We start from the raw sequence: 114,961 nt of genomic DNA on the forward strand, positions 1-114,961 counted from the left end.
GAGGAGGCGCTGGAGGGGCTGCCGGGCCGCGAGCGCGTGCGCGTCGAGGTGGACGCCCGGGCCCGCGAGGAGCGGGAGCTCGTCCCCGCGCACGCCTTCGCCCGGGCCATCCGGGGCGTGGTGAAGAACGCCCTCCAGGCCTCGGCGCCGGAAGCCGAGGTGCGGCTGTCGCTGTCGCGGGAGGCGGAGGGGTGGCGGCTCACGGTGGAGGACTCGGGCCAGGGCATGCCGGGGGAGGTGCTGGCGCGGGCGGGCGAGCCCTTCTTCACCACCAAGGCGCCGGGGGAGGGCATGGGACTGGGGCTCTTCCTCACGCGCGCGGTGCTGGACCAGCTGGGTGGACGGCTGGTGCTGGGCTCCACGCCCGGCGAGGGGACGACGGTGAGGCTGTCGTGGCCGGCGGGGGGGCTGCGACAATCCGCCGCGTTGTCTCCGGAGGCGTCCCAGGTGCAGTTAGCCCCATGACGAGCCCCAGGCCCGACCATGCCCCCACATTGCTGCTGGTGGACGACGAGGCGGTGTTCCGCGAGCGGCTGGCCCGCGCCTTCCGCGAGCGCGGCTTCGAGGTGAGCACCGCCGGCTCCTATGACGAGGCGCTCGCGCTGGCCTCGCGCGAGTCCCCCGAGCTGGCGGTGGTGGACCTGCGGATGCCGGGGCGGAGCGGGCTGGAGCTGGTGCGGGGCCTGCACGCGCTGGATGCGTCCACCCGCATCATCGTCCTCACCGGCTACGGGAGCATCGCCACGGCGGTGGAGGCGGTGAAGCTGGGGGCATTCAACTACCTGCCCAAGCCGGCGGACGTGGACGACCTGCTGCTCGCCTTCTCGCGAGGCCCGGGGGAGACCACGCAGGTGACGGAGGACTTCCAGCCTCCGTCCCTGGCGCGCGCCGAGTGGGAGCACATCCAGCGCGTGCTCACCGACTGCGGGGGCAACATCTCCGAGGCGGCGCGGCGGTTGGGACTGCACCGCCGCTCGCTGCAACGCAAGCTGCAGAAGTACCCGCCCGCGCAGTAGCGGAGGGCCGCCTCAGGAGGAGGCCGTGTCCGTGGCCAGCCGGGCCGGGGCGGGGGCGGGCTGCTCGCGAATGCCCACCAGCACCAGGAGCGCGGCGACCACGAGCGCGCCGAGCATCACGTGGAAGCCCGCCGCGGCGTCGTTGTCGTTGGCCTTGATGACGTAGCCGATGAGGATGTTGGTGAGGAAGCCGCCAATCTGCCCACCGGTGTTGATGAAGCCCGCGCCCGAGCCCATGAGCCTGGGGGGGACGAGAATCATCGGCAGGGTCCAGATGGCGCCCGCGGCCATGAAGAGCAGGAAGCCGGCGATGCACTGGGCGACCATGTACTGCATGGGGTCGTTGATCTGCGTGAACAGGTAGAGGCAGATGCCGCCGATCGCCTGACAGCCGAACACCAGGTACTTGCGCCGGCCGCGGAACCAGCGATCCGACACGTAGCCGGCGAGCATGCAGCCGATGCCGCCACAGAGGAACGGGAGCGCGCCGACGAAGCCGGTCCTCTGCAGGGAGAGCTTCTTCACCTCGAGCAGGTAGGTGGGCAGCCAGTTCAGCCAGCCGTACATGGTGAGGTTGTAGATGAGGGCCACGAAGAAGAGCACCCAGATGGGGGGCGAGCCGAGCAGCTGGCCGAAGCTGGCCTTCTCCAGCGTCTGCTCCGCGTTGGCGGCCTGGGAGCGGCTGTCGCGCTCGAACTCCTCGAGCTCCTCGGGCGAGACACGCGGGTTCTCGCGGATGGAGTTGGTGATGAAGAGGGCGGCGGCCAGCACGCAGATGGCTCCGCCCCCACCGAGGACGTAGAAGCTCGTGCGCCAGCCCAGCACGGGCAGGAACCAGGCGAGCAACAGCGAGGAGATGGCGGGCCCGAAGGCGATGGACGAGAGGATGAGCGCGTTGGCGGTGCCGCGGTTCTTCTTCGAGTACCAGTTGCCGATGACCTTCCAGACGGCCGCGGGGAAGATGCCCTCGCCGATGCCGAAGAGGAAGCGCACCACCAGCATGCTGGCGAGACCTCCCGCCACACCGGTCATCGCGGTGAAGAACGACCACCAGACGAGCGCGACGAGGATGACCTTCCGGGGGCCGATCCGGTCGGCCATCATCCCGCCGGGAATCTGGGACAGGGCATAGCCGAGGAAGAAGGCGCTGAGGATCCACCCGACCTTGTCCGAGCCAATCCCGAACTCCTTGGCCATGAAGGGGACGGTCATGTTGATGGCCATCCGGTCCAGCCAGGCGACGAGGTAGCAGAGGAGCAGGACGAGCCCGACCTTGTAACTGGTCTTGAAGGACATGGGGCCGGAACATACCCCCCAGGCAGGGAGACAGGCCAATCGGGCACAAAACCCGACGAGCGGGCGGCGCACTGTTATCCTGCTGTGCCTCCCCCTCACGCGCACCCGTCCGGAATGTCCCTCCCCGCTCCCTCGCTTCGCCCCTCCGTCGACACGCTGCTCGGCCCCGGTGGCGCGCTCCAGGCCGCGCTGGACAACTACGAGTACCGCCCGGAGCAGCTGCAGATGGCGCGCTCGGTGGAGAAGGCCTTCAGCGAGCGCGGCTACCTGCTGGCCGAGGCGGGCACGGGCACGGGCAAGACGCTGGCCTACCTGGTGCCGGCGCTGCTGTCGGGCCGGCGCGTGGTGGTGTCCACGGCGACGAAGACGCTGCAGGAGCAGATCTTCTTCAAGGACCTTCCGCTGCTGCGCGAGCGCATGGGGCTGTCCTTCGACGCGGCGTACCTCAAGGGGCGCAGCAACTACCTGTGCCTGCACCGCTACGACAAGTTCAGCAAGGACCCGCAATTCACCACGCGTGAAGAGGGCCGTTACTGGAAGCACTTGCAGGCGTGGGCGAGCCGCACGGAGACGGGGGACCGGAGCGAGCTGGAGCTGCCCGAGTCCTTCAGTGCCTGGGCGCGGCTGTCGACCACGTCGGACACGTGCCTGGGGTCGAAGTGCCCGGTGTACGAGAGCTGCCACGTGACGCGGGTGCGGCGGGCGGCGGAGTCGGCGGACCTGCTGGTGGTGAACCACCACCTCTTCTTCGCGGACCTGGCGCTCAGGGGCCGGGGCCAGCGGGGCGAGGGTGTGCTGCCGCAATACGACGCGGTCATCTTCGACGAGGCGCACGCGCTGGAGGACGCGGCGGGCAGCCACTTCGGGCATTCGGTGTCCAGCTTCCGGCTGGAGGAGCTGGTGCGGGACGCGCTGGCCGTGCTGCCGACGAGTGACTCGCGCTTCGGGATGCTGTCCTCGCTGGTGGTGCGGCTGCGCACGCATTCGGAGGCGCTCTTCTCCCAGGCGCCGAGGGTGCTGGGGCTGAACGACAACGAGGGCGCGGTGGCGCTGAAGCCCGACCGGCTGGCGCAGCTGTCGGGCTCCATCGAGCAGGTGAAGGAGGCGCTCTCGGCGCTCTCGGCCTTCACCACGACGGAGCGCGAGCCGGAGCTGACGCTGCTCACGCGCCGGTGCGCGGAGCTGGTGGCGGACCTGTCCTTCCTGGAGAAGGTCGAGTCGAACGACCACGTGTACTGGGCGGAGGCGCGAGGGCGGGGCGTCTTCCTGCGCGCGAGCCCCATCGAGATCGCCCGCGAGCTGCAGGAGCGCCTCTACGGAGGGGTGGACACGGTGGTGTTCACCTCGGCGACGCTGGCGGCGGAGGGCCGCTTCGACTTCTTCGCGCGGCGCATGGGGCTGTACGACGAGGAGGGCGTGCCGGTGGCGAGCGTGCGCACCGTCTCGGTGCCCAGCCCGTTCGACTTCGAGGAGCAGTCGGCGCTGTACCTGCCCACGCACCTGCCGGACCCGGCGGCCCCCGGCTTCATCGAGGCGGCGGCGGAGGAGATCATCCGGCTGTGCGAGGTGACGGGAGGCCGGGCCTTCGTGCTCTTCACCAGCCTGCGCAACATGGAGCGGGCGCACGCGCTCGCGCGCAACCGGCTGCCCTACCAGGTGCTGCTCCAGGGTGAGCGGCCCAAGCAGCAGTTGCTGGAGGCCTTCCGCGAGCAGCCCAGCGTGCTCTTCGCGGCGCACAGCTTCTGGGAGGGCGTGGACGTGCCCGGGGACGCGCTGAGCCTGGTCATCATCGACCGGCTGCCCTTCGCCTCGCCGGGAGACCCGGTGGTGGGGGCGCGCATCCGCCAGCTGGAGGCGCGAGGCGAGGAGCCCTTCAGCGGCTACCAGCTGCCACAGGCGGCGCTGGCGCTGCGGCAGGGCTTCGGCCGGCTCATCCGCACCCGGGCGGACCGGGGCATCGTGGCGATGCTGGACCGGCGCATCGTCACCAAGGCCTACGGGCGCGCCTTCCTCACGAGCCTCCCGCCGGCCCGGCGCATCGACAAGCTCGATGCGCTGGAGGGCTGGTTCCACGGGACGCCCGTGCTCGAGCGCGAGGACGACATCGACTTCTGACGTTAGTGGAGTGTCCACGAAGTTCGTGGACAGAGTCGTGTTGCGCATGCTCCCTCTCCCTCTGGGAGAGGGCGGGGGGTGAGGGTCGTCACCCTCGTGTTCCTCGCCCCGGCTTGCATCACGGCATGCAACCGCCCCCCTCGCCGTCCTCTGTGAACTCCCATGGGGTCATGCGCTCCAGGGGGAAGACCCTCACCCTAGCCCTCTCCCAGAGGGAGAGGGGACATCCACGGGCCCTCGGACTCTGTCCAAAGACTTTGTGGACACTCCAGCTAGTGGCCGCCGCCGGGGCTCGCGGTGTCGAACTCGGGCACCTCGAAGCCGGGCTTGAGCCGCTGGAGCACCTTGCCGAAGGATTCCTTGTCCTGGGCCTTCTCCAGGGCGGCCTCGGGGGTGATGGTGCCCGCGGTCACCAGCCTCTCCAGGTGCATGTCCAGCGTCTGCATGCCCAGCGACTGGCTCGCCTGCATCTTGCTGGCGATCTGAAACACCTTCCCCTCGCGAATCATGGAGGAGATGGCGCTCGAGCCGATGAGGATCTCCAGCGCGGCCACGCGGCCCTTGCCGTCCGCGGTGCGGATGAGCTGCTGGGCGATGATGCCGGCGAGGCCCTCGGCGAGCATGCCGCGCACCTGGGGCTGCTCGTCGGCGGGGAAGGAATTGATGATGCGGTCGATGGTGGCCGGCGCGCTGTTGGTGTGCACCGTGGCGAAGACGAGCACCCCGAAGCTGGCCAGCTGCAGCGCCAGCTTCATCGTCTCGTTGGTGCGCAGCTCGCCGATGAGGATGACATTGGGGTCCTCGCGGCCCGCCGAGCGGATGGCGGCGGTGAAGCTGGAGGCGTGCAGGCCCACCTCGCGGTGTGTCACCTGGGACTTCACCGACTCGTGAACGAACTCCACCGGATCCTCGATGGTGAGGATGTGCGCCGGGCGCGTGTGGTTGATGTGGTGGATCATCCCCGCCAGCGTGGTGGACTTGCCGCTGCCGGTGGGGCCGGTGACGAGCACCAGTCCGCTGCGGCGCTCGGCCAGCTTGCGCACCACCTCGGGGGTGTTGAGCTCCGTCAGCGACAGCACCTTGCTGGGAATGGTGCGGAAGACGGCCGCCAGGCCCGTCGTCTTGTAGAAGTAGTTGGCGCGGAAGCGTGCCTTGGTCCCGTAGCCGTAGGCGAAGTCGAGGTCCAACTCCTCGGTGATGTGCCGCTTCTGCTCGGGGGAGGTGAGCTCGAAGAGCATCTCCTCCAGCTCGGCCTGGGTGAGGAGCTGCTCGCGCAGGGGCGTGAGCTCGCCCCGGATGCGGCCCAGCGGCGGGTGGCCGATGCCCAGGTGGAGGTCGCTCCCCTTGTGCTCGAGGAGCTTGTCGAAGAGGGCGGAGATGCGGGGCGTGGTGCTCACGGGGTGGCCCCCTTGCGGTTGAGGAGGTTGCCCATCTTGGACAGCAGCCGGGCGCCGTCACCCGGGGGCGGGGGCTCGGGAGGCGCGCCGGGCCGCTTGCCCGTCACCATGGCCTCCACCTCGTCCGGGCTCTCGGCGTAGCTCCTCGCTATCTCCAGCGTCGTCTTCCCGGCGCGCACCAGGTCGGCCAGCGAGTCGTCGAAGCGCACGATGCCGAGCCCCTTGCCGCGCTGCTGCAGGGAGGGAATCTGGTACGTCTTGCCGTCGCGGATGAGGTTGCCCAGGGCCACGGAGCCGGGGAGCAGCTCGGCGGCGGCCACCAGGGACTGGCCGTCCGCGCTCGGCAGCAGCCGCTGGCTGACGATGAGGCGCAGGCTGCTGGCGAGCGTCATGCGCACCTGGGCCTGGTCCCCGGGAGGGAAGAGGTCGATGAGCCGGTCGATCGTCTTCGCCGCGCTGGGCGTGTTCATCGTGCTGATGAGCAGGTGGCCCGTCTCGCTGGCGGCCAGCGCCATGCGCACCGTCTCGGTGTCGCGCAGCTCGCCCACCAGGATGACGTCCGGATCCTCGCGCAGGCTGCCCTTGAGGGCGCTGGCGAAGGTCTTCGTATGGGTGCCCACCTCGCGCTGGCTCAGCAGCGCCTTCTTGCGCGGGTGGAGGTACTCCACCGGGTCCTCCACGGTGAGCACGTGGTGCGTCGTCTCGCGGTTGATGATGTCCACGATGGCCGCCAGCGTGCTCGTCTTGCCGTGGCCCGAGGGGCCGGTGACGACGATGAGGCCCTGGTGGTGGTGGGTGGCCTTGGCGATGTCCGCGGGCAGGCCGAGCGACTCGAGGGTGGGAACCTCGCGGGGGATGAGGCGGAAGGTGCCCTTGTAGCCGGTGCGCTGGCGGCAGACGTTGACGCGGAAGCGGCCGGCGTGGCGCAGGTCGAGCGAGAAATCACAGCTCCCGTCCCGGTCGAGCACGGGGCGCAGCCGCGCCGGCACGTGTGGCAGCAGCAGCGTCTCCACGGCCTCGGGGGGCATGGGCTCGCCGTGGGCCAGCAGCTCGCCGACGATGCGGAAGAGGGGAGGGCGGCCCGCCACGACGTGCAGATCGCTCGCGCCCACCGTTCGCGCGTCCTCCAGCAGCATCGACAGGTCGCGCGCGGACCCTGGCCGCACGACGATGCGCGGCCCCGAGGGAGGCGCCTCGACCGCGGGCTCGGCGGGAGGCGGCGGTTGGGGCTCCGGCGGGGGCTCGGGTGTCTCGCCCTTCGGCGGGAGGATCTGCACCCCGGAGCTCCGGGGGGACCGGGTGGACAGGCCGCCCGTCGAGGGGGCCGGGCGAGAGGCGGCGGGTGTGGCCGGTGGAGCGGCCGCCGGACCGGGGCGCGGCGAGGCAGGTGCCGGAGCCGGGGGGCTGGAGGGCGCGGCCGGGGTGGACGCGGTGCTGCGAGGGGTGGGCGGGGGTGTGGGCGCCCCGGCCGCCTGCTGCTCGTTGCGCACGACGCGCACGTTGAGCACGTCGCCGCGACGCAGCGCGCCGACGACGACGGGACCCAGACCCTCGATGCGCAAGGCCCACTGGCTGGGCTTCTCGGAGATACTGGCCGCGCGGCTCTCTCCCACCAGCACCTGGAGCGCCGTGTTCAGCCCCTCCGTGGTGAGGATGCCGTCATCCACCACCTCGAAGCCGCCGCCCATCTTCACCAGGGGGGTGCGCCCACTGATGAGCGCGAGCTCCAGCACGCCCGGGCGGGCCAGGTGGCGCAGCAACTCCGCGATCGTCTTCATGCTCGGCCCCAGCCTTCCTGAGTCCCGGGGCGCGCCGCCTCCGGGAGCGGGGCTGCAGCATAGCTGGGATTTGCCATGAATCCTGGAAAGGTGCTGAAAGAGGCGCACCCTCAGGAGATGATGCATTGCGTCATGGAAGGAGGGGGGCCGGAAAGGAAGACGCCCGGCGAGGGCCCTCGGGGAGGGTCCTGACCGGGCGTCGGCGGGGGAGTGTCGGTCCAGGAGGACGAGACCGCACCCTCCGGCCTGGGCTCAGAGCTCGCGCGACATCAGGAGGCGGAGCTTGCCGGACTTCTTGGACACCACGGTGGCCACGGTGGTGAAGCCCGCGTTGCGGTAGAAGCTCACCGCGGGGGCGTTGGCCGGGTCCACGCGCAGGGCGATCGTCTTGCGGTACATGTCCCGCGCCGTCTGGAGGGCGTGGTTGAGCACCGCCATGCCGACGCCGCGGCGACGCAGCTCCGGCTTGACGACGATGTTGCGCATGTAGGCCGCGCCCGGAACGGGGCCATCCCGCTCGATGGTGACGTAGCCGACCACCTGATTCTGTACCTTGGCCACATGCACGAAGGGGCGCAGGGCCGTCAGGGACTTGAGGCTGTCCTCCAGGGTTTCACCCCGGCTCTTCCAGGGATCCGAGTTGGCCCTCAGGGCGGCCACGGACGCCATGTCCTCGTCGGTCGGCGAGGAGAACTTCACCGCCGGCGCCAGGTCGTTGGGCAGGTTGGCCATGTCCGGCACTGGCATCGCACCCACCTCCACGCCCGGGTCCACCCGCTTCATCGTCATGCCTTGCTCCTCCATTGCGCTACAGATCCTAACCGTTTCCCTAGTGCCCATGCACGCGCTGGGTTCGGCGTACATTTCCCCCCACGGTGTGGGAGGGAGCCGGACTCTGACAAACTGCTCACGCGGGTCCGGCATTCCAAGGCCGCCCGCTCCCGCCTCTTCCGGGCTCCCACACAGGTTAAAGCGGGGGGCGGCTTTCAATGATGAACACCTTTCACTATAAAAAACCGTCCGCCTGGAGCGGGTTGGCCGAACCTTCCCCCTCCCTCTCGGCAGCCTGAGCTCCGCACGTGCAACTCAACCACGCCCAGCGCGAACTCACATTGAAGATCGTCTACTACGGCCCTGGGCTGAGTGGGAAGACGACGAACCTGCGCGCCATCCACGCACGGGCCCGGCCGGAGGCACGCGGCCGGTTGCTGAGCGTGGAGACGCACGAGGATCGTACGCTCTTCTTCGATCTTCTTCCGGTCTTCTTCACCAGCAGCTCGGGCTTCAAGGTGAAGCTCAAGCTCTTCACCGTGCCCGGGCAGGTGGTGCATGACGCCACCCGGCGGGTGGTGCTGCAGAACGCGGATGCGGTGGCGTTCATCGCCGACAGCCGCCGCAGCGCCTCCGCGGAGAACAACGCCTACTGGCGGATGCTCCGGGCGAACATGAGGGAGAACGGCCTGGACGCCTCACAGGTGCCAGTGGTCATCCAGTTCAACAAGCGCGATCTGCCGGACGCCCAGACCGACGAGGAGCTGGAGGCGGCGCGCAAGCGCGGCTCCGAGCCGGTGGTGGGGGCGGTGGCCCTGCGCGGCGAGGGAGTGATGGAGACGTTGCACGCGCTGCTGCAGGTGGCCTGGCGCAATCTGGACGAGCGCACGCGGCTGGCGCGCAACATCGGCCTGACGGAGAAGGAGTTCCTCACGCACATCTTCCAGCAGATGGACCTGACGGGAACGGCGCTCGAGCCGGTCTATCCGCCGTCGGGAGGGAAGACGCGATGAGCACCGACAAACCGGGCGAGCACGTCGGATCGGTGCTCCAGCGCAAGCTGTCGCTGGTGGACATGTTGGATCCGGGCACCTTCGGGGACGTGGTGGACAGCCTCGGGGAGCTGTACCGGGTGGGCATCCGGGTGCTGGATGCGCAGGGCCGCACGCTGGCGGACGCGAAGGGGAGCAACGGGGATTTCTGCGGCTTCGTCACCGCGAGTGGCGAGGGCCGCTCACGGTGTAACGCCCAGGTGTCGCGCATGACGGAGGGGCCGCTGACGCCGGTGCAGGGGGCGCAGGTGCTGCCGGGGCCGGCCCTCCTGGGGGGAGAGGTGCTCTCCCAGCCGTGCTTCACGGGGCTGCGCTACGTGATGATGCCGGTGGTGTGGGAGGGGGACGTGCTGGGGCGCGTGCTCTTCGGACCCTTCGCACCCGAGGAGCTGAAGGAGCTGCCCGCCTCGCTGGCGGAGGTGGTGGGGGTGGACCTGGCGCGAGCGAGCGAGCTGGTGACGCACGTGCGGCGCATGTCCGAGCACAAGGTGTCGAGGATGGTGGTGAACTTCGCCCAGGTGATGGCGGCGCTGCTGGCGGCCGGGCAGAAGGCCTACCTGACGGGGCAGCTGCACCTGGAGGCGATGCTGGAGACGCAGCGGGAGCTGGAGACGCAGAACGCGCAGTTGCTGCGGCTCAACCAGCGGCTGAAGGAGGCGGACCGCATCAAGTCGAGCTTCCTGGGGACGGTGAGCCACGAGCTGCGCACGCCGCTGGCGTCGATCATCGGCTACTCGGAGATGCTGTCCGAGGGTCTGGTGGGGGGGCTGAACGCGGAGCAGACGCAGTTCGTGCGGACCATCATCGACAAGGGGAACACGCTGCTGAAGCTCATCTCGTCCATCCTGGACATGAGCCAGATCGAAGCGGGCAAGGTGCGGCTGGCCTTCGAGTGGGTGGACGTGCAGGAGCTGGTGGAGAGCGCGCTGACGAGCGTGGCGCCGCAGGCGCAGCGCAAGGGGCTGGTGCTGAAGGCGGAGATGCCGCCGGTGGTGCAGGCGCGGGTGGTGGCGGACCGGGAGAAGCTGAGACAGGTGGTGGTGAACCTGCTGGCCAACGCGGTGAAGTTCACGCCGACGGGGGGGCGGGTGGACGTGAGGCTGTCGGAGCTGGGGCCGCAGGCGGAGCTGGGGGCGTCGGGCTACCACATCGAGGTGGAGGACACGGGGGTGGGAATCCCGGCGGACCAACGGGATCGAATCTTCCAGAGCTTCTACCAGGTGGATGACAGCCCGACGCGGGAGTACGGGGGAGCGGGGTTGGGGCTGGCGATCGTGAAGAGCTACGTGGAGGGGCACGGGGGGCAGGTGTCGGTGACGAGCGAGGTAGGCCGGGGCTCATGCTTCCGGGTGGTGATGCCGCAGGAGCCGCCGTTGTCGGGACAGGGGCCGGCATACATCCCACCGCCGGTGGACACGGAACCCGAGCGTTTCTGACCCACCCAAACACCCCTCTCCCTTCGGGAGAGGGACGGGGTGAGGGTATCGAGAACCCCGAGTTGGATCCGCGTATGCCCCCTCTCCCTCTGGGAGAGGGCTGGGGTGAGGGTCTACCCTGGGGAGCGTGAGCGAGAAGCCGAAGTCGAAGGCAGCGGGCGAATTCACCCTCATCGATCTCTTCCTGTCGCGGTTCCCGAGGGCGCGAGTACCGGTGGGACCGGGAGACGACTGCGCGGTCCTGACACCTTCGAAGGGAGCGCAGTGCATCACCACGGACGCGGTGGTGGAGGACGTGCACTTCAAGAGGGACTGGTTCACGTCGGAGGACATCGGCCACAAGGCGTTGGCGGTGAACCTGTCGGACCTGGCGTCGATGGGAGCAATACCGCGCTGGTTCGTCTGCGCGCTGGCGCTGCCCCGAGACTTCCCGAGGCGCGAGCTCCTGGGCCTGGCGAGGGGAATGAGCGCGCTGGCGCGAGAGCACGGAATCGCGCTGATCGGAGGCAACTTCACCTCGGCGCGCGAGCTCTCCATCACGGTCACGGCGGCGGGAGAGCTCCCGCCAGGAACGGCGCCGATCACACGGGCCGGAGGGCGTCCGGGAGACGCGCTCTACGTCTCGGGCACGCTGGGTGAAGCGAGGCTGGGCCTGCAGCAACTCCTCTCGGGCCAGCGACGTTCCGCGGCGATCCTGCGCCAGAAGCGCCCAAAGCCGAGGGTGGAGCTGGGCCGGCTCGCGGCACGGTTCGCCACGGCGGGGCTGGATCTCTCCGATGGACTGGCGCAGGACCTCGGGCACCTGTGCATGGCCTCGGGCGTGGGAGCGCAGCTGGAGCTCGAACGCCTGCCCGTCTCCCGTGCGGTGCGTGCTTCCCTTGGGGTGGAGGGCGCGCTGGCGGGAGGCGAGGACTACGAGCTGCTACTCGCGGTGCCAGCGGAGCGCACCGCCGCCTTCGAGCGTGCGTGCCTGAGAGCGGAGGAGCCCGTCACGTGCATTGGCCGGCTCACCCCGGGTCAACCGGGACACATACATGACGCGATGGGCCGGACCTTGCGCTTGCCCGCTGGCTACGACCACTTCCGAGGAGGTGGGCGGATTGACCGTTCCAGACGGTAGGGCTAAACCCACACCCTGCTTCGCCGTCTCCCGAAAAGCGAAACCGTGCGCCGCCCTCTCCGCGACGATTCCTCCCCCGGCCTCTCTCCCCGCCGCGTTCCGGTGCAGCGTCTGCTGCGTTCCGTGGAACAGAGCGACATGGGGGGCCACGAAGTCTCCCTGCAGCTGAAGATCCTCACCGGCTACGTGATGCTGGGGTGCGTGCTGACCGCGGCCCTGCTCATCTCGGAGACGTTGCTGGGCTTCTGGTGGCGCATCGGGATGGCGCTGAGCCTGACGCTGGGGCTCTCGCTGATGCTGCCGCGCTACCTGGCGCGAGTGACGCGCGTGCGGGTGCTGTCGCGCTCGGCGTTCGAGATTTCGCAGGGGGACCTGTCCAAGCCGCTGGTGGTCGAGCCTCCGCGCGCGCTGCGGCGTGACGAGATCGACGAGCTGGCGCTGGCGATCAGCAAGATGCAGGAGAACCTGCGCGAACTGGTGGGGAAGATCCAGGACACCGCCAAGAGCGTGGCGGACACGGCGAAGGATCTGCAGGGCTCGGCGGAGAACGTCAACGCGACCAACGAGGAGGTGGGCTTGTCGATGGACAAGATCGCCCAGGGCGCGGAGACGCAGTCGCAGCTGGTGGGCCGGACGTCGAAGGTGATTACGGAGATGGCGGGCAGCATCCAGCGCACGGCGGCGAGCGCGGAGGACGCGGCGCGCACGGCGGCGGAGACGAGCAGCGCGGCGGAGAACGGCAGCAAGGCGGCGCTGCTGGCGGGCGAGAAGGTGAAGAAGGTCTTCAATCGCATCGAGGCGGCGAGCCAGCAGGTGTTCGCCTTCGGCGAGAAGACGCAGGAGATCTCGAAGATCGTCGATGCCATCACCCAGGTGGCGCAGCAGACGAACCTGCTGGCGCTCAACGCGACCATCGAGGCGGCGCGGGCGGGCGAGTACGGCCGGGGCTTCGCGGTGGTGGCGGACGAGGTGCGCAAGCTGGCCGAGAGCGCGGGCCGCTCGGCGGAACAGATTTCGCGGCTGGCGCGCGACATCTCCGGCCAGTCCACGGCGGTGGTGAGCGCGATGAAGGAGGGCATCGAGGAGCTGGCGGAGGGCCGCGAGGACCTGACCGGCATCGTGCGCTCCATGGGCGCCATCACGGACACCGTGCGCAAGGTGGCCGAGAAGGTGCACCTCATCTCCGACAGCGCCCGCGAGCAGCTCAAGGGCAGCGAGGAGATGGTGAAGGCCACGGAGGAGATTTCGCTGGTGGCCCGGAACAACTCGGCCTCCACGGAGGCCATCCAGGCCGTCATCCAGGAGCAGACGGACGCGATGGTGCGGATGACGTCGCTGGCCAGCGAGCTGACCAACCTCTCCATCGAGCTGCAGAGCGTGGTGCGCAGCTTCCGGCTGAACGCCTGAGCACCCGGCCGGCTCCCGCCCTCCCCCTCCCTCCAGGGTGGGTCGGGACACGGGTTGTTCGGTTGTCTGCTCTCGCGGATTTCCCAGAACCCGAGCCCTGCTGATAGAAAGTCGTCTGCGTGCGGCACGTCATCATCCGGGTGGAGAAGGAGCGCTACGGCCTGCCGCTGGCGGCGGTGAAGGAGGTGGTGGTGCCTCCGGAACGCTTCACCCGGGTTCCTCGGGCGCCGGCGGCGGTGACGGGGGTGATGAACCTGCGGGGACGGGTGGTGACGGTGGTGGAGCTGCGCCAGTTGCTGGGGCTGCCGGATGGGCCCACCCCGCCGGGCCGGGTGGTGCTGCTGGACCGGGGCCGGAGGGATCTGGGCCTGCTGGTGACGGACGTGGATGGGATCGAGGCGGTGGAGCGGGTGAGCACGGCGCCGGGCAAGGCGGTACCCGCGGTACGAGGGGTGGCGAGGTTGAGGGGATTGGCTGTGACGGTGTTGGATCCAGAGGGGCTGGATTCCGCGGTGGTTGGACTCTTCACCGCGGCTCAACAGAAGTGAGTAGCCGCCTGAAATGGGCGGATGGTAGTGTCCGCGGCCCTCTCGGGGCCTTGAGCGGAGGCGGAGCTTCAAATGGCTAAGCGGGTGCTGGTCGTCGACGATGCCATCTTCATGCGCAACATGATCAAGGACATCTTCGCGTCCGGCGGCTTCGAGGTCGTCGGCGAGGCGGCCAACGGACTGGAGGCCGTGGAGAAGTACAAGGAGTTGAAGCCGGATCTGACGACGATGGACATCGTCATGCCGTTCAAGAGCGGCATCGAGGCCACGCGGGAGATCATCAAGTACGACGCCAACGCGGTGGTCATCATGTGCTCGGCGCTGGGACAGGAGAGCCTGGTGATGGAGGCCATCGAGGCGGGAGCCTCGGACTTCATCGTCAAGCCGTTCCGAGCGGAGGACGTGCTGGCGGTCGTCAAGAAGGTACTGGGCGAGGGCTGAGGCCCCGTCCCGTTGCTGGCGTGCGGATGACCGTCGTGCGCCTCCGAGGCCGGACATGACGATGGACATGTCCCGCTACCTCGGCCTGTTCCTCACCGAGGCTAGCGAGCACCTGGAAGGGTTGGGGCGGGACCTCGTGCAATTGGAGCGCGAGGGAGCACCCGCCGTGGTGGACTCCATGTTCCGCCACGCCCACTCGGTCAAGGGGATGGCGTCCTCGATGGGCTTCGAGGCCATCGCCGTGCTGGCCCACCGGGTGGAGGACCTGGTGGACGCCATCCGCCAGGACCCGAGCAGGCTGGAGCGCACCCTGGTGGACCTGCTCCTGTCGGCCACCGACATCATGCTGGCCCAGGTGCGCTCCGTGGCGGACAACAAGCCGCCGGATGACGCCTCGGCGCTGCTGGGCCAGCTGGCCGAGCGGGTGAGCACGCTCACGGGCCGAGCGCCCGGCGCTACGCGGGTGCTGGGCCGGACCTCCGTCACCAGTGCCGCGCCCGCTCCGGTCGCGACCCCCGTGGCCGCCGCGCCCGCTCCGGCCGCCGCGCCCGCCGCTCCGGTCGCGACCCCCGTGGCCGCCGCCGTGCCCGCTCCGGTCGCCGCGCGCGCCCCGAGCGCGCCCGGTGTCACCGCCGAGGCCGCTCCCGTCGCCACGCCCGCTCCCGAGGCTCCGGTGGCCGCGACGGCCCAGCTGGCCGCCTCGGTGTCCATGGCGGTGGTGACCCCCTTCACGATGGAGGGGGAGGCGAAGCCCGAGGCCCCTCCGAAGACGATGAAGCGCTGGGCGGTGCGGTTGCGCATCGCGCCCACCTGCCAGACGCCGGGGGTGCGGGCCTTCCTGGTGCACAAGCGGCTCACGGGCCTGGGCACGCTGCACGACCTGTTTCCCGCGCTGGAGGACCTCAAGGCCGGCCGCATCCCGGATGGGAACATCCAACTCGAGCTGGAGACGGCCGAGGGCGAGGAGGGCATCCGCAAGGCGCTGCGCAACGTGGCGGAGGTGGAGCTCGTCTCGCTGGCGCCCGCGGTCGCCGCGCCACCGCCCGTGCCCGTCTCGCAGGCGGCGCAGTCGCTGGCGGAGTCCGCCCGGGCGGTGGGAGGGGACTCGGCGACGCGCACGGTGCGCGTGCGCACGGAGCTGCTGGACTACTTCCTGGACACGGTGGGCGAGCTGCTGCTGGCCACCGCGCGCCTGCGCGAGCTGGGCAAGGTGCTGCCGGAGAACTCGCGCCCGCCCATTGAAGAGGGCGTCTACCGGCTGCAGACGCTGGTGAAGGACCTGCACGACAAGGTGATGAGCGCGCGCATGACGCCGCTGTCGCTCATCACGGACCGGCTGCCCCGCGCGGCGCGCGACATCGCGCGGCGCAAGGAGCGCGAGGTCGACCTGGTCATCACCGGCGCGGAGATCGAGCTGGACCGGGCCATCCTCGACGAGCTGGCGGACCCGCTGCTGCACCTGCTGCGCAACTGCATCGACCACGGCCTGGAGTCGTCGGAGGAGCGGGTGGCGGCGGGCAAGGGCGCGCGCGGGCGCGTGCTGGTGTCCGTGCGGCGCGCGCGCGACCGGGTGGTGGTGGAGATGGAGGACGACGGCCGCGGCATGAACGCGGCCAAGCTGAAGGCGGCGGCGGTGGCTCGCGGCGCCATCAGCGCGGAGGCGGCGGCGCGGATGACGGACCGCGAGGCCTTCCTGCTCGCGTGCCTGCCGGGCGTGTCCACCGCGAAGGACGTCTCGGAAATCTCGGGCCGCGGCGTGGGCATGGACGCGGTGAAGCGGGTGGTGGAGAACGTGGGCGGGACGCTGGAGATCGAGAGCGAGCTGGGCCGCGGCACGCGCTTCACGCTGCGGCTGCCGCTGACGGTGGCGGTGGTGCACCTGCTGCTGGTGGCGGTGGGCGACGAGGTGTTCGGCCTGCCCATCGCCAAGGTGGTGGGGGCGACGGAGGCGGACGGCGAGAAGCTCGAGCGCAGCCGGGAGACGCCGATGCTGCCCCACGGCCACGGGCTGCTGCCGGTGTACGGGCTGGATGCGCTGGTGGGCGTCGACGCCCCGCCGCGCAAGGGCGTGCGGCCGTTCGTGGTGATGGAAGGAGACGCGGGACGGGTCGCTCTCGCGGTCGACAGACTGGTGGGGCAGGAGGAGGCGGTGCTCAAGCCGTTGTCCCGGCCCCTGGACTTGCTGCCGGGCCTCTCGGGAGTGACCATCCTGGGAAGTGGCCGCCCGGTGTTCATCCTGGACGTGCCGAGGTTACTGTCCGCGTGAGCCCCCAACCGAGCGACATTCAGCTGGACGCCCTCCGTGAGGTGGCCAACATCGGTTGTGGGCACGCGGTGAACGCGCTCGCGCGGCTGGTGGGCGGCCGCACGGTGAACCTGTCCGTGCCTCGCGCGATGCTGGCGGAGACCTCGGAGGTGGCGGAGCTGCTGGGCGGAGGCAAGGCCTCCGTGGTGGCGGCGAAGCTGGGCATGGAGGGGCAACTCCGGGGCGTGCTGTTGCTGGTGCTGCCCGCGGAGGACAGCGAGTCGCTGGAGTCGCTGCTGCTGCGGCGCCGGGACGCGCCGCTGGAGGAGCGGGAGAGCGCGCTGTCGGAGACGGCCAACATCGTGGCGAGCGCGTGCCTGTCGGCCATCGGCACGCTGACGGGCTGGCGGTTGCTGCCGACGGTGCCGACGCTGGTGCGGGGCACGGCGGACGCGGTGGTGGCGGGCGCCATGCCGGAGCCCGAGGGCAACAGCCGCGTGGTGGTGATGGAGACGCGCTTCTCGGCGGTGGGGGCGCCCGCGGTGTCCGGCCAGGTGCTGCTGCTGCTGGAGCGCGAGAGCTCCGGGGCCCTGCTCGCCCGTCTCGGCGTCTGACCGGGGGGGCCGGGCAACCAGCATTGTCCCGAGGTGCTGCTTGCGGCCCCCGGGCCCTCATCCCAACTTGACCCATCGTGGGGCGCGGCGTCCGCGCGTCCCATGGGGGAGCGAGCATGCGGGGTGTCATCTGGGGCGCGGTGTTGGGGGCGGTGGTGCTCGCGGGTTGCCGGACGGATGGCACGGTGGCCATGCGCGGGACCTCGGGTAGCGAGGGCACCATCGCGAAGAACCCTTCCTCGCTCGAGCGGGGCTTCACGATGAAGGGCACTGTCGCCGCCGAGTACTCGGACGTGCTCGTCATCGAGGACAAGTGGGGCAAGACGCGCTACCTGCGCATCACCCCGCAGACGCGCTACTACCAGGACGGCAAGTTGATTGGCCGCGAGTTCCTCGCACCCGGCTCCACCGTGCGCGCCTCGTTCGCCAGCAACGACATGGAGATGGTCGCTCGCGAAATCACCGTCGTGGAGGACGTGGGCAAGGCCGACCCCCATGACGTGCCGGACAGGGCGAATACCCTTCCCTGACGGATGTGAGGCTTTGACACGGTGCGCTAGCGCGGCGTGTCAAGCTTTGAATGCCTCGAACGTGACTTGACGGGGTGTGTACGCGCTGCGCGCGGGACGTGAAAGCGACACTTCAACCTCCTGGATTCACTGCCGTTCGTTGACACACGAAGTGGCAGGGTTCACTTTCTAGAGCGGGTGTGGAAAAGTCCCGCCCAATGGTTGATTCGTCGCCTCGTCGCCCCCCGGCCAGACGCGCGAACATTCGTCACCCCGCTGCGATTTCCCTGTTGCTTTTTCCCTTGGCGTTCACCGGCTGCGTTCATTCGCAACCGCCCGCTGGGAGCGCAACCTCGGAGGTCGGCACGCCCGCGTCCGCTCCGGCGCCCGCCCCCGTCGTCACGGAGGCTCCGGCGCCCGCGACGGCGGCTCCCGCGCGCCGTTGGTCCGACGAGGTGCTCTACTTCGTCGTGCTGGACCGCTTCGCCAATGGCGACCCGGCCAATGACCTCAAGGTGGACAAGAAGGCCCCCGGCGCGTTCCACGGGGGGGACTTCAAGGGCCTGCGCGAGCAGCTCGACGAGCTGTCCTCGCTGGGCGTGACGGCCATCTGGATCACCCCGGTGGTGAAGAACATCGACGGCTTCGTCACCGGCGCCGGCTTCCCCGACTGGGGCTACCACGGCTACTGGGCGGATGACTTCCATCAGCTCGACCCGCGCTTCGGCGGCGAGCAGGAGCTGAAGGCGCTGGTGGAGGCGTGTCACCAGCGGGGCATCCGCGTGCTGCTGGACGTGGTCTACAACCACCCGGGCTACAACTCGCGCTACGTGACGGCACCCGAGACGCGCGACTGGCTGCGCTCCGAGGAGAAGGGCACCTGCGGGCAGGATGACCTGACCACCTGCGTGTCCGGCCTGCCGGACTTCAAGACGGAGCGGCCCGAGGTGGCGAAGTACCTGCTCGACGCGCAGCTGTCCTGGGGCAAGCGTTCAGGAGTGGACGGTTTCCGGCTGGACACGGTGAAGCACGTCGACCACCCCTTCTGGCAGGAGCATCGCCGCCGCACGCGCGCGGAGCTGGGCCAGGACTTCTTCCTCATTGGCGAGGTGTGGGGCGGGGACCGCGAGTCGCTCGACCCGTGGTTCGTCAACGACGAGATGGACGCCGGCTTCGACTTCGGCTTCCAGGGCAGCGCGCTCGCGTGGGTGCAGGGCCGCGGGCGCACCGTGGCCTTCGATGCCTACCTCCGCTCGCGCGGCAAGGTGCGCAAGGGCTACCTGCTGTCTCACTTCCTGTCCTCGCACGACGTGCCCGGCGCGCTCTTCCAGCTGGGGGGCGACAAGGCGCGCTTCCGGCTCGCGGCGGCGCTGCAGCTCACCACCTCCGGCATGCCCGTCATCTATTACGGCGAGGAGGTGGGCCGCGCCGGAGGGGACTGGCCGGCCAACCGGAGCGACATGCCCTGGGGCGAGCGCGCGGTGCAGCCCGGCGCGGGCCTGCCGCGCGACGAATCTCTCCGCCAGTTCTATCAAAAGCTCATCGCCATTCGCCGTGCACACCCGGCGCTCGCGCGTGGTACGCACAAGGGGCTCTCCACGGAGGGCGACGTCTACACCTTCCTCCGGCACGAGCCGGAGTCGGGTGATGCGGTCGTGGTAGCGGTGAACCGCGGTGACAAGAAGGCGGCCGTGTCGTTTCCCTGGCCCGAGGCCTGGAGCGGTGCGGACGCGGAAGACCTGCTCGATGGAGGACCCCTGAAGGCCGGTCCCACGGTAGAAGTGACCGTCGAGCCCCTGTCCGTCCGCATCCTGGGACGGACTCGTTAGATGAGAACGCAGTCAACTGCAAACAGGCACCCGGATGAGCCGGGGTGTGCCCGCGTGGTGGGGAGAGCCTGAATGGCCGGTGTGGTTTTCAAGAATGTGGCCAAGCGGTATGGCGAAGTCTCGGTCATCGAGGGATTGAACCTCGATATCCGTGACCATGAGTTCATGGTGCTGGTGGGCCCGTCGGGCTGTGGCAAGTCCACGGCGCTGCGGATGATCGCCGGCCTCGAGGAGATCACCGGCGGGAGCCTGTCCATTGGCGACCGCGTGGTGAACGAGCTGCCGCCCAAGGATCGCGACGTCGCGATGGTCTTCCAGAACTATGCGCTCTACCCGCATATGACCATCCGGGAGAACCTCGAGTTCGGTCTGAAGATCCGCAAGACGCCCAAGCCGGAGATGGACAAGCTGGTGAACGATGCCGCCGAGATTCTCGGCATCACGCACCTGCTGGACCGCAAGCCGAAGCAGCTCTCCGGTGGTCAGCGCCAGCGCGTGGCGCTCGGCCGCGCCATCGTGCGCAAGCCGGCGGTGTTCCTCTTCGACGAGCCTCTGTCCAACCTCGACGCCAAGCTGCGCGTGCAGATGCGCTCGGAGATCAAGAAGCTCCAGCAGCGTCTAGGGGTCACCTCGGTCTACGTGACGCACGACCAGATCGAGGCCATGACGATGGGCCACCGCATCGCGGTGATGAAGGAGGGCAAGCTGCAGCAGCTCGGCACCCCGCTGGAGGTGTACGAGCGCCCGGCCAACGTCTTCGTGGCCCAGTTCATCGGCTCTCCGCCCATGAGCTTCACCACCGCCACGCTCTCGGCCAATGGCGAGGCGCTCGAGGGCGAGGGCTTCAAGATTCCGGTACCCCAGAGCCTGCGCCCGGTGACGGCGGGCAAGGGGGGCCGCAAGTTGAAGGTCGGCATCCGTCCTGACAACATCATCGCGCCGTCGGCTACCGCCCGCGGCGAGACGGCGCCGCTGGAGGTGAAGGTGGATCTCGTCGAGCCGCTCGGCAACGAGGTCATCGTCCACTCCCGCCTCGCCGAGAACTTCATCGTCTTCCGGTTGCCGCCCCAGCACACGCCCGAGACGGGCGCGAAGATGCAGGTGGTGGTCGAGCTGGAGTCGCTGCACCTGTTCGACGCTGAAACCGAACAACGTCTGTCCGCCTAGTCGAGTCCCCTCCAGAGGAGCACCACGACATGAAGAACCTGCGACTGATGATCGCGGCCGTGTGCCTGTGCGCGCTCGGCCTGATTGCAAGGCCCGCCGCCGCCGCCGAGACGAAGGAGATCGTCCTGTGGCACGCCTACCGCGCCGAGGAGAAGACGGCGCTGGAGAAGGTGATCGCCCAGTTCAACGCCGCCAATGCCTCCAAGGGCATCAAGGTGACGACGCTGGCGGTGCCGTATGACGCCTACGCGGACAAGATCTCCGCCACCGTGCCGCGCGGCAAGGGCCCGGACATCTTCATCTTCGCCCAGGACCGCCTGGGTGGATGGATCGAAGCGGGCAACACGGTGGCGCCCATCGACTTCTTCGTGGATGACGCGCTTCGCAAGCGCTTCATCCCCACCACGATGGAGGCGATGACCTACCGCGGCACCGTGTACGGCCTGCCGCTGAACTACAAGGTCATCACGCTCATCTACAACAAGAAGCTCGTGCCCACCCCGCCCAAGACGAGCGGCGAGCTGGTGACGATCGCCAAGAAGCTCACCGACAAGAAGGCGGGCCGCTTCGGTCTGGCGTACTCCTACGGTGACTTCTACTTCCACGCGGCCCTGATGAACGGCTTCGGCGGCGGCGTGTTCGGCCCGGGCACCACGCCCACCCTCAACTCGCCGCAGAACGTGAAGTCGGTGGAGCAGGTGATGAAGTGGGTGGAGAAGGACGGCATCCTCCCGGCCGAGCCCTCCTCGGCGCTCATCACCTCGCTCTTCAACGAGGGCAAGGCGGCCATGGTGTTCTCCGGCCCCTGGTTCCTGGGGGAGATCGCCAAGGGCGTGGACTACGGCCTGGCGCCGCTGCCCACGCTGGACGAGGCCGGTGGCAAGCCGATGCGCCCGTGGATGACGGTGGAGGGCGTGTACATCTCCGCTCCGTCGAAGAACACGGACGCGGCGTTCGAGGTGGCGAAGTTCCTCACCAGCGACGAGGCCGCCAAGGTGCTCGCGCTGGAGGGCCGTCAGAGCCCCGCCAACCTGGCGGTGTATTCCGATCCGAAGGTGCAGGCGGACCCGCAGCTCAAGGCGTTCCGCGACCAGGTCGACACGGCGGTGCCGATGCCCAACGTGCCGGAGATGACGATGGTCTGGTCGCCGGCCACCTCGGCGATGAACTCCATCCTCAAGAAGGCCGCCACGCCCAAGGCCGCCCTCGACGTAGCCCAGAAGGCCGTGGCCAAGGACGTGGCCGGCCTGCGCAAGAAGTGAGGAGCGAGTGAGCAATATGGCCCCACAGCGAACCGGCGATGAGCAGAATGACGTCGCCGCCCACGCGCTCGGCGAGCGCGGTCACACCCAAGCCCTCCACAGTACCGGGGGCCGTCCCTCGGGCGGCTCGTCGGGCCCTGGTGCTCCCCACCGCGGGCGGGTGTTCGTGGGGCTCTCCCTCGCGCTCGGTCTGTCCCTGGCGATCGCCCACGGCCTGCTGGCCGGGGCGCTGGACAAGATGTCCACCGAGCGCGCGGATCGCCAGTCCCTCGTGTCCCTGCGTGCGCTGGAGGACCTGGTCCAGCGCGCGGGGGGCTCGGGGGATGCCGTGCGCGCCGTGGTGTCCACGTGGAAGGAGCAGCTTCCGCCGGGCAGCGCGGTGCGAGTGATTGCCTTCTCGGGCATCCAGCTCGAGGCCTCCACCTTCCCCGAGGACCAGGGGGAGCGCGCGGCGCCGCGCCGGCTGTCGCGCGAGGAGAAGCCCCTCTACGACCGCGGGCAGCGGCTGCGCGCCGCGGTGGAGACCAACCGGGAGGAAGGCTCCGCGCGCAAGCTGGAGGTGGAGACGGAGGCGCTGCCGGATGGCCGGCGCCTGCTGAGCGCGCCGGTGGAGGTGGACGGCTCGGTGGTGGGCATGGTGGAGCTGGCCACGGCTCCGCTGGCGGCCCCGTTGAAGCCGGGCATGCTGGCGACGCTGGCCTTCTTCCTGGTGCCGCTGGCGGTGTGTGGTGCCGCGGCCTTCGTCGTGCGCCGCCAGGGCCTGCTCGTCGCCATGTCGGTGGTGTTGCTCGCGGCGGGCCTGGGTGGCTACGTGTCCTATTCGCTGGGCACGTTGGGCTCCGAGGTGCATGCGACGCAGACGCTCGTGGCCTCGCAGCTACAAGCGATGGCGCAGCGGGCCCAGGCGGTGATGGCCGAGCGGCAGCTCGCGGCCGAGCCGGCGCTGCAGCCCGGCAACTGGGACGCGGATCAGTTCCGCCGTCCGCTGGGGCTGGTGACGCCGGCGGGTGAGGTGAACGAGGCGGTGGTGTCCGCGCGCGTGGCCGAGCTGCGCTCGGGCGCGGGCCGCGCGCTCGGTGGGCTGGGCGCGCTGGCCCTGGCCGTGCTGCTCTTCATCGGCATGGGCGGTCTGGCCCGCACGGTGGAGACGGTGGTGGAGTACCGGACGGCCTACCTCTACATCGCCCCGGCGATGGTGGGCATGCTGGTCCTCGTCTTCTTCCCGTTCTTCTACGGCATCACCCTGTCCTTCACCGACTCCAACCTCTACAACACGGGGCAGGCGCTGTCGGACATCTGGGTGGGCCTGCGCAACTACGTGGAGATCCTCGGCGACTTCAACATCGCCCGGAGGGCGCAGGACGGGTCGCTCGTCTTCAACTACCTCAACTTCTATTACACGCTCTTCTTCACGGTGGTGTGGACGGTCACCAACGTGACCATCGGCGTGACGGTGGGCCTGGCGCTGGCGCTCATGCTCAACGTGCAGGGGCTGGCGCTGCGGCCGGTGTACCGCGTGCTGCTCATCCTGCCGTGGGCCATGCCCAACTACATCACCGCGCTCATCTGGAAGGGCATGTTCCACCAGCAGTTCGGCGTGGTGAACCACGTCATCCGGATGTTCGGTGGACAGGGGCTCGCCTGGTACGACACGCCGACGACGTCGTTCCTCACGGCGCTCGCCACCAACGGCTGGCTGAGCTTCCCCTTCATGATGGTGGTGTCGCTGGGCGCGCTGACGTCCATCCCCAACGAGCTCTACGAGGCCGCGCGCGTGGATGGGGCCTCTCGCTGGCAGCAGTTCAAGTCGATTACACTGCCCTCGCTCAAGCCCGCGCTGGTCCCGGCCGTCATCCTGTCGGTCGTCTGGACCTTCAACATGTTCAACATCATCTTCCTGGTGACCGAGGGCGAGCCGAGCAACTCGACGGAAATCCTCGTGACCCAGGCGTACAAGTTCGCCTTCCAGCGCTACCGCTACGGGTACGCGGCGGCGTACTCGACGGTCATCTTCGGCATCCTGCTGCTCTACAGCGTGGTGCAGAACCGCATGTCGCGCGCCACGGAGGCCGCCTGATGTTCTCGCGTCGAGATGGGGTGCCCCACTGGCCGCTGCACGTGCTGCTGACGGGCTTCACCCTCTTCACCCTCTACCCCATCCTCTGGGTCATCACGATCGCCTTCTCGGGTAAGCAGAGCCTGGCGATCGCCACGATCCCCGAGGAGCCCTCGTTCCTGGACCAGGTGCGCGCCGTCATGCCCTGGCCGGAGACGTGGTCGTTCTCCAACTTCGTCTCGGTGATGAGGGATCAGCCCTTCGGGCAGTGGATGTTCAACAGCGCCGTCATCGCGCTGGGCACCACGGTGGTGGGCGTGTTCCTCGCGTGCACCGCGGCCTATGCCTTCAGCCGCTTCAAGTTCGCCGGCCAGCGCGCGGGCATGATGGCCTTCCTCGTGTCCCAGATGTTCCCGGGCACGCTGATGCTCATCCCCCTCTACATCATCCTGGTGCAGTGGCTGGGCCTGGGCAGCTCGCGCTTCGGCCTGATGATCGTCTACGCCACCACCTCCATCCCCTTCAGCGTGTGGATGCTCAAGGGCTACTTCGACACGATTCCGAAGGACCTGGAGGAGGCCGCGCTCATCGAGGGCGCGTCGGTGGGGAAGATCTTCTGGACCATCATCCTGCCGCTGGCCAAGCCGGCGGTGGCGGTGACGGCGCTCTTCTCGTTCATGACGTCGTGGAACGAGTTCATCCTCGCGGCCACCTTCATGGACCAGGAGACGATGTACACGGCGCCGGTGGGCTTGCGCTTCTTCGTGGGTGGCTTCTCGCAGCAGTGGGGCTACTTCGCCGCGGGCTCCATCATCGTCTCGGTGCCGGTGGTCGTCCTGTTCCTGTTCCTCCAGAAGTACCTCGTCTCCGGCCTGACCGCCGGCAGCGTCAAGGGTTAGTCCGTCGTTTTCCAGCCCCTCCATTTCCCAGCAAGGAGAAGTCGAACATGAAGACCTCGCGTTTCGCCGTGTTCACGCTGACCGCCGCGCTCCTGGGCGCTCCCGCCCTGGCCGCTGACAAGGTGTCCTTCAAGGACCCGACCGGTGACGACAACGGTCCCGGTACCTACAAGTACCCGACCGACACCGTGTACAAGCGCGGCTCGTTCGACCTGACGGACTTCACCTTCGAGAAGAAGGGCACCAAGGCCGACGTCACCCTGGGCTTCAACACCAGCCTGGAGGATGCGTGGAAGACGGGCTCTGGCTTCTCCGTGCAGATGGCCTTCATCTTCATCGACACGGATGGCAAGGAGGGCAGCGGCTCCACCGACTCCCTGCCGGGCCTCAACGTGAAGTTCGCCCCCGCGTTCGGCTGGGAGAAGGTCATCGTCATCTCGCCGCAGGGCGCTTCGCGCGTGAAGGCCGAGGTGGGCAACAAGGCCGGCGCGGCCAAGGACAACGTCCTGGTTCCCAACCGCATCAAGGGCTCGGGCCGGAAGGTGAACGCCACCGTCGACCTGGCGGGCCTTGAGGGGGACCCCTCGCAGTGGCGCTTCCAGGTGCTGGTGCAGTCCAACGAGGGCTTCCCCGCGGGCAATGATCTGCTGACCCGCAAGGTGAACGAGTACGAGGGCCAGCACCGCTTCGGTGGTGGCAACGACGGCGAGTGTGATCCGCACGTAATGGACCTGCTCGCGGGCGAGGGCAAGGGCGATGCTTCCGAGGTGAAGGCCCAGCACGATATGCTGAGCTACGAGTGCGCCGAGGACGGCACCGCGAAGAAGGCGGCGACGCTCACGATGGTGGGCGGCGTGAAGGCGCCGGCGGCCCAGGAGCAGAAGTAGTAGTCTGTCTTTGATTCGAGTTTCCGCCGGAGGTCGCGCGGGCGGTGTCGAGCCGTCCGCGCCGGTGACCGGGAAGTCCCCCTTCCCGGTTCGGCCAAAAGAGAGGGGAATCACCCATGAAGATGAAGTCCATGCGGAAGGGCGCAGTCGCCCTGACCGCTGCCGCCACCCTGCTGCCCGCCGCATCCTCGCTCGCCCAGGAGGCCCCCAAGCTGCAGATTGGTGGTACCACCTACACGAAGTGGCTGTATGGCAGCTCCCGTGAGCAGGGCTCGCTCTACAACTACACCACCATCCCGGGCGAGAGCGCGGGTGACAACGGTATCGGTACAGAGCTCGAACTGTTGCTCAACGCCAGGCTGTCCAGCGCGGTCGAGGTTCGTGGCCGCATCCACAGTCGCTTCAGCCAGAACTTCTGGACCAACGGTGGTGGCTGGGGGAAGACGGACAACAACTGCACCTCGGGTAACTGCGGTGAGTTCGACAACCGTTCCAGCCAGTACATCAAGCTGCGCGGCATGGCCGTCACCCTGACGCCTGGCTATCTCGTCGACTCCGCGACCATCGGTGCCAACGACTTCGGTCAGTTCGATCCGCTCGTCGTGGGCCGCATCCGCTACATCGACCGGGACAACGTCTATGGCGTGCTCGTGCAGGGCTCGGCGCTCGAGCGGAAGCTGACGTGGGATGTCGCTGGTATCTCGCTGCCGCGCCTCTGGGCCGGCCCGCGCTTCAGCACCGGCGCCTTCCACGCCACGGACGCCACCTACGTCGCCCAGTCGAAGTACACCTTCAACGACATGTTCGACCTGGGAGCCATCTTCCAGTACACGAACGACTCGGAGGTGAACCCGACCGACCTCAACTCCGATGACGGCCGTGACCTCATGCCGCGCTACCGCAACGGCGTGGGTGGTCTCAAGGCTGGCCTGCACCTCGCATCCAAGGTGGACGTGAAGGGGTCGTTCTACCGCTCGTACTCCAACGTGGACGCGGACCCGGCCAAGGGGCTCGTCGACCGCTACTCCCCGATTCCGGGCGGCCGGCTCACGGACAACACCATGATGCTGGACGTGGCGTTCGCCGATCCGTTCGACATCGGTCTGTCGCTGAACATGCAGGCGTTCAGCATCGGCGCCAACTACGTGTCCGTCATGGCGTCCCGCCGCGAGTCCGACGTGCTCCTCACCGAGGGGCACGACGGCTCCTTCGGCGGTCCTGGTCCCGCGAACGATCGTTCCGGCCAGTGGGGTGACCCCAACTACATCGGCTACGGCGGTTGGACGGGTGAGACCCAGCAGGTGGCCACCGTCAACGTGGACAACGAGTTCACCGACTTCGACGAGCCGTTCGCCGAGACGGTCATCGGCTGGAAGGGCGCCACCTTCAACCCGGTCTTCAGCACGGGCGCGCTCGAGCTGTCGGGTGAGTACTCGTTCATCACCTACAACACCAACTGGCAGGCCTTCGGGGATGACTCGCAGCCCCTCAACAACCGCTACCCGGTCATGGATGGCGACGTGGGCGTGGGCCACGGTTACCGCAGCGCCTACCAGCCCTTCCAGGACAAGCAGACCCAGATCCTCGTGGCCAAGGGCCGCTACGTTCTCGACATCGGCCGTGGCATCGACGTGTTCGGCAAGGTCAAGTACATCTACGAGAACGACAAGCGCATGAACGACAAGAAGTACCTCCCCTACCAGGAGGGCGACTGCCCGGGTGGGGGCCTGCCATGCGCCAACGTTCGCAACGAGTACAGCCCGGGCAACAGCACGGCGGACCTGGACTACGCCACCATCAAACCGTACGCGAATCCCGGGCTGGTCACCGTGGACGGCCAGACGGGCTACGCCTTCAAGCCGTTCGACAGCATCGACGACGATGATCGCGAGCTGAAGTACACCACCTTCAACCTGGGCGCTGGCTATCAGCTCACCGACGACCTCTACATGTCGCTGAGCTATGCCAAGTACCTGGCGGACCTGAAGGACGGCACGACCGCCTACCGCGCCTTCAGCAGCCACCAGATGGCTTCTGGCAAGCACGACAAGAACCAGCTCTCGCTCCGGGCCAAGTACATCCTGGCGGGCGTGGAGTTCGGCGCCGAGGCCGGGTACGCCTTCGGAACCTTCAAGCCGGATTACTACGGCGATGGCTTCCTGATGCAGCAGGCCAGCGCGACGAACGCCGCGAAGGCCAAGGTGCCGGAAGGAACGAAGGGTTTCACCGCCGCGTATGACAACTGGTTCAACCTGGAGGATCGCAAGTTCCAGCAGATGCGCCTCAAGGTGTTCATGAAGGCGCAGTTCTAGTCTTCATCCATGCGGTTCAGGGGGGCCCGGTGCGCGGAGACGCCCGCCGGGCCCTCGCTTTTTTTCGTCTACGAGGACTCATGCCCATGGGGCTTCTCCGTCGTCTCTTCTTGTCCCTGTTGCTGACCATGGTGGTTGGCGCCTGCCACGACCGCGGCTCGCGTGGCGAAGCGCTGCTCTTCACCTTGAAGGATCCTCGAGGGGACGATCACGGTGATGGTGAGCTCCGCTATCCCCTGCGCCAGGACTTCGAGCCCGGCTCGCTGGACCTGCTGTCCCTGGAGGCATTCGCCGAGAGTGGCGGGACGCGCTTCGAGGCCACCTTCGCTCGCTCCATTCCCCGGCCCCAGCGGGGGCGCACCGTGGATGCCGCGGGCACCACGCTGTCGAACCAGGCGCGCTACGGTTTCTACACCTTCAACCTGGACATCTACGTCGATACGGACCGGGCGGAGGGCTCGGGCCGCACGGACACGCTCCCCGGTCGCCACCTCACACTCGCACCGGGTAGTGCCTGGGAGAAGGCCATCGTGCTCACCCCGCGCCCGCATGAGGCGCGAGACGTCCTGCGCAAGCTGTGGGGACAGGCAGCGCGCGAGGAGGCCCAGCGGCGCGAGGGCTCGTTGAGCGAGTCGGCCGCGCGTGTCCTGGACACGCAGGTGGAGCGCCAGTTGGAGGAGGGCGTCTTCTTTCCCACCCGCATCCGTATTGCTGGCAACACGGTGTCCTTCTTCGTCCCGGACGGCTTCCTCGGCGGACAAGCACTGCCCACGTGGGGCTACGCGGTGGCCGCCACGGGGGCCACGTTGGAGCGCCGGGTGGAACTGCCCACCTTCTTCGGGGGAGTCACCGCTCCGACGACGGAGGCGGGATTGATGGTGCTCGGCATCGGGCCGGGCGTGTCTCAGGAGCGCTTCGGGGGCGGGCGCCTGGGAGGCTCCCGCCAGTCACCCGTGGTGGACCTGATGGTGCCCGAGGGCATCCAGCAGGAGGAGGTGCTTGGGCCAAGGGTGACGCCCTGGCCCGCGGTGGTGCCGGCCGCGCCCGTGTTACCGCAGGCGCCAGATGCCGGTGCTCCTGGCAGGCAGGATGACACGCCCGGCACTGGAGCCCTCTGAGAGATAGGTCGCGCCGGAATCGGTGAAGAGGGGTTCCGCCGTGCTCTCCGCGAGGTTGAAGGGGCCGGCCGTCGCGGAGCTGTCGGACAGGTTGTGCACGACCAGCACCCGCTCGTCCGCCAGCGTGCGCAGGAAGGCGAGCGTGAGCGAGTTACCCGAGGTGGGGGTGAACAGGGTGAGGCCTCCTCGCTCCAGGGCAGCCGAGGACTGGCGGACGCGGAGGAGGTCGCGGTAGCGCGACAGCAGCGAGCTGGAGGTGCTCGTCTGCGCGGCCACGTTGGCGCTTTCCCGGCCGGGGGCGAAGGAGAACCAGGGCGCGCTGGTGGAGAATCCGCCACTCGAGCTGGCATCCCAAGGCATGGGAGTGCGCTTGGCCTCGTCGTTGTTCGTGGTGCCGTTGGCCAGTCCCACCTCCTCGCCGTAGTACAGGAAGGGAGAGCCGGGCAGGGTGAGGAGCAGGGATGCCGCGTTGACCAGCTGGCCTCGTGCGCCACCAAGTTGTGTGGCGATCCGCACATGGTCGTGGTTGGTGAGGAAGGGCGCATCCGCCACGCCCGCGGGGTAGACGCGCGCCATCTCCGCCAGCTTGGCGGCGATGCCGGTGGCGTTACCCCGCTGGATGCCGGAGATCATCTGCTCGGCCAGGGGGAAGTTGAAGTTGAGAGGCAGCTCGTCGCCGCCGGGCATCTTGTCGGTGGACCCGTAGTAGGTGGCGATGCTGGAGGTGGGGCTCCAGTTCTCCCCCACCAGCACCGCGTCCGGCTTCACCTGGCGCACGTGCGCGGCGAACTCCTTCCAGAAGGCGTGGGTCTCCGGCGTATCGGCCTGTCCGGTCCCGGAGCCGGTCTCGATGAGGTAGCGGGCCGCGTCCAGCCTGAACCCATCCGCCCCCTTGCCCAGCCAGAATGCGGCGATGCGTTTGGCCTCCTCGCGTACCGCGGGCGTCTTGAAGTTCAGGTCCGGCATGCCGCCCCAGAAGACCCCGTAGTAGTACGCGCCATTGCGCGCGTGCCAGGTCTGGGTGGTGGAGTAGGCATCCCAGGGCTGCTTCCAGCCCGGGTTGTTGTCCCTCCACTGGTACCAGTCCCGCTTCGCGGAGGTGCTCGAGGAGGCGGACTCGACGAACCACGGGTGCTGCGAGCTGCTGTGGTTGATGACCAGGTCCAGGATGACGCGCAGGCCCCGGCGGTGGGCCTCGGCGCACAGGCGCTCGAAGTCCTCCAGGGTGCCGTAGTCCGGGTTGATGCGCTCGTAGTCCACCACGTCGTAGCCGTGGTAGCTGGGCGAGTCGAAGATGGGCATCAGCCACAGCGCATCCACCCCGAGGTCCGTGGTGGTGCTCGGGTCGCCGTCGTTGAGGTAGTCCAGACGTGAGATGAGGCCGGGCAGGTCGCCTTTGCCGTCGCCGTTGGAGTCCTGGAAGCTGCGGACGAAGACCTCGTAGAAGACGGCGTGCCGGTACCACTCGGTGCCCGCGGGTGGGGCAATCTCCACTGGAGTCGACGGCACCTGCCCCGTGGGCGTGGTTGGACCCGAGATGCAGGCCGTCAAGGTGAGCAGGGGGAGGAGGCGGAGAGAGCGGGAGCGCGGCATGGACGCAAGGCTTTAACAGTGTCTTGGCGCCCGTGCCAACGGCTGCGGGTGCTCGGTCCGAGGCTCTGCTAGTCTCCACCGCGCTCCCTCGGGCCGTGCCTGGATGACGGACGAGGGGCGCTTCCCCAAGACTCGAAGGGTGTGCGGGCTGGCTCGTCTCCAGGGAGGGGGCGGATCGTGCACCCAGGAAGGTGTGTTGAATGCGATTCGCGGTTTCCTCCAGGCCCACCACGTGGGTCCGGCCACTGGCGCTCAGCCTGCTTGGCCTTCTCTCGTCGGGTACGGCCCTCGCCGCCGAGCCCGCGAGTGTCTCGCTCGTCGGCTCCGTGAAGGATGCGCTGAACTGCACCGCCGGTGATACGGCTTGCACCGAGGCGCGTCTGTCCTTCGATCCGGAAGACCAGCTCTGGCGGGGCACGTTCCCCCTGAAGGCATCCACCACGTCCCCGTGGAAGTTCCGGGCGGCGGCCGATGACGGCGCTGGCTCCGTCTCCACCTATGGCAAGGGCGCGGTCCTCGATGGGCCGGAGATCGACCTGGCGCTCGGGGCGGATGCTCCGGTCAAGTTCTTCTACGACTCCAAGACGCACTGGATCACCAGCGACAAGACCTCCATCATCGCCACCGTCGCCGGCAGCTTCCAGAGCGAGCTGGGGTGCCCCGATGACTGGCAGCCGTGGTGCCTGCGCTCGTGGCTGCAGGACATCGACGGAGATGGCATCTACACCTTCTCCGCGAACCTTCCGGCGGGCTCGTATGCGTTCAAGGTGGCCCTCGATGAGAAGTGGGACACCAGCTACGGTCAGAATGGCACGGGGGGCGACATCGGCTTCTCCGTTCCGGAAGGCGGCTCCCCCGTGGACTTCAAGTTCGACTCGAAGACCCACGTTCCGACCGTCAAGGTCGTGAACGCGCCCCCCGGTGACATCCGTCTGGCTCGCGCGTACTGGGTGACCCGGGACACGCTGCTGTGGGCCCCGACGGATGTTCCCGCCGACGCGAGCTACAAGCTCCACTACGACCCCACCGGCGCGATGGTGTTGCAGCCCACGGGCGTCGTGGGCGGTCAGTCCATCTCCCTCACGGTCGACGCGGCCGGTCCGAGCGCGCAGCTCAAGGAGAAGTTCCCGCACCTCGCCAGCTACAAGGCGCTGAAGCTCGCCGAAGCGGAGCTGGGCAAGGTGCCCGAGGTCCTCAAGGGCCAGATGGCCCTCTCCGTGACGGCGGCCACCGGCAAGCTGCTCGACGCCACCTCGGTGCAGACTCCGGGCGTGCTCGACGCGCTGTACACCTACAACGGGCCGCTGGGCATCTCCTGGCATGACGGCGTGCCCACCCTCCGCCTGTGGGCTCCCACCGCCAGGTCCGTGCGGCTGCACGTGTTCGACACCTCCACCGCGACCGGGGCCAGCAGCGTGCTCGACGTGACGCACGACGCGGCCACCGGCGTCTGGAGCGTCACCGGCGACGCGAGCTGGAAGAACAAGTTCTACCTCTACGAGGTCGAGGTCTATGTCCGCTCCGAGCAGAAGGTCGTGAAGAACCTGGTGACCGACCCGTACTCGCTGAGCCTGGCCACCAACAGCAAGCGCAGCCAGCTCGTCGATCTGTCCGACGCGACGCTCGAGCCCGCGGACTGGGACTCGCTGAAGAAGCCCGACCTGGAGGCTCCCGAGGACATCGTCCTCTACGAGCTGCACGTGCGCGACTTCAGCATCAACGACGCCACCGTGCCGGCCGACAAGCGGGGCACCTTCGCCGCCTTCGCGGAGAAGACCTCCAACGGCATGAAGCACCTGGCGCGGCTCGCCAGCGCCGGCCTGACGCACGTGCACCTGCTGCCCGTGTTCGACATCGCCACCATCAACGAGAACCGCGCCGACCAGGTCGTGCCGGCGGGGGATCTCGCCTCGCTGCCCCCCGACTCGGACCAGCAGCAGGCCGCGGTGAGCGCGGTGCGCGACCAGGACGGCTTCAACTGGGGTTACGACCCGTACCACTACACCGTGCCCGAGGGCAGCTACTCCACCCAGCCCGATGGCAGCCAGCGCATCCTCGAGTTCCGCCAGATGGTGAAGGGGCTCTCCGACACCGGCCTGCGCGTGGTGATGGACGTGGTCTACAACCACACCAACGCCTCGGGTCAGGCGGCCAGCTCCGTGCTCGACCGCATCGTCCCCGGCTACTACCACCGCCTCAACTTCGACGGGAACGTCGAGACCAGCACCTGCTGCCAGAACACCGCCTCCGAGAACGCCATGATGGAGAAGCTCATGGTGGACTCGCTCGTCACCTGGGCCAGGGCCTACAAGGTGGATGGGTTCCGGTTCGACCTCATGGGCCACCACATGAAGTTCAACATGGTGAAGGTCCGCGAGGCCCTGAGCTCGCTCACCCTGGAGAAGGATGGCGTGGACGGCTCGAGGATCTACGTCTACGGCGAGGGCTGGGACTTCGGCGAGGTCGCCCAGAACGCGCGCGGCGTGAACGCCACGCAGCTGAACATGGGGGGCACGGGCATCGGCACCTTCAGTGACCGTCTGCGTGACGCCGTGCGTGGCGGTGGTCCGTTCAGCGGCCTGCAGGAGCAGGGCTTCGCCAGCGGTCTCCTCAGCGAGCCCAACGGCACCAACCAGGGCACCCCGGAAGAGCAGCGCGAGAAGCTGCTGCACTACTCGGACCTGGTCCGCGTGGGGCTGGCCGGCAACCTGCGCGACTACGAGCTCCTGGACGCGGAGGGCAACACGGTGAAGGGCTCGCAGGTGGACTACAACGGCAGTCCGGCGGGCTACACGCTGGATCCCCAGGAGGTCATCACCTACGTCTCGGCGCACGACAACGAGACGCTGTTCGATGCCATCCAGCTCAAGGCGGCTCCGTCGACCCCCATCGAGGAGCGCGTGCGCATGCAGAACCTCGCGCTGGACCTGGTGCTGCTGGCCCAGGGCATCCCCTTCATCCACGCCGGTGACGAGCTGCTGCGCTCCAAGTCCCTGGACCGCAACAGCTTCAACTCGGGCGACTGGTTCAACAAGCTCGACTTCACCTACGAGTCGAACAATTGGGGCGTGGGTCTGCCTCCGGCCGGTGACAACCAGGGGCAGTGGGACATCATGCGGCCGCTGCTCGCCAACCCGGCGCTCAAGCCGTCCAAGGAGCACATCGTCTCGGCGCTGGACCACTTCGACGAGATGCTGCGCATCCGCAAGAGCACCGCGGCGTTCCGCCAGCGCACGGCCGAGGACATCCAGTCCAAGGTGCGCTTCTACAACTCGGGCCCGGGTCAGCGCGCCGGCGTCATCGTGATGGAGATCACCGACGAGAAGGCCGCCGACGGGCACACGCGGGTGTTGGTGGTCTTCAACGGCAGCAACGAGAAGGTGCTCCAGGGCATTCCCTCGTACAAGGGCAAGCCGATGCAGCTGCACCCGGTGCAGCGGACCTCGCGTGACGCGCGTGTCCACGACACCTACTACGACGTGGTGTCGGGCTCCTTCACGGTGCCGGCGCGGACGACCGCCGTCTTCGTGAACGCCCCGGACACCCAGGGCTGCGGGTGCTCCGACTCGGGCGGTGGCACCTTCGCCGCCCTGGCGACGCTGCTGGGCGGAGCGCTGCTGGCGCGCCGCCGCCGCGCCCAGGCGTAGTCGTCCTCCCGTGAGGGTCCCCTCTCCTCCGCGAGGGGGGGACCTTCCGGCCGGGGCGGCCGCGGACCGGCCGATCGGGTCCGCGGGTGCACGTTCCGCACGCTCCTCATTCCTCCGCCCCGCACAGTGGGGTAGAGGAGCGTGCATGGACGAGAAGACGCTCACCCGACTGCTCGAGCAGGTGAAGGGCGGCAAGGTCTCCGTGGATGATGCCGTGGGACGGCTCAAGGACCTGCCCTTCGCCGAGCTCGGCTATGCCACCCTGGACACCCACCGCAGCCTGCGTTTCGGCTTCCCGGAAGTGGTGCTGGGAGAGCCGAAGACGGCGGAGCAGGTGCTGGGAATCGTAGGCAAGCTGGTGGAGCGCAAGCAGACGGTGCTGGTGACGCGGTTGCAGCCGGAGAAGGCCGAGGCGCTGCTGGCCGCCTTCCCCAAGGGCCAGTACCACGACGTGGCGCGCATCTTCCATCTGAGGCAGGGCAAGCCGAAGGCGGGCACGGTGGCGGTGGTGACGGCGGGCACCAGCGACATCCCCGTGGCGGAGGAGGCGGCCGTCACCGCGGAGGCCATGGGGGCCACGGTGAAGCGCGTGTACGACGTGGGCGTGGCGGGCATCCACCGGCTGCTGCGGCGGCGCGAGGAGATTCAAGACGCGCACGCGGCGGTGGTGGTGGCGGGCATGGAGGGGGCGCTGGCGAGCGCATTGGGCGGGCTGGTGGGCATCCCGGTGGTGGCGGTGCCGACGTCGGTGGGTTACGGGGCCAACTTCGGTGGCGTGTCGGCGCTGCTGGCGATGATCAACTCGTGCGCGTCCAACGTGGCGACGATGAACATCGACAACGGCTTCGGTGGTGGTTTCTACGCGGCGCTGATCTCGCGGACGAAGGGCCGGCGCTGAGCCAAACACCCCTCTCCCTCCGGGAGAGGGACGGGGTGAGGGTATGTCGGACCCCGAGGGAGAACCAACCGTGCGCAAGATTCTCTACCTGGAGCCGGTGGGCGGCATCGCCGGGGACATGTTCCTGGCGGCGGGCGTGGACCTGGGCGTGTCGCCGGAGGCCATCGCGCAGGCGCTGAGCGGGCTGAAGGTGCCGGGCTGGAAGCTGGCGGTGAGCCGGGCGGTGCGGCACGCCATCAGTGGCACGCACCTGGACGTGGTGCTGGACGAGCGCGAGGCCCATCCGCACCGGGCGTACGCGGACATCCGCCAGCTCATCGAGGCGGCGCCAACACTCTCTCCCAAGGCGAAGGAGCGCGCGCTCGCGGTGTTCCGCGCCATCGGCGAGGCGGAGGCGAAGGTGCACGGCGTCTCCATCGACGCCATCCACTTCCACGAGGTGGGCGCGGTGGACTCCATCGTGGACATCTGCGGGGCGGCGGTGGTGTTGGACCTGTTGGGAGACCCAGAGGTGTACGCGGCGCCGCCGCCGCTGGGGAGTGGCACCATCCGGGTGGCGCACGGGAACATGCCCATCCCCGTGCCGGCCACGCTGGAGCTGCTCAAGGACGTGCCGGTGCGCTTCGAGGGCGTGGGCGAGCTGACGACGCCCACGGGCGCGGCGCTGCTGAAGGTGCTGGCGCGAATCGGCCAGCCGCTGCCGCCGGACTTCATCGTGGAGCGCATCGGCTACGGCGTGGGGACGAAGGACTTCCGGGACAGGCCCAACGTGCTGCGCGCGTCCATGGGACGGGCGGAGGCGCGGACCGAGGGCCTCTGGGTGCTGGAGGCGAACCTGGACGACAGCACGCCGCAGCTGCTCGGCTACCTCCTCGAGCACCTGCTGGGCAAGGGAGCGCTGGATGCCTGGGTGGTGCCGGCGACGATGAAGAAGGCGCGGCCGGGGCACGTGCTGAGCGTGCTGGTGGACGGAGGCGCGAAGGAGAAGGTGGTGGACACGCTGATGCGCGAGTCCACCACACTCGGGGTGCGCTCCTACCCGGTGGAGCGGATGGCGCTGGAGCGGGACTGGGTGGAGGTGGAGACGCCGTGGGGCCGGGTGCGCGTGAAGCGCGGCCTGCGCAACGGCGAGGTGCTCAACGCCCATCCCGAGTTCGAGGACTGCCGCAAGGTGGCCGAGGCCGCGGGCGTGCCGCTCAAGCAGGTGATGGCGGCGGCGCTGGCGGCGCTCGGCTCGGGGCGGTGAGCCGGGGGCGCCCGGTCTTGCGCTCTCCTCGGTGTGCTTGTCAGAGTTCGCACGAGCCCGTCGGTCTTCGGCCTGTGGAGGTTCCCCGGTGAAAGTCGCTCATTCCCCGCTGCATGCCCGTCACGATGGTGGCAAGGAGCTGCACCGCGGCGAGCTGGTGCCGTGCTTCGAGATGCCGGTGCGCGCGGATTACATCCTGAAGGCGGTGGAGCGCGTGGGGTTCGAGGTGCGCGAGCCGCGCCCGTTCCCTCTGGAGTCGCTGCTGCGCGTCCACGACGCCGGCTTCGTCGAGTTCCTGCGCACCGCCCATGAGCAGTGGCGGGCCGCTGGCAAGGAAGGCTTCATGCTGCCCAGCGGCTTCCCCGCCCGCGCCCTGCGGCGTGACCACATCCCGTCCGGCATCAACGGCAGGATGGGCTACTACGCCTTCGACGCCAGCACGCCCATCGTCGAGGGTACCTGGGAGGCCGCCTTCGCCGCCGCCCGGTGTGCCCTGACCGCCGCCGAGTGGGTCGCCGAAGGTGACAAGAGCGCCTACGCCCTGTGCCGTCCGCCCGGACACCACGCCGGGCACTCCGTCTACGGCGGTTACTGCTTCCTCAACAACGCCGCGCTGGCGGCGCAGCACCTGCGCGACAGGGGCTTCGCGCGGGTGGCGGTGCTCGACGTGGACTACCACCACGGCAACGGCACCCAGGACATCTTCTGGGAGCGCTCCGACGTGCTGTTCGTGTCCATCCACGGCACCCCGGAGACCGAGTACCCCTACTTCCTCGGCTATGCCGACGAGCGCGGGGCCGGCGCGGGCGAGGGCTACACCCGCAACTTCCCGCTGCCGCGCGGCACCACCTGGGCGGAGTACAGCGCCGCGCTGGGGGCGGCGATGGATGTGCTCGGCGGGTTCTCGCCCGACGCCCTGGTGGTGTCGCTCGGCGTCGATACCTACGAGGGCGATCCGATCAGCTCCTTCAAGCTCTCCACCCACCACTACCCGTTGATGGGCCAGCGCCTGGCCGGGCTCAAGGTGCCGACGGTGTTCGTGCAGGAAGGCGGCTACGCCGTCGAGGACATCGGTACGAATGTCGCCGGAGTGTTGGAGGGATTTCTCGGTAAGGGTTGAGGATTTCTCGTCCTCCGGGGCAGCTCCGTGCTCCGGCCTCGACGTCTGGACGCGCGCTCCTGGCGGTCTGCCCTGGAGTGCATCTCCTTCATCGGATGCCGTGCTGTTGGGAGTGCCTCGCGCGTTCCTCTCCGGGGAATGCTTTGCCCAGTGTGAGGGCGTGTCACTGGCCTTTCAGGGGTTTCCCTTTGTGGTGCGGTGGTTGCAATGCATCCGCACGGGGGAAATGAATGAAGCAGGCCAATACAGTGATCCCGTTGCCCATACGGAATCAGGTCGCCCTGGAGAGACCCAGGAACCAGGTGGATCTGGAGCGGCTGGTGTTGCGCGCACGCAGCGGCATCGAGCGGCGCTGGACATCCTGGCTGGCCAGGGGCGTGAAGACACTCTCGTATTACGGAGGCTTCTCCGCCTCCAGGCCGCTGGGAGAGGGCGAGGCGGTCATCCTCTTCTACCACAAGGTGCAGCGGCGGCCGGTGGGAGTCTGGGGCGAGCCGGTGCTCGATGTCCGGGAGTTCGAGCGGCATGCCCTCTTCCTGGCGCGCGAGTACCAACCGGTGCTCCTGTCCGAGCTCGTCGCGGGGCTCGCGGGACGGGCGAGATTGCCCCGCCGGGCCCTGGCGCTGACCTTCGATGATGGCTACCGCAACAACCTGTACCTCGTCGCGCCCATCCTCGCGCGCCATGGCATCCCGGCCACCGTCTTCGTCACCACGGGGCTGGTGGGGACCGATCGCTGGATGTGGGCGTATGAGCTGGAGGAGCTCTTCTCCCGCAACCCGCCCGACCAGGTGTGCCGCGCGAGTGGAGACCCGGCCATCCTGCGGCTCGGCTCGCTCGGCTTGAGACCGCGAGTCCTGATGATGGCGTGCGTCGAGTACCTCAAGGAGCTGCCGCACGCGAGCATGCTCGGCATCGTGGAGCGGATGCGCGCATCGCTGCCGGTCCCGGTGAACGATGAGAACCGTTTCCTCTCCTGGGAGGAGGTGCGGGAGCTGTCGCGCCAGGGGTTCGAGATCGGAGCTCATACGGAGAACCACCCCATCCTCACGCGGCTCCCGCTCGCGGAGGTGGAGCGGGAGCTTCGGGCCTGCCGCGACACCCTCGAGGAGAAGCTGGGCGTGCGTCCGACGCTCTTCTCCTATCCCAACGGGGCCACGGACCCCGGGGTGACGGAGCTCGTGGGCCGCTACTTCGAGGCGGCGGTCACCACGCAGTCGGGAATCTGCTCGCGAGCGAGTGGGCTCCTCGAGCTTCCGCGCATCGGGGCGCCCGTTCCCGTGTCGGAGCTGGCCTTCGAGCTGACCTGGAACTATCTGCGGACAGAAGTGGCGCGGCCCGTGCCGGCACCGTGAGCAGCCGAGGGGGGAGGGGGGAAGATGGAACAGGCGGTCCGGTGGGAAGAGGTGCCCGGGCTCGACATCACCGTCGAGCAGCGGGTGGGGCTGGAGACCCTGTCCGGGTTCTCGTCCGAGTGGGACGCGCTCGCGCGAGCCACTCCTGGGGCGGGACCCTTCGCGCTCAGTGGTTGGACGCGGTTGTGGATGGAGAGCTTCGCCCCGGGTTCCACGCTGCGGGTGCTGCGTGCGAGCAGGGGCGGCCGGGCGATCGCCTTCGCTCCGCTCCTGGAGCGGCGCGGGCGTCTCGCGGGCGTGCCCGTGCGGCTGTGGCAGTCTCCGTCCAACGAGCACTCGCAGCGGGTGGCGTGGGCGCTCGACGCGGCGCGCCCGGAGGAAGCCGTGCGCGGCGTCTGGGCGCACCTCCGGGAGGAGCCCTGGGAGGTGCTCCTCCTCAAGGACATCGAGGCGGGTGGCGTGGTGGACGCGGCGCTCGGCGCGGCCGCCGGAGAGGACGGCTTCCTGGTGGCGCGCTGGCCCTCGCTCGAGTCGCCGTGGCTTCCGGTGCTCTCCCGCGGCGCGCTCGAGGAGACGCTCGATGCCAGGTTCCGCGCCAACCTCCGGCGGCGGCGCAAGAAGCTCGCGCGGCAGGGCCCGCTCGTGCTGCGCCGTGTGGACGATGAGGCTTCCGTCTCCCGTGCGCTCGAGGAGGGGCTCGCGCTCGAAGGGAGCGGGTGGAAGGGGCGCGGTGGGACGGCCATCGTCTGCCGTCCGGAGACGCTCGCCTTCTACACGCGGCTGGCCCGGCTCGCCGCGTCGGGGGGATGGCTCTCCCTCTATACGCTCTCGGCGGGCGACCATCCCGTGGCCTTCCACTTCGGGCTGGAGTACGGGGGCCGCTACTACCTGCTCAAGCCCGGCTACGACGAGCGCTTCTCCGAGTGCTCTCCGGGCCAGCTCCTCGTCGAGGACGTGCTGGAGGAGCTCTCCCACCGGGGCACGGCGGAGTTCGATTTCCTGGGCCCGCGGATGACCTGGAAGCTCGACTGGACCGAGCGGCTCCGTTCTCACGTCTGGTTGTTCATCGTCCGGCCCTCGCTCAAGGGTCGGCTCCTGCACGCGGCTCGCTTCCGCCATGGACCGGCGCTGAAGCGATGGATTCGGGAGGTGGGTGGATGGAAACATTGATGGCCATTCCGTCGATGCCGGACCTCGGCCCGGCGCAACTGCTGCCGCGCCGGGGCGGCAAGGTGCTCTTTCCCTTCAACAGGCACGGGCTCGAGCTGACCTACCTCGGCCGCAACGCCGTCTGGCGGGCCGCCAGGATGCTGGGGCTCGAAGGGTGCGAGGTCATCGTCCCGGCGTACCACCATGGTGTGGAAGTCTCGGCCCTGCTCCACGCGGGAGCGCGGCTCCGGTTCGCGCGCGTGGATGCGTCGGGACGGTTGGATCCGGACGATGTCCGAGCGCGCGTGGGCCCTCGCACGCGCGCCATCTATGTCATTCATTACGCGGGGTTCCCCCAGCCGCTCGATGCGCTGCTGGAGATCGCCCGCGAGGCTGGCGCCTTCCTGATCGAGGACTGCGCGCTGTCGCTCTTCTCCCGCGAGGGCGTGTATCCGCTGGGAAGCAGGGGCGATGCCGCCATCTTCTGTTTCTACAAAACGCTCCCCGTGCCTCATGGCGGAGGTCTGCTCCTGCGAGAGGCTCACGCGGAGCGGCTCGCGGACCTGGCACCTCCTCCGCTCCTGCCAACGCTCTCGCACATGGCTGGCTCGATGCTGGTGGGTGCCGAGCGCCGGTTCCAGGGTCCGGGCAGGTGGCTGCGCTCGATGGCGAAGACCTTCACCGGGCGCGTCCGGGCCCGGGCGCGGCTCGAGGACGTTCCGGTGGGAACCCAGGCCTTCGAGCCGGGAGCGGTTCATCTCGGGATGAGCCCCGTCGTCGCGAGGGCGCTGGGGTCCGTGGACGCGGAGCAGGTGGTGCGCCGCCGCCGCGCCAACTGGCTCTTTCTCCACGAGCGGATCGGCAGGCCCGAGCGAGCGACGTGGTCCTCGCTGCCGCCAGGGGTGTGCCCGCTCTTCTATGCGCTGGAGGTGGAGGACAAGGCTCGCGCCCTGCGCCTGCTGTGGTCACGGGGCATCCAGGCGGTCGATTTCTGGAGGTCCGGTCATCCCGCAGCCTCGTGCGAGCGCTTCCCCGAGGTGGAGGCACTGCGCCAGCGGGTGGTGGAGCTCCCCTGTCATCAAGCGCTCGGCTCCGAGGAGCTCGAGCATGTCGCGAAGGTGGCGAGGGAGGCGCTGGAGGCATGAACAGCCGCTGGACAGTGGGCATCGTGAGGGAGACGCGGGGCTTCCTGGCGCTCCGGGACGAGTGGCGGCGCTTGTACGGGTCCGTCCGGGCGCGCGTCTTCAACACCTGGGAATGGCTCTTCGGCTGGCACCTCCACTTCGGCAGGGAGCGGCGGCTCTTCATCCTCACGGCACGGGACGAGACGGGCGGGCTCGTCGGAGTGCTGCCGCTCTCCATCGAGGAGCAGCGGTGGGCAGGTGGCCGCCTCCGGTGGCTCCGGTTCCTGGGGGATGAGGCCGTGGGCAGCGACTACCTGGATGCCATCCTCCGGCCCGGGGATGAGCCGGCCATCGCCGGGGCGCTGGTGGATGCGCTCGCGAGCACCTGGCGCGAGTGGGACATCCTGGAGCTGGCCGACATGGAGGAGACGTCTCCCCTCGTGGCGCTCCTGAGAGCGCGCTGCGAGGCTCGAGGGTGGCACCTGGAGAGCACCGGGCGGAACCGCTGTCCGTACGAGGCTTTCGAGGTGGGCGAGAGCTTCGACACCCTGCTGGCCCGGGTGCCCCGGGCCGACAACTACCTGCGCCGTCGCAAGTGGCTCGAACGCCAGAAGGGCTTCGCCATCACGAAGGCGGAGGACCCCGAGGCGCTCGCCCTCGCGCTGCCCGAGTTCTTCCGGTTGCATGCCCTGCGTTGGGGAGCGCGCAGCTCGCTCGATGCGCCAGACGTCCAGGAGTTCCACCGTGCGGTGGTGCCGCTCCTGGCGGCGGAGGGAAAGGTCCGCGTCTACCTGCTGTCCGTGGAGGGCAGGGCGGTGGCATCGGTCTACGCCCTGCTGCACGGGCGCACCTTCAGTTATTACAACGCGGGATATGACCCCGAGTGGAAGGCGCGGAGCGTGGGGCTCGTCCTCGTGGGCGAGACGTTCCGCGATGCGCTGGCCGAGGGCTTTTCCGAGTACGACTTCCTGCGCGGTGTCGAGGCGTACAAGTCGGACTGGACGCGGGGGCTCCGGACGACGGTGCGGCTGCGCATCACCCGGCCGGCGAGCCTCGGCGATTGGGTCGTGCGTGCCCAGGCGCTCGAACAGACGGCCCGAGGCGTGCTCCGGGATGCGCTCCCCGGGGAGGTGCTCACACGCCTCCGGCGGTTGCGGTCGCGGGGTCAGGAGGTACCGGTGAGGTGATGGAGGCGCTCAGCTCGGGGCGGTGAGCCGGTCCAGGACGAGGGCGAGGAAGTCGCTCTCGCCGTGGAAGGCCCAGCCCAGGTGCGTCTTGCAGGCGGCGCACAGGGCGTACTCCCAGACGAAGCCCGGGAACCAGCTCGCCTCCGCGGTGAGCGGGCCGATGACGAGGCAGCCCTCGGCCCGCGCGAAGCAGCCGAAGTGGAAGACGAACCCGGATGGGTTCACGCGCGTGTGGCCGTGCCGGCCGTTGACGGTGGTGCGGTCTCGCTCGTGGGTGATGACGTGGCCGCACCGCGCGCAGCACAGGGGCGTCTCCGGAGCTCGGGATTCGGTGTCTTCCTTTGACTGGCTGGTGGGCGTGGTCTCGGTGGGCGCCGGGGGCTTGCCCTTGAGTCGTCGTGCTTCAGGGGTTGGCCAGGGGGACGGATTCATGGCTCGGACGAACGGACGGTAGACCCTCACCCTGTCCCTCTCCCAGAGGGAGAGGGGACTCTTCCCGACTGCTCTTGCCCATGCGCGTGGCCGGATGCAAGCCCGGGCCCGCGTGGTATGTCCGCCTCGCGAGTGGGAGGTCGGTCGCTTGACGCGGAACGTTCACGTGCCCCTGGAGGTCTCCGAGGTCACCAAGGTGTACCCCAGGGGCATCCAGGCGCTCGATCAGGTCAGCTTCAGGATCTCCCCGGGCGAGCGGGCCTGCCTGCTCGGCCCCAACGGCGCGGGGAAGACGACCCTCATCCGCCTGCTCACCGGTGCGCTCCGGCCCTCGTCCGGACGGGTGAGCCTCTTCGGGCTTGGGATCGACGACCCCGACTTCCTCCTGGCCAAGCGGCGCGTGGGCATCGTCCCCCAGTCACCGGGCATGTATCGGGACCTCACGGTGGACGACTACCTCCAACTGGTGAGAGACCTCTACGGCAGCGGGAACATCGCCGAGGTGGTGGAGGCCTTCGGTCTGGCGTCCTTCCGCTCGCGGCGGATGGCCGAGCTGTCCGGGGGCATGCAGCGCCGGTTGTCCATGGCCGCCGCGCTCGTCTCCTCGCCGGAGGTGCTGCTGTTGGACGAGCCCACGGTGGGGTTGGATCCCGTCGCCACGCGCGAGGTGCACACCTTCCTGCGCGAGGTGATGCCCGGCCGCACGGTGCTGCTGTGCACGCACAACCTGGCCGAGGCCGAGGCCCTCTGTGAGAGCGCGGTCATCCTCCGCCAGGGCCGGGTGTTGCTGCACGAGCGCATCGCCACCCTGCGCCAGCGCATCCAGCCAGTGCTGGTGCTGCGCGCCGCCCAGGGTCCCGAACGGCTGCTCCAGGCCCTCTCCGCGCGGGGCATCTCGCCCACGCGCGAGGAGGACGCGGTGCGCGTGCACGTGGCGGACGCGGTGGCCCGGGCGCCCGAGCTGCTGCGCGGGCTGCTCGCCGAGGGCATGGATGTCTACGAGTGCCGGGTGGTGACGCCGAGCCTCGAGGACCTCTTCCTGGAGGTCGTGGGAGCCAAAGATGCTCGCGCGTGAGGTGCGGATCCTCTTCGGCAAGGAGTGGCGCCAGTTGCTGCGCAGTCGGGGCGCCATGGTGACGGCGCTGCTGCTGCCGGTGCTGCTGCTGGTCATCATCCCGGGAGTGCAGATGCTCGGGCTGAAGAGCGGCGCGATGAAGCCGGTGAACCTCCCGCCCGGCGTGGAGCTGCCCCCAGGTCTCCGCGAGCTCGCGGAGGATCCCGTGGCCATGATGCGGGCCATGCTGGTTCCGTTCATCGCGCTCGGCGGGCTCATCGTGCCCTCGGTGACGGCCAGCTACATCCTCATCACCGAGCGCGAGTCGCGCACGCTCGAGCTGCTGGTGGCGCTCCCGGTACGCGTGGGGCAGATATTGCTCGCCAAGCTGCTGGCCCTGCTCGCCCTGGCCTCGGCCGTCACCCTGGTCCTCTTCTCCGTCGACGCGGCGCTCATCCTCTGGCTGCGCGTGGGCTCGCCCGGCTTCGTGCTGGCGCTCCTGCTGGTGCTGCTCACGTCACTGACCTTCTCCACCACCAGCGCGTTGCTCGTCAGCCTGTTGGCACGCGACTTCCGCACGGCCAACAACATCAACGGGCTGCTCATCGGCCCCATCATCCTCGTCTGCTTCCTCGCCATGGTGGCGGTGCCGGGCCCCATCCTGACCGCGCTGCTGCTCGCGGCGCTGTTCACCGTGGGCGCGGGGGTGGCCACCTTCGTGGCACTGAGGGTCATCACCTTCGAGCGGCTGCTGCGCTGAGCCGTCATCGGGGGTGGCCGGCATGGCCGGGATCGTTCTATGACCGGCTCTCCCATGCTCCTCCCGACCTGCATCACCGACCTGCACTTCGAGCCGTTGGATCTCGCCCTCACCGAGCCCTTCGCCATCGCCACGGGCGCGCCGGACATGGCGAACAACGTGCTCGTGCGCCTGAAGCTGGCGGACGGGACGGTGGGCCTGGGTGAGTCGGCGCCCCTCACGGCGGTGTCCGGCGAGACGCAGGCCAGCACGCTCGCGGCCATCACCTCCGTGCGCGAGGCGCTGCTCGGACGGGACGCGCGTGGCTGGCGCCCCATTGGCGCATGGCTCGCCGAGGCCCTCCCGGGGGCTCCCTCCGCGCGCTGTGGCATCGAGCTGGCGCTGCTGGACGCGCTGGGCCGGCACTACCGGATGCCGCTGTTCGCCTTCTTCGGCGGGGCGGGCACCGGGCTGGACATCGACATGACGGTGACGGCTGGTGACGAGGCGCACGCGGCGTCCTCGGCCCGGGCCATCGTCGCCAGGGGCATCCGCACCCTCAAGGTGAAGGTGGGCGCGCTGTCCGCCGAGGAGGACGTGCGGCGCATGGTGGTCATCCGGCGCGAGGCGCCCAACGCGCGGCTGTTCGCGGACGCCAACGGGGGCTACACCGTGGCGCAGGCCCGGACGTTCCTCGAGGGGCTGGAGGCCGCGGGCATCCCCCTGGCGCTCTTCGAGCAGCCCGTGCCTCGCGAGGACTGGGAGGGCATGGCCGAGCTGACGCGCTCGTCGCGGGTGCCCATCTGCGCGGACGAGTCGGCCCGCACGGCGAAGGACGTGCTGCGCCTGGCGCGCGAGGGTGGCGCGCACGGCGTCAACCTCAAGCTGATGAAGAGTGGCGTGGTGGAGTCCCTGGCCATGTGGAACCTGGCGCGCGCCTCCGGCATGGAGCTGATGATGGGGGGCATGGTGGAGAGCACCCTGGCCATGAGCAGCGCGGCGCACTTCGCCGCCGGGTTGGGCGGCTTCGACTACGCGGACCTGGACACGCACCTCTTCATCCGAGAGCACTCCTTTCAAGGGGGTCTGCGGATGCGGGACGGGCACGTGGACATCGGACATGTCCAGGCCGGCCACGGTGTCGACCTGGGCTGAGCCGTTGGGCGCCGTGGGTCTCCTGTGCCAAAGTGACACGCACCGGCCGTGAAGGCCGGCAGGGGGAGACACCGCATGTTGGATGCTCTGGTGGTGGGAGCCGGCCCGACGGGCCTGACGATGGCCGTGGAGCTGGCGCGGCATGGCCTGAGCTGCCGCATCGTGGATCAGCTCGAGGCGCCCTCGGTGCTGTCACGGGCCCTGGCCGTGCAGGCGCGCACACTCGAGGTCTTCGACGACTTCGGCATCGCCGACGAAGCCGTGGCGCGGGGACGCAGGGTCGAGGCCTTCAACGTGGTGGGCGCGGGAGGCGCGCGTTCGCGCGTGCCCATGCAGGCCTTCTCCTGGCTGGAGACGCGCTTCCCCTACATGCTCATGCTCCCACAGGACGCCACCGAGGTGCTGCTCACCGAGTACCTCGGCACGTTCGGCGTGAAGGTGGATCGGGGCCTGGGGCTGGAGGACTTCCGGCAGGACGCCGATGGCGTGGAGGCGACGCTGAAGCGCGCGGATGGCCAGGTGGAGCGGGTGAAGGCGCGCTGGCTGCTGGGATGTGACGGCGCCCGCAGCCGGGTGCGCAAGAGCGCCGGCATCCCCTTCGAGGGGGAGACCTACGACGACGCGTGCGTGCTGGCGGACGTCCACGTGGAGTGGCCGCTGGGGCAGGGCGAGCTGTGCATCCTCCCGTCCACCCGGGGCGTGATGGCGGCCTTCCCCATGCCGGGGGAGAAGCGCTACCGGCTGTTCGTCGTCATGCCACGCGACACGCTTCCGGAAGGCGACGAGACGACGCCCCTGACGCTGGAGGAGATGCAGGCGCTGGTGGACCGCATGGCGCCGGTGCCCACGCGCCTGAGCGAGCCGCGCTGGATGACCCGCTACCGGCTGCACCGCCGCGGCGTGCCCCACTACCGCCAGGGGCGCGTGTTCCTCGCAGGGGACGCCGCGCACATCCACAGCCCCGCGGGCGGTCAGGGGATGAACACGGGCATCCAGGACGCCTACAACCTCGCGTGGAAGCTGGCGCTCGTCACCCGGGGGCATGCGCCGGAGTCCCTGCTCGACACCTACGAGCAGGAGCGGCACCCGGTGGGCCAGAAGCTGCTACAGGGCACGGATCGGCTCTTTGGCCTCATGGCGCGAGGGGGGACGACCTCGCGGTTGCTGCGCGCGTACGTGGTGCCTCGCATCGCCCGGCAGGTGTTGGGCAGCCGCTTCACACAGCGCCAGATGACGCGCTTCGTCTCGCAGCTCGCCATCCACTACCGGCGCAGCCCGCTCTCCACCGAGCGCATCTGGGGCGACGAGGCCGGTGGGGTGCGGTTGGAGGAGGGGCCCGCGCCCGGCGCGTACGTGCCGGAGCTTCCGGTGAAGGGCGAGGGCGTGACGCGCCTGCACGAGGTGCTGCGAGGGCCTCATCACACGCTGCTGCTGTTCACGGGGCTCGAGCCCGAGGCGAAGGTACGGAGTGAGCTGGTGGCGCTCGCGCGGCGGCTCGAGGCGGCGTACGGGTCGCTGCTGAGGGCGCGCGTGGTGGTGGCGGGGGAGGGGACACCGGCCCCCTACGTGCTGGCGGACGAGGGCGGCGCGGTGCACCGCCGCTTCGGTGCCGGGGCGGAGTGCTTCTACCTGATCCGTCCAGACGGGTACGTGGGGCACCGTGAGCGGCCCATCGAGCAGAAGAGGTTGGAGGCGGAGCTCACGCGTCGCATGGGACCGCTCCGGCCGGGCCAGGAGCGCATCGCGGGTTGAGGGCTCGGGTGGTCCTGGTAGCGTGCGTGGAGCGACATGTCCACGACCGCCACCCGCAGGCTGCACATCGCCCTCTGGCTTCTCGCCACCCTCGCCGCGTTGGCGGGGGCGCTGTTCTGCGCCTTTCAGTGGCTGGGGCACGCGCTGGGCTTTCTGCGGTCCGACAACGCCGTGCTGATGCGCGGGGCGGGCTCCTGGGCGTTCGCGACCCTCCTGTGCCTGTTCGTGTGCTTCCGGTGCGCGATGCGCTTCGCAGACTCCGGAAAGTACGACTGAGCCTCCCGGAGCTGGGTCCGCTCAGCTCCCCGCGCCCTCGTGCGCCGGAGTCTCCTTCGACGCGGACGCATGGCCGCCCCGGGAGCCCAGCAGCGTGCGCCACGCGGTGGCGAGCAGGATGATGGTGCCGCCCACGAGCGCCCACTTCCCGGGCCGCTCGCCCGCGAAGAGGAAGGTCCACACCGGGTTGAGCACCGGCTCCAGCAGGATGAGCAGCGAGGCCTCCACGGCGGGAGTCTCGCGCAGGCCGCGCTGGAAGAGGGCGTAGGCCAAGCCGAGCTGGAACACGCCGAGGAAGACGAGCAGTCCGAGGTCCAGCGCCGTGGGCGCGGGCCCCCCGAGCGCGGGCAGCAGCACGCTGGCGCCAGCGATGATGTTGCCCCACACGAGCACCGCGGAGCCCTCCTCTCCCACCGCGCGCAGTCCGAGGATGCACAGGGCGAAAGCGAGGCCCGAGCCCAGCGCCAGCACGTTGCCCAGGAACTGCCCGGGGTCGAGCTGGTCGAGGAAGAAGAGGCTCAGGCCGAGCAGGAACACGGGGACGGCGGCCAGCTCACCGCGGGAGGGGCGCTCGCGCAGCAGCAGCGGCGACAGGAGCAGCACGTAGAGCGGCGCGGTGTCCTGCAGGAAGATGGCGTTGGCCGAGGTGGTGAGCTTGTTGGCGAGGATGAAGAGCACCACCGTGCCCGCGTAGGCCACCGCCGCGGCGAAGCCCCGCCAGGACAGACGTCGGCGGCCAGCGGGAATGGCGAGCGCCAGCGTCAGCGCCGCGACGAGCGAGCGCCCGGAGGCGATCTGCCAGCCCGACAGGGTGGACAGCTTCACGGCGGCGCCGGCCGTGGACCAGAGCACGGCGGCGGCGAGGAGGTAGAGGCGGGAGCGGAGCATGGCGGCGCGGGTGACTCATACGCCGGGCACTCCGGGAAAGCCACCGCCGCTGGCTGGAGCGCACGAGGGGCGGCTAGGCCCCCAGGAAGCGGCGGTACCGGGCCTCGAGCGCCATGTAGATGGCATAGGCCACGAGGCCCGCCGCGGCCAGGGCCAGCAGCACCGTCCCGTAGGGCTGGGCCGCGAGCGTCGCCAGGGCCCCATCCAGTCCATGGGCTCGCCGCGGGTTGGCGGTGAGCGCCGCCTGGACGAGGAACACGCCCATCATCACGAACACCAGGCCTCGCGCGAGGATGCCCAGCTTGGAGACGCGCACCGCCCACTCGGCCTGTCGTGGCGGCATCCCGTCCAGCCGCAGCTTGTCGCGGAACTTCTCCTTCCACGCCTTGTAGGCCTGCCAGATGCCGACGCCAGCGATGACGAGGCCCACCACGGCCACCAGGGCCTGCCCGAAGGGCTGCGACATCAACCGGGCCGTCCAGGTCTGGGCGCTCTGGTCCCCGTGTCTGCCGACGCCTCCAGTGCCCAGCACCAGGCGGAAGGCCGCCATCGCGAGGAAGGCGTAGACGCCCGCGCTCACCAGGTAGCCCGCCCGCGTGACGAGCCCCTTGGCGCCGGTGCCCTTGCCGTCCGGATCCATCCAGGCCTGCACCACGCGCCAGAGGACGTAGCCCACCATGCCCACGGCCACCACCGCGAGCAGCACCGTGCCCCAGGTCTCCTGGGCCAGCGTGGTCAGTGCGCCCTTCGTATCGGTCGTCTCGCCGCCCTGGCCGAAGGCCACCTGCAGCGCGAGCACCCCGACCACGGCGTACACCACGCCCTTGGCCAGGTAGCCCAGGCGGGCCAGCCGCTCCGTCCAGGGATTGTGCATCGCCCTGGCCCCGAGGTGGTCTCCCTGTCGTTTCAGCTCCGACGCCTTCCGGCCAATCTCGTTCGCCATCGTCCCTCCCGTCCTCTGGCGTTTCCAAAGGTAGGCACACGCGGCGGCGTACCTGGGAGAGCGCCTGGAAGGCCGCATGGCCTCCGAGCGGACGAGCTCACACCGTGCCCGAGCGCGCTACTCGCTCCCGGCGGGCGAGGTGAGCCGCCGCGACGAGTCCGGCGGAGGCGTCACGTCGAACACGAAGCGGCTGAGCACCGGGTAGTGGTCCGACGTGGTGGTGCCGTACTGGGAGATGTAGTTGTCCGGCCGCAGGCGCTGGGCCGAATCGCTCACGTAGCGCGGGAGCAGCTCGTTGCTGACGAGCTGGTGGTCGATGAACTGGGTGTTGCTCACCGTGCTCCGCTGTCCCACGAGGGACAGGGGCTGGGTGAGGAAGGTGTACTCCTCCGGAGCGTCGAGGAGGTTCTTGTACGGCGTGGGCATGTAGCCGTTGACGACGTTGGGGTCGCGGGTGATGGAGACGTCCACGTCGTCGTTCCAGTCTCCGAGCACGAGGACCGGCGTGTTCATCAGCTCCGTGTCCAGGTAGTCCTCGAGCGCCAGCGCCGCGCGCCGACGTCGGTCATAGGACTCCATGTCCGAGAACGCCTTCATGTGCAGCACGATGGCCACCAGGTCCACACTCGCCCCGTCGCGGGTGATGCGCAGGTCCACCCGCAGTGGTGGCCGCGTACCGAAGTCGTAGTTGCTCGAGGTCAGGATGAGCTGCTTGTCCAGGAGGGTGACCACGTCCGAGCGGTAGAGGAGGCCCACCTTCTGTTCGGTGGTGGAGTAGTAGGTCGAACCATAGGGGACCTCGTTGGCCAGGAATCCGTCGTAGCCGGGCAGCTGCTGCTTCAGCGCGGCGAAGTGCGTGGCATCGACCACCTCCTCCAGGCCCCAGATGTCCGCCCCGGTCGTGGAGATGACCTTCCGCACGTTGTCGAGCTGGAGCTGCTCGTTCGACGGACCCGCATCCGGGGATCCGAAGAACTCGAGGTTCCAGTTGGCCGCGCTGAACGCCAGGGGCGGTGTGCCCGCATCCCCCGTCGTCCCGGCATCACCCCCGGGAGTGCCCGCGTCCCCCGTCATCCCGGCATCGAGGGGCGGGTCGCCCTCCTCGGAGGGCTTCTGGCAGGCACCAAGGACGGTGAGAACGGCGAGCGTTCCCAGCAGGCGGGCGAACGGCATGGGAGTCGGGCTCCGGACTCGGGGGAGGGGTTCTCCACCCCGGGGAGCCCGACTCTAGCGTGTCCCCGCTCCGGTACAGAAGCGTGACACGGACTACTGCGCCGCCAGGATGCGGCGCAGCTCGTCCTTGTCGTTGGAGTACTGGAAGGACTCGTACAGCTTGAAGCTGTTCTCCATGTCCAGCAGGTGCGGGCGGATCAGGCGGAGGGCCTTCAGCTTGTCCTTGGAGAAGTTGAAGTGGCGGAGGATGTCCTGCGTCTGGGACACCAGGAAGTACTGGGTGGACGCCGCCTCCTCCAGCACGGCGAGCTGATCATCCCCGAAGGGCTCGTTGCGGATGGCCGCCACCAGCGAGCGCAGCATGGCATCGGTGATGGGCTGCGCCGTGGGCGGCTGCGGCTGCGGCGGGGGCTGCGGCGGACGCGAGGGCTCCGGGCGCTGCGCCAGCGGGGCGTTCGTCACCTGCCGGCCCACCTCCTTGAGGTCCGCGCGCGCGCTGTCGATCATCTGCTGCAGCTGCCGGTCCTTCTTCGCCCGGCCCGCGGCGGTGGCGAGCTTCTCGTTGATGTTCGCCAGCTGCAGGAGCAGCGCGTCGCGCTCCACCACCACCGGGGTCCCCGCCGTGTCCGGGAAGCCCGTGGTGCCCGGATTGCCGTTCGGCGGCGGCGGCCGGACCTGCGCGGGCGGGGGAGCGGCCTTCGCCTCCGTGCTCTTGTTCTGGGCCAGGGCCGGGACAGACAGCAGGGTCGCCACGGCAATCAGTACCGCTCTCATCCGTTTCTCCGGGGTGAAGATTGTTTTGTGCGCCGGACAGGTGTGCAGTCTGATGGATGTTCCCGCGCTCGCCCGACTGGCGAATCAGTATAGCCTGTCCGGCTCCGGGCCCAGCGGCTCGCACCGCCCGTGATGGAGGAAAGAGACTGATGGCCGAGAAATGGGACAAGCAGCTGATGGACTTCCTCAAGCGCTCCGGTGAGGAGCTCAAGCGCACCGGCGAGGAGCTCAAGACCGAGGCGCAGCGGCTGATGGTGGAGGTGAAGGACCCCGCCAAGCAGGCCAAGGTGCGGGAGGGTCTCGAGAACCTGCGCACCTGGGCGGTGTCCACCGGCAAGCAGGCGGCGGAGCGCATCGAGTCGGCCGTGCGCCACGTCGAGGAGAGCGTCGAGGGTGCTTTCAAGGAGCAGGCGGCCTCCGCGCCGGCCCCCAGCCCGAGCCCGGAGCCGAGCCCCCGTCAGGAGTCGAGTCCCCGCTCCGAGCCAGCGCCCCGTCCCCAGCCGGCGAAGAAGGCGGGGACCAAATCCATCGGCCGCAAGAAGACGGCCGCCAAGGCCCCCGCCCAGAAGACGGCCGCCAAGAAGGCCGCCGCCAGGAAGGGCCCCCAGAAGTCCATCGGCCGCAAGAAGCCCTCCCGCCCGGCGACCTGACATCCAGGGGACGCCAGTGGGGCGGCCTGCCTCTGGCCGCCCCCGGAGCGGTTGGATCGACCCAGGCCCCATGACATAGTGCGCCCGTGGCCGACTCGAACCGCGACGAGAAGGGCAGCTTCCAGACCCACATCTCACAAGACGTCATCGACGCCGCTTTGAAGAGCGTCGAGCGTCGTGCCGAGACTCCTCCACCGGAGGAGGACGAGGCGTCCCTGGGGGGGATGACGCAAGAGGTGGAATTCCCCGAGGGTGGGAGGACGCTCGATGTGGAGGTCCCCGAGGGGGGAATGACCCTGGAGGTGGACCTGCCTCCGTCCGTCTTCGAGGAGCCCTCCTCCGGATCCTCCGAGACCTTCGCGCTGGCGACCGCGCTGGAGCAGACCCGGCGCGAGCTGGAGGAGACGCGCCAGCAGCTGGAGCAGACCCGGCGCGAGCTGGGGGAGACGCGCCAGCAGCTCGAGTTCAGCCAGTCCAAGGGCCGCGAGATGATGGAGCGCCTCAAGGACAGCCACGAGCGCGGCCTGCGCGCCACGGCCGACCTGGAGAACTACAAGAAGCGCGCCCAGAAGGAGAAGGAGGAGGTCCAGAAGTTCGGCTCCGAGCGCCTGCTCAAGGACTTCCTCTCGGTGGTGGACAACCTGGACCGCGCGCTGGAGGCGGCCCAGAAGTCCTCCGATTTCGAGAGCCTCCGCACGGGCGTGGAGATGACGCGCAAGCTCTTCGACAGCGCGTTCGGCAAGCACGGCGTGAAGGGCTTCTCCGCCGTCGGCCAGCCTTTCGACCCCCGCCTGCACGAGGCCATGCAGCAGGTGGAGAGCGCCGCGGTGCCCTCGGGCCACGTCCTCTACGAGGCCGTGCGCGGCTACATGCTCAACGAGCGGTTGATGCGGCCCGCGCTGGTCGTGGTGGCGCGCGCCCCCGAGAACCAACCGCCCGCGCCCGAGTCGACCTCTTCTTCAGATACAACGCCAGGTGATGGACCCACGGGGGGGACCACCACCGACCAGAGCGGAACCACGCCCTCGGGGAGCCAGTAGGACGTCATGGGCAAGGTGATTGGAATCGATCTGGGGACGACGAACTCGTGCGTCGCCGTCATGGAGGGCGGCGAGCCGGTGGTCATCCCCAACAGCGAGGGCAGCCGCACCACGCCGTCGATGGTGGGTTTCACCGAGTCCGGTGAGCGCCTGGTGGGGCAGATCGCCAAGCGTCAGGGCATCACCAATCCGGAGAACACGGTCTTCGCCGTCAAGCGGCTCATCGGCCGCAAGTTCGACTCGCCCGAGGCCAAGAAGGCCATCAGCGTGAGCCCCTTCCGCGTGGTGCCCAGCCCCAACGGGGACGCCTGGGTGGAAATCCGCGGCAAGGGCTACAGCCCGCCGGAAGTCAGCGCCATCGTGCTGATGAAGATGAAGCAGACGGCGGAGGACTACCTCGGCGAGCCCGTCACCGAGGCCGTCATCACCGTCCCGGCCTACTTCAACGACAGCCAGCGCCAGGCGACCAAGGACGCGGGCCGCATCGCCGGCCTCAACGTGCTGCGCATCATCAACGAGCCCACGGCCGCGGCGCTCGCCTACGGCCTGGACAAGGTGCGCGACATCGGCGCCGAGCGCATCGCCGTGTACGACCTGGGCGGTGGCACGTTCGATATCTCCATCCTGGAGCTCAACTCGGGCGTCTTCGAGGTCAAGAGCACCAACGGCGACACCTTCCTGGGCGGTGAGGACTTCGACCAGCGCCTCATCGACTTCCTGGCCAAGCGCTTCGCCGAGCAGAACAACGGCCTGGACCTGCGCAAGGACCGCATGGCGCTGCAGCGCCTGAAGGAGGCGGCCGAGCGCGCCAAGCACGAGCTGTCCAGCGCCACGGAGACGGAGGTCAACCTCCCCTTCATCACCGCGGACGCCACGGGCCCCAAGCACCTCACCGAGACGGTCGAGCGCTCCACCTTCGAGGCCCTGGTGGCCGATCTGGTGGATCGCTCCATCGAGCCGTGCCGCATCGCGCTCAAGGACGCGGGCATCACCGCGCAGCAGATCCACCAGGTGCTGCTGGTGGGCGGCATGACGCGCATGCCGGCGGTGCAGCAGAAGGTGAAGGAGTTCTTTGGCAAGGAGCCGCACAAGGGCATCAACCCGGACGAGGTCGTCGCCGTGGGCGCGGCCATCCAGGGCGGCGTGCTCAAGGGCGAGGTGAAGGACGTCCTCCTGCTGGACGTGACGCCGCTGTCGCTCGGTGTCGAGACGGCCGGTGGCGTCTTCACGAAGATCATCGACAAGAACACCACCATCCCCTGCAAGAAGGGCCAGGTGTTCTCCACGGCGGTGGACAACCAGCCGCTGGTGTCCGTGCACGTGCTCCAGGGTGAGCGCGAGATGGCGGTGGACAACAAGACGCTGGCCCGCTTCGAGCTGGTGGGCATCCCGCCCGCGCCCCGTGGCGTGCCGCAGATCGAGGTGTCCTTCGACATCGACGCCAACGGCATCGTGCACGTGAGCGCCAAGGACCTGGGCACCGGGAAGATCCAGCAGGTGCGCGTGGTGGGCAACTCCGGCCTGTCCGAGGCGGAGATCCAGGCGATGATCTCCGACGCCCAGGCCAACCAAGCCAACGACAAGCTCAAGAAGGAGCTGGCCGAGCTGCGCAACAACTGCGACTCGCTCCTCTACACCACCGAGAAGAGCCTGGAGGAGTACGGCAATGTGCTCCAGGAGAAGGACCGGGTGGAGATCAAGGCCGACCTGGACCGCCTCAAGGAGCTGCTGACGGGCTCGGACCCGGCCGCCATCAAGGAGGCCTACCAGCAGCTGGAGACCAGCGCCTACCGCATCGCGGACGCCCTCTACGCGGACCAGTCGAAGTCGGGCTCCTGAGTCTCGCGCGGGCCCCCTTCCCGGGGCCTGCCTTCCCGGTGTTCAATGTGCACCGTGGAATTCCCCTCGCTCGAAGCAGAAGTCGCCTTTCTGCGCGGCCTGACCGCCGTGGTGCGGATGGCGGATCACATCCTCGAGGACTGCCTGGAGCGGGGCATGGACCTCGACACGGCGGTGGATGTGTTCCTCACCCAGTGCGCGCGGCTGGTGCACGCCTCCGCCGGCTTCGTCTGCCTCCGCGGGACGGCGGGCCCGGTGCTCACCCGGGTGCTGGGCCAGCTGGACGTGGACGTCTTCGACGCCGCGAGCTGGACGGGCCCCCACCGCCTGAAGGACGGGCGGATGCTCTTCTGCTCCAAGCTGGCGCTCGGCAAGCTGGAGCTGGGCACCCTGGGGCTGGTGGTGGAGGGGCGCTTCGACGACGGCGGCCAGCTGGTGATGAAGCTGGTGGACGCCATCGGAGATCAGCTCGACAACGCGGTGGTGGCCTTCCTCGCGTTCTCCGATGGCCGCAACGTGCTGGAGCGGCTGGACGACCTGGCCCCGCAGGACGATGACCCGGTGACGGGGCCGCGCGGGCGCATCGGGCGGTACGAACTGGTGACGCCGCTGGGCACCGGCGGCATGGCGCAGGTGCTGGTGGCGCGCACGCGGGGCCCCGAGGGGCTCGGGCGGCTGGTGGCGCTCAAGCGCATCCTCCCGCACCTGGCCTCGGACCCGGACATCGTGAAGCAGTTCCTGGACGAGGCGCGCATCGGGTTGCGGCTGTCGCACCCCAACCTCGTCACCTTCTACGACTTCGGTGAGGCCCAGGGCGCCTACTTCCTGGTGATGGAGCTGGTGCGCGGGGTGGACTTCGATCGGCTCCTGAAGACCCTGCGGCCCACTCCGGCGGTGACGATCGCCGTCGTCATCCAGGCGCTGCAGGGGCTGCACGCGGCCCACACCGCCCGGGCCGAGGACGGGGTGCCGCTCAACCTGGTGCACAGGGACCTGTCGCCGCACAACCTGATGGTGGGCTTCGACGGGCGGGTGAAGGTGCTGGACTTCGGCGTGGCCAAGGCGCGCGCCCAGCGCACGGTGACGCTGCCGGGCATCGTGAAGGGCAAGCCCCTCTACATGTCACCGGAGCAGGCGCGGGGCCACCGCCTGGACGCGCGCAGCGACCTGTTCGCCGTGGGCCTCATCCTCTTCGAGGCGCTCACCGGCGTGCGCGCGTTCGACCGCGGGGACGAGCTGGAGTCCATGCACGCCATCTGCGACGACAGGCTGAGCCGTCCCACCAGCATCACCCTGCCCCTGTGGGAGGTGATGGAGGTGGCGCTCGCGAAGAAGCCGGAGGGCCGCTACATCAACGCGCTCCAGATGGCGGAGGCGCTGGCGGAGGCGTGTCCCCCGGCGCGCGACGTGGAGGTGGGCCGGCTCGTGTCGACCCACTTCCCCGAGCGCCTGCGCGGCTTCGAGCGTCTGGAGCGTGTCCACCTCTCGGGGAGCACGGCGAGCGCGCCCTCCGAGTCGACCCGGTTGCGCGCCGCCGCCTCCGCCAAGGGCGAGCGTTCGGGTCGCTAGAGGCCACGCTTCGTCGGGTCGTCCTCGCCGCCGAGGTTCAGCTTGCGCGTGCCCTCCACGGTGCCGTCGCTCCGGGTCGTCACGCGGCGGGGATCGTCATAGAGCTCGTCCCCGAGCGCGCGCTCACGGGCCGATTCGTCCTCTGCGCGCAGGGCCGCGGGCCGCTCCGTCATGGGCGCCGTCATGGGAGGGATGGGGATGTCCCTGCTCCTGTCCGCGGGGATCGGTTGGGTGCCGATGCCCCGGTCCTCCTCGGTGAGGATGGGGCTCGCCCGGGCGCCTTCCGTGTTGTACGGGCCGATCTCCTGGTTGCCCAGGTCCTGCGTGCGCAGGTCCTCGGGACGACGGCCGAAGGGCATCCCCGTGCGCTCGCCCGCGTTCAGCCACGCGGCGTTCGTGGCCGCCTCGTGTCCGACCTGGCTGGTGCCCATGCCCTCGCGGGTGGCATCCGAGCTGTAGAGCCCCTCGTCGGAGAACGTCCGCAGGCTCTCCTTGCCGTGGGCCAGGATGATCTCCCCGTCGCGCAGGACGCTGATCTCCGAGTAGCGCACCGCGTAGTCCTTGGGGAAGAAAAGACCCTTCTCGATGTGGAACTCCGTCTCGCCCACGGCGTACACCTTGCCGAGCTTGTGGCCGTCGACACTGCGGACCGTCATGCCTTCCTTGATGTCTCCGCGCTGATACATGTCCGCCTCCCTGGTGAGGTTCGTCTCCACCAAAGGTGGGAGCCGAGGGGGCGGGAGGGCAGTCTCCGGGAGGAGGGAAGGCGAGGCTCGGCAGCCTGGCGGCCCCAGGGGGGACCGGGTAACGCACCCGGACGCGGTGTGGAAAAAAGTCAGGGGAGCCGGACGGCGAGCCGTTGCGAGCTTGACCCCTCTTCCGGGTCCCCATAGAAAACCGGGGCTTTGCCGTGGCCCTGCCCAGGAGATGCCCCGCATGCGCCGTTTCGCCCCGATGCTCATCGCCGCGTTCGCGCTGTTCGCGGCCGCGTGTGAGAAGAAGACGCAGCCCGCTCCCTCAGGTGAGGCGACGCCGGGCGGCCAGGCTGCCCAGCCCGCCACCCCCGGAGGAGGCGGCACGCCCGGTGGTGCGGACACCATCCTGCTCGGCGAGGTGGGAAGCCTCACCGGTGCCCAGGCCACCTTTGGCATCTCCACCCGCAACGGTGTGGACCTGGCCATCAAGGAGGCCAACGCCGCCGGTGGGGTGAAGGGCAAGAAGCTGGCCGTGCGCGTCTATGACGATCAGGGCAAGCCCGAGGAGGCCGCCCAGGCCGTCACCCGCCTCATCACCCAGGACAAGGTGGTGCTCATCCTCGGCGAGGTGGCCTCGTCCAACTCCCTGGCCATGGCCGAGAAGGCCCAGGCGGCCGGAGTGCCGATGATCACCCCCTCGTCCACCAACCCCACGGTGACGCAGAAGGGCGATTACATCTTCCGCGTCTGCTTCATCGATCCCTTCCAGGGCTTCGTGATGGCGAAGTTCGCCCGCGAGAACCTGAAGATGGACCAGGTGGCCATCTTCCAGGACAACAAGAGCGCCTACTCCATCGGCCTCACGGAAGTGTTCAGCAAGAAGTTCGCGGAGATGGGTGGGAAGATCACCGCCACGGAGAGCTACTCGCAGGGCGACACCGACTTCCGCGCGCAGCTCACGGCCATCAAGCGCACGAAGCCGCAGGGCATCTACGTGCCGGGCTACTACAACGACGTGGGCATCATCGCCCGCCAGGCGCGCGAGCAGGGTCTGACGGTGCCGCTGATGGGCGGTGACGGCTGGGATTCGGAGAAGCTGTTCGAGCTGGCCGGCAACGCGCTGGATGGCAGCTACTTCTCGAACCACTACTCGCCGGACAACCCGGATCCGAAGACGCAGAAGTTCATCGCGGACTACAAGGCGGCGTACGGCGGCGTGCCGGACGCGCTCGCGGCGCTGGGCTACGACTCGGCCAAGGTGGCGATCGCCGCCATCGAGAAGGCCAAGGACCTGAGCGGCCCCGCCATCCGGGACGCCATCGCCCAGACCAAGGACTTCCCGGGCGTGGCCGGCACCATCACGCTGGACAGCAACCGCAACGCCGTGAAGTCGGCCGTCATCCTCAAGGTGGGCGACGGCAAGACCACGTTCGTCACGACCGTCAACCCGTAATGTCCCAGCTCCTCCAGCACCTCATCAACGGCATCGCCGCCGGCACCATCTACGCGCTCGTCGCGCTCGGCTACACGATGGTGTACGGCGTGCTCAAGCTCATCAACTTCGCCCACGGCGACGTGATGATGGTCGGCGTGTACATGGGCTACTCGACGGCCTTCATGCTCGGCCGCCAGGCGCAGGGCACGCTCTGGGGCGTGCTGCTCATCTTCCTGGTGGCGATGGGGGGCTGCGCGCTGATGGGCTTCCTCATCGAGCGCTTCGCCTACCGGCCGCTGCGCGAGAAGCCCCGGCTCACCGCACTCATCACCGCCATCGGCATCTCGTTCACGCTCTCGTACGGCTTCCAACTGGACATCGGCTTCCTGCCGGGCGCGGCGCCGCGGGCCTTCCCGCAGATCATCAAGCCCGCCATGTGGTTCACCGTGGGCGACCCCGAGTTCCCGGACGTGGTGCTGTGGAACTGGCAGGTCATCTCCCTGCTGCTGGCGGTGGGGCTGATGGCGGGCCTGCAGTACCTCGTCTACCGCACCCGCTTCGGGCGGGCGATGCGGGCGGTCTCCTTCGACCACCGCGTGGCGGCGCTGATGGGCATCCCCACCGACCGCGTCATCTCGCTGACGTTCATGATCGGCAGCGCGCTGGCGGCGGGAGCGGGCCTGCTCTACGCCATCAAGGACACCTCGGTGAGCCCGCTGATGGGGCTGTACGTGGGCCTGAAGGCCTTCGTGGCGGCGGTCATCGGCGGCATCGGCAACGTGCCGGGGGCCATGGTGGGCGGGTTGCTGCTGGGTCTGGTGGAGGAGTTCGTGGTGGGCTACGCCGCGAGCACCTGGCGTGACGCGGTGGCCTTCGGCTTCCTCATCCTCGTGCTGCTCGTCCGGCCCGGTGGTCTGTTCGGCCGGGTCGCGGCGGAGAAGGTCTGACGCCGCGCATGCATACCGCCGCTGCCGTCTCTTCTGGTTCCGGGAAGCCCTCTGGGATTCCCGCCCCGCTCCGGGGCATCTTCCCCCTGTTGGTGGCCCTGCCGGTGCTGCTCCTGCTGGAGTGGCTGCTGAGCAACTCGCCCTTCGCCACCTACCTGTTGTCCATCATGGGGGTGAACATCATCCTCGCGGTGAGCCTCAACATCGTGAACGGGATGACGGGGCAGTTCTCCATTGGCCACGCGGGCTTCATGGCGGTGGGGGCCTACCTCTCCGGCGTGACGTCGCTGGCGCTCAAGGACGTGGCCATCTCGTTCCTGCCGGTGGCGGCGAGCGACCAGGTGATCCTGGTGGTGACGCTGCTGGCGGGCGGTATCGCCGCGGCCATCTGCGGCTTCCTGGTGGGCCTGCCCTCGCTGCGCCTGCGCGGTGACTACCTGGCCATCGTGACGCTGGGCTTCGGGGAGATCATCCGCGTGGCGGTGCAGAACACCGAGGCCTTCGGCAAGGCGCTGGGGCTGAGCGGGATTCCGCAGACGTCCTCGGTGGCCATGGTGGGCTTCTGGGTGTTCCTGGTGGTGCTGGTGGCGCGCCGCATCGCCGCCTCCAGCCATGGCCGCAGCCTGTGGGCCATCCGCGAGGACGAGGTGGCCGCCGAGGCCATGGGCGTCAACACCACGGGCTACAAGGTGCGCGCCTTCGTCATCTCCTCCTTCTTCGCGGGCGTGGCGGGCGGACTGTTCGCGCACTTCGTCCCCATCATCAACCCCGGCTCCTTCACCTTCGTGAAGTCGATGGAGATCGTCGTGATGGTGGTGCTGGGCGGACTGGGCTCGACGACGGGCGCCATCGTGGCGGCGGTGTTCCTCACGCTGCTGCCCGAGGGGCTGCGCTCGGCCTTCACCGCCTTCGGGGCGGAGGGGAGCCTGGCGCAGAAGGTCGATCAGATCCGCATGCCCGTGTACGGCATGCTGCTGGTGGCGCTGATGCTGGCACGGCCGCAGGGTCTGTTCGGCACGAGGGAAATCTGGGAGATCCTGCCTCGGTGGATTCCGCGCCGCCGGAAGGGGATGTGATGAGCGGGCCACTGCTCGAGGCGGTGGGGGTGAGCATCCAGTTCGGGGGCCTCAAGGCGCTCTCGGACTTCAATCTCGCCATCCACAAGGGAGACCTGCAGGGCCTCATCGGCCCCAACGGCGCGGGCAAGACGACGGCGTTCAACGTGCTGACCGGCGTGTACCAGCCCACCCAGGGCGAGGTGCGCGTGAGCGGGCAGCGGGTGAACGGGTGGCTGCCGCATCAGATCAACCACCTGGGACTGGCGCGCACCTTCCAGAACATCCGCCTGTTCCGGGCGCTGACGGCGCTGGACAACGTGAAGGTGGCGTGCCGGGCGCAGGGGGCGCTGAACCCCGAGGGCGTGGGGCTGGGGGCGAAGTTCCGCGGGGCGATGGGCAACTACCGCGACTGGTGGCGGGCGATGCTGTTGACGCCGGGCTTCCAGGCCGAGGAGCGCGAGCTCACCGAGCAGGCCGAGCGCCTGCTGGAGGTGATGGGGCTGGGGCACCGGCGTAACGAGGAGGCGCGCAACCTGCCCTACGGCGAGCAGCGGCGGCTGGAGATCGCCCGCGCGCTGGGGACGCGGCCCAAGGTGCTGCTGCTGGACGAGCCGGCGGCGGGCATGAACACCCGGGAGAAGGCGGACCTGATGGTGCTGATCCGCAAGCTCCGGGACGACTTCAACCTGGGCATCCTGGTCATCGAGCACGACATGAAGCTCGTGATGGGCATCTGCGAGAAGATCACGGTGCTGGACCACGGCGAGACGATCGCCCGGGGAGCACCGGCCGAGGTGCGCAGCGACCGGAAGGTCATCGAGGCGTACCTGGGAGACAGCTACCTGGAGTCGCAGGGAGGGGCGGCGTGAACGAGGCTCAGGTGAAGCTGCTGGGCGAGCGCCAGGAGTTCCCGCCGTTGCTGGCGGTGAACGACGTGAAGGTGTCGTACGGGGCCATCCAGGCGCTCCGGGGCGTGACGCTGAAGGTGGGCAAGGGCGAGGTGGTGGCGCTCATTGGCGCCAACGGAGCGGGGAAGACGAGCACGCTGCGAGCGGTGAGCGGGATGCTCAAGCCGGTGGGCGGGCGCATCTCGTTCGCGGGCGAGGACACCACGGGAGCGAAGGCGCACACCCTGGTGCCGCGCGGTATGGCGCATGCGCCCGAGGGCCGGGGTGTGTTCCCGAACCTGACGGTGCTGGAGAACCTGGAGCTGGGTGCGTACCTGCGCAACGACGCGGACGGCATCGCGGCGGACCTGGAGAAGAGCTACGCGCTCTTCCCGCGACTGAAGGACCGGCGGAAGCAGCTGGCGGGGACGCTGTCGGGAGGAGAGCAGCAGATGCTGGCGATCGCCCGGGCGCTGCTGAGCCGGCCGAAGCTGCTGTTGCTGGACGAGCCCTCGCTGGGACTGGCGCCGCAGGTGACGGAGACGATCTTCCGCAACCTGAGGGACGTGAACGCGGCGGGGGTGAGCATCCTGCTGGTGGAGCAGAACGCGCACCTGGCACTGAACTTCGCCCATTACGGCTACGTGCTGGAGACGGGCGAGGTGGTGATGGCGGGAGCGGGCAAGGCGTTGTTGGACAGCCCGGAGATCCGCAAGGCCTACCTGGGCGAGTAACCGGGTTGCGTCCTGTGTATGCCCCCTCTCCCTCTGGGAGAGGGCTGGGGTGAGGGTATGTGGCCTCCCCGCCCGAGCCACATGCGCTGACCCGACCGGAAAAGACTGCTAGCATTGTTGACCAGGGAGGTCACGTGCTCGCTACTCTTCTCCGGATGGCGCTGGTGCTGGTGACGCTCGTGGCGTCAGCGGCATGGGCGCGGCCCGGGCCGGTGGCGGCGCGGGTGACGAAGGCGCGACAGGTGGTGCTGCGCGAGGGCCCTGGCGAGTCGGGGGAGCTGCGGGTCCACCCGGACTACCTCACCACGGTGGTCTTCGATGTGGACGTGGCACCCGGCGCCGTGGAGGTGGAAGACGCCGAGCGCGTCCGCGTGCTGGGCGCGCAGGGGCGGGTGGCGGTGCTCGAGCCCGTGCGGGAGCTGGCCGAGGGGGAGCGGGTAGCGCTGTGGGTGACCTTCACCCGAGGCCGTACGGTGACACGGGCCGTGTTGATGCTCGTGCCGCACCCGTCCGAGGTGGACACGGAGGTGCGGGTGGCGCTCTCGGAGAAGCTCACGCGGGCGGTGGGGCCGGCGGAGCCGGGTGAGCCGCCGACGTTGATGCATCAATTGCTGGCGGGTACGTGGGTTCTGGGAAAGCGGCTCGATGGGAGAGTGCTCCACGCCAGCACCTTCCCTCTGGGCGTGGAAGCGGGAGTGCCCTGGATGTACGAGCTGGGAGTGCAGCGGGTTGTCGCCATTCCCGTCAACAATCCCGGGGGAGCGCCTCCGTGGGAACCCCGGGTGGTGTGGTTGGCGAGCGAGGTGCTCGGCCCGAAGCCGGTGGCACTGTCCGCGCGGATGCGCGTTCCCCGGCTCATGCCGGGAGAGCGCGATTGGGTATTCGTGGAGTGGCCATTGAAAACAGGGGTGTTCCATTTGGAAGTACGGGAGCATGAATCAGGGCGAGGCTTTCGGCTGGAATGGGCAGGGCCGCAATGAATGGCAAGTCCTCCTCTTCGGCGTCGACCGTGAGCTCGGGCGAGGACGTGCTGCCCGTGGGCGAGGCATTTCCGCGCTGGGTGTCGGCGGGGATGTGCGTGGGTCCCTGGCGCATCTCTCGGTGGTTGGGGCAGGGGGGTTATGGGGTGGTGTACCTCTCGGAGGACACACGGCCGGAATCGGCCGGAGGCTTGTTGGAACCCGTGGCGCTGAAGCTGGCCGTGGGCCGGACGCCGTACGAGGATCCGCAGGCGAGACAAAGGCTGCTCCGTGAGGCGGAAATCCTGCGCCGGGTCGTGCACCCGGGGGTGGTGCGTTGCTTCGGGCAGGGCGAGTACCAGGGCGTGCCCTACCTGGTGTTGGAATTCGTTCCAGGTCCGAACCTCTACGAGTGGTCGGCTCAGCGCAACCGGACGGCGCGAGAGGTGGTGGACCGGGTGTGCTCACTGACGTTGGCGCTGGAGGCCGTGCACGGAGCGGGGGTGTTCCATCGGGACCTGAAGGGCGAAAACATCCTCGTTCGTGAGCGGGACGATCAGCCGGTGCTGCTGGATTTCGGTGTGGGCGATCATGAGGGAGCCGCCACCCTCACGGGTGCGGGACTGCCTCCGGGCACCGCGCATTATCGCAGCCCGGAGGCGGTACGCTTCCTTCTGGCGGAGCAGGGGCAGGCCCGGTACTGCTTCACACTCGCGGACGAACTCTACGCGCTGGGAGTCATCCTCTACCGGCTGCTGACGGACGAATATCCCTTCTCGCCCGCGCTCCCCCGGCCCTTGCTGTACGAGAGAATCGAGCAGACACAGCCCTCCGCGCCGGTGCTGCTCAACCCTCGGGTACCGGGTTCCGTCAGCGACCTGGTCATGCGCCTGTTGTCCAAGCAGCCGGAGGAGCGGGGTGGAAGCGCCCGAGCGGTCTACACGGCCCTTCAGGCCGCCCTGGCGGATGGAGACGATCGGTGGGACGAATGGCTCTTCCAGTGGGACGAGGGTCCCTCCACGCACTCGCGGTCGACGGAAAAGGCGGGGATTCGGGGACCCATCGCACCCGGGCACGAAGCGGAGCTCATGCATGCCGCCGCGCGTGCGCGTGAGCTCCGGTGGCAGTGGAGGAAGAGTCGGGCGTTGCGCAAGCGACCTCCCATTCCCACTCCCACCGAGCCAGCACCGGCCGCTTCATCGCGGCCCGAGCGCAAGCGACCGGGTAAGAAGGCCGCATGGGTGATGTTGGCTGTCGTATGTCTTTCGGGTCTGGTGTGGTCTATCCGTGAGTCAGGAGCGTCATGTACTGATTCCTGGAGGTCTCCGATGAAGGAAGGTCCACCCGTGAATACCCAGAAGGCTCGTAGCGACCTGCCGCGGCAGGAAGCCGAGGACAGCTCCAGCGTGAAGGAAGGTGCTCATCCGTTGGAGAGGTGTGCCGCGGCGCTCGCGGCGGGTCTGGTTCTCTCGGCTTGTGCGGGAGTTCCGGCACAGCCTCCACGGCGGGAGTGTCCGAAGGAGGCGCTTGCCAGCATGGAGAGGCTGAGGGTTCCCTTGGATAACCCCATGCAAGTGCATGTCGATGTCAATCAGCCCGGAGAGTACTCAGATGTGTCGAACTTCCGAGAGGGCCCCCTCGTGAGCGAGACCGCCATGAGTCTCGAGGGATTCTCGGGGTACCTGCCTCTGGGCACTCTGCTGTACGGCTACTTGTGGACGCGCGGCAAGTACATCGTCGCCCACTACGACCGGGCGAAGTTGCCAACTGGAGAAATCGTCCCCGTGTGCTTCGCGTTCGGGACGGGTGATGGACCCCAGGGGTGGCCCCGATTGTGGGAGCCCAGTCCGCCCGGGACCTTGAACATGCCCAAGAAGTTTGTCGTCGTCGCGGTCGACCACTTCGAATAGCGGGCTCTCGCCCCAGGGCCTCAGGGCAGGAGGACGTGGACGCTCACGCCACCAGGGCCCGCCGAGAGGGCCGCGGTCCCCGGTGTGGCCGAGGCCTGCCGGTCGTTGAGCCAGAGGTACACACCCGCGCCCGCGAGCGCGGCGCCCACGGCGGCGCTCACGCCCGCGATGGTGCGCTTGCTGCTGGCCTCCTTGCGCAACTCGACGATGCCATCCAGTTCGTTCTGGGCGGGGAATTGGTTGTTCGCGTAGGGCTTGTTGGATTCGATCATCGCGTTGTTGCCGGCGATGGCGAAGTAGCCCGCGAGCCCGAGCGCCACGACCCCCGCGCCCGCGGCGCCGTAGGCCACGGGGCGCTTCCAGTTGCGCCAGAGGCTGGGGCCCTCCTGCTTCACGGCGATGGCGTCGGGCGGAGCGGGTTGTGGGGCGGGAGCGGTCTCGGCCTGCGCCGTGCCCGGGGTGGACTGGGCGGGTGGGGGAGTCGTCGCGAGCGGAGCGGGAGCCGGTGGCTGCTCGACGAGCGGCGCGATCTTCACGGGGACGATGCTGAGTTGCTCGCGCAGGCGGGAGATGGCGGTGCGGACGAGCTCCACCTGGGGCTGACCCCGGCTGCGGATCTGAATGCTCTTCTGGTCGAGCACCTCGCCCTTGGGGTCCACCACGAGCCCGGAGACGCGCGTGAGCTGGCCAGGGATGACAGTGATGAGGACAGCGCGGCTGGCCTGGGTGGCGGCGGCGAGCCTGCCGAGACACTCGGTGGGCTTCCTGGCGTGCGTGCACGAGTTGGAAGGGTTCTTGGAGCTCTTGGCGTCCTTGTCCTTGTCGAGGAAGGCGCGGACCTGGTCGGAGGACACGAGCTGCACGTCGCTGCGGGCGATCTCCGTGGCGCAGGTGGCCTGGAGGTCCTGGACGGTGTTCTTGTCCTTCTCGCCGACGATGGCGCACGGGTGCAGGGCGACGAGGTCGGTCTGGGCCCGGGCCGCTGGGGCGAGCAGCAGGCCGAGCGTGAGGAGCAGGGTGGGTCGCGAGGAGGGAGACTGTTTCACGGTGGACTCCTCGAGAAGGACAGGTCGTACGCGGAAGCAGGAAGCGAGGGGAGACCCGGGGGATGGCTCGCTTCCGTGAGTAGGGGCACCATGCTATCCCCCAGGCTTGGGCCGTCAAAGGGTTTGGAGAGGTGACTGTGATGCTGCGCAAGGTCCTCGCAACGGTGCTGCTGCTGGGGGCGCTCTCGGGATGTACCGTACCGGCTCGGACGTGCACGACGGACGCTGATTGTCAGGCGAACGGTGGCGATGGCCTCTGCGATCTGCGGGTGAATCTCTGCTACGCGGGTAGCAAGGAAGTCAGTGGCGACCAGTGCGATCCGGCGTGTGCGCCGTATCAGGCGTGTACGAAGTCGAACGGCTGCGTGCCGAGGTACACGGGGCTGGTGGTGACGCCGGGTGACGGTGGCCTGGTGGGTGGAGGCGTGGTCGCGGTGCGGGCGGAGTTGGTTGCGGACCCTACGTTCGAGCTGAAATTCCCTGAGACCCTGAGCTTCAGCGTGGTTCGGAGCGACGGCGGAACGGGCGGTTCGCTGAGCGCGGTCCCGGGAAACGCGGGCGTCTACACCGCTCAGTGGACACCGCCAGCCGGAGATGGAGTGTTCCTCCTGACTGCGGCGTATCCGGATGGTGGTAGCCCGAGCACCACGGTTCATCTGACGGTGGATGCGACTCCGCCTTCCTTCACGGTCATAGTGCCTGCGGCGGATGCGGGCGTTCCGGATGGTGGCTTTGCCTACGCTGATCCCATGGCTGTGACAGCGTGGCGTAGGGATCAAACTGTAACGATACGAGTGGAGTCTGATTCGGCGGACTTGGATCCGAGCAGCCTGCGCGTGGTTGTGCGTGGACATGGTGGCGGAGCATCCGTGACAGATCTATCACTCGCCCCTGTGACTCCTTGTGGCAGGTTGTTTTGCGGAACCGTTGATATTCCTCTATGGCGACCTGGACTGCCCGACTTCCGTGGGAATTTCACTGTCGAGGTGACGGCGAAGGACCAGTTGGGCAATGAGCGCATGTTGACGGGAACTATCCCGGTGACACGCTGGAAGTGGTCATTCAATGGGGCATCTGGGTCAATCGAAGCGACACCCGCAGTCGGTCAATTGGGCACTATCTACTTTGGTACGAGTGATTCCAATGGAAAGGTGTTTGCTCTCAACCCCGAGGGTACGAAGAAATGGGAAACCTCATTGGGCAAGGTGGTGGGGAGTCCTGCTTTGGGGGCGTTTTCCGCAGGCACTGAGTTGGTGTACGTCGGAGCCAACAGCAGCAGTGGCGGGGTGCTTTATGCCTTGGGCGCAGATGGTGGCGTGTCGACGAGGTGCCCAGGTGGCAATGCATCTGGTGAGATTTTGGCGTCCGTTGCGATTGCGAGCACAAGGTTCGACAACGAGAGCGCTCCTCTTGAGACAGCTATTGCGCTGGGAAATGGTGACGCACTGATTTCTCTTCGGCCTGAGGCCATAGGCTCACGCCTGTGCAGGACCGATCTGCTGAATGCAAGTCAAAGCAGCCAGCCAGGCGCTAGCATCATAGTAAAGGGCTCGGATGCTTACTTTAGCGCTCTGGATACCAAGGTTTGGAGCTACCAGTTCTCGGGTAGTTCTGGCTGGGCAGCCAAGGCTGGTTTCGCTGCACCGACGATTGGCACTCTGATTACTGGGCTGGGCTTCGCGACTGGTAATAGGGTCGTCGGAGCTGGAGGACTGATTGCACCGCAGTCAGGAGGAGTATTTTCCTTCCTTGAGACTGATGGCTCCGGGCTTTGGAAGTATCCGGACCCGTTCACACAGTCCACCCCCGTTCGTAATATGTCCATTGGCGCCGGAAACCAGCTCTTCTTCGGTCGTGAAGTTTCTTCAGGACGCGCGGACATGACGTCCATCAATCTTCTTGCGACAGATCCTCGTGCTACCGCGACGAATGCGGGCAGTTTCCCGGCAGCTCCAGTGCTGGGGAAACAGGGGATATTCTACACTGCTTCCTACACAGGTTCTGTGGTCGGCGTTGGTGAAGTATCTGCCTGGAATGCGACCAATCTGACCAATGTATGGAGGCTTAGTGATAGCGTAGGCCGTACCAACGCATCGCCGACACTCGATTGCGCCCGTAGTCCCGATGGCACTGCTGTCTCTGCGCCTCACGGCGTACTGTATGTTCCCTCGATTGATGGCAAGCTGTACGCCTTCGTCGTCGACAGCCCAGGTCTCGACCCGGATGCGCCGTGGCCCAAGTACCAGCATGACGCTCGCAACACCGGCAACCCGAATACCCCTATCTCCTCGTGCCCGTGAGATGACGGACGGTTTCTCGCCCTAGCCACCTCTCTCCGTACTCGGACGTAGCGACCGGCGGCGGACTCGTCTAGGGTCCGCCGCTGGTCCGTTCACCCACCACCTTCAGGACTCGCACATATGTCATCGCTGTCCCGATTGCTCGCCGCCCTCGTCACCCTCTCGCTCCTCGGCGCCGCCTGCGCCACCAAGGAGGGCGCCACCGGTTCCTCCTCCGTCGAGGAGGTCTCCGCCAGCGAGAGCACCCCCGTCGAGCGCGCCAAGCCCCAGCTCCAGAAGCTCTCTCCTCCCGAGAACTTCTCCGTGATGATTCCCGGTGAGCCCCAGGCCCAGCGCGGCGAGGTCGCCATCCCCGGCGGCAAGGTGACCACCGCCGCCTGGACCTCCAACGTCGATGGCGTCCTCTACTCCATCAGCACCGCCGACTACCCCGAGAAGGTCGTCGCCGCCAACCCCGCCTCCGCCTTCCTCAACGAGGGCAAGAACGGCCTCGTCAACCAGCTCAAGGGCACCATCAAGTCCGAGGAGGACGTCACCGTCCAGGGCTACCCCGGCAAGTCCTTCGTCGTCTCCTCCGACGCCGGTGAGGTCAAGGCCCGCAACTTCCTCGTCGGCCCCCGCCTCTACACCCTCCTCGTCCTCTACAACCCCAGCATCGGCGCTCCCGCCGCCGATGACTTCCTCACCTCGCTCGAGCTGATCAACCCGCCTCCCGCCATCGGCCCGGGCTCCGCCGCCGGCGCCGCCGCTGACGGTGGCTCCCCCGCCTCCGATGCCGGCTCCCCGGCCTCCGACGCGGGCACTGGCACCACGGACGCCGGTACCGCGACGCCGCGCAAGTAGTTCCTCCTCCCGGGGCTCGCTCCGCTTTCGCGTGCCCCGGTCACCCGGTACGGTCGTCTCGTCCCCGGGCGTTTCGCTCTGGCCGGTTCGCTGTCTCCGGCTGGGGCCTCGCGTCATCTCATCCCGCGGCAACGCGCGGGGCTGCCTCGCGCGACCAGGACTCGTGGAGGCACTTCATGTGGGACCCCCTGCAGTACGCGCACTTCCGCGACGCTCGCAAGCGCCCCTTCTTCGAGCTGCTCGCCCGCGTGCCCGCTTCCGCTCCCGCACTCGTCGCCGACCTCGGGTGTGGCACGGGCGACCTCACCCTCACCCTCGCTGAACGTTGGCCCGGCTCCCGCGTGCTCGGCGTCGACTCCTCCGAGGCCATGGTCTCCGAGGCGCTTCGCCGCCCCGCCCCCGAGCGCGTCCGCTTCGAGCTCGCCGACCTCGCGCGCTGGGCCCCCTCCGCGCCGCTCGACGTGCTCGTCTCCAATGCCGCCCTCCACTGGCTGCCCGACCATGCCGCCCTGCTGTCCCGGCTGGTGGGGCTGATCGCGCCAGGCGGCGTGCTCGCCTTCCAGGTGCCCGCCAACTTCGAGGAGCCCTCGCACCGGCTCATCGACGAGGTGCGCGCGCTCCCCCGGTTCGCTCCCGCGCTCGCCTCCGTGCGCCGCGGACACGCCGAGTCGCTCGCCTTCTACGAGGCTCACCTGTCAGCGCTCGGCCTCGCCGTGGATGCCTGGGAGACGGCGTACCTCCACGTGCTCCCGGGCGAGGACGCCGTGCTTCAGTGGTTGCTCGGCACGACCCTGAGGCCGGTGCTCTTGGCCCTGGGCCCCTCGGAGGGCGAGGCCTTCCTCGACACCCTCCGGCCCCTCCTGCGCCAGGCCTACCCGGCCGCCTCGCACGGCACGCCCTTCCTGTTCCGCAGGCGCTTCGTCGTGGCGTTGCGCCCCTCCGCCTCCTGAGCGGCCGCGCTCACTGCGGCCAGTGCGTGATGGAGCCCCCGCTGCCGACGATCCACAGGTTGTCCGGTCCCGTGCCCGCGATGTCATTGAGCACTTTGCCGGACACCGTGTGTGCCTTCTCCCAGGTCTTTCCGTCGAAGTAGAAGACATTGCCCTTGTTGGAGACGACGTAGAGCGCATTGCCGCCAAAGGCGATCACTCCGTGCAGGTCCTCATCCGTGGCGGCCTTGTCCAACGTCACCGGGTGCTTGCTCCAGGTCTGTCCGTTCCATTGCAGCACGGTCCGGTTCTCGCCCACGGCGAAGGCGAGCTTCGGGTTGACCGCCCAGACGGCATTCAGACCGTTCGTGCCCGTCGTCGGAACCGTGACTTCCTTCCAGTCCGAAGGAGGGATGTGCTGGAGGATGCGCGGCGTACTCACCGGGCCTCCCACGATGAAGATCGGTGTGGTCGCGAGGCCATGGGCATCCAGGAAAGGGAAGCCGGTGACGGGCGTGACGGTCTGGTTGGCCACGCCACCATCCCAGCCGAACGCGCGTCCGTCGGAGACGCCGGCGTTGGAACCCACGCCCAGTATCTCCACTCCCCCTCCATCCAGGGTCCTGCCCACCAGGCCTCGAGTCGTGCTGTCTCCGGCCGCCGGCGGATCCACCGTGCAGGAGCTGCTGTCCCGCTCCTGGATGCCCAGCTTGCCCGAGCCTCCTCCCAGGTAGAGGCGTCCCGTCGCCTCGTCGACCCACAGGGAGTACCAGTTGGCCGAGCAGTTGGCGTTCTGGTACGTGAAGCTGGTCTCGCCCGGGAGCATCCTGGCGCGCCGGCCGCTCTCGCCCGCGATCCAGAACCCCCCGTCTCCCCACTCCTTCACCGTGTACCAATCCTTGGAGGTGTCTCCCAGGGTCGTCGAGCTCCACACGGGAGGGTTGCTCGGACAGACCCCCGGGGCCTCGGCGGCTCCGTCGCAGTCGTTGTCCTCCCGGTCGCACAGCTCCGCCGCGGTCGCGTGCGTGAACGGGTTGCCGTCGTTGCAGTCGCCCGCCTGGAGGATGTAGCCCGCGTCCGGCGCGCAGGTCAGCACGCCCGCGTCCTGCTTGCCGTACTCGTCGAGGTCGTCATCCGGGTAGTACGTCGAGGGCTGGGTGACGTAGTTGCACTGCGTGCCTCCGTCCGCCGCGCACGCCGTCACCCCCGTGCAGCCCAGTCCCGTGCAGCCCCCGTCCACGTTGAAGCTCTCGTCTAGCGTCCCGTCGCAGTCGTTGTCCTGCCCGTCGCAGATCTCCGGCGCGCCGACGTACACGTTGGCCCGGGTGTCGTCGCAATCGTTCGCGTTGTCGACGTGGCCGGCGCGGGTGGGGCCGCAGTTCGTCACGCCCGCGTCCGCCGCGCCCCGGGTGTCCTGGTCGTTGTCCGGGTACAGCACGGTGGGCGTGGGGCTGTTGCACAGCGTGCCTCCATCCGTGGCGCAGGCGAGCTTGCCCGTGCATCCCGCCAGGCCCGTGCAGTCGTTCCCCAGGCCGAGCCCCTCGTCCTTCTTGTCGTCGCAGTTGTCGTCCACGTCGTTGCACAGCTCGGAGGCCTTCGTGTTGCGCCGCGGGTTGGTGTCGTCGCAGTCGAAGTCGTTGGCCACGTAGCCGGCGGGCGGCTTGCACGCCGTCATGCCCGGGCCCCTCGCGCCGTCTCCGTCTCCGTCTCCATCGGGATGCCACTGGCCCGTCTTGTTGGCCAGGCAGGTGCGTGTGCCCTGGGTGCCACAGGCCCACGCGCCCTGGCAGCCATCGGGGGCGTCACACAGGTCGCCCAGCTCGAAGCGTTCCTCGTCCTGTTGCTTGTCGCAGTTGTCATCCCTGTCGTTGCAGAGCTCCTGCGCGCCAGGGTGCACGTCGGGTTCCGCGTCGTCGCAGTCGCTGCCGCCCGGGTTGCTCGAGGACACGTAGCCATCCCCGTCCCCGTCGCTGGCCGCCAGCGCCAGCGTCTCCTCGGCTATCTGGTCCTTGTCCACCGTCACCGTCCTGGTGTCGGTGGCCACCGGCGGCGACTCCGTCGTGCACGCCTTCTCGAAGGCCTCGGCCTTCACGGTCAGGCTGTTGCTCCATCCGGCCTCCCGGAAGGCCGCCACCGTCACCGTGCCGCCCGTGACGTCGCCCTTGTTCGGGAGGAACTCCGTCTTGCGCTCCTCTCCCGCCCCCTCCGCATCCCTCACGCTCACCCGCAGGCAGCCGGGCTTGAAGCCGGAATAGGAGACGGTCAGCTTCACCGCTCCCTCGTTCTTGTTTCGACAACCGGTGAGGGCCAACAGGCCAAGGAGGAGCAGGAGACGCGCGGGCATGGCCTCCCATTATGCCCGCATTCCCGGCTTCAACGGATGCCCGGGAAGTCCGAGTGCACCACCTTCAGGCGCTCGTCGGCCGCGAGGCTCGCGGGCGTGATGAGCTCCAGCTCCAGCGGCACCGTCCCGCCGTAGCGCTCCCTCAGCGCTGGTCCCAGCTTCTTCACGTTGAGTGTGCCCAGCCGCTCCATCTTCCCGTAGTCCACCCCCGCCGCCTTCGTGTACGCCTTGCGCGCCAGCTCCGAGCAGTACAGCGCCTCGTCCCCCCAGCCGAAGCGCCAGTCGTAGGGTTTGCCCAGGTGCCGCTTCGCCTCCGCCACGGCCTCCACCCGCTTGTTCTCGGGGAGCTGCTCGGGTCGCAGCACCAGGACGTGGCCTCCCACCCCGCGCGCCTTCCACTTCGCGAATGCCACCCGTTGTACTGGCTGCACCGCCTCCACCACGAACACCCCCGCCGGTGTCACCTCCACCAGCCCCACGTGCGACAGCGGACTGTCCGTCGCCGCCCGGATGGCCTCCGACTGCCTCGAGCGCGACGTGTGGAAGACGAGGTCCCCCGTCTTCAGTGTTTCCTCCAGCTCCCGTGGCCCCGCGCCCGCGGTGTGGGCCAGGAGCGACAGAGCCAGGAGCGACAGCATCGGCCAACGCATGGATACCCGGTCCTTTCGGGCGCGAGTCCCGCGCCCGCCGGTTCTCAGTGCAGTGTGGATGCCACGGGCTTGGGGAAGACCCTCACCCTAACCCTCTCCCAGAGGGAGAGGGGACTTGTCCCAGCGGGAACTCGGCTCGCGGGTGGTACTTGCCCCCCAGGCTCTCGAAGAGGATCAGCCGGTCCACCCGTGTTTCTCCCCACTTCTCGTCCCGGAGTGCACGCACGCACTCGGCCAGCTCCCGGTCTCCCCTCGGGACCTTCGAACGCGCCAGTGTCAGGTGCGCCGCGTAGTCGCGGTGCTCGGGCTCGAAGCCCAGCGGCCTCAGCACGTCCACCACGTCCGCTTGCAGCGCTCCCAGCGCCTTCGTGTCTCCTCCCACTCCCGCCCAGAGCACCCTCGGGTGTGACGGCGCTCCGAAGCAGCCCCCTCCCTCGACGGTCAGCGTCAGCGGTTCGTGAACCGGGCCCACCGGCGCGAGGGCTTCCTTCACCTCGGGCAGTCGCTCCGCCTCCACCTCCCCGAGGAAGTGCAGGGTGAGGTGCAGGTTCGTCGGAGGCACCCACCGCGCGTGGCGTGCCAGTCCCTTGAGGCGCGGGATGGCGGCCGTGGCCCTGGACTCGATCGCTTCCCCGAGCGTGACGGCGACGAAGAGGCGCATACCGGTTCATCCCTCCACGGGACGCGCCACCCGGCGGCGCGGCCACAGCGCATAGGCCCAGAAGGGCAGGAACAGGAGTGCTTCCACCATCACCACGTGCAGGCCTCGCGCGGAGAGCATTCCCGCTCCAATGGGGGCCACGGGGATGGGGCGCATCGGGAAGAAGTAGCGGGCCTGGGTGAAGGGCCAGAGGATCGCCGCACCCAGGCCTCCCGTGGTCATCGCGTCCAGCAGGCCGTGGCTCCCCACGGCCACGAGGGTGAGCAGCCCCGCCTTCAGCGCCGGCCTCCGGGTCGCGCGTGCCCCCGCCGCCACCACCAGCGCCGTCACCACCGCCAGGACGAGCGAGTGCGACGCCCCGCGGTGTCCCCACTCCGCTCCGTAGGGAATCCTCAGCTTGAAGGCGATGACGTCCGCGTCCGGCAGCATCGCCAGCGCGGACATCAGCAGCATGCTGGCGGCCACACGCCTCGGCGGCGCAGCTCCCGCGCCGATGCGTCCCAATGCCATTCCCACCGCCACGTGACCGAAGCTCGCCATGTGATTGCCGAGGATACACCGGCCCTCCGTCTGGAGAATGCTCGCGGAGTGGGGGGATGGCGCGGGGGGAGCAGGCGCTACCTCCCCCCGCGACGTGCCCTGCTTCGGACGGCTAGTGCGTCAGCGCCTCGGCCAGCCGGCTCAGCGTCGCCGCCTGCTCGGCCGTGAGGGCCTTGCCCGACTGCGCCTCCACCTGGTGCCGGTAGGCGGCGAGCTGGTGGTTCGCCGCGGTGGTGTTGCCCCGCTCCGAGGCGCTCTTCGCCGCATCCAGCTTCGCCCCCAGGCTGTTCGCCTGGCCCGGCGCCGCGCCCTCCAGCAAGCGGCTCGTCAACGCACGGAGCGAGTCGAAGGTCGCCCGCACCGTCACGCTCACCTGCCTGCTCGTCACGTTGCCCGCCCGGTCGCTCGCGAGCAGCGGGAAGGTGCTCGTGCCGAGCGGGAGGTTCCACGCGGCCTCGCTCACCACCGGAGCGCCGCACGGATCCAGGTCCAGCCCGGAGAGCGCGTCCGCCGCCGTGCAGCTCACGGCCACCGTCTGCTCCACCGTGTAGCTGCCCTCGCCGCTCACCCCCAGGGCCGGGGCCGTGCGGTCGATGCGGACCCCCAGCGACTTCGTCGGCTCCACGTTCCCCGCCTGGTCCACGGCGCGGAACTCGAGGGTCTGGATGCCCTCGGACTCCAGCCGCACCTGGGCGGACGCGCCCGCCACGCTCACCAGCGGAGCACCCGCGAGCCCGTAGTCCAACCCGCTCACCCCCGAGCCGTCCGTGTCCGTGGCGGCGAGCCCCACCGTCACGCTCCCGTTGTTCCAGCCGAAGCCATTCGGCCCCGGCGAGGCCGTGGCCACCGTCACCGGCCCCCGGGTGTCCAGCCGGAGCTCATAGGTGTACGTCACCGCGCTCCGGTTGCCTGAGCGGTCCTCGGCGTAGAGGGTGACGGTGTTCATCCCCTCACGCAGGGTGAGCTCGTGGCCGAAGGCGAGCTCGCTGTTCTGCTCGGGGAAGCTCAGCGCGGGGGCTCGCAGGAAGAGGTCCGCGGGCTGGCCGTTGATGTCCACCCGTCCGCCCACGTCGCCCCAGGTGTACATCCCGCTGTCCGCCACCGCGCCCGTGAGGGCAAGCCGCGGGTTGGACACCACTCCGGGCGCCGGCGCGTCGATGGCGAGCAGCGGCGCGGTGCGGTCCACGAAGAAGCGGGTGTACGTGGTGCCGAAGGTGAACGTCGTGGTGCCCGGCAGCCGGTACCACACGCCCATGTTCCAGTTGCCCTCCGCCAGCAGCAGGCCCGCGCTGGTCCGGCCGTTCCACCGGTACGTCCGGCTCCCGGGCTGCGCTGGCCCCTGGTTCGCCGTGTAGCGCGTCCCCGCCATCGAGCCCAGGTACCAGTCCGCCAGCGGCTGGCCCACCTTGAAGCTCACGTCCACCGACTCGCGGCCGTTGGCCTGCGTCCCGATGAAGAGGTCCGCCAGCCGCAGCTCGCTCACCGGCAGCCGGTGCACGAAGAAGAACGGCACCCGGTAGCTGTCGCTCGGGTCCTCGGTGTTGGTGAAGCGCAGGTAGCCCTCGTACTCGCCCGCGGCGGCCACCGCGGGGTCCACCGAGACCGACAGGCCCACCTCCACCGCGCTCCCGTCCGTGCTCACCTGGGTGACGCTCGACGCCGCCGTCACGCCGGGCCAGCTCTTGAGCAGCTCCGCCCGCACCTGGTAGCCGCGGCCAGCGGCCCTCGGGGTGACGGTGAGCGTGCGCGTGGCGCTGTATCCACCCTCCGGCGTCAGCATGCCGAAGCTGAGGCTCCCCGGCGCGATGGAGACGGCGGGCGCGAGGGCCCGGGACAGGTCCACGAAGCCCGAGCCCTGCTCGATGGTGCGGTAGCTGTCACCCGTCAGCGTGGCGAGGTTCCCGGCGGTGTTCATCAGCGCGGTCTTCACCTGGAGGGGCGTCCACTCGGGGTGCGCCTGCCTCAGCAGCGCCGCCGAGCCGGCGATGTGCGGGGACGCCATCGAGGTGCCGGAGAGGGACGCGTAGCCGGTGGCGCTGATGGCGAAGGGCACCGCGGCGACGATGGCGGTGCCGGGCGCGCTGACGTCCGGCTTCATGAGGAGATCCGGCGTGGGCCCGCGCGAGCTGCCCGAGTTCATCTGCGGGCCCGGGTTGAAGTCGTTGACGACGACGAGCGGGTTGGCGAGCACCTTGCGCCCGTTGGCGTAGGACAGTGTGAAGCTCGGCAGCCCCAGGGCGGCGGTGGTGAAGTCCGTGGCGCGGGCGGCGTCGTTATAAAGGAGGATGCCCGCGGCCCCGGCCGCCGCCGCCTGGTTGGCCTTGTTGACGAAGGACACGTCCCCCGTCCCGCCACGCTGGGCGATGACGAGCTTGCCCACCACGCTCTTGCCCGCGTAGTCCGAGGGCGCGTTGCCATAGCCCACGTCCACCACCTGCAGGTGGGTGCCGAGCAGCGACGCCGGGAAGGACGTGCCGTAGGAGCCGCCCAGCAGCGCCTCGCCCGTGGCCGCCAGGGTCGTGCGCGGGTAGCGCGCCGCTCGCGCGTCCGAGTTGCCCACGCCAATGGTGTCCGGCGTGGCCGCATACACGCCCGTGGTGTACGTGCCCGGCCCGTTGTTGCCGTTGGAGTTGGTGACCACGACGCCCGCGCGGACGGCGTTGGCCACCATCTCGCCCCAGAGGTTGTTGGCCTGTGCATACGTGGTGCCCAGTCCGAGGCTCATGTTGGCCACGTCCGCACCCTGGGCCACCGCGTAGTCCAGGCCCGCCATCACCGCCGACAGGTTGCTCGACTTCCCGCTGGTGCTCGTGCCCAGCACCCGGATGGCCAGCAGCTTCGCCCCGGGCGCCACGCCCTTGAGGCCCGCCGCCGTCGCCGCCACGTGCGTGCCGTGGTAGTCCTCCGGGGCCTCCTGTGGATCCGCGTCGAGGTCCACGAAGTCATAGCCCCCCTGCACCTTGCACCCCGCGCCCAGGCACCCGCCCAGGTCCGGGTGGGTGTAGTCCACTCCGTCATCCAGGATGGCCACCAGCATGCCCTCGCCCCGGTAGCCCCGCGCCCAGAGGGCCGGTGCGCCAATGGCTGGCACGCTCTCGGTGAGCTCGGGCGCGGGCGCCGGCGCGTCCGTGTCCTCCTTCAGCCCCTGCTCCCTCACCACCTCCGCGTCGGGATAGATGCCCACCACCCCGGGCAGCGAGGCGATCAGCGCCAGCTGGTCCGCGGGCACCCTGAGGGCGAAGCCGTTGAGCGCCTCCTCGTACACGTGGCGCGGACCGCCCTTGAGCCCCAGTCGCGCCAGCTCGCCGATGATGCGCCCTCGCTCGCCCCGGACCTTCTCCCGCTGCGCTCGCCGCGCCCCCTCCGCGATGGCCTGGCCCCGGTTCTTGTAGGCCGCCGCATGCGCCGCCACCGGCTCCGACGCCAGCTTCACGATGACGGACACCGGCTCGCTGGAGCCGAGCTCGAACGCCGAGAGCTGCTCTCTCAGCGCCTGCGGTGGCTCCGGAATCCGGCGCGCCTCGGACGGCGCCGCCGACGCGGAGTGGGCCATGAGCACGAGCGTGGACAGCAGCCGGGAGCCCCTGCGGAGCCTCCTCGGGGTAGGGCGGGTCTTCACGTGTTTCTCTCCTTCGTCGCCGGACGGGGCCGTCAGCGGCGGCGAGGAGTGTAGAAGTATGAGACCCTGGAAATAAAGCAGCCCTGGTGGAAAATTACCGCGCTACCGCCACTCTCCGTTGGCGCAGATCGCTTGGCAATCCGTACTGGCCGCGCATGACTTGCCCGCCAACGGCCCGAAATCGCAGACCCCGTTGACCCTGCTCGTGCACCGGGCCACTCCTCCGGTGCTTCCGAAGACGTAGCCCTCCGGGTACTCCACCGTGTTGTAGGTGCAGGTCTTCGCGGTCCCGTCCTCCGTGGGCGTCTCGTCGATCGGTGTGTTGTTGCCCGGCTCTGGCTCGGCATTGCAGCCGGTGAGCAGGGGAAGACCCAGGACGACCGCCAACAGGCATCGGGCAAGGATTCGCACGGCTGATGTCCTCTTGCGGCTCGATGCGGCTCGCCGCCTCGCGTGGATGGCCTTCGTGAATCTCATCCGCCTCCGGCTCACGGGCCAGGGTGGAGCCGGCCCGGGCGCACGGTGGCGCACAGAGGGGCCAGGGGGGCGTAGACCCTCACCCCGGCCCTCTCCCAGAGGGAGAGGGTGCTCGGAACCCGAGGGACTCGATACCCTCACCCCGTCCCTCTCCCAGCGGGAGAGGGGTGGTCGTTCCTTGGGGGTCGCTCCTTAATACGCCTTCGAGAAGACGATCCGGCCCGGCGACGGCTCGCCCGTCACCACGCACTTGCCCGCCTCCTGCTTCAGCGCGAACGGACGGTTGCGCGTCGTCAGCCCCGTCTCCTCCTTGATCCGCGCCTCCACCTTCGCGTCCCCGTTCCAGTGCGCCAACAGGAACCCCGCGTCCGCCTTCTCCTTCATCTCCTCGTAGCTGTTCACCTCGAAGGTGTGCGAGTCCCGGAAGCTCTTCGCCTTCTCGAACAGCGACTTCTGCATCTGCTCCAGCATCTCCTGCGCCTTCCCCACCGCCTGGTCCAGCTGGATGAACTCCTTCTGCCGCGCATCCCGCCGCACCATCACGCACGAGCCCTTCGCCAGATCCTTCGGCCCCAGCTCCACACGCAGGCACGTGCCCACCAGCTCGTGCTCGTTGTACTTGAAGCCCGGGCTCTTCGTGTCGTCGTCGTCCACCACCACGCTCAGGCCCGCCTTCCTCAGGTCCGCCGCCAGCGCGTGCGTCTTCTCCAACACCTGCGTCTTCTCCGCCTCCGTCGCCTTGCCCGCGATGGGAATCACCACCACGTGCGTCGGCGCCAGCCTCGGCGGCACGATGAGCCCCGCGTCATCCGAGTGCGTCATGATCAGACCGCCAATGAGGCGCGTCGACACGCCCCACGACGTCTGCCACACGTGGTGCTGCTTGCCGTCCCGACCCTGGAACATCGTGTCGAAGGCCTTGGCGAAGTTCTGCCCCAGGTTGTGGCTCGTGCCCGCCTGCAGCGCCTTCTTGTCCTGCATCATCGCCTCGATGCTGTAGGTGCGCAGCGCGCCGGCGAACTTCTCCGACTCCGTCTTGCGCCCCGTCATCACCGGCATCGCCATGTAGTCCTCGGCGAACTTCCGGTAGACCTCCAGCATCTGCAGCGTCTCCTTCTCCGCGTCGTCCTCCGTCTCGTGGCAGGTGTGACCCTCCTGCCAGAGGAACTCGGTGGTGCGCAGGAACAGCCGCGTGCGCATCTCCCAGCGCATCACGTTCGCCCACTGGTTGATGAGCAGCGGCAAGTCCCGGTAGCTCTGGATCCACTTGGCGAAGCTGCGGTTGATGATGGTTTCCGACGTGGGCCGGATGACGTAGGGCTCCTCCAGCTTGGCCCCGCCCGCGTGCGTCACCACCGCCAACTGCGGGTTGAAGCCCTCGACGTGCTCGGCTTCCTTCTTCAGGTAGCTCTCGGGGATGAGCAGCGGGAAGTAGGCGTTCTTGTGCCCCAGGTCCTTGAACATCTTGTCCAGGACGCGCTGCATGTTCTCCCAGATGGCATAGCCATTGGGCCGGATGACCATGCAGCCCTTCACGTCCGAGTAGTCGGCGAGCTTCGCCTTCTGGACCAGGTCCACGTACCACTCGGAAAAGCCCTTCTCGCGCGGTGCCAGCTTCTCGGCCATCTGCTCGGAATCCTTCGAAAATGTGTGAGGGCCGTTGCCTACGCTGGCCCCCGCCGGAAATCAATGGCCGCGGCTACTCGCAGCGGTTCGCCTCGTGCCGGCAGTCATGGCCGGAACGGTCCAGCTCCAGCTGGTAGAGGGACTGGAGGGCCTCGTTCTCCAGGGACACCCCCACCCGCCGGGGGCCTGTCCCCGGCTCGTTCAGGATGATGTCCACCCTCTCCAGGGTCCGCTGGGGCGCGGGGTCGGCCGGGGCCGCCACCACGTCCCGCTTGCTGAAGCGCCGCCAGGTGCCGCTCCCGCTACCCCCGGCCGCCGCCGTGTAGAAGCCCTCGGCGCAGTTGGCCGCCCCTCCCACGAAGCCCGCCTGGTAGACGCGCGCGCTGTGGTTGCCCGAGGCCGAGCACATGCCGCTGGCCGCCCCGGCCTCGAAGCTGTTCCACACCACGCACCCGTTGACGATGGCCGTGCCGCTGCCCGTCTGCTCGCGGGAGGCCCCGTACCGCACGTACCAGCCCGCCTCCAGGGAACCGGCTTCCTTCGCCCCCGTCGTCACCTGCCCGTTGGCGTCGAACTGGGACACGTCCATCAGCTTGTCGTCCGTCAGCAGGCCCGCCTCGTACGTGGAGGCCTCCATGTCGGTGTCGAAGGTGCGTGCCTTCTTCACCCCGTAGCTCCAGAAGCCGTAGAAGCGGTGGGGGCTGGTGGCCGGCAGTGGCTTTGTCGCCGCGAGCTGCGTCCAGTCGTTCCTCGTCACCCGGCAGCCCCAGGACGTGCCCGTGCCATCGCAGGTGTACTCCACCTGGCCCGAGGCACTCGCCGTACACCCGTTCTTCGCGTCGTAGTCCCAGGCCAGTGACACCTTCGTCGCGCCGCAGGTCGCACCGGCCGTGTCCGGCGGGGTCGCACGACTGGTGTACGCGTAGTCGTCATAAGTGGTGGTGGAGCTCCAGGCCGTCGAGCCCCCGCGCTCCACGGTGACGGTCTGGCTCGCCCGGCAGCCGAGCTGCGCGCACCCCAGCGGGTTGGAGAGCCGGCACGTCGTCCCTCCGCTCTCCGCGAGGTTGTAGCGGTCCCCCGTGCCCACGAAGGTGCGCAGGTAGCCCGTGTCCGGCTGCACCGTGTTGGAGGTCATGTAGCTGAAGGAGGGCCGCACCGTGTCCGGGCCCGAGGCCTTCACCTGGAAGGCGCGGGCCGCGAACCAGTTGCCCACCCGTCCCTCCGGCGTGCGCTCCCCGGGCTCCCAGAAGCGCACCGTCCATACCTGGCCGCCGTAGTCCGCCACCGTCGCGGTGTCGAAGAGCAGGTCCCCATCCGGCTTCGAGCTGAGCTCGCCGCCGATGTCCATCATCGCCACGCTGGCCGCGAAGGGATGGCGCAGGTGCTCGGAGCGCGCGCTCCCGTCGCCGTGGAAGAAGCTCCACAGCGTCTCGCCCGTCTTCATGTCCACCATGGCCAGGCCCCGGCCCCGGCTGAGCGAGCGGTCATAGCCACCATTGAGGAACACGACCCACTCCTCCCGGGCCGCCTTGCCATCCACGCTCCAGGGTCCCTCCGGGTCCGCCAGGGCCACGGGTCCGATGGGCGGAGGACGGGGCGCGAAGTGGCCATCGCTCTCGCCCAGTTGCAGCGCGAGCGCGTCGCACGGCTGGGGCCACATCCACAGGAAGTCCCCCTTCTGGTTCGGCGCGCGCCCCGGCTGATTCGCGCCCGGGCTGGGCAGCAGCGCCGTCAGGTCCAGCGCGAAGCGGTGCACCCCGCCCGTGCCCGAGCCCACCACGGCCACGGTGCGGAACTCGCTGGCCTGCTTCACTCCGTCCGCCACCGCGTCTCCGGCTGTCCCCACGCCGTCCAGCCAGACCTCGCGCACCATGGGCGTGCCGTCCACGAACCAGCCATGCTTGCCCAGCTTGGGCAGCAGCTTCGGCAACAGGTCCGGCGGGACGAAGGCCCAGAGCTCCTCGCCCGTGCCCTCGTCGTGCTGGGTCAGCCCGGTGAGCGGGTCCTCCCCCGAGCGGCGCCCGTTGTGGATGGCGTGCAGCATGCCGCCGTTGGAGCCCACCAGCACCACCCGGTCGCGCTCCTTGTGGAGCGACACGTACTCGTCATACGCGTCGTGCGTGCGGCCCGTGCCCGGCTCCTCGTACTGTTTCCGCTCCGTGCGGCCGGCGAAGAGCGTCTGCAGGCACTGCTGCGAGAAGCCGCAGAAGGCTCGGGGCATGGGGGGCTCCACGTTCTGCGGCGCCGAGTGGAAGATGTCGTGCAGCAGGAAGGGCCGGTCGAAGTCGCGCCGGGCCTTGTCCGGGTTCAGCACGTCCGCGCCCCGGTAGTAGCGGATGACGGCGCGGGCGCAGTCGTCCGGCCCCAGCTTCTCGCCGGCCACCGTGCACCCGCCGTCGCCGATGCCCAGGGACTCGCGCAGGAGGGCGGCGTTCGCCTCGGTGAATTCCACCGGCGTGTCGTTGGCGTCGAGGCGCCCGTCCGGGTTCCCCTGGGGGCCCCCATTGTCCACGAGGGTGTAGAGGTCGCGCGTCTTCCACCGCTGGGTCGGCGCCGCCGTGGCCTTGAGCTTCTGGCCCGCCTCCCAGAAGGGCCTCGCCGGTTGCAGCCGGTCCTTCACCTTCACGAAGTCGCCCAGCTCGTCCTCCACCACGGCGTCGCCGTCCGCGTCGATGAGGTGGACGTCCTCGCAGTCCTTGTCCCCGTTGAGGTCCTTCGGGTCCGAGCCGCTGGCCGCCTGCTCCGGCGCGCAGCCGAGCAGCAGCTCCGAGGCGAGCTTGTAGCGGTACAGGTAGCCGCGCCACGGCTCGTCCCGGTCCCGGCCTGGACGCAGGCGGGGCACCAGCGTGCCCCCCGCGCCGCTCAGCTGCATGCCGGACACGGACGCCGTCGCGAAGGACGTGGCGCGCCGGTCCACGTTGGCGATGATGTCCTGCAGCGCCTTCCTCAGCCCCGCGCCATCATTGGCCGAGTGGTAGAGCCCGCCTCCCACGCGCGCGGCGTTCTTGAGGATGTTGGCGTTCACCCCGAAGCCGATGGCGTGGATGGTGAGGCTCTGCTGGCCGCCGGTGTCGAAGTCGCCCACCACGGCCGGGTTGCCGCGCTGCAGGTCCTGCGTGGCGAGCAGCTTCGCCACGTCATCCAGCTTGTGCTGCGCGTCCTCCGGGCACGGCTCCGTCGCGGGACACGTCACCGGGCCGCCGTTGAGGCGTTCGAGGGCGGCGGCCGGGACGTGGTCGTCGGCGCTCGGCTCGCCGTCCGTGACGATGACGATGGAGGTGGCCTGGCAGCCCCAGCACCAGCTGCGCTCGGGGCGGGCGAGGGCCGCGTTCTGGAAGCCACTCTTGAGGTAGCTGGCGTCGAAGCCGAAGGTGTCCGTGTAGAGGCTGTTGTCCGAGGAGAAGTACTGCCCGAGATTGAGCAGCGACTCGGCCAGCGGGGTGGCGGCCTTGAAGCGCAGCGCGTCCACCGCGGCCAGGTAGTGGGTGCGCGCGGTCTCGAAGGCGTTGGGGTCCGCGCGGAGCTGGTCGCACGTGGGGCCCTGCGGCAGGGACATCAGCGCGCCGTGCACCGTGTTGTCCGCGTCGAAGGAGCTGAGGCCCACGCGCACCCGCCGCATGTCCTTCAGGATGGACTTGAGCGTGGCCTTGGCCGTCACGTACTTGGGCGGGTTGAAGTTGAGGAAGCGGCCCGTGAAGACGTAGGTGAGGCGCCTCGGATCGTTCCCTGGCTTCGAGCCCGTGGCCCCCGGCCGCTTGTAGAAGCCCTTCTGCTGGAGGCACGAGAGGCACGCGTCGTAGCCCACCCGCGTCGGGTCGCTGGACGCCGGGTGCTGGTACGCGCAGGCGTCCTCCTTCGAGTTCCACTGGAAGGCCGGAGCGTTGAGGTCCTCCCAGAACATGTACGCGTAGAGCTTGTCGTCGCTGAACAGGGTGGGGTGGTCCGGGTCCGGCACCGGGTAGGCGACGTTCGGGTTCCACCCATTGGCGGCCTCCACCGCGAGCAGGTCCGGCTGCGTGCAACCATCCCCGGAGGCGAAGAAGGCCTCGTGGTTGCCCTCGTCCACCTGGGGCAGCTCGCGCATGGAGGCCGAGGTGTCGATGAGGAAGTGCACGTTGGGCGGCGTGCTCTCGCTCGTGAAGAAGCGCTCGTCGCCGGTGAGGTCCTCACCGCGCAGGGCCTCGGCGGCCAGCGAGGTGGTGAGCTGGCAGCAGGCGGCCTTCGGCGTGGACTCCTCCGGACGGGCGAGCGCGGGAGCGAGCAGGAGCGCGGTGATGGACACGCGGCGGAGATGGCTCCAGGCATTCATGGGGGGATTCCTCGGGGGGTTACTGCAAGCCGACACGGACGACGAACTCGACCTCGCGCTCGGGGCCGCCGGGGTACTCCTGGCAGAGGGCCGTGACGGAGTACCAGTAGGCGCCCTCGGTCGCGTCGCCGAGGGTGTTGCTGATGTCGCGGGCCGAGTCGCGCGAGGCGCCCACGGCATTGGCGGGCAGGCGCTCCACGTTCGTCAGCGTGGGGGCGGGCGCGTCCCCCGGAGCGGGTGCCGCGGGCGTGCCGGTGAAGTGACCCGCGCGGATGATGCCCTGGCCATACGCATCGGCGAGCTGCACCTGGGCGGCGCTGCCCGGGGTGAGCACCCGCAGGCGCGCGAGGAACAGGTTGCGAGCCGCCTGGGTGCAGGCCGAGAGCGCGTCGTCGCGCGTCTGGAGCACCGCGGCGTTGCGCTCGGTGCCGGTGAAGGTGATGGCCCCCGCCACCAGCAGGGTGGCGAGGACCACGACGAGGAGCGCCATCACGAGGGCCATTCCCCTCGGGGCCGTGGAACGGGGACGCATGGGCTCAACCTCCTCCCGGTTGGACGGGGATGAACTGGGAGCGCATCAACAGGTTCTTGGGGGCGATGGCCTCGCGCAGCACGGCGCGGGTGAAGCCGCCCCCGCGCGGGTCGAAGGCGCTGGCGGGCGCGGTGCCCAGGTTCTCGAGCTGGCGCCAGGACGTGGTCCCCGTGGGGAGCGCGGGGCCCTCGGCGCCCGGGGCGCCCGGGGTGAGCACGTCGTCTCCCTCGCGCTGCGTGTCCGGCCGGGTGCTGCGCGCCACCAGCGTGAGCCGGACCTGGCGGATGTTGGCCGGGTGCGAGGTGAGGCGCCGCGGCGAGGCGTACGCGTCGTTCAGCCGGGGCCTGTCCGTGCCGGGCGTCTCGGTGTGCCACGTCTCGCCCCAGGGCACGGTGTCGTCCACGCCCACGAGCGGCGGCGTGTTCTTCCCCAATGCATTGAGGATGTAGGCCACCTGGAGCTGCTCGATGCCCACGGCGATGGGCGTGGCGTCGGCCCCGTCGATGCGCCCGTCCCCGTTGATGTCCACGCCCCGGTGCTGCATGAGGTAGGGCGTGGCGCCGGGAGTGGCCGGGTCTCCGTCGTCATCGAAGGAGGCGACGTAGAAGCTGGTGCGCTCCACCTTCACCACCACCGGCGACTCGCCGTCGTGGAAGCAGGCATCTCCCAGCGCGTCGTGCTCGCGGAAGAGGGCGCCCGGAGGCCCCGCGGGCGAGTCCACCGGAGCGGCGGTGGTGTCCAGCCGCACCGAGGTGGCCTTCGCGGGCGCCGTCTCTCCCACCGTCACGTAGGCGTAGCGGATGGCGCCCGGGCAGAGGACGAGCAGGATTTCTCCCTTGCGAAGAGGCCGCTCGAGCGCCTTGTCGAAGCGCAGGTAGTCCGAGCCCACCTCGGTGGCGAGGCGCCGGAAGTGCAGGGAGCGCGCGTGGACGGTGAGCCCGTCCGGGTAGCCATCGACGCGCGCATCGCCGGCCGCGTCGTAGGAGTCATAGGCGAGGATGGCCCGGTCCGGGTCCACGCCATACCCCGCGTTGCGCACGTGGTGCTCCAGGAAGCCCAGCGCCTGCCGGACGCTGGACTGCACCGCGCGGCGGCTCGCGTGGGCCTGGTACTGCGAGGCCTGCGAGATGAAGACGAGCCCGATGCCCGCGAGCACCACCGCGCCCACCGCGGTGCCGACGAGCAGCTCGACCAGCGTGAATCCCCGAGGGCCCCGACGCGCGCGCATGCTCAGATCTCCGGGATGGCCGCGGCGCCCCGGCCGATGGCCTGGGGGTTGAACTTCACCGCCCAGACATCCACCTGCTTGAAGCCGCCCGCCGTGGTGGGGAAGCGCACCATGACCAGGATGCGGCGGGCCTCGGTGCCGCCGTCCGCGTCCTTCACGGGGGCCACCCGCCATGCCACCTCGTAGGTGGCCTCCGCGCCCACGGTGGCCTGCGCCGCGCCGAGCAGCGGGCGCGCCCCGACGAGCGCCACCGCGTCCGAGAGCTTCACCCGCCCATCCGCCTCGTCGAAGCGCGCGAAGCGCGGGTCCGCCGGGTCGATGGTGCTCTCGGTGGACAGCAGCTCGTGGTCGAAGGGCAGGCGCTCGAAGGCATCCACCAGGTCCCGGGCCACCTTGCTCGCGGTGGACTGGCGCCGCGCCAGCCCGTTCTGCTGGCTGGCCAGCACGTTCATGTGCAGCACGCCCAGCAGGCCGATGGAGAAGACGGCGAGTGCCGCCATGGCCTCGACGAGGCTGACGCCACGGGCGCTCGGGACACGAGAAGACGGAGACATGGTGACGGTCCTCCTAGAAGACACGGATGGCTCCGGCCGGCGCTGCGATGACCACCCAGCGGGGCGAGCCGGACTGGCCCCCGCCCGAATCGGTGGCGAAGGCGACGACACCGCCCGCCTCGGCGCCGCCCGTCATCACCTGCACGGTGCCATCGGGAGAGAAGCGGATGACCCCGCGCGCTCCGCCGGTGCCCTCGGTGCAGAAGGAGCATCCGCCGAGCAGCCGGCCCGAGCCGGACGAGGTGAGGGGAATGGAGGAGAAGGGGGCGGGCAGCGTCCGGAGCCCCGAGCCGGAAGCGCCGAGGTCCAGGAAGCCCAGGCCGCCCTCGTCGGACAGCCGCAGGCGCTCGTGCAGGACGCCTCCGACGGTGGAGATGTCCGTCACGTCCTCACTGGCCCAGTTGTAGGCGCCGAGCGCATCCGCGCGCTCCAGCAGCGAGACGCCGAACGTGGTGCCGTCATCGTGGAAGACGACGTAGTGCGGCACGCCCATGCTGGTGGCGCGCATCTGTGCGGCCGTGTACAGCGCCCCCACCTCGAAGGCGGCATTGCTCACGCGCACACGCGCGGTGCCATGGAACACCGCCACCCCCGCGAGCGTCACGAGGACGCCGAGGATGGCGACCACGACCATCACTTCCACGAGGGTGAAGCCTGCGGAGCGGGACCGGACGGACACGCGGAGGACTCCTTCCGCCCGCCTGCCTGTGCAAAGCGCGGCCCACCCGTACCGCGGGGCTGGGATGACCTGTGCAAGTCCTCGGAACGAGGGGGAACGTCTCTATCCCGCGTGACCGCCGGAGTTACCTCGGACTGGCCTTTCTACCGGAAGGGAATTTCCCATCTTGTAACCATTGCAAGCCTGCCTGCCCGGGATGGGGGACGCTCCGGCCACGATGGCTCCTCGTGAGACGTCGTGGACGGAGCTGGGCGGGATTCAGGGGGATTGTCGTTCAGTAGGCGGGACCCTCGTCCTTGTCCGAGGGGAACTTGAGGGTGACGAAGACGGGGTCGCACTCGTCCTTGTCCGAGGGGTACTTCTTGGTCTGCACGGGGCGGCCACCCGCGGCCTGCTCGAGCTCCTGCGCGTCCAACAGACGCGCGAAGAACGGCTTCTTGCCCTGCAGCGGTGCCTTGCCCGATGCCTTCTTCTTCATGTCCAGACTCCATATGGCCTGCCGGCCGGTGGGGGGGTTCATGAGCAACCGCCGCCGCTCGCCGTGACGGGCACTTCGAGTGCGTCAATTACTCAATGGAGTTCGAGTGCCCTGGATTCGAATGTCACGGAGCCAACCCGGCACGCTCCCCCGCTCGCCCGGCGGTGGAAAAAGAGGGTGGCGTATTTTCTGACCATCGGTTAGTTTTTGGTGTGTCGGTCGAAAACCACAAGGAGCCTCGTCATGTTGCGCCCCCTCTCCAATGACCTCTTCGTCCTGGATGTGCCCTTCCGAATGAAGGGCTTCGACCTGGGCGGAAGAATGACGGTGGTGCGCCTGCCGGACGGCGGCCTGTGGCTGCACTCGCCCGTGAAGCTGGATGCCGCCGTGCGCCAGGCCGTGGATGCCGTGGGGCCGGTGCGCTTCCTGGTGGCGCCCAACATCATGCACCACCTGTCGCTCGGGGACTGGGCCGCCGCATACCCATCGGCCCGGGTGCTCGCGCCCGCGGGTCTGCGCGCCAAGCGCAAGGACCTGCGCATCGACGTGGAGCTGTCGGACGTGATGGACGTGGGCCAGTCGCCCACCCTCGAGCTGCTCCTCGCGCACGGTGTCCCCAAGCTGGAGGAGTTCGCCTTCCTGCACCGCCCCAGCCGCACCCTGCTGCTCACCGACCTGGCCTTCAACATCCACGACTCGTCCTCGTGGCTGACGCGCAACTATCTGAAGCTGTGCGGCGCCTACGGGCGGCTGGCGCCCACCTGGCTGCTCAAAACCATGGTGAAGGACAAGGCCGCGCTGCGGGCCTGGCGCGACCGGGTGCTCTCGTGGGACTTCGACCGCGTGGTGCCGTGTCACGGCCAGGTGCTCGAGCGCGGTGGCAAGGAGGCGATGCGGGATGCCTTCGCGTGGCTCTAGGCGCTCGACACCCCGCGACCCCCGTGGGACGGAGTCTCCCGAGGCCCTGCGCGAGGCTCGCAAGGCGCGGCGCCAGGAGAACCGGCGCGCGGTGCTGCTGGAGGCCGCTCGCGAGGTGCTCGCGAAGCAGGGCGTCGGCGGGCTGACCATGGAGGCCGTGGCCGCGGCGGCGGACGTCAGCAAGCCCGCCGTCTTCTACTACTTCCGCACCAAGGAGGAGCTGGTGGGCGCGCTCGTCGCCGAGCAGCACGCCGCCGAGGTCGCGGTGCTGGAGACGGCCATCGCCGCCGCGCCCACCGGTGTGGAGGCGCTCGTGGCGCTGCTGCGCGCCAAGGTGGACTTCTACGCCGACGACCTGGACGCCTTCCGCGTGGCCTACCTCTGGCCGCAGCTCATCGGCATTCCTCCCGAGGTGATGCTCGAGCGCGTGTACCCGGCCAGTCAGCGGGTGAATGACGCGCTCGAGGCCCGTTTGAAGGAGGATGCCCGCGCGGGCCGGCTCGCCCCTGGCTTCGAGCCCCGCCGGCTCGCCAACCTCGCGTGGACCACCGCTCATGGGCTGCTGTCGCTCGTGGCCGGGATGGAGCAGGTGGGAGGCGCGACACGGCACACGCTCACCCAGCTCCGCGATGAGGCCTGTGTGTTGCTGCGGCGCGCTGGAATCGGGGGAACACCCTCACCCTAGCCCTCTCCCAGAGGGAGAGGGGACATCCACGGGTGCATGCCTGGTTGCTCTCCGGCCTGACTCGGATGGGCGGGAAGACGGTCCAACTGATTGCTGCGATGATCCGCCCCCCATCCCATGCGACTCGACCGACTTCTCGCCGGCCTGTTTCTCGCGACCCCCATCGCGTGCGCATCCTCCCCCGCTCTCCGCGCCGACTCGGCTCCGGTGACGATCGCGGCTCCCGCCTCCCTCGCGAGCCCCGCGGCTCTCCGGAGCGAGGACGACCTCCGGGTGATGACCTTCAACATCCAGTCCGGCCGTCACGGTCTGGACAAGGTGGCCGAGACCATCCGCTCCGCCTCGCCCGACATCGTCGCCCTCCAGGAGGTCGATGTCGGCTCGGTCCGCGCCAATGGGATGGATCAGCCCGCCGAGCTGGCCCAGCGCACCGGTCTGCCCTATTACGCCCACTTCCGCACCACCTCCCTGTATGGCGGTGACTACGGTGTGGCGCTCATCTCCCGCTTCCCGCTGGAGTCCGTGGAGCAGCACCCGCTGCCCGTGGAGCCCGGCACCGAGCCGCGCACCGTGGCCCGCGTCCTCATGAAGGTGAACGGGCAGGAGGTGAGCATCTACGTCACCCACCTCACCCGCCGCCCCTTCAACGGCGCCGTCCGCATGCGCCAGAGCGCCGCCATCATGAAGCTGCTGGCCGCCGACCCCCGGCCCAAGCTGCTCATGGGCGACATGAACGACACGCCCGACTCGCGCTCGCTGCTGCTCCTCAAGCGCGAGCTGGTGGACGTGTTCGCCCTGCGCGGCCAGGGCCCCTCGGACACCTACCCGCTGCCCGTCATCCCCAACCTGCGCATCGACTACGTGCTCGCGTGCGACCACTTCATGCCCAGGCACAGCCAGGTGCTGCGCGTGCGCGCCTCCGACCACTTTCCGGTCGTGGCGGATCTCACGCTGCTCGGGCCCGTGAAGGCGCCCACCGTCGAGATGGTGCAGCGCCCGTCGCAGGCCGCTGCGTCCACCACCGGTAGCAAGTAGGCGGCCGGCTCACTCCAACTGCAGGCCGCAGTCGCCGCACGCGCCCTGCACCAGGGGCGCGGCCGTACCGCACGCGGGGCAGGGAAGCTCGCCGTCCTCCGGCACCGCATGGGGCGCCTGGCCCGCCGCCGGGACGAGCCCCTCGCGCTCCAGGCTGTCCAGCCAGCGCCGTTGCAGCAGGCCCGCGACCCGGGACGTGTCCTCGGGGCGCACGAGCACCTGGAACTTCGGCGAGCAGCTCGGCTTGCTACACGCCTCGCGGTGGACGAGCGCGGGCACGCCCTCGGCGAGGCATGCCTCCACCAGCTTCCGGGCATCCGCCAGCTGCGTCTCCACGCATGGCACCAGTTCCGCGTCCGCCAGGGCCTTTTCCGCTTCGTGAGGAGTCATCGGATCCCCAGTGAAGCGCAGCCGGGCGCACGCGTCCATGGTCCTCGAGTGTGGCTCCCGTCCAAACGGAGGGGCGGAGAGCCGCCAGGGCTCCAGGGGGTCCGGTTACCGCCCGGGAGCCGCGGCTGACTCCGGCCCGGCCGAGGCGATGAGCTTCTCCAGGATGCGGAAGAGGGCCCGTCGGTCGCTGGTGTCCAGCTGGCCCAGCAGCCGGTCCATTCCCCGCACCACGGTGCGCTCCAGCTTGCGGTACAGCCGCGTCCCCGAGGCCGTCAGCCGGCAATAGATGACGCGGCGGTCCTCGGGGTAGCGCTCGCGCTGGACATGGCCCTCGCGCTCCAGCCGGTCCACCACCCCGGTGACCGTCTTCTCGGTGATGCCCAGCCGCCGGGCCAGTCCCCCCATGGTCAGTGCCCCGTCCTCGCCCAGCCACAGCAGGGTGTGGATTTGAGGCGCGGTGAGCTGCGTCCGCTCGCACCCGCTGGCGAGCGGATCCCTCAGCGAGTGGAGCCGCCCCAGCGCGAACAGGAGTTGGCGGAACCGGTCGACATCGCCGGTCTTGCCTTCGACCGTGGAGTCATTCCGTGACACGGAGTTTCCTCGTCCAGACCGGACCGGTTCAGGTCCTGGGTGCACCAGCCCCGGTGCGGCGAAATGTTGGCCCGCCCCTTCCGGAAGAGAAGCCACCCGTTCGCGCCAGGGGCTCGGGGACGTGCCCGTCGCGCTGGAGAGCGAGCGTGCATCCGGGCCCGAGGACGTGGCGTCTCCGCGCGGCGTGCTGAAGTTAGGCCCCAGAAACCTTCACGCCGTACATCCAGGAGCGATCATGGACGCCATCGAACTGTTGACGCAGCAGCACGAGGAGGTCAACGACCTGTTCGAGAAGTTCGAGAAGGCCATCGAGAAGGGGGATGACTCGGTGATGGACCTGTTCGCGCGCATCGCGGACAACCTCGCGGCGCACGCGACCATCGAGGAGAAGATCTTCTATCCCAGCGTCTATGTCGGCCCCACGGCGGACAAGCTTCAGGAAGCCGTGGAGGAGCATCTGTCGGTCAAGCGCGTCATCGCCGACCTGCTCGACATGGACCCCTCGGACACGCAGTTCAAGGCCAAGATGAAGGTGCTCCAGGAGCTGGTCGAGCATCACGTGGAGGAGGAGGAGAAGGAGCTCTTCAAGAGCGTGAAGAAGCTGATGACCAAGGAGGAGCTGACGGTCATGGGCGAGGAGCTCGAGGAGCTGTTCTCCGAGCTCATCCAGACCGAGCCGCGCCTGCAGGTGCCCTCCGAGACCGCCGAGGCCCCGCCGCTGGCGTGAGCTTCGGGCAGGGCCGGACGCCCCGCGGGGATGACTCGCGGGGCGTTCGTGTGTCCAGCACCGGGCGTCTGTCCTCGGGGCGGTGCCGCTGACGTAGAGTGCGCTCCCTGGAGGACGACATGCCCCGCAGCCCCATCACCCCCGCGCTCACCCTCTCGCTCGACCGCGCCCGCGCGCACTGGCACTGGAAGCAGGGGCTCGCCGAGCCCCAGAAAGGCAGCATCGAGGAGGTGGTGTCGGCCACCGGCTGGCCACGCACGCTCGGGGGTGTGGACGTGTACCTGGCGGTGCGGGCCCGTATCCCCGGGCTGAAGCGCCAGCAGCTCGACGAGGCCGTGGCGCAGTCCCGGCTGCAGGTAATCCCCGCCGTGCGCGGCTGCATCTACCTCGTGCCGCGCCCGGAGGTGCCGCTCGTGTTGCGGATCGCCGAGGAGCAATACCGCAAGCGCGCCGACCGCGAGCACGAGAAGGCGGGCATCGCCCCCACCGAGCTCGCCGCCGTGGGCGAGGCCGTGCTGAAGGCCCTGCGCAAGGGGCCGCTCTCCACGGACGCGCTGCGCAAGGCGCTCCCCGAGGGCACGGTGCGGAGCCTGGGCGAGAAGGGCAAGAAGCTGGGGCTCTCCTCCACGCTGCCTCCGGCCCTGCGCCACCTCGAGTTCGAGGGCAAGGTGGAGCGCACGCTGGAGGGCGGGCGGCTGGACACCGAGCGCTACCTCTGGCGGCTCCCGGCGAAGAATCCCTTCACCGGCGCGAAGGTGTCCGGCGAGCCCGCGGTGCGGCACGCGCACATCGCCGACATCTTCTTCCGCCAGGCCGGGCCCGCTACCGTGGAGAACTTCACCACCTGGGCCGCGCTCTCCCAACGCGAGGCCCGCGCCGCCATGGAGAAGGTGCCGCTCGTGCCGGTGGCCGTGGAGGGCTTCTCCGACGAGGCCTGGGTGCTGGAGAAGGAGCTGCCGGTGCTCCGGGAAAAGCAGCCAGCCTCCTCCTCCCTCTCCCTGCTTCCTTTCGAGGATGGATACCTCTCCTTCCACGGAGGGCCCGCGCTTCTCACCGACCCCAGGCACCACGCCTTCGAGATTCCGGTGTGGGGCAATACGAAGGGCAGCACGCTCGGCGACGCGCGCCACATGTCCATCCGCTCGCTGTTCGACGGGGACAGGCTGGTGGGCCTCTGGGAGTACGACCCGGATGCCGGCACCGTGGTCTTCGGCACCTTCGACAAGCTGGCCCCCAAGCGCCGCAAGGCCGTCGAGGTGCTCGCCGAGGGCATGGCCACCTTCCTGCGGGAGGACATGGGCCACGCGCGCAGCTTCTCGCTCGACAGCGAGGACACCGTCCGGGGGCGCGCGGCGATCGTCAAGGCACTGTGAGCCACCGGTGGTCCACGGTGGCGAAGCCCGCGAGCAGCTCCCCGGCCAGCCGGGGCCGCGTGGTCTTCTCGGGCCGGCGCAGGTAGTCGTTGAGCACCCGGCCCCGGGCGTCCCGGCGGAGGCTCGGCTGCGTCAGGTGCAGCTTCGAGCGCTTCACGCCTCCGCCCGCGCGGTGCACGAACGTCACCGTGCCATCCGGCTCGACGCGCTCCACCACGCCGATGTGCGTGAGCCCGTCGTTGCGCCGCCCGTCCCGGTTGCGGTCGTACGTCTCCCGGAAGAAGACCAGGTCTCCTGGACGCGGCTGCTCTCGCAGCGCACCCAGCGTGCGCGCCTTGCGGTAGATGGCGGCCACTCCGCCCTCTCCTGGCAGGGTGCGCTCGGGCAGCAGGCTCAACCCCCTCTTTTTGTAGGCGAGGTTGGCCAGGCCGGAGCAGTCGTCGTTCACCGAGCGGCTCACCCTCCTCAACGAGGACAGACCCACCCAGAGCGAGGCGCGGACCACGGCCCGGTTCGCGAGCGACAGGGAGGTGGCGCGGGCGCTCCGGCTCGGAGCGGGCCGGCGCGCGGCCTCGGCTTGCGGCGCCGACAGCAGACCCATCAACAAGGCACACAGCGAAAAAGCACGGTGCATGCCAGAGCCCCACCAGCAACCGGCGTGCCCCTCGCGTTTTCCTGCCGGGATGTCCATCCGGTGACGGAGGGGGTCCCCTCATCTGTCCTGCACGTGGAAGACATCTGCCCAACGTGTTGCTGGGGTGACGTGCTCTAGACTTCGCGATTCATGTGGGACCTGTCGAAAACCTGTCTGTTGTGGTGCTGGTTGCTGGTCGCATGCGCGACCTCGAGTCCCACCGTTCCTGTCAGCAACGAAACGCCCGAGGTCGTGGCCTCCTGGGAAGAGGGCTGCGAGGACGAGCGAAGCGTCGTCCTGCTGTGTCAGGAAGACAGGGAGGAGTGTGGCTTCTTCCTCTGTCGGGAGGTGGTGTCCTCCTTGAATGAGGAGGTGCTGCTGGCGTCCCGGGGTGGGGGACCCATCTACATACCGGGCCCTTCATCCACGTCGCGCGGGTGGAGGAGCCGTCCCGTCGGATGGCCGCGAGGCTCCAGGCCCGTTCTCACCTTCCGCTTCAACCGTCACTTCGACCCCAAGCCTCCGCAGTTCGTTCTCCCTCCGGGGCGTTGGGTGCGGCACCACATCTTTCCCCAGGCGGAAGAGCTCGCTCGGTGGTTCTATCGACAAGGAGTGCCGGACATCCACCAATTCACCATCCTCATCCCCGAGCACGTTCATCTCCGCCTCCACAGCAGAGGACCTCGCGGCGGCCTGTGGAACATGGCATGGCAACAGTTCAAGGACGCCAACCCGAGCGCACCGCCGGAAGCCATCTACCGCCACGCAGGGGAGCTGATGTTCCGTTTCGAGCTGACAGGCCCTGTTGTGCCGTACGCCCGAGAAGGAAGGTGAGAAGATGCCGAAGTTCTATTGGCTCCGGTTTCCCGAGCAATCGCGCTACACGGGCAACCTGAATGCCAGGCACAAGTGGGGTGGATTGCCCGGCGTCCGTTGCCCGGAATGTGGAGCCACGTGGGCTGGGAGCGCAACCGCCTATCCGAGCGCGGATCTGTCATCCCTTCCGCAGCGCGAAGCCTACGCGGAGCCCCGGCCGGAGCCCTTCGATGAATTCGTTCGTCTGCGCGAGCTGGTGCGGCCCCTCGTCCCACCGGGAGCCCAGCTGCTTCCAGGTGCCGAGTTGGGTCCCCTGGTGGGCACGGCTACCGGTACGTTCAGTCCCCTCTTCTTCTATTTCGCGACCATGCCGTTGATGCACCGCGAGGCGTTGGAGCTGCTCCAGGCCGAGGGTGTGCGGGGCCTGCGTGGCTTCCCCACGGAGCTGCGCTTCCGACAGAAAAAGCATCCGGAGCTGTTGGAATTGGAGATCCTGCCTCACGGCAGGCTGCACCCTGACTGCACACCGGAGCGGCCTCCACCCTGTCCTAGATGTGGGCATGACTATTTTACCCGCCCGGATGACCCCATCCTCGAAGCGGCCTCTCTCCCGGCGCACACCGACCTGTTCCGGTTGACCGACTTCGAGACGATGCTCATCGGTACCGAGTGCTTCGTGGAGGCCGTGCGGCACTTGGAATTGGAGGATGTCGACTGTCGCGAACTCCTGCTGCGCTGAGACATGGTCCTTCATGGACCCCCCACTCGGAGGGGTCCCGCTGTGCACCAGGCGACACGTGCGCGCTCCAGGTGGAGATCTACCGTTCAATCTTTTCACCGCGGGTCGCACCCTTGCGGGTGGGTGATTAACCGTCGATCCCACCCCTGCAGGGACGGCGTCGATGAATTCCGCATCAGCTCCAGACTCTTCTCCCGTCATCCGTGCGGTCGAACGACTGCTTCCGCCCCATTACGCCCCGCAGGAGCGGATCATCGGTGCCCTGCGGGACATGTGGGCCACCCGGCACTTCAACATCGAGCGGTTGGAGGAACTGCACCGCTCTGTCCGCGTGGACGGGCGCTTCCTCGCGCTGCCCATCGAGAAGTACCCCTCGCTCGTCACGTTCCAGCAACGCAACGACGCGTGGATCCAGGTCGCCCTGGACCTGGGCGAGGTGGTGGTGCGACAGGCGCTGGAGAAGGCGGGGCTCACGCCCCGGGACGTGGACCACGTCTATTTCGTCACCGTGACGGGCATCGCCACGCCGAGCATCGACGCGCGGCTGATGAACCGGCTGGGCATGCGCCCGGACATGAAGCGCACACCCATCTTCGGGCTGGGGTGCGTGGCGGGCGCGGCGGGCACGGCACGGGCCTCGGACTACCTCCGGGCTTTCAAGGACCAGACGGCGCTGCTCGTCTCCGTGGAGCTGTGCTCGCTGACGCTGCAGCGCGAGGACCTGTCCATCCCCAACATCATCGCCTCGGGACTGTTCGGAGATGGCGCGGCGTGCGTGGTGCTCCAGGGCTCCGAGCGGGCGGCGGCCTCGCCCGGTCCGCGCATCGTGGCCACGCGCTCGGTGCTCTACCCCGACACCGAGCGCATCATGGGCTGGGACGTGGTGGACTCGGGCTTCAAGGTGGTGCTGTCCGCCAAGGTGCCGCAGCTCGTGCGCGAGTTCATCCGCCGCGACGTGGATGGCTTCCTCGCCGAGCATGGCCTCTCCCGTGGGGACGTGAAGCACTGGGTGGCGCACACTGGCGGCCCCAAGGTGTTGCAGGCCTTCGAGGAGGCGCTGGAGCTGGCGCCCGACATGCTGGCGCGCTCCTGGGCCTCGCTGCGCGAGGTGGGCAACCTGTCCTCGGCCTCCGTGCTCTTCGTCCTGGGCGACATGCTGGAGTCCGGCACTGCCCAGCCGGGCGACTGGGGGGTGCTGATGGCCATGGGACCGGGCTTCTGCGCGGAACTGGTGCTGCTGCGATGGTGAGCTCCGTCGAGGGATATCTGGGCTTCCTGGGGCTGCTCGCCATCGAGCGGCTCGTGGAGCTGGTGCTGTCCAAGCGCAACGCGGCGCGGGCCCTCGCGCGCGGTGGCACGGAGACGGGCCAGGGCCACTACCGGGTGATGGTGGTCTTCCACTCGCTCTTCCTCGTGGCGTGCGTGGCGGAGGTGCTGGGGCTCTCGCGTCCGTTCTCGGGAGGCGCCGGGTTCGCCGCGCTGGGCGTGGCGCTCGTGGCGCAGGCGCTGCGCTACTGGGCCATCGCGTCGCTGGGCGAGCGCTGGAACACGCGCATCATCGTGGTGCCGGGCCTGCCGCCGGTGACTCGGGGGCCGTACCGGTACCTGCGCCATCCCAACTACGTGGCGGTGGTGCTGGAGCTGGCCGCCGTCCCGCTCATCCACGGCGCGTGGGTGACGGCCCTCGTCTTCTCCCTGGGCAATGCCCTGCTGCTCCGGGTGCGCATCCGCGCCGAGGAGGAGGCACTGGGCGCGGCCTACGCCAAGGCCTTCGCGGGCAGGCCCCGCTTCATCCCGGAGGTGCACCGTGGTTGAGAACGAGCTGGCCGTCCTCGCGGAGATCCGCCGCATCGTCTCCCAGGAGCTGGATTGGAGGGGGGCGGTGGAGCCCTCGCACCACCTGATGAAGGACCTGCAGCTGGACAGCCTGGGGCTGACGGTGCTGGCGGTGGAGCTGGAGAACCGCTTCCGCATCCGTCTGTCCGTGGAGGACTCGGTGGGGGTGAGCACCGTGGAGGACCTCATGCGGCTGGTGGCCTCGCGGACCGCCGAGGAGTCGCGGGCCTCGTGCGCGGGAGGCGCGCCATGAAGGGCCCGGCGCTGCCGGCGCTGAAGCATGCCACCCTCACCGACGCGCTGGCCGCCGTGGCACGGACCCGGCACTGGCTCGTCTTCGTGGACTCGGCCGAGCGCGAGACGTCCATGCCCTGGGCGGAGGTGTACGCGCGGGCCCGGCGCACCGCCGCGGGACTGAGGCGCCTGGGCGTATCTCCCGGGGAGCGCGTGGCGCTGCTGCTGCCCACCTCGCCGGGCTTCATGGATGCCTTCTTCGGCGCGCTGCTGGCGGGCGCGGTGCCGGTGCCGCTCTACCCGCCGGTGCGGCTGGGACGGCTGGACGAGTACCACCGCTCCACCGCGCGCATGCTGGAGGTGTCGGGCGCGGTGGTGGTGCTCACGGACTCGAAGGTGCGGCTGCTGCTGGGCGAGTCCGTGGCCGCGGCTCGCCCGAGGCTCGGCTGTCACACGGTGGAGGAGGTGTCCCGCGCGGAGGGCGACCTGGCGGTGCCCGCGACTCCCGACGCGCTCGCCCTCATCCAGTTCTCCTCGGGCTCGACGGTGGACCCGAAGCCGGTGGCGCTCGGCCACGGGGCCCTGGTGGCGCAGCTCATGGCGCTGGAGGCGGAGCTGCCGCCTCCGTCGGACCGGGTACCGGTGGGCGTGTCCTGGCTGCCGCTGTACCACGACATGGGCCTCATCGGCTGTCTGCTGTTGGCGGCGTACTACCCGGGCAACCTGGTGCTGATTCCTCCCGAGGTGTTCCTCACGCGCCCGGCGCTGTGGCTGCGCGCGCTGTCGCGGCACCGCGGCTTCGTCTCGCCCGCGCCCAACTTCGCCTACGGGCTGTGCCTCAAGCGGGTGAAGGATTCGGAGATGGAGGGCGTGGACCTCTCCGGTTGGAATCACGCGCTCAATGGCGCGGAGCCGGTGTCGGTGGAGACGCTGCGCCGCTTCGTCGAGCGCTTCTCCCGGTGGGGCTTCCAGGCGGGAGCGCTGCGGCCCGTGTACGGCCTGTCCGAGACCTCCCTGGCCGTCACCTTCCCTCCGGCGGGCAGAGGGCCTCGCGCGTTGGGCGTGGACGCGAAGGTGCTGGCCACGGAGCGGCGCGTGGTGGAGGGCTCGCGCGAGGTGGTGTCCGTGGGGCGTCCGGTGGCGGGCTTCGAAGTCCAGGTGCGCGACGAGCTGGGCCGCGAGGTGCCGGAGCGGCGCGTGGGGCGGGTGTTCGTGCGAGGGCCCTCGGTGATGGCGGGCTACTTCGGCCACCCGGAGGCGACGGCGAACGTGCTGGACGCCGAGGGCTGGCTGGACACGGGGGACCTGGGCTTCGAGGCGCACGGAGAGCTGTTCCTCACGGGCCGCGTGAAGGACGTGGTCATCATCCGTGGCGCCAACCACGCGCCCCAGGAGTTCGAGGAGTGCCTGGAGGCAGTGGAGGGCCTGCGCACGGGCTGCGCGGTGGCGCTGGGCTTCACGCCCGAGGGAGAGCAGGACGAGGCCCTGCTGATTCTCGCCGAGCGGGCCCCGGACGCGGCGGGGGAGGGCCTGGAGGAGCGGATCCGCGAGGCGGTGCTGGCGGGCACGGGCGTGCGCGCGCACACGGTGGAGGTGCTGGAGCCGGGAACGCTGCCGCGCACCTCGAGCGGGAAGCTGCGCCGGGGCGAGGCGCTGCGGCGCTACCTGGCGGGCGAGCTGACCGCGCCGAGGAAGGTGGGGACGGTGGGGCTGGCGGTGGAGATGGCGAAGAGCGCGCTGGCCTTCGTCCGGGCGGGACGCGAGGGGTGAGCGCCTGGGACGTGGCGGTGGTGGGCGGTGGCCCCGCGGGACTGGCGGTGGCCCTCACCACGGCGAGGCGGGGACTGCGCACGGTGGTGCTGGAGCGTGCCACCGTGCCTCCGGACAAGGCGTGTGGTGAGGGGCTGATGCCCTCGGGGGTGGCGGCGCTGGAGCGCTTCGGGGCGCTCGCGCTGCTGGACAAGCGGGAGTGCGCGCCCTTCGTGGGCATCCGCTACGTGCAGGAGGACGGGAGCGGCGCGGAGGGGCGCCTGCCCTCCCCCGGGGGACTGGGCGTGCGGCGGGTGGCGCTGGTGACGGCGATGGCCGCGAGGGCGCGGGCGCTCGGGGTGGAGCTGCGCGAGCGCTGCGCGGTGGTGGGCCAGCGGCGCATGGCGGACGGGTGGGAGGTGGCGACGGCGGAGGGGCCCCTGCGGGCGCGGATGCTGGTGGCGGCGGACGGGCTGGCCTCGCCGTTGCGGCGCGCCGAGGGGTTGGAGTTGGAGGTGGCGGGGCCGAGGCGCTTCGGGCTGCGGCGGCACTTCCGGGTGAAGCCATGGGCACCCTTCGTGGAGGTGCACCTGTCCGAGGGCGTGGAGGCCTACGTGACACCAGCTGGAGAGGAGCGGGTGGGGGTGGCCTTCCTCTGGGCGGACGGGCTGGCGGAGCGCATCGGCTTCGAGTCGCTGCTCGCGCGCTTTCCGGTGCTGGCCGAGCGGGTGTCGGGGTTGGAGCCGGACTCGAAGGCGCGGGGGGCGGGGCCGCTGGCGCGGGCGGCGCGGGCGCGGGTGGCGGAGCGGTTCGCGCTGGTGGGGGACGCGGCGGGCTACGTGGACGCGGTGACGGGGGAGGGGTTGTCCCTGGCCTTCACGTGCGCCGAGGCGCTGGGAAACCTGTTGCCCGATGCCCTGGCGAAGGGCGCGACGCGCGAGTCCCTGCTGCCCTACGAGCGGGTGTTCCAGCGGGCGTTCCGCAAGTACGCGTGGCTGACGCGGAGCATGTTGCTGCTGGCGGGCACGCCAGGGCTGCGCCGGCCGCTGGTCCGCTGGCTGGGCAGGAGCCCGCGTGTCTTCGAGCTCCTCCTGGCCCACGCCATCGTGTAGCGCGCGATGTTCCGGGCTGGCTGGCGGGGCCAGGAGTCGTAGGGCGGGCTTACTTCTGGCAGGACAAGAGGGTGTCTCTCACCCAGGGTGACGCCTGGATGGCCCTCAGGGTCTGTTCATCGGGCCGAGTGAGCAACAGCTGCCAGAGGAGCATGAGGAGGAAGCCCACGGTCGCGAGGGCGATCAGGATGATCGCCTGCTCGGCGCGAATCTTCAGCAGCCTCAAGAGGACCCTCAACAACGGATTCCAACATGGTTGTTCCATCAGATATCCCTGTCTGGAGCGAGAGGTGGGAATGGGCGCTGTCTTTCTTCAGGGCGGATCTGTCATTCGGGGATGGGTTTGGGGACGAGCGACCTCCTTCGACGTCCTCCCCCTGAGGGAAAGACGCCCGTGAGTGGATGAGCGCGCAGCGGTGCAAGACAGTCCGAGAGCGCGCGACGTGTTTGTGATTGAAAAAGGAGCGGCCCGTCCGGGGGGAGGCCGCTCGAGGCGCGGGCGTCCTGCTTCATGGACGTCGGCCCCACGAAAGCAAGACGCCGGAGCGCTCGAGGCGCTCCGGCGTCGGGACTTCAGGACTTCAGGCTCGAATCACAGACCGCGGTACGTGATGACCAGCGAGTCCATGCGGTCGTTCTGACCGGCCGAGAACGTGTTCATGCACGAGTCGTCGGTGTAGTCCATGAAGTTGGTGATGGGGTCCACAGCACCGCCGGAGCAGGTGTCGCGGCCGCTCGGGCAGCCGAAGGCGGCGGAGGCCTCGGGAGCGGTGTCGCTCACGCTGTCACCCGGGTTGGCGCAGCCACCCTGGAAGGTGTGGTACAGGCCCAGCCAGTGACCGGCCTCGTGGGTGAGCGTATCGCCCTCGTTGTACGGAGCCGCGGAGCCGCCGGGCAGCGACGAGTACAGGACGACCACGCCGTCCATGCTCGGCTGCGAGGCGTAGCTGGAGGGGAAGGTCGCCCAGCCCAGCAGGCCCTGGCCCATGTTGTTGGAGTAGATGTTCAGGTCGCCCGCGCCGCCCTTGCGCAGCGCCGCCTTCATCTTCTTCTCGCAGGCGCCGCCAGCGCAGGTGTACCACTGGGAGTTGGTGGTGCGGTCCGTGCTCACCAGGGTAAAGCGGAACGGGGTGTTCGCGTAGGCGGAGTTCAGCACGGAGATCTGGCTGGCGATCTGCGCGTCCGAGATGTTGCCAGCCGAGGTGGTGCCGTTGTTGATGACGTGCCAGTAGACGTTGATGTTCACCGAGCCGTTGGCGCGGGCCTGGGCCTTCACGCGGCCAGCCAGGGCCATCTCCACGGCAGACTGCTCCTCCGCGGACAGGTCAGGAGTCGCGCAGCCGCGAACGTCGGGCACCGCCTGCTGCGTGGTGGGCTGCTCCTCGGCCGGTGTCTGCTCGGCGCTGGTGCAACCGCCCAGCGCGAGGACGGCGCCCAGGATCATCGCGAACTTTCCACCCTTCGAGAAAACGCTACGGGTCATTGCCGACTCCTCGGAAAAAGAGACTTTCCTTATACCTCGGGGAGGTGACACAAACAATGGGAGGTGTGACTTTTCTGGAAGATTCCAGTCACATGGATGTGTGGAAATCTCCGCGAGCCGCGTGCACCGTGTGAAAAACACGAACGCCGGAGCGCGGGGGGCGCTCCGGCGTCGGGACTTCAGGACTTCAGGTGAGGCCTACTTGCCGAGGCGGTAGGTCGACCAGAACGAGTCCATGCGGGCAATCTGGCCGGCGGAGAACCGGTCCATGCAGTAGTCGTCCGTGTAGTCCATGAAGTTGGTGATGGGGTCCACGCCCGTTTCGCGGCAGGTGTCGCGGCCCGTCGGGCAGCCGTAGGCGGCGGACTGCTCGGCCGGGGTGTCGCTCACGTAGTCGTTGGTCTTCTGGCAGCCGCCCTGGAACGTGTGGTACAGGCCCAGCCAGTGTCCCACCTCGTGGGTGGCGGTGTCGCCCAGGTTGTAGGGGGCCGCGGAGCCGCCGGGCAGCGAGGTGTTGAGGATGACCACGCCGTCATCCGAGGGGTTTCCGGCGTACCAGTTGGGGAAGGTCGCCCAGCCGAGCAGGCCGCCACCGGGGCTGCTGATGTACATGTTCAGGTCGTCGGCGGTGCCCTTGCGCAGCGCGGTCTTCATCGCCGCCTCGGCCGCGGTGTCCGGGCCAGCGGTGTACCAGGTGCTGTTGGTGGTGCGGTCCGTGCTCACCAGGGTGAAGCGGAACGGGGTGTTCGCGTAGGCCGCGTTCAGCACCGCCAGCTGGTCGGCGATCATCGTGTCGGGGATGTCACCGTTGGAGATGCCCGTGCCCTTGTTGATGACGTGGGCGTAGACGGGGATGTTGATGGACCCGGTGGCCGCCAGCGCGCCGCGGTGCTGGCTGAGCAGCGCCTGGACGCTCTCCGTCTCCTGCTCGGACGGGGTCGGCGTGGCGCAGCCGTGGATCGCCTCGGGGGCCGCCTGCTGCGTGGTGGGCTCGGCCGGCTTCTGCTCGGAGCTGCTGCAACCGCCCAGGGCCAGCACCGCGCCCAGCATCACCGCGAACTTTCCACCCTTCGAGACAACGTTACGGGACATTTCCAACTCCTCGGGAAAAGTTGTTGCCTCTTGTATCTCAAGAAATTGGCACGAGCAACCGGGTAAGCTGCGTTTCATGAAAAATTACAGCAGCCCGGGAGATGGAGAAGGACGGGTAATGAAGAGAAAGCCCGCAAAAGCAAGACGCCGGAGCGCTCGAGGCGCTCCGGCGTCGGGGACTTCAGGACCTCAGGCCCGGCTTACTTGCCGTAGCGGTAGGAGGCCCACATCGAGTCCATGCGGGCGATCTGGCCGGCGGTGAACCGGTCCATGCAGGAGTCGTCGGTGTAGTCCATGAAGTTGTAGATGGGGTCCACACCGGTGGTGGTGCAGGTGTCGCGGCCCGCGGGGCAGCCGTAGGCGGCGGACTGCTCGGCCGGGGTGTCGCTCACGCTGTCATTGGTGGTGGAGCAGCCACCCTGGAAGGTGTGGTACAGGCCCAGCCAGTGGCCGACCTCGTGGGTGCCCGTGTCGCCCAGGTTGTAGGGGGCCGCGGAGCCGCCGGGCAGCGAGGTGTTGAGGATGACCACGCCGTCCATCTTGGGGCTGGAGGTGTAGGAGCTGGGGAAGGTGGCCCAGCCCAGCAGGCCGCCACCGGGGCTGCTGAAGTACATGTTCAGGTCGTCCGCCGTGCCCTTGCGCAGCGTGTTCTTCATGGACGACTCGGCACTGGTGCTCGGGCCAGCGGTGTACCAGGTGCTGTTGGTGGTGCGGTCCGTGGCGACCAGGGCGAACTTGAACGGGGTGTTGGCGTAGGCCGCGTTCAGCACGGAGATCTGGCTGGCGATCATCGAGTCGGGGATGTCACCGTTGGTCGTGCCCGTGCCCTTGCGGATGACGTGGGCATAGACGTTGATGGTGATGGAGCCGACCGGGTAGGCCTGCGCGTTGGTGCGGCCCGCGAGGAACGCGTCGACGGAGGCCTGCTCCTCGGCGGACGGAGTCGGTGTGGCACAGCCGTGGAGTGGGGCGGCCTGCTCAGATGCCGGCTTCTGCTCCTCGGCCGGCTTCTGCTCGGCGCTGCAACCACCCAGCGCGACGACGGCACCCAGGACCACCGCGAACTTGCCACTCTTCGAGAAAACGTTGCGGGACATTTCCGACTCCTCGGAAAAAGATGCGGCACCTTATAGCCCGAGAATAAGCAGCGAGCAAGGGAGCATGCGGAATTTCTGAAAACACGCGCGGAGTGCGCGAAAAAGGAGAGCCCCGACACTCGCGGTGTGTCGGGGCTCTCCGGAAACAGCGGGAGGATGTGTGGAGCGGAGCGTCAGTGCACGATGGCCTGACGGGCCGGGGGCGCCACCAGCAGGGAGAGGTTCTCGAAGGCCTCGATGTTCTGCCGGATGTAGGCGCGCTTGATCTTCCCGCTGGTCGTCTTGGGCACGGTGTGCGGGCCCACGGGGATGACGCGGTTGGGGCGTACGCCGGAGCCCTGGTAGACCATCTCCTCCACGTGCTTGCACAGCTGGCGCACGACGTCGGGCTTGGTCTCGGTGGTCTCGCAGACGACGACGATGTCCTCGGTGCCCGTCTGGAGGTTGGCGACGCCCACGGCGGCCACGCAGCCGGCGCGCACCCCGGCCACCTGGGCGGCCGCGTTCTCCATGGTGTACGGGTGGTGGTTCTCGCCCGCCTTGATGATGAGGTCCTTGCTGCGGCCGCAGATGAAGAGCTGGCCCTCGGCGAGGAAGCCCAGGTCGCCCGTGTGCAGCCAGCCGTCGCGCAGCACGCTGTCGGTGGCCTCCGCGTTCTTGTAGTAGCCGCCGAAGAGCGAGGTGCCGCGCAGGAGGATTTCACCCTCGTGGCGCTCGGGCACTTCCCGGCCCTCCTCGTCGACGATGCGGATGTCGATGCCGCGCAGCACCCGGCCCACGCTCAGCACCGTGAGCGCGTCCGGGCCGTTCTCGTTGAGGGACACGGCCTGACGCTTCGTGGCCAGCGCCGAGCGCGAGAGCGTCTCGAAGCGCACCGGCTCGCTCCGGTCGCGGATGGACACGCCCACCACCATCTCCGCCATGCCGTACGAGGGCCGCCAGGCGTTCGGCTCGAAGCCGTACGGCTGGAAGCGCTCGGTGAAGTGGCGCACGGTGTCGGCGTGGATGAACTCGGCGGCGTTGTAGGCCCGCTTCCACGAGCTCAGGTCCAACCCCTCCACCTCGGCGTCCTTGATGCGCTTGACGCACAGCTGGTAGGCGAAGTTGGGCCCGAAGGACGAGGTGGCGCGGAAGTACTGAATCGCCCACAGCCAGCGCGAGGGCTTGAGCAGGAAGCCGAAGGGCGGCATGAGCGCCGTCGGAATCCCGTGGACGAACGAGGCCAGGGTGGAGGCCACCAGTCCCATGTCGTGGAACAGGGGCAGCCAGCACACCATCAGGTCATCCGAGTCCCAGTGGCTGATCTCCCCCATGGCCGCGCAGTTGGCGAAGAGGGCGCGGTGGGAGATTTGGATGCCCTTGGGCGAGTCCGTGGTGCCGGAGGTGAACTGGATGAAGGCCACGTCCTCGGCGCCGCAGGTGGGCGGCTCGAAGGGCTCTGCGTCCACGTCCAGGTCCTTCACGGTGGCGGCGAAGGGCGCGTCCTGGCCCGGCTCGGCCTGGTAGTCCTTGAGGGACTCCTGGGCCAGGTCCAGGAAGTCCGGGTCGATGAGGATGCCCCGGGCGCCCAGCAGCTTGAGCTTGACGCGCAGCCGCTCGCCCCAGGCCTGCACGGACACCTTCGAGGAGGGCAGCTCGATGAGGCACGGGGTGGCGCCCACCAGGCTGCAGGCGAAGAAGCTCTCGAGGAACTCGGGGCTGGTGTCGAAGGAGAGCACCACCCGGTCGCCCTGACGCACGCCGCGGGCGCGCAGGCTGGCGCCCAGGCGCTGAGCGTTGTGGTGCAGGTCCCCCGCGGTGAGGACGGTGAGCTTCTCCTCGAGGTCCGCGAAGTAGAAGAGGGGCTGGGAGGGGCGCGTGCGCGCCCAGTGCACCACGGCCTCGGACAGGGTCTGTACCGGCGCCACGGTGGCATGGGTGGGCGCGCGCTGGGGAATCTCACGGCTGGCGTGACGCCCCACTCCGGGGCCCAGTCGCACGCTCCCCGTCTGGCGTCGCAGGGGTTGCTGGCTCATCGATGTATGTCCTCGGTGAAGGAGACCGGTGTCAGAACCGGACCAGCGCGCCTTCGACGGTCAGCCCGGGGCCGAAGGCCAGCATCACGCCGTACTCGCCCCGCTGCGGCTTGTCCGCCTTGAGCATGTGCTCGAGCACCAGCATGACGGTGGCCGACGAGCAGTTGCCGTACTCGCCCAGCACGTGCCAAGTGGAGGCCAGCTGCGCCTCCGTCAGCTTGAGCTGCTTGCCGAGCATCTCGACAATCTTGGGACCGCCGGGGTGGATGATCCAATGCTTCACGTCACCCACGGACAGCTTCTCGGGCCCGAGCAGCTTCTCCAGGTAGGCGTGGATGTTCTCGGCGATGACGAAGGGAACGTAGGGCGACAGCGTCATGAAGAAGCCGTCGTTCTTGATGTTCCACGTCATCAGCTCGTGGGTGCCCCAGATCTGCTCGGTATGGGTGCGGATGAACTGCACGCCCTCGCCGTCCGGAGCGCTGCCCACCACGGCGGACGCGCTGGTGTCACCGAAGAGGGCCTGGATGACGGCCTGCTCGGCGTTGGCGTCGGAGCGGAACTGGAGCGAGCTGAACTCGGTGCAGTTGATGATGACGTGCTCGTCCGGACGCGCCGCGAGGCTGTCCATCGCCACCTTCAGCACGTTGAAGGCGGCGAAGCAGCCCATGTGACCGATGAAGGTGCGGCGGATGCTCGAGGTGAGCTCGAACTGCTTGGCGATGAAGTACTCGGGGGTGGGGCCCATGTAGCCGGTGCAGCTGGCCATGGCGATGCTGCCCACCTTGCTGCGGTCCACCTGGGCGAGCACCTTGCCCACCGAGCGTCCCGCGACATCCAACACCGTCTTCTCGAAGACCTCCGAGCGGTCCCCCGTGGGCACCGAGCCGTTGGCCAGGGCCTGGCGGGGGTCCCACGCGAAGTAGCGGCTGCGCACGCGCGTGTTCTTGACGATGCGCTCGGCGTTGGGGACCTTCTCGTACCACTTCTTCAGGAGGCCTTCGTACATCTCCTCCTGCGTCACCTTGAAGGGCGGAAACTCGCTACCAATGGCCAGCAGCGTGGGGCGAGTGGCCGGCGCCTGACTCATGCCGCCTCCACCTGCTGCTCACCTTGCCGCTCGGAGGCGGCCGGCTCGCTCTTGGAGGCACCCGTGGCGCGGGAGGCCGTCATGTGCTCGTCGATGTAATCCACCAGGCTGCCCACGGTGTCGTGACCGCGGCGCGATGCCTTGATGTACCAGGGCGTGAACTCGATATCCGCCACCTCTTCCTTCAGACGAGAGATGAGCGACTCGAGGTACAGGGAGTCCATGCCCAGATCATACGTCATCGAGGCGAACTCGTTCACGTCGTCCGGGAACAGACCGGAGTTCATCGTGAGGATCATGTTGCGGACGTGATCGAGAATCTGCTGCCGGTCCATAGGGCCTCCTGCAACCTCAGTATCGGGCGTGCCCCCCTTCAACTGTTGTGAAACATTACAGCCCTACGCTTCCCGGGTCAATACCCGAAAATTTGGCGTTTTCCTGAATCCTGGTAGGGGGGTCGATCCTTTGGGATAACGCGAAGGGGGGCTCTTCGCACGGGCCCGACTCATGCTGTGTACCGGCGAGTCTGAAAAAAACCCCGCGACCGGAGGATCCGGCCGCGGGGTCAGGTGAGTGGCGGGTGTAGGACGGAGGGGGTTGCTACTCGACGCGGTACTGGCGGACGAGCTGATTGACCTGGTCGGACACCTGCTGGAGGGTGCCGGCGGCTTCCTGGGTGGACTCGAGCCGCTCCAACGACTGGTCCATGCTGCGCGACATGTCGGCGATGGCCGTGAAAATCTGGGCGAAGCCGGAATTCTGCTGACTGACGGCGGCGGTGATCTGCCGCACGGCGGAGGAGCTCTCGTGCACCATCTGCGAGAGCTGGCGGAGGCTGTCGCCGGAGGTCTTCACCTTGTCGAGGCCACCCTCGACCTGGGCGGCGCCCACGTCCGTCATGGCGACGGCGTCGTTGATGGCGCTGCCCACCTCCTCGAGGATGTTGCGGATGCGGCCGGTGGCGCGGATGGACTGGTCGGCGAGGTTGCGGATTTCGCGGGCCACCACGCCGAAGCCCTTGCCGTGCTCGCCCGAGCGAACGGCTTCGATGGCGGCGTTGAGCGCGAGCATGTTGGACTGGTCGGCCAGGTCCTTCACCGCCTCGGTGATGTTGCCGATCTGCTGGGCGCTGGAGTGCAGACGCTCCATCTTGGTGCGGATGGCGTGCACCGAGTCGCGGATGACGGAGAAGCCGGCGATGGTCTGCTCGATGGCGTTGGAGCCGGCGCGGCCCAGCTCCTCGGCGTGGGTGACGACGTTGAGCACCGCCTCGGCGCGCTGGGCGGTGAGGTCGGAGGTCTGTTTGATCTCCTGGGCGGTGACGTTCGTCTCCTGGATGGTGGTGGCCTGGATGGTGAGGGCCTGACGCTGGGTGTCGTTGGCGCTGCGCAGGGTGGCGCCGGCCTCGGCCAGCTGGGTGGCGGCGCTCTCGAGCGCGCGGGGGACGGCGCTCAGCTGGTTGATGATGGAGTTGAGGCCGAAGGCCAGGTCGCCGATCTCATCGGTGGACACCCACTCGGGCGGGCGCACCTTGCCGATGGAGAGGTACTCGATGGCCTGGAGCACCGCCTGCGAGCCCTGCTCCTGGCGGCGCGCCAGCATCCAGGCGGAGACGGCGGGCAGGGAGATCATCATGATGGCGAGCACCAGCGCGGGTACGCTCAGCTCGGAGAGCAGCGAGCTGGTGAGGCCGCTGACGAGGGCGGCGGCCTGGTGCTGGCCGGAGTTCATGAGCTGGGAGACGAGCTGCTGCTGCACGAGGCCCGTCTGCACGCCGACGATGACGCCGCCCAGCACGATGATGGAGAGCGCGCAGACGATGAAGGCGTAGGGCAGGAACCAGGACTGGCGCAGCCAGAAGAAGCTGGTCTGCAGCACGCGCAGGGACGGATTGCGGCCCTGCTCCTCGAGCGCCAGCGGCATGACCCACCGCTCGACGATGATGCCCACGGGGAAGGCCAGCAGCAGGCTGACGGCCACGCCGATGATGGTGCCGAGCGCGACCAGCCAGAGGCTCTTGCCGAACCAGATGCACACCTCGAGGCTGAAGATGCACGCGCCGATGGCGAAGGAGCCCGCCTGGCCGTAGAAGGCCACGCGCCAGGGGAACTTGAGGATGCGTGCCAGCCGCGACCAGGCCAGGTCGTTCGGGTTGGACGCGATGGCGGTGCGGTGCAGGTACCCGATGAGCAGATGCGGGTACACGTTGCCGCAGATGATGATGACCGGCGGCAGGAAGTAGAGGACCGAGCGGGGAACTTCGTCCCCCTTCAGGCCCAGGACCATGCCCACCAGATACGCCACGAAGGGCGCACACGGCAGCACGAGGACCTGAAAGAGCATGAAGATGCGCTTGGTCAGGGGACGATCGCTGCTCAAAGGGTTGAAGGACGCCATGTGCACGTGAGGGGAGAAGGCGGGGGTTCGGCTCTGCGCGGCCCTCGGCAGGTGGGAGCGAAGGGGGAGCCACGGACAACGCACCACGTCCCGAGAGTTGGACGGGACGCTACCACCTTTATCGGCGGAGTGCTTCTCCCTGGCCGGGAGCCCTCCCGGGCTACAGACCTGTTGGCTCCGGACGTCTTCCCGAGCGGTGGGCCCTCGGGCGGGTGGGGGCTCTCCGGCGTGACAGGTTGGCAGGCGGCCAGGGACCTGAGAGGGCCTCCTGGCTCGGGAGGAGGGGCGCCGGGAGGTGTGCGGACTTCACGCGGAGTCCGGGAGGCCGTTCACCCGGCGCCAGAAGGACGAGGAGAAGGTCGGGTCCACGTACCGGGCGAAGCGCTCGAGCTCCGGGTAGTAGGCCGCGAAGTTCTCCGGGGCCATCCGAGCGTCCTTGGCCGGGTATACCCGCCCGCCCGCCTGGCGAGTCACCCGGTCCAGCTCCTCCACCAGCCGGTACGTGCGCTCGCCCCGGTTGGCGAAGTCCAGCGCCAGCGTCACCCCTCGCTTGGGGAAACTCATCCACCCCGGTGAGGGCACGTCGCCGAACATCTTCAGCACCGTGAGGAAGCTGGGCATGCCGCTGCGCGCGCCCCGGTCGAGCACCTCCTTGAGTGCCGCCATGCCCGCGTCGCTCACCGGCATCACGCACTGGAACTGGAGGAAGCCCCGGCGTCCGTAGATGCGGTTCCACCGGTGCACCCCGTCCAGGGGGTAGAAGAACGGGTCGTAGTGCACCAGGGACTGGGACGGCTTGCTGCGCTGCAGGTGGTAGTAGAACCAGTTGAAGGTCGCCACCGACAGCCGGTTGAGCGCGAGGCCCGGGAAGTCGAAGGGCACCGTCAGCCCGCCGCGGCGGGACAGGTGGCTTCGCGTCAGCGGCAGCGCGTCGAACTGCGGCGGCGCGTGTTTGCCCCGGTAGAACAGGCCCCTGCCCAGGTTGCGCCCCCGTCCCAGGCTGTCCACCCACGCCACGGTGAACTCGTAGTCCCGCTCCGACTCGCGAGTGAGCGCGAGGAACTCGTCCAGGTTGGAGAAGGAGAAGGACTCCTGGAGGACATACGGGTTGCTCATCCGCCGCAGTTGGATGTCCGCCCAGGTGATGAGCCCGGTGAGCCCGAGGCCGCCGATGGTGGCCTCGTACCAGTCCCGGTTCTCCTCGAGCGAGCACACCCGCCGCGAGCCGTCCGAGCGCACCAACTCGAAGCGCGGCACGTGCCGCCCGAAGGTGCCCGCCTGGTGGTGGTTCTTGCCGTGGACGTCATTGGCGATGGCCCCGCCCACGCTCACGAACTTGGTGCCCGGCGTCACCGGGAGGAACCAGCCCTGCCACGTCACCAGCCGGAGGATGGCGTCCAGGGTGACGCCCGACTCGCAGCGCAGCACGCCCGTGGCCGGGTCGAAGTCGAGGAAGCGGTCCAGCCGCGACGTCGTCAGCAGCGTGCCGCCCTCGTTGAGGCACGAGTCGCCGTAGCTCCGGCCCTGACCGTAGGGCAGCAGCGTGCCTCCACCGGCCGGTAGCGGCAGGGGGTCCGTGGCCCACGTGACGGGGCTCGTCCGCTGCGCCGTCGCGCGCGGATAGCGTCCCCAGGATGCCGGTTCCGTTCCCACGTCCCTCAGTACCTCCCTCCTCCTTTATATGCGCGGCGGTGTGAGGGCCCTGGCTGGCCGGCCGCGTGCTCCCCTCGCGAGGGGACTCACTCGGGGCGGGCGATGAGGAGCGTCTGCAGGGGCAGGTGGCGCACCGGCCGGACGCTCTCGATGCGGAAGCCCGCGTCGTCCAGGAAGCCCTCCACCTCCGCGGGCGCGTACGCCGCCGCCTTCGAGGTGAGGAAGTAGTGCAGGCCGATGAGGGGCGCGGAGCTCGGCGGCTGCTCGGCGTCCTCGCGCAGGTACTCGAGCACCGCCAGCGTCCCCTTGTGCGCCAGCGCGGTGCGCACCCGGCGCAGCAGGGCCACGTTCTGCGCGGGCGACAGGTGGTGCACCACCTGGAAGAGCAGCACCGCGTCGTAGGGGCCCCCCAGGTCCGAGGTGAGGATGTCTCCCTCCTTGTGCGTCACCACGTGCGACAGGCCCGCCCGGGCGATGATTTCACGCCCCACCCGGACGCTGCCCTCCAGGTCCAGCACCGTGGCCTTCAACCCCCGGTGCCGGCGGCACAGCTCCGCGGCGTACCAGCCGTGCGCGCCCCCGAGGTCCAACACCTGCCGCGCGCCCCGGGGCAGGGGAATCGAGCGGGCCACCTCGGGCGCGGACAGCCGCGCCATCTGGTGCATGGCGTGGATGTAGGAGCGCCAGCGCGGGTCGTCCGGAGCGAAGTGGTGGATGTCCACCGCCTCGCCGGTGCGGATGGCGTCCTCCAGGTGGCTCCACCACTCCCACTGGGTGTAGTTGAAGTCCAGGAAGCCGCCCACGTACTGCGGCGAGCGCGGATCCAACCAGCGCCGGGCGCTGTCGGCCATGCGGTAGCGGCCCTTCTTGCGCTCCACGGCCTCGCACGCCTCGAGCGCCTCCAGGAGCGCGCGCGTGCCCTCCGGGGACAGCTTCAGCCGCGCCGCCAGCTCCTCCACGGTGGCCGAGCCGTCGGCGAGCGCCGCGAAGAGGCCCAGCCGCTCCCCGGCCATCAGCGTGCGCGACGCCATCATCCCGAAGAAGGCGTGCGCCAGCGGCTTGGGCGCCAGGTTCAGCCAGTCCGCCACGCGCTCCAGCAGGCTGTCCGCCTTGAGCCCGAGCCTCATCGTCCCTCCTGGCGGCCGCGCCGCCGCGCCGCCACCACCAGCCCCAGGCCCGCCACGGCCAGGGTGTCCTCCGGGCCCAGCAGACAGCCCACGCGCTCGGCCTGGCGGATGCCGGTGTAGCGGCACTGGCCCTGGACGCAGCTGAAGCGCGAGGCGCACTCGACGCTGCTGCGGCAGGCCCCACCGGGACGGCCCGTGGAGTCATCACCCTCGGGGTTGTCCCGATCCGCGCCTCCGCCGCCCACCGAGCCGTCCGGGACGTCGAACACGCTGCCCGCGTCCGGGTTGCCGGCGTCCTGGGCTCGTCCCGCCAGGGGGAGGAGCAGGGTCAGGGTGAGGGCGAGGCGCGACAGGCCGTTGCGGGTCGGGAGAGGGGCCTTCATGGAGGATTCCAACCTATATGCCCGGCAGGCGGGATGCATCTCCTCGGAAGGCAACACTTACGGTCCGGCGGGCTTTTGGTTAGGGTGGCGACGCGATGGCTCCCCGAATCCTCGTCGTCGATGACAACCAGGAGCTGCTCACGCTCCTCACCCAGCTCTTCGAAGATGCAGGTTATGAGGTGGTCGGAGCGAGCAAGGGCAAGCAGGCCGTAGAGGTCTCGCGTGCCCAGCCTCCAGCGGTGGCCGTGCTCGACATCCTCCTGCCCGACATGATGGGCTACCACCTGGCGGATGCGCTGAGGAAGGATCAGCCCCAGCTCCCGCTCGTCTTCATCACCGGCGTCTTCAAGGGCGGCAAGCACGCCATGGAGGCGCGGCAGAAGTACGCGGCCGCCGGCTATTTCGAGAAGCCCTTCGAGGCCGCCGCGCTGCTCGAGGCGGTGCGCAAGCTGGTGCCCGTGGAGAAGAAGGCCTCCGCCGCCACCCCCGCGGAGGACGCCTTCGATGTGGAGCTCGACATCGACGTGGAGGAGGAGGGCCCCCAGGACGCGATGGAGCTGACGGGCCGCATCAAGGTGACGGGGGGCGACAACCTCACCGCGGAGATCCGTGGCGCCAACCTCACCGCGAGCCCCCTGCACAAGGTGCCGGTGACCCTGGTGCGTCCGCCCGGGCCGGGCCGGCCGCCGGAGCCGCTGCCCGTGGGCGCGGGCTCGCCGGGCAGCCGCCGCGGGGACTTCAAGGACAACCTGCCCTCGCTCATCACCGCCTTCTACCTGTCGCGTGAGACGGGCGAGCTGGGCGTGCAGCGCGGCAAGGTGAAGAAGGTGGTCTACTTCGAGCGCGGCACGCCGGTGTTCGCGCTGTCCAACCTGCTGGCGGACCGCTTCGGCCAGTTCCTGGTGCGCGTGGGGAAGATCAAGCCCGACCAGCTCCAGGATGCCTCGGCGGTGGCCACGGCGAGCAACCGGCGCACCGGCGACGTGCTGGTGGAGCGCGGCCTGCTCAAGGACACCGAGCGCCTGTACTACGTGGGCCAGCAGGTGAAGGCCATCATCTACTCGCTCTTCTCGTGGGAGGACGGCACCTACGTGATGAGCTTCAAGGAGAAGGCCGCCGCCGAGTCCATCAAGCTGGACGTGCACCCGGCCAACCTCATCGTCCGGGGCATCAAGAAGCTCTACAAGCCCGAGCGCCTGCGCCGCATGCTGCGTCCGGAGGATCGGCTCATCCCCGCGGTGGCCCCGGCGTACCAGCTGCACGAGGTGGAGCTGGAGCGGTGGGAAGCGGAGCTGCTGCCGCGCATCGACGGCAACCGGACGGTGGGGGAGCTGATCGCCTACGCCAACCGGCCGGAGCAGGTCGTCTACGGCTACCTGGTGTCGATGATGTCGCTGGGCATCCTCGAGGCGCGGAGCAACAACTAGGGACACCGTCCCGGTGGGGGTGTTGCCCCCGCCGGGCTCA

100 protein-coding genes (2 of these 100 only partly in view) are annotated in these 114,961 nt (G+C 69.2%); 60 read left to right on the plus strand and 40 right to left on the minus strand.

All coding sequences use genetic code 11. The annotated features are described in order from the left end of the window. On the plus strand, positions 1–465 hold the end of the coding sequence (locus tag JRI60_RS05910) for an ATP-binding protein (RefSeq protein ID WP_204224875.1). The gene continues 861 nt to the left of window position 1, outside the view; the window shows 465 of its 1,326 coding nt (coding positions 862–1,326); its start codon lies beyond the left edge, outside the window; its stop codon occupies positions 463–465. Continuing rightward, complete coding sequence (locus JRI60_RS05915; RefSeq protein WP_204224876.1) at positions 462–1,016, plus strand: response regulator transcription factor; 555 nt, start codon at positions 462–464, stop codon at positions 1,014–1,016. The genes JRI60_RS05910 and JRI60_RS05915 overlap by 4 nt, the downstream gene beginning before the upstream one ends. A gap of 12 nt (positions 1,017–1,028) precedes the next feature. Here JRI60_RS05915 and JRI60_RS05920 read toward each other — a convergent pair whose 3' ends face one another. Then, entirely contained in the window at positions 1,029–2,312 is a 1,284-nt protein-coding gene (locus tag JRI60_RS05920; RefSeq protein ID WP_204224877.1) for an MFS transporter, read from the minus strand. 114 nt (positions 2,313–2,426) lie between these two features. Between JRI60_RS05920 and JRI60_RS05925 the strand changes: the two genes are divergently transcribed. Then, positions 2,427–4,427 (plus strand): ATP-dependent DNA helicase, encoded by a 2,001-nt coding sequence (locus JRI60_RS05925; protein ID WP_204224878.1) that lies wholly within the window; start codon positions 2,427–2,429, stop codon positions 4,425–4,427. 272 nt (positions 4,428–4,699) lie between these two features. Here JRI60_RS05925 and JRI60_RS05930 read toward each other — a convergent pair whose 3' ends face one another. The 3 genes from JRI60_RS05930 to JRI60_RS05940 form a co-directional block, all read right to left on the minus strand. Next, positions 4,700–5,824, minus strand: a complete 1,125-nt coding sequence (locus JRI60_RS05930; RefSeq protein WP_204224879.1) for a type IV pilus twitching motility protein PilT — start codon at positions 5,822–5,824, stop codon at positions 4,700–4,702. Continuing rightward, a complete protein-coding gene (locus tag JRI60_RS05935; protein ID WP_204224880.1) occupies positions 5,821–7,602 on the minus strand; it encodes a type IV pilus twitching motility protein PilT in 1,782 nt (593 codons plus the stop codon). Before JRI60_RS05935 ends, JRI60_RS05930 begins: the two co-directional genes overlap by 4 nt. A 252-nt stretch (positions 7,603–7,854) precedes the next feature. After that, positions 7,855–8,391: a GNAT family N-acetyltransferase gene (locus JRI60_RS05940; protein ID WP_204224881.1), complete on the minus strand. Its 537-nt coding sequence runs from the start codon at positions 8,389–8,391 to the stop codon at positions 7,855–7,857. Positions 8,392–8,681: 290 nt separating this feature from the next. Between JRI60_RS05940 and JRI60_RS05945 the strand changes: the two genes are divergently transcribed. The 17 genes from JRI60_RS05945 to JRI60_RS06025 all read left to right on the plus strand — a co-directional run bounded on the left by JRI60_RS05945 (position 8,682) and on the right by JRI60_RS06025 (position 29,275). Next, entirely contained in the window at positions 8,682–9,386 is a 705-nt protein-coding gene (locus JRI60_RS05945; RefSeq protein ID WP_204224882.1) for a GTP-binding protein, read from the plus strand. Beyond that, positions 9,383–10,861 (plus strand): ATP-binding protein, encoded by a 1,479-nt coding sequence (locus JRI60_RS05950; RefSeq protein ID WP_204224883.1) that lies wholly within the window; start codon positions 9,383–9,385, stop codon positions 10,859–10,861. The genes JRI60_RS05945 and JRI60_RS05950 overlap by 4 nt, the downstream gene beginning before the upstream one ends. Positions 10,862–10,988: 127 nt before the next feature. Further along, complete coding sequence (gene thiL / locus JRI60_RS05955) at positions 10,989–11,981, plus strand: thiamine-phosphate kinase (protein ID WP_204224884.1); 993 nt, start codon at positions 10,989–10,991, stop codon at positions 11,979–11,981. Between the two features lie 45 nt (positions 11,982–12,026). Beyond that, positions 12,027–13,388 carry a methyl-accepting chemotaxis protein gene (locus JRI60_RS05960; protein WP_204224885.1) on the plus strand — a complete coding sequence of 454 codons (1,362 nt, stop codon included), beginning with the start codon at positions 12,027–12,029 and terminating at the stop codon, positions 13,386–13,388. A 119-nt stretch (positions 13,389–13,507) separates the two neighbouring features. After that, positions 13,508–13,936, plus strand: coding sequence for a chemotaxis protein CheW (locus tag JRI60_RS05965; protein ID WP_204224886.1), 429 nt, complete (start codon positions 13,508–13,510; stop codon positions 13,934–13,936). A 72-nt stretch (positions 13,937–14,008) separates the two neighbouring features. Next, complete coding sequence (locus tag JRI60_RS05970; protein WP_108067310.1) at positions 14,009–14,377, plus strand: response regulator; 369 nt, start codon at positions 14,009–14,011, stop codon at positions 14,375–14,377. Positions 14,378–14,432: 55 nt separating this feature from the next. Beyond that, positions 14,433–16,643, plus strand: coding sequence for a chemotaxis protein CheA (locus tag JRI60_RS05975; RefSeq protein ID WP_204224887.1), 2,211 nt, complete (start codon positions 14,433–14,435; stop codon positions 16,641–16,643). Further along, positions 16,640–17,236 (plus strand): chemotaxis protein CheC, encoded by a 597-nt coding sequence (locus JRI60_RS05980; protein WP_204224888.1) that lies wholly within the window; start codon positions 16,640–16,642, stop codon positions 17,234–17,236. Before JRI60_RS05975 ends, JRI60_RS05980 begins: the two co-directional genes overlap by 4 nt. 116 nt (positions 17,237–17,352) lie before the next feature. Then, on the plus strand, positions 17,353–17,766 hold the full coding sequence (locus JRI60_RS05985) for a hypothetical protein (protein ID WP_204224889.1): 414 nt from the start codon (positions 17,353–17,355) through the stop codon (positions 17,764–17,766). Positions 17,767–18,047: 281 nt separating this feature from the next. After that, positions 18,048–19,574 carry an alpha-amylase family glycosyl hydrolase gene (locus JRI60_RS05990; RefSeq protein ID WP_239470375.1) on the plus strand — a complete coding sequence of 509 codons (1,527 nt, stop codon included), beginning with the start codon at positions 18,048–18,050 and terminating at the stop codon, positions 19,572–19,574. 72 nt (positions 19,575–19,646) lie between these two features. Beyond that, the gene (locus JRI60_RS05995; RefSeq protein WP_204224891.1) at positions 19,647–20,741 is read left to right on the plus strand and encodes an ABC transporter ATP-binding protein; all 1,095 of its coding nucleotides are present in this window, start codon (positions 19,647–19,649) and stop codon (positions 20,739–20,741) included. A gap of 29 nt (positions 20,742–20,770) precedes the next feature. Further along, positions 20,771–22,003, plus strand: coding sequence for an extracellular solute-binding protein (locus JRI60_RS06000; RefSeq protein ID WP_204224892.1), 1,233 nt, complete (start codon positions 20,771–20,773; stop codon positions 22,001–22,003). Positions 22,004–22,019: 16 nt separating this feature from the next. Then, positions 22,020–24,080, plus strand: a complete 2,061-nt coding sequence (locus tag JRI60_RS06005; protein ID WP_204224893.1) for a carbohydrate ABC transporter permease — start codon at positions 22,020–22,022, stop codon at positions 24,078–24,080. Further along, positions 24,080–24,958, plus strand: a complete 879-nt coding sequence (locus JRI60_RS06010; protein ID WP_204224894.1) for a sugar ABC transporter permease — start codon at positions 24,080–24,082, stop codon at positions 24,956–24,958. The genes JRI60_RS06005 and JRI60_RS06010 overlap by 1 nt, the downstream gene beginning before the upstream one ends. Positions 24,959–25,005: 47 nt before the next feature. Beyond that, entirely contained in the window at positions 25,006–25,845 is an 840-nt protein-coding gene (locus JRI60_RS06015) for a glucodextranase DOMON-like domain-containing protein (RefSeq protein WP_204224895.1), read from the plus strand. 116 nt (positions 25,846–25,961) lie between these two features. After that, positions 25,962–28,157: a hypothetical protein gene (locus JRI60_RS06020; RefSeq protein ID WP_204224896.1), complete on the plus strand. Its 2,196-nt coding sequence runs from the start codon at positions 25,962–25,964 to the stop codon at positions 28,155–28,157. A gap of 86 nt (positions 28,158–28,243) precedes the next feature. After that, entirely contained in the window at positions 28,244–29,275 is a 1,032-nt protein-coding gene (locus tag JRI60_RS06025; protein WP_204224897.1) for a glucodextranase DOMON-like domain-containing protein, read from the plus strand. Here the strand turns inward: JRI60_RS06025 and JRI60_RS06030 are convergent. Continuing rightward, the gene (locus tag JRI60_RS06030; protein WP_204224898.1) at positions 29,207–30,868 is read right to left on the minus strand and encodes an alpha-amylase family glycosyl hydrolase; all 1,662 of its coding nucleotides are present in this window, start codon (positions 30,866–30,868) and stop codon (positions 29,207–29,209) included. The genes JRI60_RS06025 and JRI60_RS06030 overlap by 69 nt on opposite strands. Positions 30,869–31,068: 200 nt before the next feature. Between JRI60_RS06030 and pulA the strand changes: the two genes are divergently transcribed. From pulA to JRI60_RS06070, 8 genes are all read left to right on the plus strand, one after another. Next, on the plus strand, positions 31,069–34,515 hold the full coding sequence (gene pulA / locus JRI60_RS06035; RefSeq protein WP_204224899.1) for a pullulanase-type alpha-1,6-glucosidase: 3,447 nt from the start codon (positions 31,069–31,071) through the stop codon (positions 34,513–34,515). Positions 34,516–34,660: 145 nt separating this feature from the next. After that, positions 34,661–35,413 (plus strand): nickel pincer cofactor biosynthesis protein LarB, encoded by a 753-nt coding sequence (larB, locus tag JRI60_RS06040; protein ID WP_204224900.1) that lies wholly within the window; start codon positions 34,661–34,663, stop codon positions 35,411–35,413. Between the two features lie 70 nt (positions 35,414–35,483). Beyond that, positions 35,484–36,659: a nickel pincer cofactor biosynthesis protein LarC gene (gene larC / locus JRI60_RS06045; protein WP_204224901.1), complete on the plus strand. Its 1,176-nt coding sequence runs from the start codon at positions 35,484–35,486 to the stop codon at positions 36,657–36,659. A gap of 88 nt (positions 36,660–36,747) precedes the next feature. Continuing rightward, complete coding sequence (locus tag JRI60_RS06050; RefSeq protein WP_204224902.1) at positions 36,748–37,779, plus strand: histone deacetylase family protein; 1,032 nt, start codon at positions 36,748–36,750, stop codon at positions 37,777–37,779. A 257-nt stretch (positions 37,780–38,036) separates the two neighbouring features. After that, the gene (locus JRI60_RS06055; RefSeq protein WP_204224903.1) at positions 38,037–39,134 is read left to right on the plus strand and encodes a polysaccharide deacetylase family protein; all 1,098 of its coding nucleotides are present in this window, start codon (positions 38,037–38,039) and stop codon (positions 39,132–39,134) included. A gap of 24 nt (positions 39,135–39,158) precedes the next feature. Next, a complete protein-coding gene (locus JRI60_RS06060) occupies positions 39,159–40,304 on the plus strand; it encodes a GNAT family N-acetyltransferase (RefSeq protein WP_204224904.1) in 1,146 nt (381 codons plus the stop codon). Continuing rightward, positions 40,292–41,428: an aminotransferase class V-fold PLP-dependent enzyme gene (locus tag JRI60_RS06065; RefSeq protein WP_204224905.1), complete on the plus strand. Its 1,137-nt coding sequence runs from the start codon at positions 40,292–40,294 to the stop codon at positions 41,426–41,428. Before JRI60_RS06060 ends, JRI60_RS06065 begins: the two co-directional genes overlap by 13 nt. Then, the gene (locus JRI60_RS06070) at positions 41,425–42,594 is read left to right on the plus strand and encodes a GNAT family N-acetyltransferase (RefSeq protein ID WP_204224906.1); all 1,170 of its coding nucleotides are present in this window, start codon (positions 41,425–41,427) and stop codon (positions 42,592–42,594) included. The genes JRI60_RS06065 and JRI60_RS06070 overlap by 4 nt, the downstream gene beginning before the upstream one ends. A 9-nt stretch (positions 42,595–42,603) precedes the next feature. Here JRI60_RS06070 and JRI60_RS06075 read toward each other — a convergent pair whose 3' ends face one another. Beyond that, positions 42,604–43,026: a cereblon family protein gene (locus tag JRI60_RS06075; protein ID WP_204224907.1), complete on the minus strand. Its 423-nt coding sequence runs from the start codon at positions 43,024–43,026 to the stop codon at positions 42,604–42,606. Between the two features lie 148 nt (positions 43,027–43,174). Here JRI60_RS06075 and JRI60_RS06080 point away from each other — a divergent pair, with 148 nt between their 5' ends. The 5 genes from JRI60_RS06080 to JRI60_RS06100 all read left to right on the plus strand — a co-directional run bounded on the left by JRI60_RS06080 (position 43,175) and on the right by JRI60_RS06100 (position 48,002). Further along, positions 43,175–44,101 (plus strand): ABC transporter ATP-binding protein, encoded by a 927-nt coding sequence (locus JRI60_RS06080; RefSeq protein WP_204224908.1) that lies wholly within the window; start codon positions 43,175–43,177, stop codon positions 44,099–44,101. Continuing rightward, positions 44,088–44,840: an ABC transporter permease gene (locus tag JRI60_RS06085; protein ID WP_204224909.1), complete on the plus strand. Its 753-nt coding sequence runs from the start codon at positions 44,088–44,090 to the stop codon at positions 44,838–44,840. Before JRI60_RS06080 ends, JRI60_RS06085 begins: the two co-directional genes overlap by 14 nt. 54 nt (positions 44,841–44,894) lie before the next feature. Beyond that, positions 44,895–45,974 (plus strand): dipeptide epimerase, encoded by a 1,080-nt coding sequence (locus tag JRI60_RS06090; protein ID WP_204224910.1) that lies wholly within the window; start codon positions 44,895–44,897, stop codon positions 45,972–45,974. 75 nt (positions 45,975–46,049) lie between these two features. After that, on the plus strand, positions 46,050–47,726 hold the full coding sequence (locus JRI60_RS06095) for an FAD-dependent monooxygenase (RefSeq protein ID WP_204224911.1): 1,677 nt from the start codon (positions 46,050–46,052) through the stop codon (positions 47,724–47,726). 36 nt (positions 47,727–47,762) lie between these two features. Continuing rightward, positions 47,763–48,002, plus strand: a complete 240-nt coding sequence (locus JRI60_RS06100) for a hypothetical protein (RefSeq protein WP_204224912.1) — start codon at positions 47,763–47,765, stop codon at positions 48,000–48,002. A gap of 21 nt (positions 48,003–48,023) precedes the next feature. Here the strand turns inward: JRI60_RS06100 and JRI60_RS06105 are convergent, their stop codons facing one another. From JRI60_RS06105 to JRI60_RS06120, 4 genes are all read right to left on the minus strand, one after another. Then, positions 48,024–48,890 carry a DMT family transporter gene (locus JRI60_RS06105; protein WP_204224913.1) on the minus strand — a complete coding sequence of 289 codons (867 nt, stop codon included), beginning with the start codon at positions 48,888–48,890 and terminating at the stop codon, positions 48,024–48,026. 73 nt (positions 48,891–48,963) lie between these two features. Further along, on the minus strand, positions 48,964–49,833 hold the full coding sequence (locus tag JRI60_RS06110) for a DUF1206 domain-containing protein (protein ID WP_204224914.1): 870 nt from the start codon (positions 49,831–49,833) through the stop codon (positions 48,964–48,966). A gap of 117 nt (positions 49,834–49,950) precedes the next feature. Beyond that, on the minus strand, positions 49,951–51,006 hold the full coding sequence (locus JRI60_RS06115) for an endonuclease/exonuclease/phosphatase family protein (protein WP_204224915.1): 1,056 nt from the start codon (positions 51,004–51,006) through the stop codon (positions 49,951–49,953). A 93-nt stretch (positions 51,007–51,099) separates the two neighbouring features. Then, positions 51,100–51,780, minus strand: coding sequence for a DUF4476 domain-containing protein (locus tag JRI60_RS06120; protein ID WP_204224916.1), 681 nt, complete (start codon positions 51,778–51,780; stop codon positions 51,100–51,102). A gap of 149 nt (positions 51,781–51,929) precedes the next feature. Between JRI60_RS06120 and JRI60_RS06125 the strand changes: the two genes are divergently transcribed. From JRI60_RS06125 to JRI60_RS06140, 4 genes are all read left to right on the plus strand, one after another. Continuing rightward, positions 51,930–52,430, plus strand: a complete 501-nt coding sequence (locus JRI60_RS06125) for a transcriptional regulator (RefSeq protein ID WP_204224917.1) — start codon at positions 51,930–51,932, stop codon at positions 52,428–52,430. Positions 52,431–52,516: 86 nt separating this feature from the next. Beyond that, positions 52,517–53,470, plus strand: coding sequence for a nucleotide exchange factor GrpE (grpE, locus tag JRI60_RS06130; protein ID WP_204224918.1), 954 nt, complete (start codon positions 52,517–52,519; stop codon positions 53,468–53,470). A 6-nt stretch (positions 53,471–53,476) separates the two neighbouring features. After that, positions 53,477–55,309, plus strand: a complete 1,833-nt coding sequence (gene dnaK, locus JRI60_RS06135; RefSeq protein ID WP_204224919.1) for a molecular chaperone DnaK — start codon at positions 53,477–53,479, stop codon at positions 55,307–55,309. A 45-nt stretch (positions 55,310–55,354) separates the two neighbouring features. Next, entirely contained in the window at positions 55,355–56,878 is a 1,524-nt protein-coding gene (locus tag JRI60_RS06140) for a serine/threonine-protein kinase (protein ID WP_204224920.1), read from the plus strand. Here JRI60_RS06140 and JRI60_RS53070 read toward each other — a convergent pair. Next, positions 56,875–57,564, minus strand: coding sequence for a hypothetical protein (locus JRI60_RS53070; protein WP_239470376.1), 690 nt, complete (start codon positions 57,562–57,564; stop codon positions 56,875–56,877). The genes JRI60_RS06140 and JRI60_RS53070 overlap by 4 nt on opposite strands. A gap of 250 nt (positions 57,565–57,814) precedes the next feature. Between JRI60_RS53070 and JRI60_RS06150 the strand changes: the two genes are divergently transcribed. From JRI60_RS06150 to JRI60_RS06180, 7 genes are all read left to right on the plus strand, one after another. Beyond that, positions 57,815–59,026: an ABC transporter substrate-binding protein gene (locus tag JRI60_RS06150; RefSeq protein WP_204224921.1), complete on the plus strand. Its 1,212-nt coding sequence runs from the start codon at positions 57,815–57,817 to the stop codon at positions 59,024–59,026. Further along, entirely contained in the window at positions 59,026–59,955 is a 930-nt protein-coding gene (locus JRI60_RS06155) for a branched-chain amino acid ABC transporter permease (RefSeq protein WP_204224922.1), read from the plus strand. The genes JRI60_RS06150 and JRI60_RS06155 overlap by 1 nt, the downstream gene beginning before the upstream one ends. Before the next feature lie 8 nt (positions 59,956–59,963). Then, positions 59,964–61,031 (plus strand): branched-chain amino acid ABC transporter permease, encoded by a 1,068-nt coding sequence (locus tag JRI60_RS06160; RefSeq protein ID WP_204224923.1) that lies wholly within the window; start codon positions 59,964–59,966, stop codon positions 61,029–61,031. Next, positions 61,031–61,882: an ABC transporter ATP-binding protein gene (locus JRI60_RS06165; protein WP_204224924.1), complete on the plus strand. Its 852-nt coding sequence runs from the start codon at positions 61,031–61,033 to the stop codon at positions 61,880–61,882. The genes JRI60_RS06160 and JRI60_RS06165 overlap by 1 nt, the downstream gene beginning before the upstream one ends. Further along, entirely contained in the window at positions 61,879–62,634 is a 756-nt protein-coding gene (locus tag JRI60_RS06170; protein ID WP_204224925.1) for an ABC transporter ATP-binding protein, read from the plus strand. The genes JRI60_RS06165 and JRI60_RS06170 overlap by 4 nt, the downstream gene beginning before the upstream one ends. Positions 62,635–62,768: 134 nt before the next feature. Then, positions 62,769–63,614, plus strand: coding sequence for a DUF2381 family protein (locus tag JRI60_RS06175; RefSeq protein WP_204224926.1), 846 nt, complete (start codon positions 62,769–62,771; stop codon positions 63,612–63,614). Continuing rightward, positions 63,611–65,503: a serine/threonine protein kinase gene (locus tag JRI60_RS06180; protein ID WP_204224927.1), complete on the plus strand. Its 1,893-nt coding sequence runs from the start codon at positions 63,611–63,613 to the stop codon at positions 65,501–65,503. The genes JRI60_RS06175 and JRI60_RS06180 overlap by 4 nt, the downstream gene beginning before the upstream one ends. A gap of 20 nt (positions 65,504–65,523) precedes the next feature. Here the strand turns inward: JRI60_RS06180 and JRI60_RS06185 are convergent, their stop codons facing one another. Then, positions 65,524–66,549 carry a hypothetical protein gene (locus JRI60_RS06185; RefSeq protein ID WP_204224928.1) on the minus strand — a complete coding sequence of 342 codons (1,026 nt, stop codon included), beginning with the start codon at positions 66,547–66,549 and terminating at the stop codon, positions 65,524–65,526. 140 nt (positions 66,550–66,689) lie between these two features. Here JRI60_RS06185 and JRI60_RS06190 point away from each other — a divergent pair, with 140 nt between their 5' ends. The 3 genes from JRI60_RS06190 (at position 66,690) to JRI60_RS06200 (ending at position 70,642) form a co-directional block, all read left to right on the plus strand. Continuing rightward, the gene (locus JRI60_RS06190; RefSeq protein WP_204228762.1) at positions 66,690–68,849 is read left to right on the plus strand and encodes a PQQ-binding-like beta-propeller repeat protein; all 2,160 of its coding nucleotides are present in this window, start codon (positions 66,690–66,692) and stop codon (positions 68,847–68,849) included. 120 nt (positions 68,850–68,969) lie between these two features. Beyond that, positions 68,970–69,692, plus strand: coding sequence for a hypothetical protein (locus JRI60_RS06195; RefSeq protein ID WP_204224929.1), 723 nt, complete (start codon positions 68,970–68,972; stop codon positions 69,690–69,692). Positions 69,693–69,868: 176 nt separating this feature from the next. Then, entirely contained in the window at positions 69,869–70,642 is a 774-nt protein-coding gene (locus JRI60_RS06200; RefSeq protein ID WP_204224930.1) for a methyltransferase domain-containing protein, read from the plus strand. Positions 70,643–70,652: 10 nt separating this feature from the next. On the opposite strand, the gene JRI60_RS06205 is transcribed toward JRI60_RS06200, so the two are convergent. The 13 genes from JRI60_RS06205 to JRI60_RS06265 all read right to left on the minus strand — a co-directional run bounded on the left by JRI60_RS06205 (position 70,653) and on the right by JRI60_RS06265 (position 88,318). Next, positions 70,653–72,965 carry a putative metal-binding motif-containing protein gene (locus JRI60_RS06205; RefSeq protein ID WP_204224931.1) on the minus strand — a complete coding sequence of 771 codons (2,313 nt, stop codon included), beginning with the start codon at positions 72,963–72,965 and terminating at the stop codon, positions 70,653–70,655. A 29-nt stretch (positions 72,966–72,994) separates the two neighbouring features. Beyond that, a complete protein-coding gene (locus JRI60_RS06210) occupies positions 72,995–73,615 on the minus strand; it encodes a YiiX/YebB-like N1pC/P60 family cysteine hydrolase (protein ID WP_204224932.1) in 621 nt (206 codons plus the stop codon). 82 nt (positions 73,616–73,697) lie between these two features. Next, positions 73,698–74,276, minus strand: coding sequence for an RNA 2',3'-cyclic phosphodiesterase (gene thpR / locus JRI60_RS06215; RefSeq protein ID WP_204224933.1), 579 nt, complete (start codon positions 74,274–74,276; stop codon positions 73,698–73,700). A gap of 6 nt (positions 74,277–74,282) precedes the next feature. Beyond that, on the minus strand, positions 74,283–74,816 hold the full coding sequence (locus JRI60_RS06220) for a metal-dependent hydrolase (RefSeq protein ID WP_204224934.1): 534 nt from the start codon (positions 74,814–74,816) through the stop codon (positions 74,283–74,285). A gap of 112 nt (positions 74,817–74,928) precedes the next feature. Next, positions 74,929–78,435 (minus strand): S8 family serine peptidase, encoded by a 3,507-nt coding sequence (locus tag JRI60_RS06225; protein ID WP_204224935.1) that lies wholly within the window; start codon positions 78,433–78,435, stop codon positions 74,929–74,931. A gap of 102 nt (positions 78,436–78,537) precedes the next feature. Beyond that, positions 78,538–78,846 carry a hypothetical protein gene (locus tag JRI60_RS06230; protein ID WP_204224936.1) on the minus strand — a complete coding sequence of 103 codons (309 nt, stop codon included), beginning with the start codon at positions 78,844–78,846 and terminating at the stop codon, positions 78,538–78,540. Between the two features lie 258 nt (positions 78,847–79,104). Further along, complete coding sequence (proS, locus tag JRI60_RS06235; protein WP_204224937.1) at positions 79,105–80,538, minus strand: proline--tRNA ligase; 1,434 nt, start codon at positions 80,536–80,538, stop codon at positions 79,105–79,107. Between the two features lie 73 nt (positions 80,539–80,611). Next, complete coding sequence (locus JRI60_RS06240) at positions 80,612–84,847, minus strand: pilus assembly protein PilY (protein WP_204224938.1); 4,236 nt, start codon at positions 84,845–84,847, stop codon at positions 80,612–80,614. A 19-nt stretch (positions 84,848–84,866) separates the two neighbouring features. After that, a complete protein-coding gene (locus JRI60_RS06245) occupies positions 84,867–85,379 on the minus strand; it encodes a hypothetical protein (RefSeq protein WP_204224939.1) in 513 nt (170 codons plus the stop codon). A gap of 4 nt (positions 85,380–85,383) precedes the next feature. Beyond that, the gene (locus JRI60_RS06250) at positions 85,384–86,607 is read right to left on the minus strand and encodes a prepilin-type N-terminal cleavage/methylation domain-containing protein (RefSeq protein ID WP_204224940.1); all 1,224 of its coding nucleotides are present in this window, start codon (positions 86,605–86,607) and stop codon (positions 85,384–85,386) included. A gap of 2 nt (positions 86,608–86,609) precedes the next feature. Next, complete coding sequence (locus JRI60_RS06255) at positions 86,610–87,161, minus strand: type IV pilus modification PilV family protein (protein WP_204224941.1); 552 nt, start codon at positions 87,159–87,161, stop codon at positions 86,610–86,612. A gap of 13 nt (positions 87,162–87,174) precedes the next feature. Beyond that, a complete protein-coding gene (locus JRI60_RS06260) occupies positions 87,175–87,840 on the minus strand; it encodes a prepilin-type N-terminal cleavage/methylation domain-containing protein (protein ID WP_204224942.1) in 666 nt (221 codons plus the stop codon). A 274-nt stretch (positions 87,841–88,114) separates the two neighbouring features. Beyond that, entirely contained in the window at positions 88,115–88,318 is a 204-nt protein-coding gene (locus JRI60_RS06265) for a microviridin/marinostatin family tricyclic proteinase inhibitor (protein ID WP_204224943.1), read from the minus strand. Positions 88,319–88,561: 243 nt separating this feature from the next. Between JRI60_RS06265 and JRI60_RS06270 the strand changes: the two genes are divergently transcribed. From JRI60_RS06270 to JRI60_RS06280, 3 genes are all read left to right on the plus strand, one after another. After that, entirely contained in the window at positions 88,562–89,236 is a 675-nt protein-coding gene (locus JRI60_RS06270) for a DUF4336 domain-containing protein (protein ID WP_204224944.1), read from the plus strand. After that, on the plus strand, positions 89,217–89,921 hold the full coding sequence (locus tag JRI60_RS06275) for a TetR/AcrR family transcriptional regulator (RefSeq protein ID WP_204224945.1): 705 nt from the start codon (positions 89,217–89,219) through the stop codon (positions 89,919–89,921). The genes JRI60_RS06270 and JRI60_RS06275 overlap by 20 nt, the downstream gene beginning before the upstream one ends. 117 nt (positions 89,922–90,038) lie before the next feature. Then, positions 90,039–90,956: an endonuclease/exonuclease/phosphatase family protein gene (locus JRI60_RS06280; protein WP_204224946.1), complete on the plus strand. Its 918-nt coding sequence runs from the start codon at positions 90,039–90,041 to the stop codon at positions 90,954–90,956. A 9-nt stretch (positions 90,957–90,965) separates the two neighbouring features. Here JRI60_RS06280 and JRI60_RS06285 read toward each other — a convergent pair whose 3' ends face one another. Continuing rightward, complete coding sequence (locus JRI60_RS06285; protein WP_204224947.1) at positions 90,966–91,346, minus strand: hypothetical protein; 381 nt, start codon at positions 91,344–91,346, stop codon at positions 90,966–90,968. 105 nt (positions 91,347–91,451) lie between these two features. Next, positions 91,452–91,937, minus strand: coding sequence for a MarR family winged helix-turn-helix transcriptional regulator (locus JRI60_RS06290; protein ID WP_204224948.1), 486 nt, complete (start codon positions 91,935–91,937; stop codon positions 91,452–91,454). 235 nt (positions 91,938–92,172) lie between these two features. Here JRI60_RS06290 and JRI60_RS06295 point away from each other — a divergent pair, with 235 nt between their 5' ends. Both JRI60_RS06295 and JRI60_RS06300 read left to right on the plus strand, forming a co-directional pair. Next, the gene (locus JRI60_RS06295) at positions 92,173–92,664 is read left to right on the plus strand and encodes a hemerythrin domain-containing protein (protein ID WP_204224949.1); all 492 of its coding nucleotides are present in this window, start codon (positions 92,173–92,175) and stop codon (positions 92,662–92,664) included. Positions 92,665–92,783: 119 nt separating this feature from the next. Beyond that, positions 92,784–94,037, plus strand: coding sequence for a DNA glycosylase AlkZ-like family protein (locus tag JRI60_RS06300; RefSeq protein WP_204224950.1), 1,254 nt, complete (start codon positions 92,784–92,786; stop codon positions 94,035–94,037). Here the strand turns inward: JRI60_RS06300 and JRI60_RS06305 are convergent. Then, a complete protein-coding gene (locus JRI60_RS06305) occupies positions 94,024–94,671 on the minus strand; it encodes an NlpC/P60 family protein (protein ID WP_204224951.1) in 648 nt (215 codons plus the stop codon). The genes JRI60_RS06300 and JRI60_RS06305 overlap by 14 nt on opposite strands. Positions 94,672–94,821: 150 nt before the next feature. Between JRI60_RS06305 and sitA6 the strand changes: the two genes are divergently transcribed. The 7 genes from sitA6 to JRI60_RS06340 all read left to right on the plus strand — a co-directional run bounded on the left by sitA6 (position 94,822) and on the right by JRI60_RS06340 (position 101,157). Further along, positions 94,822–95,505, plus strand: a complete 684-nt coding sequence (sitA6, locus tag JRI60_RS55055) for a SitA6 family polymorphic toxin lipoprotein (RefSeq protein ID WP_204224952.1) — start codon at positions 94,822–94,824, stop codon at positions 95,503–95,505. A 4-nt stretch (positions 95,506–95,509) separates the two neighbouring features. Next, complete coding sequence (sitI6, locus tag JRI60_RS06315; RefSeq protein WP_204224953.1) at positions 95,510–96,226, plus strand: SitI6 family double-CXXCG motif immunity protein; 717 nt, start codon at positions 95,510–95,512, stop codon at positions 96,224–96,226. A 163-nt stretch (positions 96,227–96,389) separates the two neighbouring features. After that, positions 96,390–97,475, plus strand: coding sequence for a type III polyketide synthase (locus tag JRI60_RS06320; RefSeq protein WP_204224954.1), 1,086 nt, complete (start codon positions 96,390–96,392; stop codon positions 97,473–97,475). Next, complete coding sequence (locus JRI60_RS06325; protein WP_204224955.1) at positions 97,469–98,041, plus strand: isoprenylcysteine carboxyl methyltransferase family protein; 573 nt, start codon at positions 97,469–97,471, stop codon at positions 98,039–98,041. The genes JRI60_RS06320 and JRI60_RS06325 overlap by 7 nt, the downstream gene beginning before the upstream one ends. After that, positions 98,034–98,315 (plus strand): acyl carrier protein, encoded by a 282-nt coding sequence (locus JRI60_RS06330; protein ID WP_204224956.1) that lies wholly within the window; start codon positions 98,034–98,036, stop codon positions 98,313–98,315. The genes JRI60_RS06325 and JRI60_RS06330 overlap by 8 nt, the downstream gene beginning before the upstream one ends. Then, on the plus strand, positions 98,312–100,066 hold the full coding sequence (locus tag JRI60_RS06335) for a fatty acyl-AMP ligase (protein ID WP_204224957.1): 1,755 nt from the start codon (positions 98,312–98,314) through the stop codon (positions 100,064–100,066). Before JRI60_RS06330 ends, JRI60_RS06335 begins: the two co-directional genes overlap by 4 nt. Then, on the plus strand, positions 100,063–101,157 hold the full coding sequence (locus JRI60_RS06340) for an NAD(P)/FAD-dependent oxidoreductase (RefSeq protein WP_204224958.1): 1,095 nt from the start codon (positions 100,063–100,065) through the stop codon (positions 101,155–101,157). The genes JRI60_RS06335 and JRI60_RS06340 overlap by 4 nt, the downstream gene beginning before the upstream one ends. Before the next feature lie 49 nt (positions 101,158–101,206). On the opposite strand, the gene JRI60_RS06345 is transcribed toward JRI60_RS06340, so the two are convergent. From JRI60_RS06345 to JRI60_RS06395, 11 genes are all read right to left on the minus strand, one after another. Further along, on the minus strand, positions 101,207–101,383 hold the full coding sequence (locus JRI60_RS06345; RefSeq protein ID WP_204224959.1) for a hypothetical protein: 177 nt from the start codon (positions 101,381–101,383) through the stop codon (positions 101,207–101,209). Positions 101,384–101,749: 366 nt separating this feature from the next. Then, positions 101,750–102,640: a zinc metalloprotease gene (locus JRI60_RS06350; RefSeq protein ID WP_204224960.1), complete on the minus strand. Its 891-nt coding sequence runs from the start codon at positions 102,638–102,640 to the stop codon at positions 101,750–101,752. A 198-nt stretch (positions 102,641–102,838) separates the two neighbouring features. Continuing rightward, positions 102,839–103,732: a zinc metalloprotease gene (locus JRI60_RS06355; protein WP_204224961.1), complete on the minus strand. Its 894-nt coding sequence runs from the start codon at positions 103,730–103,732 to the stop codon at positions 102,839–102,841. A gap of 200 nt (positions 103,733–103,932) precedes the next feature. Further along, entirely contained in the window at positions 103,933–104,829 is an 897-nt protein-coding gene (locus tag JRI60_RS06360) for a zinc metalloprotease (protein WP_204224962.1), read from the minus strand. A gap of 173 nt (positions 104,830–105,002) precedes the next feature. After that, complete coding sequence (locus JRI60_RS06365; RefSeq protein ID WP_204224963.1) at positions 105,003–106,844, minus strand: fatty acyl-AMP ligase; 1,842 nt, start codon at positions 106,842–106,844, stop codon at positions 105,003–105,005. A 31-nt stretch (positions 106,845–106,875) separates the two neighbouring features. Continuing rightward, the gene (locus tag JRI60_RS06370; RefSeq protein ID WP_204224964.1) at positions 106,876–107,934 is read right to left on the minus strand and encodes a type III polyketide synthase; all 1,059 of its coding nucleotides are present in this window, start codon (positions 107,932–107,934) and stop codon (positions 106,876–106,878) included. Continuing rightward, positions 107,931–108,269: an acyl carrier protein gene (locus JRI60_RS06375; protein WP_204224965.1), complete on the minus strand. Its 339-nt coding sequence runs from the start codon at positions 108,267–108,269 to the stop codon at positions 107,931–107,933. Before JRI60_RS06375 ends, JRI60_RS06370 begins: the two co-directional genes overlap by 4 nt. A gap of 265 nt (positions 108,270–108,534) precedes the next feature. Then, on the minus strand, positions 108,535–110,313 hold the full coding sequence (locus JRI60_RS06380; protein WP_204224966.1) for a methyl-accepting chemotaxis protein: 1,779 nt from the start codon (positions 110,311–110,313) through the stop codon (positions 108,535–108,537). A gap of 324 nt (positions 110,314–110,637) precedes the next feature. Beyond that, entirely contained in the window at positions 110,638–111,984 is a 1,347-nt protein-coding gene (locus tag JRI60_RS06385) for an FAD-binding oxidoreductase (protein ID WP_204224967.1), read from the minus strand. Between the two features lie 86 nt (positions 111,985–112,070). Then, complete coding sequence (locus JRI60_RS06390) at positions 112,071–113,111, minus strand: class I SAM-dependent methyltransferase (protein WP_204224968.1); 1,041 nt, start codon at positions 113,109–113,111, stop codon at positions 112,071–112,073. Continuing rightward, positions 113,108–113,494: an MXAN_6627.5 family MYXO-CTERM protein gene (locus tag JRI60_RS06395; protein ID WP_204224969.1), complete on the minus strand. Its 387-nt coding sequence runs from the start codon at positions 113,492–113,494 to the stop codon at positions 113,108–113,110. The genes JRI60_RS06390 and JRI60_RS06395 overlap by 4 nt, the downstream gene beginning before the upstream one ends. Positions 113,495–113,589: 95 nt before the next feature. On the opposite strand from JRI60_RS06395, the gene JRI60_RS06400 reads away from it, so the two are divergent. Further along, on the plus strand, positions 113,590–114,921 hold the full coding sequence (locus JRI60_RS06400) for a response regulator (protein ID WP_204224970.1): 1,332 nt from the start codon (positions 113,590–113,592) through the stop codon (positions 114,919–114,921). A gap of 37 nt (positions 114,922–114,958) precedes the next feature. Here the strand turns inward: JRI60_RS06400 and JRI60_RS06405 are convergent, their stop codons facing one another. Next, positions 114,959–114,961, minus strand: partial view of a hypothetical protein gene (locus tag JRI60_RS06405; protein ID WP_204224971.1) — the final stretch only. 654 nt of this gene lie beyond the right edge of the window; only the last 3 of its 657 coding nucleotides appear in the window; the start codon falls outside the window, past its right edge; it ends in the stop codon at positions 114,959–114,961.

This window comes from Archangium violaceum, assembly GCF_016887565.1.
Lineage (GTDB): Bacteria > Myxococcota > Myxococcia > Myxococcales > Myxococcaceae > Archangium > Archangium violaceum_B.

Coding starts and splice junctions, on each gene's coding strand:
- JRI60_RS06220 (WP_204224934.1), bottom strand. CDS start 74,816: ATGGCGAGCTTCGGTCACGTGGCGGTGGGAATGGCATTGGGACGCATC.
- JRI60_RS06285 (WP_204224947.1), bottom strand. CDS start 91,346: ATGACTCCTCACGAAGCGGAAAAGGCCCTGGCGGACGCGGAACTGGTG.
- JRI60_RS06325 (WP_204224955.1), top strand. CDS start 97,469: ATGGTGAGCTCCGTCGAGGGATATCTGGGCTTCCTGGGGCTGCTCGCC.
- JRI60_RS06195 (WP_204224929.1), top strand. CDS start 68,970: ATGTCATCGCTGTCCCGATTGCTCGCCGCCCTCGTCACCCTCTCGCTC.
- proS (WP_204224937.1), bottom strand. CDS start 80,538: ATGGCCGAGAAGCTGGCACCGCGCGAGAAGGGCTTTTCCGAGTGGTAC.
- JRI60_RS06245 (WP_204224939.1), bottom strand. CDS start 85,379: ATGCGTCCCCGTTCCACGGCCCCGAGGGGAATGGCCCTCGTGATGGCG.
- JRI60_RS06120 (WP_204224916.1), bottom strand. CDS start 51,780: ATGAGAGCGGTACTGATTGCCGTGGCGACCCTGCTGTCTGTCCCGGCC.
- JRI60_RS06350 (WP_204224960.1), bottom strand. CDS start 102,640: ATGACCCGTAGCGTTTTCTCGAAGGGTGGAAAGTTCGCGATGATCCTG.
- JRI60_RS06365 (WP_204224963.1), bottom strand. CDS start 106,844: ATGAGCCAGCAACCCCTGCGACGCCAGACGGGGAGCGTGCGACTGGGC.
- JRI60_RS05985 (WP_204224889.1), top strand. CDS start 17,353: ATGCGGGGTGTCATCTGGGGCGCGGTGTTGGGGGCGGTGGTGCTCGCG.
- JRI60_RS06270 (WP_204224944.1), top strand. CDS start 88,562: ATGTTGCGCCCCCTCTCCAATGACCTCTTCGTCCTGGATGTGCCCTTC.
- JRI60_RS06125 (WP_204224917.1), top strand. CDS start 51,930: ATGGCCGAGAAATGGGACAAGCAGCTGATGGACTTCCTCAAGCGCTCC.
- JRI60_RS06240 (WP_204224938.1), bottom strand. CDS start 84,847: ATGAATGCCTGGAGCCATCTCCGCCGCGTGTCCATCACCGCGCTCCTG.
- JRI60_RS06010 (WP_204224894.1), top strand. CDS start 24,080: ATGTTCTCGCGTCGAGATGGGGTGCCCCACTGGCCGCTGCACGTGCTG.
- JRI60_RS06105 (WP_204224913.1), bottom strand. CDS start 48,890: ATGCTCCGCTCCCGCCTCTACCTCCTCGCCGCCGCCGTGCTCTGGTCC.
- JRI60_RS06200 (WP_204224930.1), top strand. CDS start 69,869: ATGTGGGACCCCCTGCAGTACGCGCACTTCCGCGACGCTCGCAAGCGC.
- JRI60_RS06020 (WP_204224896.1), top strand. CDS start 25,962: ATGAAGATGAAGTCCATGCGGAAGGGCGCAGTCGCCCTGACCGCTGCC.
- pulA (WP_204224899.1), top strand. CDS start 31,069: ATGCGATTCGCGGTTTCCTCCAGGCCCACCACGTGGGTCCGGCCACTG.
- sitA6 (WP_204224952.1), top strand. CDS start 94,822: ATGTGGGACCTGTCGAAAACCTGTCTGTTGTGGTGCTGGTTGCTGGTC.
- JRI60_RS06140 (WP_204224920.1), top strand. CDS start 55,355: ATGTGCACCGTGGAATTCCCCTCGCTCGAAGCAGAAGTCGCCTTTCTG.
- JRI60_RS06155 (WP_204224922.1), top strand. CDS start 59,026: ATGTCCCAGCTCCTCCAGCACCTCATCAACGGCATCGCCGCCGGCACC.
- JRI60_RS06205 (WP_204224931.1), bottom strand. CDS start 72,965: ATGCCCGCGCGTCTCCTGCTCCTCCTTGGCCTGTTGGCCCTCACCGGT.
- JRI60_RS06180 (WP_204224927.1), top strand. CDS start 63,611: ATGAATGGCAAGTCCTCCTCTTCGGCGTCGACCGTGAGCTCGGGCGAG.
- JRI60_RS06060 (WP_204224904.1), top strand. CDS start 39,159: ATGGAACAGGCGGTCCGGTGGGAAGAGGTGCCCGGGCTCGACATCACC.
- JRI60_RS06030 (WP_204224898.1), bottom strand. CDS start 30,868: ATGCCGCGCTCCCGCTCTCTCCGCCTCCTCCCCCTGCTCACCTTGACG.
- JRI60_RS06305 (WP_204224951.1), bottom strand. CDS start 94,671: ATGCACCGTGCTTTTTCGCTGTGTGCCTTGTTGATGGGTCTGCTGTCG.
- JRI60_RS06265 (WP_204224943.1), bottom strand. CDS start 88,318: ATGAAGAAGAAGGCATCGGGCAAGGCACCGCTGCAGGGCAAGAAGCCG.
- JRI60_RS05940 (WP_204224881.1), bottom strand. CDS start 8,391: ATGACGATGAAGCGGGTGGACCCGGGCGTGGAGGTGGGTGCGATGCCA.
- larB (WP_204224900.1), top strand. CDS start 34,661: ATGGACGAGAAGACGCTCACCCGACTGCTCGAGCAGGTGAAGGGCGGC.
- JRI60_RS06400 (WP_204224970.1), top strand. CDS start 113,590: ATGGCTCCCCGAATCCTCGTCGTCGATGACAACCAGGAGCTGCTCACG.
- JRI60_RS06280 (WP_204224946.1), top strand. CDS start 90,039: ATGCGACTCGACCGACTTCTCGCCGGCCTGTTTCTCGCGACCCCCATC.
- JRI60_RS06320 (WP_204224954.1), top strand. CDS start 96,390: ATGAATTCCGCATCAGCTCCAGACTCTTCTCCCGTCATCCGTGCGGTC.
- JRI60_RS05970 (WP_108067310.1), top strand. CDS start 14,009: ATGGCTAAGCGGGTGCTGGTCGTCGACGATGCCATCTTCATGCGCAAC.
- JRI60_RS06295 (WP_204224949.1), top strand. CDS start 92,173: ATGGACGCCATCGAACTGTTGACGCAGCAGCACGAGGAGGTCAACGAC.
- JRI60_RS06160 (WP_204224923.1), top strand. CDS start 59,964: ATGCATACCGCCGCTGCCGTCTCTTCTGGTTCCGGGAAGCCCTCTGGG.
- JRI60_RS06375 (WP_204224965.1), bottom strand. CDS start 108,269: ATGGACCGGCAGCAGATTCTCGATCACGTCCGCAACATGATCCTCACG.
- thpR (WP_204224933.1), bottom strand. CDS start 74,276: ATGCGCCTCTTCGTCGCCGTCACGCTCGGGGAAGCGATCGAGTCCAGG.
- JRI60_RS06025 (WP_204224897.1), top strand. CDS start 28,244: ATGGGGCTTCTCCGTCGTCTCTTCTTGTCCCTGTTGCTGACCATGGTG.
- JRI60_RS06355 (WP_204224961.1), bottom strand. CDS start 103,732: ATGTCCCGTAACGTTGTCTCGAAGGGTGGAAAGTTCGCGGTGATGCTG.
- JRI60_RS06390 (WP_204224968.1), bottom strand. CDS start 113,111: ATGAGGCTCGGGCTCAAGGCGGACAGCCTGCTGGAGCGCGTGGCGGAC.
- JRI60_RS06165 (WP_204224924.1), top strand. CDS start 61,031: ATGAGCGGGCCACTGCTCGAGGCGGTGGGGGTGAGCATCCAGTTCGGG.
- JRI60_RS06090 (WP_204224910.1), top strand. CDS start 44,895: ATGCTCCTCCCGACCTGCATCACCGACCTGCACTTCGAGCCGTTGGAT.
- JRI60_RS06395 (WP_204224969.1), bottom strand. CDS start 113,494: ATGAAGGCCCCTCTCCCGACCCGCAACGGCCTGTCGCGCCTCGCCCTC.
- JRI60_RS06335 (WP_204224957.1), top strand. CDS start 98,312: ATGAAGGGCCCGGCGCTGCCGGCGCTGAAGCATGCCACCCTCACCGAC.
- JRI60_RS06070 (WP_204224906.1), top strand. CDS start 41,425: ATGAACAGCCGCTGGACAGTGGGCATCGTGAGGGAGACGCGGGGCTTC.
- JRI60_RS05935 (WP_204224880.1), bottom strand. CDS start 7,602: ATGAAGACGATCGCGGAGTTGCTGCGCCACCTGGCCCGCCCGGGCGTG.
- JRI60_RS05920 (WP_204224877.1), bottom strand. CDS start 2,312: ATGTCCTTCAAGACCAGTTACAAGGTCGGGCTCGTCCTGCTCCTCTGC.
- JRI60_RS05915 (WP_204224876.1), top strand. CDS start 462: ATGACGAGCCCCAGGCCCGACCATGCCCCCACATTGCTGCTGGTGGAC.
- JRI60_RS06210 (WP_204224932.1), bottom strand. CDS start 73,615: ATGCGTTGGCCGATGCTGTCGCTCCTGGCTCTGTCGCTCCTGGCCCAC.
- JRI60_RS06300 (WP_204224950.1), top strand. CDS start 92,784: ATGCCCCGCAGCCCCATCACCCCCGCGCTCACCCTCTCGCTCGACCGC.
- JRI60_RS06110 (WP_204224914.1), bottom strand. CDS start 49,833: ATGGCGAACGAGATTGGCCGGAAGGCGTCGGAGCTGAAACGACAGGGA.
- JRI60_RS06085 (WP_204224909.1), top strand. CDS start 44,088: ATGCTCGCGCGTGAGGTGCGGATCCTCTTCGGCAAGGAGTGGCGCCAG.
- JRI60_RS06370 (WP_204224964.1), bottom strand. CDS start 107,934: ATGAGTCAGGCGCCGGCCACTCGCCCCACGCTGCTGGCCATTGGTAGC.
- JRI60_RS06015 (WP_204224895.1), top strand. CDS start 25,006: ATGAAGACCTCGCGTTTCGCCGTGTTCACGCTGACCGCCGCGCTCCTG.
- JRI60_RS05975 (WP_204224887.1), top strand. CDS start 14,433: ATGACGATGGACATGTCCCGCTACCTCGGCCTGTTCCTCACCGAGGCT.
- JRI60_RS53070 (WP_239470376.1), bottom strand. CDS start 57,564: ATGTATCAGCGCGGAGACATCAAGGAAGGCATGACGGTCCGCAGTGTC.
- JRI60_RS06250 (WP_204224940.1), bottom strand. CDS start 86,607: ATGCGCGCGCGTCGGGGCCCTCGGGGATTCACGCTGGTCGAGCTGCTC.
- sitI6 (WP_204224953.1), top strand. CDS start 95,510: ATGCCGAAGTTCTATTGGCTCCGGTTTCCCGAGCAATCGCGCTACACG.
- JRI60_RS06075 (WP_204224907.1), bottom strand. CDS start 43,026: ATGAATCCGTCCCCCTGGCCAACCCCTGAAGCACGACGACTCAAGGGC.
- JRI60_RS06100 (WP_204224912.1), top strand. CDS start 47,763: ATGTCCACGACCGCCACCCGCAGGCTGCACATCGCCCTCTGGCTTCTC.
- JRI60_RS06150 (WP_204224921.1), top strand. CDS start 57,815: ATGCGCCGTTTCGCCCCGATGCTCATCGCCGCGTTCGCGCTGTTCGCG.
- dnaK (WP_204224919.1), top strand. CDS start 53,477: ATGGGCAAGGTGATTGGAATCGATCTGGGGACGACGAACTCGTGCGTC.
- JRI60_RS06190 (WP_204228762.1), top strand. CDS start 66,690: ATGCTGCGCAAGGTCCTCGCAACGGTGCTGCTGCTGGGGGCGCTCTCG.
- JRI60_RS05995 (WP_204224891.1), top strand. CDS start 19,647: ATGGCCGGTGTGGTTTTCAAGAATGTGGCCAAGCGGTATGGCGAAGTC.
- JRI60_RS06065 (WP_204224905.1), top strand. CDS start 40,292: ATGGAAACATTGATGGCCATTCCGTCGATGCCGGACCTCGGCCCGGCG.
- JRI60_RS06005 (WP_204224893.1), top strand. CDS start 22,020: ATGGCCCCACAGCGAACCGGCGATGAGCAGAATGACGTCGCCGCCCAC.
- JRI60_RS06360 (WP_204224962.1), bottom strand. CDS start 104,829: ATGTCCCGCAACGTTTTCTCGAAGAGTGGCAAGTTCGCGGTGGTCCTG.
- JRI60_RS06000 (WP_204224892.1), top strand. CDS start 20,771: ATGAAGAACCTGCGACTGATGATCGCGGCCGTGTGCCTGTGCGCGCTC.
- JRI60_RS05950 (WP_204224883.1), top strand. CDS start 9,383: ATGAGCACCGACAAACCGGGCGAGCACGTCGGATCGGTGCTCCAGCGC.
- JRI60_RS06095 (WP_204224911.1), top strand. CDS start 46,050: ATGTTGGATGCTCTGGTGGTGGGAGCCGGCCCGACGGGCCTGACGATG.
- JRI60_RS06115 (WP_204224915.1), bottom strand. CDS start 51,006: ATGCCGTTCGCCCGCCTGCTGGGAACGCTCGCCGTTCTCACCGTCCTT.
- JRI60_RS05925 (WP_204224878.1), top strand. CDS start 2,427: ATGTCCCTCCCCGCTCCCTCGCTTCGCCCCTCCGTCGACACGCTGCTC.
- JRI60_RS06275 (WP_204224945.1), top strand. CDS start 89,217: ATGCCTTCGCGTGGCTCTAGGCGCTCGACACCCCGCGACCCCCGTGGG.
- JRI60_RS06255 (WP_204224941.1), bottom strand. CDS start 87,161: ATGTCTCCGTCTTCTCGTGTCCCGAGCGCCCGTGGCGTCAGCCTCGTC.